General features: G+C 67.6%; 128 protein-coding genes, 1 tRNA gene and 4 pseudogenes (2 of these 133 cut by a window edge). 108 read left to right on the forward strand and 25 right to left on the reverse strand.

Annotated features, from left to right (window positions below):
• The 4 genes in view from ACFWO8_RS06120 to ACFWO8_RS06135 are tightly spaced (at most 40 nt apart) and all read left to right on the forward strand, a layout consistent with a single transcriptional unit that may run on beyond the window.
• A protein-coding gene (locus ACFWO8_RS06120) for a response regulator (protein ID WP_378946157.1) crosses the window boundary here: on the forward strand, window positions 1–208 show its 3' end. Its footprint begins 440 nt before the window's first position; only the last 208 of its 648 coding nucleotides appear in the window; its start codon lies beyond the left edge, outside the window; it ends in the stop codon at window positions 206–208.
• Window positions 205–1,419 carry a sensor histidine kinase gene (locus ACFWO8_RS06125; protein ID WP_378944350.1) on the forward strand — a complete coding sequence of 405 codons (1,215 nt, stop codon included), beginning with the start codon at window positions 205–207 and terminating at the stop codon, window positions 1,417–1,419. Before ACFWO8_RS06120 ends, ACFWO8_RS06125 begins: the two co-directional genes overlap by 4 nt.
• The gene (locus tag ACFWO8_RS06130; protein WP_378944353.1) at window positions 1,419–2,444 is read left to right on the forward strand and encodes a hypothetical protein; all 1,026 of its coding nucleotides are present in this window, start codon (window positions 1,419–1,421) and stop codon (window positions 2,442–2,444) included. Before ACFWO8_RS06125 ends, ACFWO8_RS06130 begins: the two co-directional genes overlap by 1 nt.
• 40 nt (window positions 2,445–2,484) lie before the next feature.
• A complete protein-coding gene (locus ACFWO8_RS06135; protein ID WP_378944356.1) occupies window positions 2,485–3,684 on the forward strand; it encodes a winged helix-turn-helix domain-containing protein in 1,200 nt (399 codons plus the stop codon).
• A 21-nt stretch (window positions 3,685–3,705) separates the two neighbouring features.
• On the opposite strand, the gene ACFWO8_RS06140 is transcribed toward ACFWO8_RS06135, so the two are convergent.
• Window positions 3,706–4,152, reverse strand: a complete 447-nt coding sequence (locus ACFWO8_RS06140; protein WP_378944360.1) for a hypothetical protein — start codon at window positions 4,150–4,152, stop codon at window positions 3,706–3,708.
• Between the two features lie 114 nt (window positions 4,153–4,266).
• Between ACFWO8_RS06140 and dapA the strand changes: the two genes are divergently transcribed.
• A complete protein-coding gene (dapA, locus tag ACFWO8_RS06145) occupies window positions 4,267–5,175 on the forward strand; it encodes a 4-hydroxy-tetrahydrodipicolinate synthase (protein ID WP_378944363.1) in 909 nt (302 codons plus the stop codon).
• Window positions 5,172–7,274 (forward strand): RNase J family beta-CASP ribonuclease, encoded by a 2,103-nt coding sequence (locus tag ACFWO8_RS06150; RefSeq protein ID WP_378944372.1) that lies wholly within the window; start codon window positions 5,172–5,174, stop codon window positions 7,272–7,274. The genes dapA and ACFWO8_RS06150 overlap by 4 nt, the downstream gene beginning before the upstream one ends.
• A gap of 68 nt (window positions 7,275–7,342) precedes the next feature.
• Here the strand turns inward: ACFWO8_RS06150 and ACFWO8_RS06155 are convergent, their stop codons facing one another.
• Complete coding sequence (locus ACFWO8_RS06155; protein ID WP_378944375.1) at window positions 7,343–7,897, reverse strand: hypothetical protein; 555 nt, start codon at window positions 7,895–7,897, stop codon at window positions 7,343–7,345.
• 35 nt (window positions 7,898–7,932) lie between these two features.
• Window positions 7,933–8,316, reverse strand: a complete 384-nt coding sequence (locus ACFWO8_RS06160) for a DUF4189 domain-containing protein (protein ID WP_378920280.1) — start codon at window positions 8,314–8,316, stop codon at window positions 7,933–7,935.
• 296 nt (window positions 8,317–8,612) lie between these two features.
• Between ACFWO8_RS06160 and ACFWO8_RS06165 the strand changes: the two genes are divergently transcribed.
• Both ACFWO8_RS06165 and ACFWO8_RS06170 read left to right on the forward strand, forming a co-directional pair.
• Window positions 8,613–11,165, forward strand: coding sequence for a DNA translocase FtsK (locus tag ACFWO8_RS06165; RefSeq protein ID WP_378944378.1), 2,553 nt, complete (start codon window positions 8,613–8,615; stop codon window positions 11,163–11,165).
• 439 nt (window positions 11,166–11,604) lie between these two features.
• A complete protein-coding gene (locus tag ACFWO8_RS06170) occupies window positions 11,605–12,585 on the forward strand; it encodes a TerC family protein (RefSeq protein ID WP_378944381.1) in 981 nt (326 codons plus the stop codon).
• 68 nt (window positions 12,586–12,653) lie between these two features.
• On the opposite strand, the gene ACFWO8_RS06175 is transcribed toward ACFWO8_RS06170, so the two are convergent.
• Both ACFWO8_RS06175 and ACFWO8_RS06180 read right to left on the reverse strand, forming a co-directional pair.
• Window positions 12,654–12,938, reverse strand: coding sequence for a YciI family protein (locus ACFWO8_RS06175; RefSeq protein ID WP_378944384.1), 285 nt, complete (start codon window positions 12,936–12,938; stop codon window positions 12,654–12,656).
• Between the two features lie 28 nt (window positions 12,939–12,966).
• Window positions 12,967–13,521 (reverse strand): amino-acid N-acetyltransferase, encoded by a 555-nt coding sequence (locus tag ACFWO8_RS06180; protein WP_378944388.1) that lies wholly within the window; start codon window positions 13,519–13,521, stop codon window positions 12,967–12,969.
• Between the two features lie 255 nt (window positions 13,522–13,776).
• Between ACFWO8_RS06180 and pgsA the strand changes: the two genes are divergently transcribed.
• The 5 genes from pgsA to ACFWO8_RS06205 all read left to right on the forward strand — a co-directional run bounded on the left by pgsA (window position 13,777) and on the right by ACFWO8_RS06205 (window position 17,445).
• The gene (gene pgsA / locus ACFWO8_RS06185) at window positions 13,777–14,412 is read left to right on the forward strand and encodes a CDP-diacylglycerol--glycerol-3-phosphate 3-phosphatidyltransferase (RefSeq protein ID WP_378944393.1); all 636 of its coding nucleotides are present in this window, start codon (window positions 13,777–13,779) and stop codon (window positions 14,410–14,412) included.
• Complete coding sequence (locus tag ACFWO8_RS06190; protein ID WP_378944397.1) at window positions 14,409–14,900, forward strand: CinA family protein; 492 nt, start codon at window positions 14,409–14,411, stop codon at window positions 14,898–14,900. Before pgsA ends, ACFWO8_RS06190 begins: the two co-directional genes overlap by 4 nt.
• Window positions 14,901–14,991: 91 nt before the next feature.
• Entirely contained in the window at window positions 14,992–15,444 is a 453-nt protein-coding gene (locus ACFWO8_RS06195; protein WP_378944402.1) for a helix-turn-helix domain-containing protein, read from the forward strand.
• A 195-nt stretch (window positions 15,445–15,639) separates the two neighbouring features.
• Window positions 15,640–16,464: a phage shock protein PspA gene (pspA, locus tag ACFWO8_RS06200; protein WP_062988009.1), complete on the forward strand. Its 825-nt coding sequence runs from the start codon at window positions 15,640–15,642 to the stop codon at window positions 16,462–16,464.
• A 105-nt stretch (window positions 16,465–16,569) separates the two neighbouring features.
• Window positions 16,570–17,445: a hypothetical protein gene (locus ACFWO8_RS06205; RefSeq protein WP_378944408.1), complete on the forward strand. Its 876-nt coding sequence runs from the start codon at window positions 16,570–16,572 to the stop codon at window positions 17,443–17,445.
• A gap of 59 nt (window positions 17,446–17,504) precedes the next feature.
• Here ACFWO8_RS06205 and ACFWO8_RS06210 read toward each other — a convergent pair whose 3' ends face one another.
• Window positions 17,505–18,998 (reverse strand): carboxylesterase/lipase family protein, encoded by a 1,494-nt coding sequence (locus tag ACFWO8_RS06210; RefSeq protein ID WP_378944411.1) that lies wholly within the window; start codon window positions 18,996–18,998, stop codon window positions 17,505–17,507.
• 67 nt (window positions 18,999–19,065) lie between these two features.
• On the reverse strand, window positions 19,066–19,761 hold the full coding sequence (locus tag ACFWO8_RS06215; protein WP_378944414.1) for a maleylpyruvate isomerase family mycothiol-dependent enzyme: 696 nt from the start codon (window positions 19,759–19,761) through the stop codon (window positions 19,066–19,068).
• A gap of 161 nt (window positions 19,762–19,922) precedes the next feature.
• Between ACFWO8_RS06215 and ACFWO8_RS06220 the strand changes: the two genes are divergently transcribed.
• Together ACFWO8_RS06220 and ACFWO8_RS06225 are read left to right on the forward strand one after the other, a co-directional pair.
• Window positions 19,923–20,090, forward strand: a complete 168-nt coding sequence (locus ACFWO8_RS06220; protein ID WP_378944417.1) for a hypothetical protein — start codon at window positions 19,923–19,925, stop codon at window positions 20,088–20,090.
• 23 nt (window positions 20,091–20,113) lie between these two features.
• Window positions 20,114–20,824 (forward strand): PIG-L deacetylase family protein, encoded by a 711-nt coding sequence (locus tag ACFWO8_RS06225; RefSeq protein WP_378944423.1) that lies wholly within the window; start codon window positions 20,114–20,116, stop codon window positions 20,822–20,824.
• A gap of 23 nt (window positions 20,825–20,847) precedes the next feature.
• Here ACFWO8_RS06225 and ACFWO8_RS06230 read toward each other — a convergent pair whose 3' ends face one another.
• Complete coding sequence (locus tag ACFWO8_RS06230) at window positions 20,848–21,468, reverse strand: HD domain-containing protein (protein WP_378944429.1); 621 nt, start codon at window positions 21,466–21,468, stop codon at window positions 20,848–20,850.
• 114 nt (window positions 21,469–21,582) lie between these two features.
• Here ACFWO8_RS06230 and ACFWO8_RS06235 point away from each other — a divergent pair, with 114 nt between their 5' ends.
• The 3 genes from ACFWO8_RS06235 (at window position 21,583) to ACFWO8_RS06245 (ending at window position 24,315) form a co-directional block, all read left to right on the forward strand.
• Window positions 21,583–22,734, forward strand: coding sequence for a glycosyltransferase (locus ACFWO8_RS06235; RefSeq protein WP_378944434.1), 1,152 nt, complete (start codon window positions 21,583–21,585; stop codon window positions 22,732–22,734).
• A gap of 146 nt (window positions 22,735–22,880) precedes the next feature.
• Window positions 22,881–23,072: a DUF3046 domain-containing protein gene (locus ACFWO8_RS06240; protein WP_378920194.1), complete on the forward strand. Its 192-nt coding sequence runs from the start codon at window positions 22,881–22,883 to the stop codon at window positions 23,070–23,072.
• Window positions 23,073–23,079: 7 nt separating this feature from the next.
• Window positions 23,080–24,315, forward strand: a complete 1,236-nt coding sequence (locus tag ACFWO8_RS06245) for a phosphotransferase (RefSeq protein WP_378944439.1) — start codon at window positions 23,080–23,082, stop codon at window positions 24,313–24,315.
• A 10-nt stretch (window positions 24,316–24,325) separates the two neighbouring features.
• On the opposite strand, the gene ACFWO8_RS06250 is transcribed toward ACFWO8_RS06245, so the two are convergent.
• A complete protein-coding gene (locus ACFWO8_RS06250; protein WP_378946159.1) occupies window positions 24,326–24,841 on the reverse strand; it encodes a CGNR zinc finger domain-containing protein in 516 nt (171 codons plus the stop codon).
• Between the two features lie 126 nt (window positions 24,842–24,967).
• On the opposite strand from ACFWO8_RS06250, the gene ACFWO8_RS06255 reads away from it, so the two are divergent.
• The 14 genes and pseudogenes from ACFWO8_RS06255 (at window position 24,968) to ACFWO8_RS06320 (ending at window position 35,282) form a co-directional block, all read left to right on the forward strand.
• On the forward strand, window positions 24,968–25,429 hold the full coding sequence (locus ACFWO8_RS06255; protein WP_378944442.1) for a VOC family protein: 462 nt from the start codon (window positions 24,968–24,970) through the stop codon (window positions 25,427–25,429).
• A 39-nt stretch (window positions 25,430–25,468) separates the two neighbouring features.
• Window positions 25,469–26,350 carry a pyridoxamine 5'-phosphate oxidase family protein gene (locus tag ACFWO8_RS06260; RefSeq protein WP_378944447.1) on the forward strand — a complete coding sequence of 294 codons (882 nt, stop codon included), beginning with the start codon at window positions 25,469–25,471 and terminating at the stop codon, window positions 26,348–26,350.
• A gap of 22 nt (window positions 26,351–26,372) precedes the next feature.
• Window positions 26,373–26,822 carry a nuclear transport factor 2 family protein gene (locus tag ACFWO8_RS06265; protein ID WP_378944451.1) on the forward strand — a complete coding sequence of 150 codons (450 nt, stop codon included), beginning with the start codon at window positions 26,373–26,375 and terminating at the stop codon, window positions 26,820–26,822.
• A 172-nt stretch (window positions 26,823–26,994) separates the two neighbouring features.
• Window positions 26,995–28,032: a recombinase RecA gene (gene recA / locus ACFWO8_RS06270; protein WP_067460620.1), complete on the forward strand. Its 1,038-nt coding sequence runs from the start codon at window positions 26,995–26,997 to the stop codon at window positions 28,030–28,032.
• Window positions 28,033–28,540: 508 nt separating this feature from the next.
• Window positions 28,541–28,987: pseudogene (locus ACFWO8_RS06275) on the forward strand (regulatory protein RecX); the annotation flags it as partial.
• Window positions 28,988–29,221: 234 nt separating this feature from the next.
• A pseudogene (locus tag ACFWO8_RS06280) lies at window positions 29,222–29,368 on the forward strand (recombination regulator RecX); the annotation flags it as partial.
• A gap of 364 nt (window positions 29,369–29,732) precedes the next feature.
• On the forward strand, window positions 29,733–30,383 hold the full coding sequence (locus ACFWO8_RS06285; protein ID WP_378946163.1) for an ABC transporter permease: 651 nt from the start codon (window positions 29,733–29,735) through the stop codon (window positions 30,381–30,383).
• The gene (locus tag ACFWO8_RS06290) at window positions 30,376–31,545 is read left to right on the forward strand and encodes an ABC transporter ATP-binding protein (protein WP_378944456.1); all 1,170 of its coding nucleotides are present in this window, start codon (window positions 30,376–30,378) and stop codon (window positions 31,543–31,545) included. Before ACFWO8_RS06285 ends, ACFWO8_RS06290 begins: the two co-directional genes overlap by 8 nt.
• A 244-nt stretch (window positions 31,546–31,789) precedes the next feature.
• Window positions 31,790–32,596: an ABC transporter permease gene (locus tag ACFWO8_RS06295; RefSeq protein ID WP_378944459.1), complete on the forward strand. Its 807-nt coding sequence runs from the start codon at window positions 31,790–31,792 to the stop codon at window positions 32,594–32,596.
• On the forward strand, window positions 32,593–33,573 hold the full coding sequence (locus ACFWO8_RS06300; RefSeq protein WP_378944462.1) for a glycine betaine ABC transporter substrate-binding protein: 981 nt from the start codon (window positions 32,593–32,595) through the stop codon (window positions 33,571–33,573). The genes ACFWO8_RS06295 and ACFWO8_RS06300 overlap by 4 nt, the downstream gene beginning before the upstream one ends.
• 172 nt (window positions 33,574–33,745) lie before the next feature.
• Window positions 33,746–34,606 carry a 3-hydroxyacyl-CoA dehydrogenase gene (locus ACFWO8_RS06305; RefSeq protein WP_378944465.1) on the forward strand — a complete coding sequence of 287 codons (861 nt, stop codon included), beginning with the start codon at window positions 33,746–33,748 and terminating at the stop codon, window positions 34,604–34,606.
• A 54-nt stretch (window positions 34,607–34,660) separates the two neighbouring features.
• A pseudogene (locus ACFWO8_RS06310) lies at window positions 34,661–34,933 on the forward strand (oleate hydratase); the annotation flags it as partial.
• 28 nt (window positions 34,934–34,961) lie between these two features.
• Window positions 34,962–35,012, forward strand: a pseudogene (locus tag ACFWO8_RS06315) (hypothetical protein); the annotation flags it as partial.
• A gap of 84 nt (window positions 35,013–35,096) precedes the next feature.
• Window positions 35,097–35,282, forward strand: coding sequence for a hypothetical protein (locus ACFWO8_RS06320; RefSeq protein ID WP_378944468.1), 186 nt, complete (start codon window positions 35,097–35,099; stop codon window positions 35,280–35,282).
• Window positions 35,283–35,338: 56 nt separating this feature from the next.
• On the opposite strand, the gene ACFWO8_RS06325 is transcribed toward ACFWO8_RS06320, so the two are convergent.
• The 4 genes from ACFWO8_RS06325 to ACFWO8_RS06340 form a co-directional block, all read right to left on the reverse strand.
• The gene (locus ACFWO8_RS06325) at window positions 35,339–36,229 is read right to left on the reverse strand and encodes an amino acid ABC transporter permease (RefSeq protein ID WP_378944471.1); all 891 of its coding nucleotides are present in this window, start codon (window positions 36,227–36,229) and stop codon (window positions 35,339–35,341) included.
• Complete coding sequence (locus tag ACFWO8_RS06330; protein WP_378944475.1) at window positions 36,226–36,897, reverse strand: amino acid ABC transporter permease; 672 nt, start codon at window positions 36,895–36,897, stop codon at window positions 36,226–36,228. The genes ACFWO8_RS06325 and ACFWO8_RS06330 overlap by 4 nt, the downstream gene beginning before the upstream one ends.
• A 90-nt stretch (window positions 36,898–36,987) precedes the next feature.
• Window positions 36,988–37,824, reverse strand: a complete 837-nt coding sequence (locus tag ACFWO8_RS06335) for a glutamate ABC transporter substrate-binding protein (protein WP_378944479.1) — start codon at window positions 37,822–37,824, stop codon at window positions 36,988–36,990.
• A 35-nt stretch (window positions 37,825–37,859) separates the two neighbouring features.
• Window positions 37,860–38,588 (reverse strand): amino acid ABC transporter ATP-binding protein, encoded by a 729-nt coding sequence (locus ACFWO8_RS06340; protein ID WP_378946168.1) that lies wholly within the window; start codon window positions 38,586–38,588, stop codon window positions 37,860–37,862.
• Between the two features lie 217 nt (window positions 38,589–38,805).
• Here ACFWO8_RS06340 and miaB point away from each other — a divergent pair, with 217 nt between their 5' ends.
• Complete coding sequence (gene miaB, locus ACFWO8_RS06345) at window positions 38,806–40,368, forward strand: tRNA (N6-isopentenyl adenosine(37)-C2)-methylthiotransferase MiaB (RefSeq protein ID WP_378944483.1); 1,563 nt, start codon at window positions 38,806–38,808, stop codon at window positions 40,366–40,368.
• A gap of 110 nt (window positions 40,369–40,478) precedes the next feature.
• Window positions 40,479–41,057 carry a hypothetical protein gene (locus tag ACFWO8_RS06350; protein ID WP_378946171.1) on the forward strand — a complete coding sequence of 193 codons (579 nt, stop codon included), beginning with the start codon at window positions 40,479–40,481 and terminating at the stop codon, window positions 41,055–41,057.
• A gap of 57 nt (window positions 41,058–41,114) precedes the next feature.
• Here the strand turns inward: ACFWO8_RS06350 and ACFWO8_RS06355 are convergent, their stop codons facing one another.
• The gene (locus ACFWO8_RS06355; protein WP_378944488.1) at window positions 41,115–42,494 is read right to left on the reverse strand and encodes a DUF349 domain-containing protein; all 1,380 of its coding nucleotides are present in this window, start codon (window positions 42,492–42,494) and stop codon (window positions 41,115–41,117) included.
• Window positions 42,495–42,757: 263 nt separating this feature from the next.
• Between ACFWO8_RS06355 and ACFWO8_RS06360 the strand changes: the two genes are divergently transcribed.
• From ACFWO8_RS06360 to ACFWO8_RS06385, 6 genes are all read left to right on the forward strand, one after another.
• Window positions 42,758–43,531, forward strand: a complete 774-nt coding sequence (locus ACFWO8_RS06360) for a hypothetical protein (RefSeq protein WP_378944493.1) — start codon at window positions 42,758–42,760, stop codon at window positions 43,529–43,531.
• Window positions 43,528–44,466, forward strand: coding sequence for a tRNA (adenosine(37)-N6)-dimethylallyltransferase MiaA (gene miaA / locus ACFWO8_RS06365; protein WP_378944496.1), 939 nt, complete (start codon window positions 43,528–43,530; stop codon window positions 44,464–44,466). The genes ACFWO8_RS06360 and miaA overlap by 4 nt, the downstream gene beginning before the upstream one ends.
• The gene (locus ACFWO8_RS06370; RefSeq protein ID WP_378944500.1) at window positions 44,463–45,299 is read left to right on the forward strand and encodes a TrmH family RNA methyltransferase; all 837 of its coding nucleotides are present in this window, start codon (window positions 44,463–44,465) and stop codon (window positions 45,297–45,299) included. The genes miaA and ACFWO8_RS06370 overlap by 4 nt, the downstream gene beginning before the upstream one ends.
• Window positions 45,300–45,343: 44 nt before the next feature.
• The gene (gene dapF, locus ACFWO8_RS06375) at window positions 45,344–46,225 is read left to right on the forward strand and encodes a diaminopimelate epimerase (RefSeq protein WP_378946174.1); all 882 of its coding nucleotides are present in this window, start codon (window positions 45,344–45,346) and stop codon (window positions 46,223–46,225) included.
• A gap of 172 nt (window positions 46,226–46,397) precedes the next feature.
• Window positions 46,398–47,831, forward strand: coding sequence for a GTPase HflX (hflX, locus tag ACFWO8_RS06380; RefSeq protein ID WP_378946178.1), 1,434 nt, complete (start codon window positions 46,398–46,400; stop codon window positions 47,829–47,831).
• Window positions 47,832–47,928: 97 nt separating this feature from the next.
• Window positions 47,929–48,837 carry a lysophospholipid acyltransferase family protein gene (locus ACFWO8_RS06385; protein WP_378944503.1) on the forward strand — a complete coding sequence of 303 codons (909 nt, stop codon included), beginning with the start codon at window positions 47,929–47,931 and terminating at the stop codon, window positions 48,835–48,837.
• A 135-nt stretch (window positions 48,838–48,972) separates the two neighbouring features.
• Here ACFWO8_RS06385 and lexA read toward each other — a convergent pair whose 3' ends face one another.
• A complete protein-coding gene (gene lexA, locus ACFWO8_RS06390) occupies window positions 48,973–49,611 on the reverse strand; it encodes a transcriptional repressor LexA (protein ID WP_235569435.1) in 639 nt (212 codons plus the stop codon).
• Window positions 49,612–49,918: 307 nt separating this feature from the next.
• Between lexA and ACFWO8_RS06395 the strand changes: the two genes are divergently transcribed.
• The 3 genes from ACFWO8_RS06395 (at window position 49,919) to nrdR (ending at window position 52,523) form a co-directional block, all read left to right on the forward strand.
• Window positions 49,919–50,605 (forward strand): hypothetical protein, encoded by a 687-nt coding sequence (locus tag ACFWO8_RS06395; RefSeq protein ID WP_378944507.1) that lies wholly within the window; start codon window positions 49,919–49,921, stop codon window positions 50,603–50,605.
• A gap of 187 nt (window positions 50,606–50,792) precedes the next feature.
• Window positions 50,793–51,992, forward strand: coding sequence for a hypothetical protein (locus ACFWO8_RS06400; RefSeq protein ID WP_378944510.1), 1,200 nt, complete (start codon window positions 50,793–50,795; stop codon window positions 51,990–51,992).
• A gap of 57 nt (window positions 51,993–52,049) precedes the next feature.
• Complete coding sequence (gene nrdR / locus ACFWO8_RS06405; RefSeq protein ID WP_378944515.1) at window positions 52,050–52,523, forward strand: transcriptional regulator NrdR; 474 nt, start codon at window positions 52,050–52,052, stop codon at window positions 52,521–52,523.
• A 131-nt stretch (window positions 52,524–52,654) separates the two neighbouring features.
• Here nrdR and hrpA read toward each other — a convergent pair whose 3' ends face one another.
• Window positions 52,655–56,902 carry an ATP-dependent RNA helicase HrpA gene (gene hrpA / locus ACFWO8_RS06410; protein WP_378944518.1) on the reverse strand — a complete coding sequence of 1,416 codons (4,248 nt, stop codon included), beginning with the start codon at window positions 56,900–56,902 and terminating at the stop codon, window positions 52,655–52,657.
• A 259-nt stretch (window positions 56,903–57,161) separates the two neighbouring features.
• On the opposite strand from hrpA, the gene ACFWO8_RS06415 reads away from it, so the two are divergent.
• Both ACFWO8_RS06415 and ACFWO8_RS06420 read left to right on the forward strand, forming a co-directional pair.
• Complete coding sequence (locus ACFWO8_RS06415) at window positions 57,162–57,803, forward strand: Pr6Pr family membrane protein (RefSeq protein ID WP_378944521.1); 642 nt, start codon at window positions 57,162–57,164, stop codon at window positions 57,801–57,803.
• A gap of 54 nt (window positions 57,804–57,857) precedes the next feature.
• Window positions 57,858–59,081: an aspartate aminotransferase family protein gene (locus tag ACFWO8_RS06420; protein ID WP_378944524.1), complete on the forward strand. Its 1,224-nt coding sequence runs from the start codon at window positions 57,858–57,860 to the stop codon at window positions 59,079–59,081.
• 74 nt (window positions 59,082–59,155) lie between these two features.
• On the opposite strand, the gene ACFWO8_RS06425 is transcribed toward ACFWO8_RS06420, so the two are convergent.
• A complete protein-coding gene (locus ACFWO8_RS06425) occupies window positions 59,156–59,653 on the reverse strand; it encodes a GNAT family N-acetyltransferase (RefSeq protein WP_378944528.1) in 498 nt (165 codons plus the stop codon).
• 207 nt (window positions 59,654–59,860) lie between these two features.
• On the opposite strand from ACFWO8_RS06425, the gene ACFWO8_RS06430 reads away from it, so the two are divergent.
• On the forward strand, window positions 59,861–60,469 hold the full coding sequence (locus ACFWO8_RS06430) for a DUF5134 domain-containing protein (protein WP_378944532.1): 609 nt from the start codon (window positions 59,861–59,863) through the stop codon (window positions 60,467–60,469).
• 58 nt (window positions 60,470–60,527) lie between these two features.
• Window positions 60,528–61,892: a hypothetical protein gene (locus tag ACFWO8_RS06435; protein WP_378944535.1), complete on the forward strand. Its 1,365-nt coding sequence runs from the start codon at window positions 60,528–60,530 to the stop codon at window positions 61,890–61,892.
• Here ACFWO8_RS06435 and ACFWO8_RS06440 read toward each other — a convergent pair.
• The 3 genes from ACFWO8_RS06440 to ACFWO8_RS06450 all read right to left on the reverse strand — a co-directional run bounded on the left by ACFWO8_RS06440 (window position 61,889) and on the right by ACFWO8_RS06450 (window position 63,897).
• A complete protein-coding gene (locus tag ACFWO8_RS06440) occupies window positions 61,889–62,590 on the reverse strand; it encodes a PhzF family phenazine biosynthesis protein (RefSeq protein ID WP_378944539.1) in 702 nt (233 codons plus the stop codon). The genes ACFWO8_RS06435 and ACFWO8_RS06440 overlap by 4 nt on opposite strands.
• Before the next feature lie 135 nt (window positions 62,591–62,725).
• Complete coding sequence (locus ACFWO8_RS06445; protein WP_378905620.1) at window positions 62,726–63,265, reverse strand: carboxymuconolactone decarboxylase family protein; 540 nt, start codon at window positions 63,263–63,265, stop codon at window positions 62,726–62,728.
• 44 nt (window positions 63,266–63,309) lie between these two features.
• Window positions 63,310–63,897 (reverse strand): peroxiredoxin, encoded by a 588-nt coding sequence (locus tag ACFWO8_RS06450; RefSeq protein ID WP_266291067.1) that lies wholly within the window; start codon window positions 63,895–63,897, stop codon window positions 63,310–63,312.
• An 80-nt stretch (window positions 63,898–63,977) separates the two neighbouring features.
• Here ACFWO8_RS06450 and ACFWO8_RS06455 point away from each other — a divergent pair, with 80 nt between their 5' ends.
• From ACFWO8_RS06455 to ACFWO8_RS06465, 3 genes are all read left to right on the forward strand, one after another.
• Window positions 63,978–64,886, forward strand: coding sequence for a LysR substrate-binding domain-containing protein (locus ACFWO8_RS06455; RefSeq protein WP_378944544.1), 909 nt, complete (start codon window positions 63,978–63,980; stop codon window positions 64,884–64,886).
• Between the two features lie 113 nt (window positions 64,887–64,999).
• Window positions 65,000–65,230: a hypothetical protein gene (locus tag ACFWO8_RS06460; RefSeq protein WP_378944546.1), complete on the forward strand. Its 231-nt coding sequence runs from the start codon at window positions 65,000–65,002 to the stop codon at window positions 65,228–65,230.
• Window positions 65,231–65,342: 112 nt separating this feature from the next.
• Window positions 65,343–65,951 carry a serine protease gene (locus tag ACFWO8_RS06465; RefSeq protein ID WP_378946182.1) on the forward strand — a complete coding sequence of 203 codons (609 nt, stop codon included), beginning with the start codon at window positions 65,343–65,345 and terminating at the stop codon, window positions 65,949–65,951.
• A 10-nt stretch (window positions 65,952–65,961) separates the two neighbouring features.
• Here ACFWO8_RS06465 and ACFWO8_RS06470 read toward each other — a convergent pair whose 3' ends face one another.
• Window positions 65,962–67,050 carry a helix-turn-helix transcriptional regulator gene (locus ACFWO8_RS06470; protein WP_378944548.1) on the reverse strand — a complete coding sequence of 363 codons (1,089 nt, stop codon included), beginning with the start codon at window positions 67,048–67,050 and terminating at the stop codon, window positions 65,962–65,964.
• A 250-nt stretch (window positions 67,051–67,300) separates the two neighbouring features.
• On the opposite strand from ACFWO8_RS06470, the gene ACFWO8_RS06475 reads away from it, so the two are divergent.
• The 6 genes from ACFWO8_RS06475 (at window position 67,301) to ACFWO8_RS06500 (ending at window position 72,241) form a co-directional block, all read left to right on the forward strand.
• Window positions 67,301–67,831 (forward strand): biotin transporter BioY, encoded by a 531-nt coding sequence (locus tag ACFWO8_RS06475; RefSeq protein WP_378946185.1) that lies wholly within the window; start codon window positions 67,301–67,303, stop codon window positions 67,829–67,831.
• A gap of 12 nt (window positions 67,832–67,843) precedes the next feature.
• Window positions 67,844–68,524: an energy-coupling factor ABC transporter ATP-binding protein gene (locus ACFWO8_RS06480; protein ID WP_378944550.1), complete on the forward strand. Its 681-nt coding sequence runs from the start codon at window positions 67,844–67,846 to the stop codon at window positions 68,522–68,524.
• A complete protein-coding gene (locus ACFWO8_RS06485; protein ID WP_378944553.1) occupies window positions 68,521–69,123 on the forward strand; it encodes an energy-coupling factor transporter transmembrane component T family protein in 603 nt (200 codons plus the stop codon). The genes ACFWO8_RS06480 and ACFWO8_RS06485 overlap by 4 nt, the downstream gene beginning before the upstream one ends.
• A gap of 67 nt (window positions 69,124–69,190) precedes the next feature.
• Window positions 69,191–69,781 (forward strand): TetR family transcriptional regulator C-terminal domain-containing protein, encoded by a 591-nt coding sequence (locus ACFWO8_RS06490; RefSeq protein ID WP_378944556.1) that lies wholly within the window; start codon window positions 69,191–69,193, stop codon window positions 69,779–69,781.
• A 120-nt stretch (window positions 69,782–69,901) separates the two neighbouring features.
• The gene (locus tag ACFWO8_RS06495) at window positions 69,902–70,642 is read left to right on the forward strand and encodes an SDR family NAD(P)-dependent oxidoreductase (protein WP_378944559.1); all 741 of its coding nucleotides are present in this window, start codon (window positions 69,902–69,904) and stop codon (window positions 70,640–70,642) included.
• A 150-nt stretch (window positions 70,643–70,792) separates the two neighbouring features.
• A complete protein-coding gene (locus ACFWO8_RS06500) occupies window positions 70,793–72,241 on the forward strand; it encodes a recombinase family protein (RefSeq protein WP_378944566.1) in 1,449 nt (482 codons plus the stop codon).
• On the opposite strand, the gene ACFWO8_RS06505 is transcribed toward ACFWO8_RS06500, so the two are convergent.
• From ACFWO8_RS06505 to ACFWO8_RS06515, 3 genes are all read right to left on the reverse strand, one after another.
• Window positions 72,234–72,965, reverse strand: coding sequence for a hypothetical protein (locus tag ACFWO8_RS06505; RefSeq protein WP_378944569.1), 732 nt, complete (start codon window positions 72,963–72,965; stop codon window positions 72,234–72,236). The two genes, ACFWO8_RS06500 and ACFWO8_RS06505, sit on opposite strands and share 8 nt — an antisense overlap.
• 56 nt (window positions 72,966–73,021) lie before the next feature.
• Entirely contained in the window at window positions 73,022–73,342 is a 321-nt protein-coding gene (locus ACFWO8_RS06510; protein ID WP_378944572.1) for a helix-turn-helix domain-containing protein, read from the reverse strand.
• Between the two features lie 424 nt (window positions 73,343–73,766).
• Complete coding sequence (locus tag ACFWO8_RS06515) at window positions 73,767–74,036, reverse strand: helix-turn-helix domain-containing protein (protein WP_378944575.1); 270 nt, start codon at window positions 74,034–74,036, stop codon at window positions 73,767–73,769.
• 132 nt (window positions 74,037–74,168) lie between these two features.
• On the opposite strand from ACFWO8_RS06515, the gene ACFWO8_RS06520 reads away from it, so the two are divergent.
• The 34 genes from ACFWO8_RS06520 to ACFWO8_RS06685 all read left to right on the forward strand — a co-directional run bounded on the left by ACFWO8_RS06520 (window position 74,169) and on the right by ACFWO8_RS06685 (window position 90,291).
• Complete coding sequence (locus ACFWO8_RS06520; RefSeq protein ID WP_378944578.1) at window positions 74,169–74,408, forward strand: helix-turn-helix domain-containing protein; 240 nt, start codon at window positions 74,169–74,171, stop codon at window positions 74,406–74,408.
• Entirely contained in the window at window positions 74,405–74,563 is a 159-nt protein-coding gene (locus ACFWO8_RS06525; RefSeq protein WP_378944581.1) for a hypothetical protein, read from the forward strand. The genes ACFWO8_RS06520 and ACFWO8_RS06525 overlap by 4 nt, the downstream gene beginning before the upstream one ends.
• Before the next feature lie 364 nt (window positions 74,564–74,927).
• The gene (locus ACFWO8_RS06530) at window positions 74,928–75,464 is read left to right on the forward strand and encodes a hypothetical protein (RefSeq protein ID WP_378944584.1); all 537 of its coding nucleotides are present in this window, start codon (window positions 74,928–74,930) and stop codon (window positions 75,462–75,464) included.
• A complete protein-coding gene (locus ACFWO8_RS06535; RefSeq protein ID WP_378944587.1) occupies window positions 75,461–75,736 on the forward strand; it encodes a hypothetical protein in 276 nt (91 codons plus the stop codon). Before ACFWO8_RS06530 ends, ACFWO8_RS06535 begins: the two co-directional genes overlap by 4 nt.
• A complete protein-coding gene (locus tag ACFWO8_RS06540; RefSeq protein ID WP_378944590.1) occupies window positions 75,733–75,984 on the forward strand; it encodes a hypothetical protein in 252 nt (83 codons plus the stop codon). Before ACFWO8_RS06535 ends, ACFWO8_RS06540 begins: the two co-directional genes overlap by 4 nt.
• Window positions 75,981–76,253, forward strand: a complete 273-nt coding sequence (locus ACFWO8_RS06545) for a hypothetical protein (RefSeq protein ID WP_378944593.1) — start codon at window positions 75,981–75,983, stop codon at window positions 76,251–76,253. Before ACFWO8_RS06540 ends, ACFWO8_RS06545 begins: the two co-directional genes overlap by 4 nt.
• Entirely contained in the window at window positions 76,250–76,534 is a 285-nt protein-coding gene (locus tag ACFWO8_RS06550; RefSeq protein ID WP_378944596.1) for a hypothetical protein, read from the forward strand. The genes ACFWO8_RS06545 and ACFWO8_RS06550 overlap by 4 nt, the downstream gene beginning before the upstream one ends.
• A complete protein-coding gene (locus ACFWO8_RS06555) occupies window positions 76,534–76,815 on the forward strand; it encodes a hypothetical protein (RefSeq protein WP_378944599.1) in 282 nt (93 codons plus the stop codon). The genes ACFWO8_RS06550 and ACFWO8_RS06555 overlap by 1 nt, the downstream gene beginning before the upstream one ends.
• A complete protein-coding gene (locus ACFWO8_RS06560) occupies window positions 76,815–77,183 on the forward strand; it encodes a hypothetical protein (RefSeq protein ID WP_378944602.1) in 369 nt (122 codons plus the stop codon). Before ACFWO8_RS06555 ends, ACFWO8_RS06560 begins: the two co-directional genes overlap by 1 nt.
• Window positions 77,180–78,601: a DNA cytosine methyltransferase gene (locus tag ACFWO8_RS06565; protein ID WP_378944605.1), complete on the forward strand. Its 1,422-nt coding sequence runs from the start codon at window positions 77,180–77,182 to the stop codon at window positions 78,599–78,601. Before ACFWO8_RS06560 ends, ACFWO8_RS06565 begins: the two co-directional genes overlap by 4 nt.
• Entirely contained in the window at window positions 78,598–78,774 is a 177-nt protein-coding gene (locus tag ACFWO8_RS06570) for a hypothetical protein (RefSeq protein ID WP_378944608.1), read from the forward strand. Before ACFWO8_RS06565 ends, ACFWO8_RS06570 begins: the two co-directional genes overlap by 4 nt.
• Complete coding sequence (locus ACFWO8_RS06575) at window positions 78,771–78,953, forward strand: hypothetical protein (protein WP_378944611.1); 183 nt, start codon at window positions 78,771–78,773, stop codon at window positions 78,951–78,953. Before ACFWO8_RS06570 ends, ACFWO8_RS06575 begins: the two co-directional genes overlap by 4 nt.
• On the forward strand, window positions 78,943–79,482 hold the full coding sequence (locus tag ACFWO8_RS06580) for a hypothetical protein (RefSeq protein ID WP_378944614.1): 540 nt from the start codon (window positions 78,943–78,945) through the stop codon (window positions 79,480–79,482). The genes ACFWO8_RS06575 and ACFWO8_RS06580 overlap by 11 nt, the downstream gene beginning before the upstream one ends.
• Entirely contained in the window at window positions 79,479–80,375 is an 897-nt protein-coding gene (locus ACFWO8_RS06585; protein WP_378944618.1) for an ATP-binding protein, read from the forward strand. The genes ACFWO8_RS06580 and ACFWO8_RS06585 overlap by 4 nt, the downstream gene beginning before the upstream one ends.
• Complete coding sequence (locus ACFWO8_RS06590) at window positions 80,372–80,779, forward strand: HNH endonuclease (RefSeq protein ID WP_378944621.1); 408 nt, start codon at window positions 80,372–80,374, stop codon at window positions 80,777–80,779. The genes ACFWO8_RS06585 and ACFWO8_RS06590 overlap by 4 nt, the downstream gene beginning before the upstream one ends.
• The gene (locus tag ACFWO8_RS06595) at window positions 80,776–81,585 is read left to right on the forward strand and encodes a BRO family protein (RefSeq protein WP_378944625.1); all 810 of its coding nucleotides are present in this window, start codon (window positions 80,776–80,778) and stop codon (window positions 81,583–81,585) included. The genes ACFWO8_RS06590 and ACFWO8_RS06595 overlap by 4 nt, the downstream gene beginning before the upstream one ends.
• Entirely contained in the window at window positions 81,585–82,808 is a 1,224-nt protein-coding gene (locus ACFWO8_RS06600; protein ID WP_378944628.1) for a hypothetical protein, read from the forward strand. Before ACFWO8_RS06595 ends, ACFWO8_RS06600 begins: the two co-directional genes overlap by 1 nt.
• Window positions 82,805–83,023, forward strand: coding sequence for a hypothetical protein (locus ACFWO8_RS06605; protein ID WP_378944632.1), 219 nt, complete (start codon window positions 82,805–82,807; stop codon window positions 83,021–83,023). Before ACFWO8_RS06600 ends, ACFWO8_RS06605 begins: the two co-directional genes overlap by 4 nt.
• Window positions 83,020–83,307, forward strand: coding sequence for a hypothetical protein (locus ACFWO8_RS06610; protein WP_378944635.1), 288 nt, complete (start codon window positions 83,020–83,022; stop codon window positions 83,305–83,307). Before ACFWO8_RS06605 ends, ACFWO8_RS06610 begins: the two co-directional genes overlap by 4 nt.
• 109 nt (window positions 83,308–83,416) lie before the next feature.
• Window positions 83,417–83,920, forward strand: coding sequence for a hypothetical protein (locus tag ACFWO8_RS06615; RefSeq protein ID WP_378944638.1), 504 nt, complete (start codon window positions 83,417–83,419; stop codon window positions 83,918–83,920).
• Entirely contained in the window at window positions 83,917–84,501 is a 585-nt protein-coding gene (locus tag ACFWO8_RS06620; protein ID WP_378944641.1) for a hypothetical protein, read from the forward strand. The genes ACFWO8_RS06615 and ACFWO8_RS06620 overlap by 4 nt, the downstream gene beginning before the upstream one ends.
• Complete coding sequence (locus tag ACFWO8_RS06625) at window positions 84,491–84,940, forward strand: hypothetical protein (protein WP_378944644.1); 450 nt, start codon at window positions 84,491–84,493, stop codon at window positions 84,938–84,940. The genes ACFWO8_RS06620 and ACFWO8_RS06625 overlap by 11 nt, the downstream gene beginning before the upstream one ends.
• Window positions 84,937–85,149, forward strand: coding sequence for a hypothetical protein (locus tag ACFWO8_RS06630; RefSeq protein WP_378944647.1), 213 nt, complete (start codon window positions 84,937–84,939; stop codon window positions 85,147–85,149). The genes ACFWO8_RS06625 and ACFWO8_RS06630 overlap by 4 nt, the downstream gene beginning before the upstream one ends.
• Window positions 85,142–85,507: a hypothetical protein gene (locus ACFWO8_RS06635; protein ID WP_378944650.1), complete on the forward strand. Its 366-nt coding sequence runs from the start codon at window positions 85,142–85,144 to the stop codon at window positions 85,505–85,507. The genes ACFWO8_RS06630 and ACFWO8_RS06635 overlap by 8 nt, the downstream gene beginning before the upstream one ends.
• On the forward strand, window positions 85,500–85,925 hold the full coding sequence (locus ACFWO8_RS06640) for an HIT family protein (protein ID WP_378944657.1): 426 nt from the start codon (window positions 85,500–85,502) through the stop codon (window positions 85,923–85,925). The genes ACFWO8_RS06635 and ACFWO8_RS06640 overlap by 8 nt, the downstream gene beginning before the upstream one ends.
• Window positions 85,922–86,626, forward strand: coding sequence for a hypothetical protein (locus ACFWO8_RS06645; RefSeq protein ID WP_378944662.1), 705 nt, complete (start codon window positions 85,922–85,924; stop codon window positions 86,624–86,626). Before ACFWO8_RS06640 ends, ACFWO8_RS06645 begins: the two co-directional genes overlap by 4 nt.
• The gene (locus ACFWO8_RS06650; RefSeq protein ID WP_378944665.1) at window positions 86,623–87,024 is read left to right on the forward strand and encodes a hypothetical protein; all 402 of its coding nucleotides are present in this window, start codon (window positions 86,623–86,625) and stop codon (window positions 87,022–87,024) included. The genes ACFWO8_RS06645 and ACFWO8_RS06650 overlap by 4 nt, the downstream gene beginning before the upstream one ends.
• Entirely contained in the window at window positions 87,021–87,275 is a 255-nt protein-coding gene (locus ACFWO8_RS06655) for a hypothetical protein (protein ID WP_378944668.1), read from the forward strand. Before ACFWO8_RS06650 ends, ACFWO8_RS06655 begins: the two co-directional genes overlap by 4 nt.
• On the forward strand, window positions 87,275–87,460 hold the full coding sequence (locus ACFWO8_RS06660; RefSeq protein ID WP_378944671.1) for a hypothetical protein: 186 nt from the start codon (window positions 87,275–87,277) through the stop codon (window positions 87,458–87,460). Before ACFWO8_RS06655 ends, ACFWO8_RS06660 begins: the two co-directional genes overlap by 1 nt.
• Before the next feature lie 9 nt (window positions 87,461–87,469).
• The gene (locus ACFWO8_RS06665) at window positions 87,470–88,147 is read left to right on the forward strand and encodes a hypothetical protein (protein ID WP_378944674.1); all 678 of its coding nucleotides are present in this window, start codon (window positions 87,470–87,472) and stop codon (window positions 88,145–88,147) included.
• A gap of 188 nt (window positions 88,148–88,335) precedes the next feature.
• Complete coding sequence (locus ACFWO8_RS06670) at window positions 88,336–88,629, forward strand: GIY-YIG nuclease family protein (protein ID WP_378944680.1); 294 nt, start codon at window positions 88,336–88,338, stop codon at window positions 88,627–88,629.
• A gap of 129 nt (window positions 88,630–88,758) precedes the next feature.
• A tRNA-Met gene (locus ACFWO8_RS06675) sits at window positions 88,759–88,835 on the forward strand.
• A 508-nt stretch (window positions 88,836–89,343) separates the two neighbouring features.
• On the forward strand, window positions 89,344–89,916 hold the full coding sequence (locus ACFWO8_RS06680) for a hypothetical protein (RefSeq protein ID WP_378944683.1): 573 nt from the start codon (window positions 89,344–89,346) through the stop codon (window positions 89,914–89,916).
• A gap of 69 nt (window positions 89,917–89,985) precedes the next feature.
• Complete coding sequence (locus tag ACFWO8_RS06685) at window positions 89,986–90,291, forward strand: HNH endonuclease (RefSeq protein WP_378944686.1); 306 nt, start codon at window positions 89,986–89,988, stop codon at window positions 90,289–90,291.
• Here ACFWO8_RS06685 and ACFWO8_RS06690 read toward each other — a convergent pair.
• On the reverse strand, window positions 90,273–90,788 hold the full coding sequence (locus tag ACFWO8_RS06690; protein ID WP_378944689.1) for a hypothetical protein: 516 nt from the start codon (window positions 90,786–90,788) through the stop codon (window positions 90,273–90,275). The genes ACFWO8_RS06685 and ACFWO8_RS06690 overlap by 19 nt on opposite strands.
• Window positions 90,789–91,087: 299 nt before the next feature.
• On the opposite strand from ACFWO8_RS06690, the gene ACFWO8_RS06695 reads away from it, so the two are divergent.
• The 18 genes from ACFWO8_RS06695 to ACFWO8_RS06780 all read left to right on the forward strand — a co-directional run.
• Window positions 91,088–91,453, forward strand: coding sequence for a hypothetical protein (locus ACFWO8_RS06695; protein ID WP_378944692.1), 366 nt, complete (start codon window positions 91,088–91,090; stop codon window positions 91,451–91,453).
• Entirely contained in the window at window positions 91,437–93,218 is a 1,782-nt protein-coding gene (locus ACFWO8_RS06700) for a hypothetical protein (protein ID WP_378944695.1), read from the forward strand. The genes ACFWO8_RS06695 and ACFWO8_RS06700 overlap by 17 nt, the downstream gene beginning before the upstream one ends.
• 9 nt (window positions 93,219–93,227) lie before the next feature.
• On the forward strand, window positions 93,228–94,628 hold the full coding sequence (locus tag ACFWO8_RS06705) for a phage portal protein (protein WP_378944705.1): 1,401 nt from the start codon (window positions 93,228–93,230) through the stop codon (window positions 94,626–94,628).
• Window positions 94,629–94,631: 3 nt separating this feature from the next.
• Window positions 94,632–95,777 (forward strand): hypothetical protein, encoded by a 1,146-nt coding sequence (locus ACFWO8_RS06710; RefSeq protein WP_378944708.1) that lies wholly within the window; start codon window positions 94,632–94,634, stop codon window positions 95,775–95,777.
• The gene (locus ACFWO8_RS06715) at window positions 95,755–96,312 is read left to right on the forward strand and encodes a hypothetical protein (RefSeq protein ID WP_378944711.1); all 558 of its coding nucleotides are present in this window, start codon (window positions 95,755–95,757) and stop codon (window positions 96,310–96,312) included. The genes ACFWO8_RS06710 and ACFWO8_RS06715 overlap by 23 nt, the downstream gene beginning before the upstream one ends.
• 15 nt (window positions 96,313–96,327) lie before the next feature.
• Window positions 96,328–96,708, forward strand: coding sequence for a capsid cement protein (locus tag ACFWO8_RS06720; RefSeq protein WP_378944714.1), 381 nt, complete (start codon window positions 96,328–96,330; stop codon window positions 96,706–96,708).
• A 14-nt stretch (window positions 96,709–96,722) separates the two neighbouring features.
• Entirely contained in the window at window positions 96,723–97,628 is a 906-nt protein-coding gene (locus tag ACFWO8_RS06725; RefSeq protein ID WP_378944718.1) for a major capsid protein, read from the forward strand.
• Between the two features lie 66 nt (window positions 97,629–97,694).
• Window positions 97,695–97,871 carry a hypothetical protein gene (locus ACFWO8_RS06730; RefSeq protein WP_378944721.1) on the forward strand — a complete coding sequence of 59 codons (177 nt, stop codon included), beginning with the start codon at window positions 97,695–97,697 and terminating at the stop codon, window positions 97,869–97,871.
• A gap of 3 nt (window positions 97,872–97,874) precedes the next feature.
• Window positions 97,875–98,270, forward strand: a complete 396-nt coding sequence (locus ACFWO8_RS06735) for a Gp19/Gp15/Gp42 family protein (protein WP_378944726.1) — start codon at window positions 97,875–97,877, stop codon at window positions 98,268–98,270.
• A complete protein-coding gene (locus ACFWO8_RS06740; RefSeq protein ID WP_378944729.1) occupies window positions 98,267–98,602 on the forward strand; it encodes a hypothetical protein in 336 nt (111 codons plus the stop codon). Before ACFWO8_RS06735 ends, ACFWO8_RS06740 begins: the two co-directional genes overlap by 4 nt.
• Window positions 98,602–98,934, forward strand: coding sequence for a hypothetical protein (locus ACFWO8_RS06745; RefSeq protein ID WP_378944732.1), 333 nt, complete (start codon window positions 98,602–98,604; stop codon window positions 98,932–98,934). Before ACFWO8_RS06740 ends, ACFWO8_RS06745 begins: the two co-directional genes overlap by 1 nt.
• Window positions 98,931–99,425 carry a hypothetical protein gene (locus ACFWO8_RS06750; protein WP_378944736.1) on the forward strand — a complete coding sequence of 165 codons (495 nt, stop codon included), beginning with the start codon at window positions 98,931–98,933 and terminating at the stop codon, window positions 99,423–99,425. The genes ACFWO8_RS06745 and ACFWO8_RS06750 overlap by 4 nt, the downstream gene beginning before the upstream one ends.
• Before the next feature lie 66 nt (window positions 99,426–99,491).
• Complete coding sequence (locus ACFWO8_RS06755) at window positions 99,492–100,397, forward strand: Ig-like domain-containing protein (RefSeq protein WP_378944739.1); 906 nt, start codon at window positions 99,492–99,494, stop codon at window positions 100,395–100,397.
• 82 nt (window positions 100,398–100,479) lie between these two features.
• On the forward strand, window positions 100,480–100,896 hold the full coding sequence (locus ACFWO8_RS06760) for a hypothetical protein (RefSeq protein ID WP_378944742.1): 417 nt from the start codon (window positions 100,480–100,482) through the stop codon (window positions 100,894–100,896).
• Window positions 100,897–101,051: 155 nt separating this feature from the next.
• Window positions 101,052–101,312, forward strand: a complete 261-nt coding sequence (locus ACFWO8_RS06765) for a hypothetical protein (protein WP_378944745.1) — start codon at window positions 101,052–101,054, stop codon at window positions 101,310–101,312.
• Entirely contained in the window at window positions 101,312–105,712 is a 4,401-nt protein-coding gene (locus tag ACFWO8_RS06770; RefSeq protein ID WP_378944748.1) for a transglycosylase SLT domain-containing protein, read from the forward strand. Before ACFWO8_RS06765 ends, ACFWO8_RS06770 begins: the two co-directional genes overlap by 1 nt.
• Complete coding sequence (locus ACFWO8_RS06775) at window positions 105,709–106,623, forward strand: hypothetical protein (protein WP_378944751.1); 915 nt, start codon at window positions 105,709–105,711, stop codon at window positions 106,621–106,623. Before ACFWO8_RS06770 ends, ACFWO8_RS06775 begins: the two co-directional genes overlap by 4 nt.
• Window positions 106,620–108,274, forward strand: partial view of a hypothetical protein gene (locus ACFWO8_RS06780; protein ID WP_378944754.1) — the 5' portion only. 58 nt of this gene lie beyond the right edge of the window; the window shows 1,655 of its 1,713 coding nt (coding positions 1–1,655); the start codon lies at window positions 106,620–106,622; the stop codon falls past the right edge of the window. The genes ACFWO8_RS06775 and ACFWO8_RS06780 overlap by 4 nt, the downstream gene beginning before the upstream one ends.

The raw sequence follows: 108,274 nt of genomic DNA on the forward strand, positions 1-108,274 counted from the left end.
AGTGCTGATGCTGTACGCCTCGGGGGAGAAGGCCTCGCGGGTGGCCCGGCTGACCGGGTTGTCGGAGCAGACCGTCAACGACTACCTGGGCCGCATCCGGCAGAAATACTCCGACGCGGGCCGACCCGCCCCGACCAAGACCGATCTGTACAAACGGGCCGTCGAGGACGGGTGGCTGCCCGTGCCGGAGAGGCAGCAGCGCACGTGAGTGATCTCGCGGTCGCGACGGCGCCCGCACCGGTCGGCGACGCCGAACTCTCGCGGGCGGCGACCGAACAGATCCTGCGCAGGCTCGGGCTGGTGATCGGGACCGGCGCCATGATCGTGATGGTGCTGGAACTGCCCGCGGTGGTGGTTCAGCCCGTCAACCAGTCGATCTGGCCGGAACTGCATCTGGTGTCGGCGTATCTGATGTTCGGGGCGCTGGCGATCGTGTCGGCCCGCGGCCCTGCCTACGGGATCCGGCGCACCGCCGCCGCGGCCGCTGTGTGTTATCTCGCGGCCACCGTGGCGACGCCGCTGGTGTATTCGGTGGTGCACATCGGTTCGTTCGCGTCCTGGCCCTATCGCGGGCTGGCCGTGGGTGTGATGGCCGCGGGGCTCGCGTGGCCGCGGCACGGTGCGGCCGGATTCGGGGCGGTGCTCGCGGTGGCGACCAGTGTGTCGAATGCCCTTGTCGTGCCGGGCATTTCGCTGTGGGCGATGTTCGGCGACATCACCAGGGCGCTCGGCGTGGCAGCACTGTTCCTGTGGTGTGTGGTGTACGCGCGCGCCGCCGCCGAACGTGTCGACCGGGAAGCTGTTCGGCAGCGCAGCCGGGCGGCGGCGGTCGCGGCGACGGCGGCCAGGGAACGCGAGGGGGCGCGTTTCGCGGCACTCATCCACGACGCGGTGCTCTCGACGTTGCTGGAAGCCTCGCGTGCGCAGCAGTCCTCGTCGGTGCTGCGCAACCAGGCCGCGCGCACCCTCGAACAGCTCGAGCAGTCGCGGACCGCGCCCGAGATCGAGCACCTCGACGCCGCCGCGGCGATCGAATTCCTGCGCGAGGCGGTGCGCGAGGTGGAGTCCGAGATTCCGGTGCAAGTGTCCTCGCGGCGCGCGGCTGATCTGTGCCTGCCGATCGAGGCCGCGCAGGTGCTCGGAGCCGCGCTCTCGGAGGCGGTGCGCAACAGCTTGCGCCATGCCGACGTCGCGGGCCGGACGGTGCGGCGCGGTGTGGCGGTCACGATCGCGACCGGGGGGATCCGGGTGGTGCTCTCCGACGACGGCGCCGGGTTCGACCCGGCGCGGGTGTCGGCCGATCGGATGGGGATCGCAGGCAGCATCCTGGGCCGGATGCGCGCGCTCGCCGGTGGCGCGGCCTTCGTGGAATCGGCTCCGGGCGCGGGGACCGTGGTGACTCTGGTGTGGGGTAGTTGATGGTCGAGCGTGATCTGCCGTTCGCGATGCGCGACCTGTTCGGCCTCAGCGACGGCACGGCGTGGCTGTTCGTGGTGATCTTCGAAGCCACCATCGTGATGTATCTGCGGGTGAATTTCGACATCGCGCCGCCGGCGGCCGCGTTCGGCGCGCTGGTGCTGATGACCGTGGCGGCGCTGGTGGTGCTGGTGTTCCCGGTGGATCCGCTGCCGTGGCCCGCCACGATCTTCGTGGCGTGCGCGGGGCCTGCGGCGATGGCGCTGACCGTGCCGTGGCTCGAGAGTGCGTCGGGGTTCTCGCACCAGCTGTGGACCGCCTATCCCACGTCGTATCTGCTGGCGATATTGGTGCTGCGCGGGCGGATAATGGCGGCCTGGCTCGGCGTGGCCGCCGCCGCGACGGTGCTGATCACGCTGGGCGTGTTCACCGCCTGGCATGCCGAAACCGTGGTGCGCGCGCTGACCCCGATCGCCACAGTGGGCGCGGTGACGGTGTTCATGTCGATCATTCGACCCACCCAGCGGTCGCTGCGGGAACTACGCAGCGAGGCCAACCGGCGGGCGGCGACCGAGGCCGCGCTGGCCGCGGCCAACGCCGAACGTGATCGTCAGCTGGGGGCCCTGGACCGGGTGGCGGGGCCACTGCTCGCCCGGATCGCCGCGGGGATCGAGCTCACCGACACCGAACGTGAGCAATGCAGACTGCTCGAAGCCGAACTGCGCGACGGTCTCCGGGCCCCACAGCTGGTCACCGACCGGCTCAGCGCCGCGGCGCGTGGGGCCCGATCGCGCGGGGTCGAGGTCACCCTGCTCGACGACGGCGGCTTCCGCGGTGTGCCGGAATGGGTGCGCCACAATGTGATCGAGGCCGCGGTCGGCGAACTCGAGATGGCGGGAGCGGGCTCGGTGACCGTACGGGTCCTGCCGGTCGGCAGGCGCTGGGTGGCGACCGTGCTGGCCGCCGCGCCGGGCGGGGACCGACGGACCGAGATCGATACCGCGGGCGAGGTCCGGGTCTCCACCTGAGCGCCGATAACTTGTCGGACCCCTGTGTCAGGCTCAGGCAATGCAGCGGATGAATGCGGCGCAGGCCCGTCGAACGGCACTGGCCGCGCAGGGCTTCGGCAAGCGCAGGCCGACCAACCCCAAGCGTCGGGCCGTGCTCGATGTGGTCGCCAGAACTCGTCTGCTGCAACTGGATTCGGTGTCGGCGGTGGTGCGCGCGCACTACGCGCCGGTGTTCAGCCGGATCGGCCCCTACGATCGCGGCCTGCTCGACGGCGCCGCCTGGAGCGACAGCGCGAAGGCCCGGCGCGGGCTGGTGGAGTACTGGGCGCACGAGGCCGCGCTGATCCCGGTCGCCGACTGGCCGTTGATGCGCTGGCGGATGGCGGAGTACCGACACGGGCGCTGGTCGGGAATGCGCAAGGTCGTCGAACGCAATCCGACCCTGGGCAAGGACATTCTCGATGTCGTGACCGAGGTGGGTGCGGCGAGCGCGGGGGAGATCGAACGTCATCTGGAGCTGGACAAGCCGCGTCCGAAGGGGACCTGGTGGAACCTGAGCGACACCAAGATGATCTGTGAGCAGCTCTTCGCCGCGGGCGAGCTGTCCACCGCGCGCCGGGTCGGGTTCGCCCGGCACTACGACCTCACCGAACGGGTCGTTCCGGCCGATGTGCTCGACCGGGAGATCTGCGAGGACGACGCCGTGCGCGAGCTGATCCGGCGGGCAGGCCGGGCCCTCGGCATCGGCACCGAGGCCGACCTGCGCGACTACTACCGGCTGGCCCGGCGCCAGAGCGCCCCGGCGATCGCCGAACTGGTCGACGCGGGCGAACTACTGCCGGTCGACGTCGACGGCTGGGACGCGCCCGCCTACCTGCACCCGGAAGCCGCCACCCCGCGCCGGATCACCGGGACCGCATTGCTGTGCCCGTTCGATCCGCTGATCTTCTTCCGCCCGCGCACCCAGCGGGTCTTCGACTTCCACTACCGGATCGAGATCTACACCCCCGAACCCAAACGGGTGCACGGCTATTACGTCTTCCCGCTGCTCGTCGACGGCAAGCTCGTCGGCCGGGTGGATCTGCGCGCCGAACGAGCCACCGGCCGGCTACTCGCCCCCGCCGCGTTCGCCGAACCCGGCTACGCCACCGCGGAGACCGCCCAGGCATTGCGCGGGGCGCTGCGCGAAATGGCCGACTGGCTCGAACTCGACGAAGTCGTTATCGGCGAACGCGGCGACCTGGCCCCGCTGCTCTGATTCTGACGTCGTCGACTGTGCCTACCAGCCCTTGCCGCCGTATCCGCGCATCTGATCCTTCAACGCGCCGCTGACGGCACCGGAGAGCCAGGAGTTCAGCGACTGGCCGTTCTGCTGGGCCGCCTCCTCCGCGCGCGACTTGAGCTGCTCGACCAGACGCAGGGTCACCCGGCTGATGTCGCCGGTCATCTCCTCGAAAGTCTGCGGTTCCTCCGCCCCCGACGGCGTGTTCTTGCGCACGTCGGCCTTCGCCTCGGTGCCCTCCAGCCGGACGTGCACGGTGCGGTCACCGAGTTCGGAACTGATCTCGGCGGCCAGTTCCGACAGCGCCGAGAGCAGCACCAGCCGGCTCGAGCTCTCCACCGCCGTGGCGAGGGCGGCGGCGGTGGCCTGCGTTTTCTCGTCGCCGAGCGCGGCGGCGGCGATCAGTTCCTCGCGCAACCGCGCGGTATGAGCATTCAGATCCATGACATCAGTGTGACGTCACAAATGACATCACGCAAGGTGAAAAACAGCCACCGGCAGCCGCTTCGGGCGCTAGGGTGTCGAGGCACATCCGGCGACCGGGTAGCCTTTCTGACCATGACGAACGGTGAATCGACGACAACGGAGCTGCGCGCGTCCGGCACGGTGGGTGTCGCGATGGTGACCCCCTTCAGCGCTGCGGGCAAGCTCGACGTCGATGCCGGTGTCGCCCTGGCGGCACGCCTGGTCGACCGTGGGGTCGACCTGCTGATCATCTCGGGTACCACCGGCGAGTCGCCGACCACCAGCGAAACCGAGAAAGCAGACCTGCTGCGGGCGGTTGTCGACGGCGTCGGCGACCGGGCCACCGTGGTCGCCGGTGCGGGTACCTACGACACCGCGCATTCGATCGAACTGGCGCGTGCCGCGGAGAACGCGGGCGCGCACGGTTTGCTCGTCGTGACGCCGTATTACTCGCGGCCGACGCAGGAAGGCCTGATCGCGCACTTCACCGCGGTCGCCGACGCCACCGCCCTGCCGGTCACGCTCTACGACATTCCACCGAGGTCGGTGGTGCCTATCGCCATCGACACGATCCGGCGCCTTGCCGAGCATCCCAACATCGTCGCGGTGAAGGATGCCAAGGGCGATCTCGTCTCCGGAGCCGATCTCATCGCGACCACCGATCTGGATTTCTACTCCGGTGACGACGGACTGAATCTGCCCTGGCTCTCGGTCGGTGCGGTCGGATTCATCAGCGTCATCGGCCACCTCGTGCCGGAACGACTGCGCGAGATCCACCAGGCCTACACCACCGGTGACGTGGCCAGGGCGCGAGAGATCAACGCGACACTACTGCCGCTGTACGCGGCCATGACCCGCCTGGGAGGTGTGGCGATGTGTAAGGGAGGACTCCGATTGCTCGGCATCGACGTAGGTGAGCCCCGGTTGCCCCAGCTGATGCCGACGCAGGCTCAGCTGGCGGAACTGGCGTTGGATCTGCAGGCCGCGGGGGTGTCGGCATGACCGAACCCGCAGCCCGTAAGCCCCGTCGCCGTTCGGCATCGCGCGCCGCTGGTGCGCCCGAGCCGACACCTGTGGAGAGTGTGCAGGCCGCGGCGAAAAAGGTCGTTCCGACCGAGGCCGCCCCGGCGGTGAAGGAACCGGCAATCGCCGAGCCGATCGCGCAGGTCGCCGCCGAGGCGAACCTGGCCGGTAACGCCGAAGCGGGTACCGACCTGCGCGGCGCCGCCGAGGAACGCGTCACCGCGAAGAAGACCGCGCCGCGCCGCGCCAGGACCAAGCCGGCCACCGAAGCCAAGGGCAAGCAGGCCGAGGCCAAGACCAAGCCCGCCGCCGAGCAGTCGCGCGGCGGCGGTCGTGGCAGGCAGGGTGGCGGTCGCGGTCGAGGTGCGGCACCGGTCGCCGAGCCGCGCGAGAAGGCCGCCCACGACAAGCTGGGCCCGCCGCCGAAGCTGGCGAAGAACGGTCTTCGCCTGTTCGCACTGGGCGGCATCGGCGAAATCGGCCGCAACATGACCGTGTTCGAATACGGCGGCAAGCTGCTGATCGTCGACTGCGGTGTGCTGTTCCCCGAGGACCAGCAGCCCGGCGTCGACCTGATCCTGCCGGACTTCGGGCCCATCGAGCACCGGATGGCCGACGTCGAGGCGATCGTGCTCACCCACGGCCACGAGGACCACATCGGTGCCGTGCCGTTCCTGCTGCGCCTGCGCCAGGACATCCCGGTGATCGGCGCCAAGTTCACCCTCGCCCTGGTGGCGGCGAAGGCTCGCGAGCACCGCTTGCAGCCCAAGTTGCGCGAGGTCGCCGAGGGTGAGACCACCGTGCACGGCCCGTTCGAGCTCGAGTACTTCGCGGTCAACCACTCGATTCCCGACGCGCTGGCCGTGGCCATCCGTACCGGTGCGGGCGTGGTCCTGCACACCGGTGACATCAAGCTCGACCAGCTACCCCTGGACGGCCGCCTCACCGACCTGGCCGGTTTCTCCCGCCTCGGCGACGAGGGCGTCGACCTGTTCCTGGTCGACTCCACCAACGCCGAGGTCCCCGGCTTCGTCACCCCCGAGCGCGAGATCGGTGGCGTGCTCGACAATGTCATCGGCAAGGCGACCAACCGCGTCATCGTCGCCTCGTTCGCGAGCCACGTGCACCGCATCCAGCAGGTGGTCGACGTCGCGCAGAAGTACAACCGCAAGGTCTGCTTCGTCGGTCGTTCGATGGTCCGCAACATGGAGATCGCGCAGGACCTCGGTTACCTGACGGTGCCCGACAATGTCGTGGTCACCCTCGATCAGGCCGCGAACCTGCCCGGCAACCGCCTGGTGCTGATCTCCACCGGTTCCCAGGGCGAGCCGCTGTCGGCGCTGTCGCGGATGGCGCGTGGCGAGCACCGGCAGATCAATATCCGCGCCGACGACCTGGTGGTGCTGGCGTCCTCGCTGATCCCGGGCAACGAGAACTCGGTATTCGCCGTGGTCAACGGCCTGGCCCGGCTCGGCGCGACCGTGATCACCCAGCAGAACGCGAAGGTGCACGTCTCCGGCCACGCCTCCGCGGGTGAGCTGCTGTACCTGTACAACGCGGTGCGCCCGACCAACGCCATGCCCGTGCACGGCGAATGGCGCCACCTGCGCGCCAACGCCGCACTGGCCGTGGCGACCGGTGTGCCCGAGGAGCGGGTCATGCTCGCCGAGGACGGCGTGGTGGTCGACCTGGTCGACGGCATCGCCTCCATCGTCGGTCGCGTGCCGGTCGGACACGTCTACGTCGACGGCCTCTCGGTCGGTGACGTCGGCGAGTCGACCCTGTCGGACCGCCTGGTCCTCGGCGAGGGTGGTTTCATCTCGATCACCATCGTCATCGACTCGACCACCGGCAAGGCGGTCAGCACGCCCGAGCTCAACGGGCGCGGCTTCTCCGACGACCGGACCGCGCTCGACGGCGCGAACGAACTGGTCGAGGCGGAGCTGCTGCGCCTGGCCGGTGAGGGCATCACCGACACTCATCGCATCGCCCAGGGCGTGCGCCGGGTGGTGGGTCGCTGGGTCGCCGACGTCTACCGTCGTCGTCCGATGATCGTGCCGACGGTCGTCGCCGTCTGATCGACTGATAACGGAGAACCGCTGGGCGACTCAGTCGCCCAGCGGTTTTCTTGTATGTCCGCCGGTTCTCAGGCCTGGCAGGCCGCGGAGTCGAGCTGGGCCGACTTCACGATATTGCAGGCGAACACGTGCGAGACCTTCCAGGAGTCGTCCTCGGCGACGAAGTCGACGAAGGCGTCCTTGACGGGAGTGCCGTCGATGGTGACATCGGCGTTCGCCTTGAGCTTGCCGTCGGCGGGTTCACCGACGGTGGTGATGGCGACCTTCACGTTGTTCTGCTTGGCCGCCTCGACGAACTTGTCGACCAGCATCGGATCCTGGTCGGCGTCCTCGATGTAGGTCTTCTTCTCGTCGCTGGTGAGCTGACCGGCCAGGGCCTTGTTCAACCGGGCATTCAGGTCGGCGGCGGTGGGCTTGGGCAGGTTGGGCACGGTGGTGGCCGCGGGCTCGCCACCCTCTTCCTTGCCCGACTTGGCGTCGCCCGATTCGAAGGCGCCGCCCTGGCTGGTCGTCGTGCCCGCGCTCTTGCTGGTCGAGTCCGCGTCGGAACTGCACGCGCTGAGGCCGAGCGCCGCGACGATCGCGACGAGGACGGCAGCGGTTTTCACTGGACGGTTGTTCACTACAACTCCCATGATCATGGTCGAAACGGGTCGGGCTAGAGCTGGTAGCCGCTGGTGCAGTTCCAGTGCTTGATGTAGGCGTTGCCCGGATTGTTGTTCAGCGCTTCGCGTTTGGCGCCGCCGATCGTCGACGCGGAGCCGTAGCTCCACCACCCGCGCGAGATCGCGATGGCGCCACAGCCGTTGCGGTAGGACACCTTCACATCGCAGCCACCACCGCCACCGCCGCGTCGGCAGGCCGCCATGGCACCGGCCTCGGCATCGGCGTAGCTGCCGTAATCGGTTGCGTATCCGTAAACCCCCGGTTTGACCGACACCGCGATGGCGCCGTAATTGCCCGACTGCGCCTGGGCCGGTGCGATGTGCCCCGCGAAAATCGCGACTGCGGTGGCACCCAGCACGGCCGCGCTGGTGAGCATTCTCTTCACTTGTAGCGTCCCCTTCATATGCACGGGTCGACGACCCGATAGAGCGCTGTCAAAGTACCGAGCAGGCCGCTGCTCGCGCCAGCGTTGCGAGCCCAGAACGGCCGAAATAGAGGATTTCGGCAAGGATTCGATAAGTTCGGGCCCGCGAAACGCGGTTCCGGGCGAGATTTCCCCGCGCTGACCGGGGCGCCGCGACCTGCGCATCCGGGTCCGATCGCCCCCGTCAGCGGGGTGGGACCAGTGTTGCGGATGGTCTCGGAGGTGTTGGAGCGGCTAGCCTGATGGTCATGGCAGGTAAGTCCCGCAGCACCACGACCTCTCGTGCGCGGGCGGGATCGACCAGGGGGCAGACGCCGGCGGCGCGGGCTCGTACGGCGACCCCGCGAGCGACGGCGGCTCCACGTGGGCGCACCACGCCCGTGCGCAGGCCGGTCAAACGCGCTTCCAACACCGCACCCCTGTCCGTGATCGGCCGCGGCATCGGGAGCAGTTGGACCATGCTCGCGCGTGGCCTCGGCGCCACCACTCGCACGCTGAGCCGGGCAGGCGACCTCGACCACGGGCACCGGCGCGACGGAATCGGGTTGGCGCTCATCGCGTTGAGCGCGATTATCGCCGCCGCGATGTGGCTCTCGGCGGGCGGACCGGTCGGCCGTTTCCTCGAAGACGTCGTGCGCGCGATTGCCGGTTCCGCGGCCGCGCCGGCGCCGATTCTGCTGGTCGCGCTCGCGGTGGTACTGATGCGCACCGAACCGCATCCGGAGATCCGGCCGCGGCTGGTCCTCGGTGGGCTGCTCGTGGTGCTCCCCGCGCTCGGGGTGTGGCATCTGGCGGCCGGGTCCCCGACCGACGCGGACGGCCGCGCCACGGCGGCGGGCGCGTTGGGATACGCGATCGGCGGACCGCTCGGCCAGGGCCTCACACCCTGGCTCGCACTGCCGATCCTGTTGCTGGCCATGATGTTCGGCGTGCTGCTGCTCACCGGGACCACGGTGCGCGAGGTGCCGGCCAAGCTGCGTGAGTACTTCGGTCTCGGCGAATACGCCGACGACAGTGACCCTTATGATCCGGCGAATTACGACGCCGACGGATTCCCGGTGCACCGCAACCGAACCCGTCGCCGTGGCCGCAACCCCGACGACAACTACCCGCCCGACGAATTCGGCGGTTCCGACGCGGTCACCGAGTCGCTCGGCGAACCGCCGCTGCGCGATGCCAAGCCGATCGAGGAACCACCCGCACCGGCCCCCGCACCGAAACCGGCGCGTAAGCGGCCTGCGGTCAAGCCGGTCGACCAGACCCCGCTGCCGCTACCGGAGCCGGAGTTCGTCACCGACCGTGTCGTCGACGGCGACTACACGCTGCCCCCGCTGACCCTGCTGCTCGACGGCGATCCGCCCAAGAAGCGCTCCGCGGCCAACGAATCGATGATCGAGGCGATCACCGAGGTGCTGGTGCAGTTCAAGATCGACGCCGCGGTCACCGGCTTCGTGCGCGGCCCGACGGTGACCCGCTACGAGGTGGAACTCGGTCCCGGCGTCAAGGTCGAGAAGATCACCGCGCTGGCCCGCAACCTCGCCTACGCGGTCGCCACCGAGAACGTGCGCCTGCTCGCGCCCATCCCCGGCAAGTCGGCCGTTGGCATCGAAGTGCCCAATGCCGACCGTGAATTGGTGCGCCTGGCCGACGTCCTGAAATCGCCGCACACCCGCAACGACCACCATCCGCTGGTGATCGGCCTCGGCAAGAACATCGAGGGTGAATTCGTCTCGGCGAACCTGGCCAAGATGCCGCACCTGCTGGTGGCCGGTTCCACCGGTTCGGGTAAGTCGAGTTTCGTGAACTCGATGCTGATCTCGCTGCTGCACCGGGCCACCCCGGAGGAGGTCAGGATGATCCTGATCGACCCGAAGATGGTGGAGCTCACGCCGTACGAGGGCATTCCGCACCTGATCACGCCCATCATCACCCAGCCGAAGAAGGCCGCGGCCGCGCTGGCCTGGCTGGTCGAGGAGATGGAACAGCGCTACCAGGACATGCAGGCCAACAAGGTTCGCCACATCGACGACTTCAACAAGAACGTGCGATCGGGCAAGATCACCGCCCCGCTCGGCAGCGAACGCGTCTACCGGCCCTACCCGTACATCCTGGCCATCGTCGACGAGCTCGCCGACCTGATGATGACGGCCCCGCGCGATGTCGAGGACGCGATCGTGCGGATCACCCAGAAGGCGCGCGCCGCCGGTATCCACTTGGTGCTGGCCACCCAGCGCCCTTCGGTGGATGTGGTGACCGGTCTGATCAAGACCAATGTGCCCTCGCGGCTGGCGTTCGCCACCTCCTCGCTCACCGACTCGCGCGTCATCCTGGATCAGCCGGGCGCGGAGAAACTGATCGGTATGGGCGATGGACTGTTCCTGCCGATGGGCCAGGGCAAGCCGACCCGTCTCCAAGGCGCCTTCATCTCCGACGAGGAGATCCAGGCCGTCGTCGAGTTCAGCAAGACCCAGGCCGAACCCGAATACCAGGAGGGCGTCACCGCGGCCAAGGCCGGCGAGGTCAAGGACGTCGACCCCGATATCGGTGACGACATGGACGTGCTGCTGCAGGCCGTGGAGCTGGTGGTCACCTCGCAGTTCGGTTCGACCTCGATGTTGCAGCGCAAGCTGCGGGTCGGCTTCGCCAAGGCGGGCCGGTTGATGGACTTGATGGAGACACGCGGTGTGGTGGGTCCCAGTGAGGGCTCCAAGGCGCGCGACGTGCTGATCAAGCCCGATGAGCTCGACGGTCTGCTGTGGTCGATTCGTGGCGGCGATCCGGGCGCGTCCGAGGACGAGTAACGCCGTTCCCGGTTTGCTCTGACCGTGCCGGAAGCAGGCGGCGACGAACGAGGAGGGACCTGGCACGGCTCATGGTCGCCGAGAGATGCCCGGACACGGAGTCGGGCGGCAATCGCCTGATCAGGCGGTGAAGCGGGCGCGCGCGAGGCGGGTACCCGACATCAGAACACCGGGGCAGAGCCGGTGCTTCGCGGTTCGGCGCTGTCGCTGCGCGGTGGTTTCGTACACGGCTCGCTCCTCTCGGGTCTGTATCGTCGGTCGTTGATGCGGTGACGGTAGCAGCGGTCGTGAATCGGGCGAAAGGGCTTTTCCGCCTGCGCGGCGGTGGGCCGGGCCGCCGATGTGTGTGAAATCATGGCGGGCAATCGTTCCGCAAGCCAACTGAAACGGACAATTCGGGCATGATGGGCGACATGAACTTCATCGATCGGACCACCACATGCAGGTGACCACGCTCGAGTGGGTGATCACCGGACTGGTGATCCTCGGCCTGTTCGTCTTCGACTTCTACGCCCACGTGCGCACCCCGCACGAGCCGACCTTCAAGGAATCGGGCATCTGGTCGGCCGTCTACATCAGCTTGGCGCTGCTGTTCGGCCTGTTCGTCGCCTGGAAATGGGGCGGCACGTTCTCGGGGGAGTACTACGCGGGCTTCGTCACCGAGAAAGCGCTCTCGGTCGACAACCTGTTCATCTTCCTCATCATCATGAGTACCTTCGCCGTGCCGCGGATCTACCAGCAGAAGGTGCTGCTGATCGGCATCGTGCTGGCGCTGGCGATGCGCGGTGTGTTCATCGCGGTCGGCGCGGCCGCGATCAGCGCCTACAGCTGGGTGTTCTACCTGTTCGGCGCGTTCTTGATCTACACCGCGATCAACCTGCTGCGCGAGAGCGGGCACGAGGTCGAACACGAGAAGAAACGCGACAGCTACATCGTCTCGCTGGCCAAGCGGGTCCTGCCGACCACCGACGAGTACGACGGTGACAAGCTCGTCACCCGGATCAACGGCAAACGCGTGGTGACCCCGCTGCTGCTCGCGCTGCTGGCCATCGGTTTCGCTGACCTGCTGTTCGCGCTGGACTCGATTCCGGCCATCTACGGTCTCACCGAGGAGCCGTACCTGGTGTTCACCGCCAACGCCTTCGCGCTGATGGGTCTGCGCCAGCTGTACTTCCTCATCGGTGGGCTGCTCGACCGCCTGGTGTACCTGTCCTACGGTCTGGCCGCGATCCTGGCGTTCATCGGCGTCAAGCTGGTGCTGCACGCGCTGCACGAGAACACGCTGGGGTTCATCAACGGTGGTGAGCACGTGAGCGTCCCGGAGATCTCCACGGCGTTCTCGCTGAGCGTGATCATCGGCATTCTGGTCATCGCGACGGTGGCGAGCCTGCTGCGCACCCGTAACACCAACAAAGCCTGACACCACCGCGGACGACGCTGCCCGGAACCCCAAGGGGGTTCCGGGCAGCTCTGTCTCCGGGCCGCGCGCTACTCGGCGAAGGCGCCCATCACCGGCAACCACTCGACGACGCGGACGGCGTCGATCAGGTCCAGCTTGTCGAACGGGTCGTTGCCCAGCAGTTCGGTCAGCGAGGGCGCGTCGTCGGCGCGGAACAGCAGCAGTGCGCCCGAACCGTCGGGGTAGGGCCCGCTACTGAGCACCGTGCCCGCGTCGACGAGAGCGTTCAGCCAGCCGCGGTGCTCGGGCCGGTTGGTCGCGCGGTCGGCCGCGGTGGACTCGGAGTAGGTGTAATGGACAGCGAAGATCGGCACAGTCGATCACTTTCTGGCGATGGAGTTTCTACAGGGTCAGCAGCATGCGGGTGTTGCCGAGGGTGTTCGGCTTGACGAAGCTGAGGTCGAGGAATTCGGCGACGCCGGTGTCGTAGGAGCGGCACATCTCCGCGTACACCTCGGCGGTGACGGGCGTGCCGTCGATCTCGACGAACCCGTGCCTGCCGAAGAAGTCCACCTCGAAGGTCAGCACGAACAGGCGCTGCAACTGCAGTTCGCGGGCGACGGCGACCAGATGCTCGACCACGGCGCCGCCGACTCCGCGGCCCTTGACGACGGGATCCACCGCGACAGTGCGTACTTCGCCCAGATCGGCCCACAACACGTGCAACGCGCCGCAGCCGACGACCTGTCCGTCCAGCTCGGCGACCCAGAACTCCTGCACCGATTCGTACAGGGTGACCAGGTTCTTCTCCAGCAGGATGCGGCCGGCGTACTCGTCGACCAGGCGCTTGATCTCGGGGACATCGGAGGTTCGCGCTCGTCGCACGACCACGCCGGAAACAGGCGCCACAGTGGGCGCGTCGCTGGTCGGACTACTCGAGGGTCCCCGTGAGGTCATGGGTGCACAGTAGTCGGCCGGGTTACCGATAGTCTGAACATGTGCCGCACATCCTGTCGTTCCGCTCCTCGCATCGCGCCGGGCTCGACGACCGGATCGCGTGGCACCGATCGTGCGGGCAAACAGCTCGCGAAACCGTTGGATTTCGGCGCAGTGCCGGTGAGTGCCGAGAGGGCAGCGCATGAACGGTCAGCGCCTGGAGGCGGTAGCTTGCGTGGCCACGGAAGGCGCCCGGTCATGCCAAGAGGACAGGGCATGAGCGTGCGACCCGAAGAGATCGATCGTGGGTTGAGTGCGGCGGCACCGACGCACCCAGGGCCGGAGGCCCACGTTCCCCTGCTCAATATCGCCAATGTGCTGACAATCGCGCGCATCGTGCTGGTGCCGCTGTTCGTGCTGGCACTGTTCGCCGAGGGCGGGCACGACACTCGCTGGCGGGTCATCGCCGCGGCGGTGTTCGGCGTGGCCGCGATCACCGATCGCTTCGATGGGCAACTGGCCCGCAAATACGGGTTGGTCACCGATTTCGGGAAGCTCGCCGACCCCATCGCGGACAAGGCGCTGATCGGAGCGGCGCTGATCGGGCTGTCGGTACTCGGCGATCTGCCGTGGTGGATCACCGTGGTCATCTGCGGCCGCGAAATCGGCATCACGCTGCTGCGGCTGGTGGTCGTGCGACGCGGGGTGATCCCGGCGGGGCGTGGCGGCAAGCTGAAGACGCTGGTGCAATCCGTGGCGATCGCGCTGCTGGTGCTGCCGCTCTCGGGTGTCTTCGCCACCGCGGGCATGTGGCTGATGTACCTGGCGGTGGCGCTGACGGTGGTCACCGGCCTGGATTACGTGGGGCAGGCGGCCAGAGTGTGGCTGGCGGGTGGACGGTCGCGCTCGTGAGCGATCCGCTCGTCGACGGTGCGCCGGTCGCCGAACTGGTCAGTGCCCTGAACGCGGCGGGTCAGACCGTGGCCACGGCCGAATCGCTCACCGCCGGTCTGCTGGCTGCCACGGTGGCGGGGGTTCCCGGTGCGAGCGCGGTCCTGCGGGGCGGTGTGATCGTCTACGCCACCGACCTCAAGAGCCGTCTGGCCTGCGTCGACGACGCCCTCCTTCGCGCCGACGGGCCGGTGGCCGCCTCGACCGCCGAACAGCTCGCCGTGGGGGCACGGGAGCAGTGCCGCGCGGACTGGGGTGTCGGATTGACCGGGGTCGCCGGACCCGATTCCCAGGACGGGCATCCCGTCGGCACGGTATACCTCGGGTTGGCCGGTCCACGTCACAGCGAAGTGGTCCGGTTGAAACTGCACGGTGACCGGTGGACGATCAGACTCGGTGCGGTGCACAGTGCGGTGCGGGAGTTGCTGCGCTGTGTCAGTGTGAAGTAGCCAGGTTCGGGAACCACCGGTCCATGCTCGACGTTGTGCCAGAAAGAGGTGAGCACCGCTACGGCGGTGACACGAGGTGGAGGAGAACGAGATGACGCTGCTGCGGGAGGCAATCGGGGACAGTCTGCGGCGTGCGCGTCTCGCCCAGCATCGAACGCTGCGCGAGGTGTCGACCTCGGCGCGCGTGAGCCTCGGCTATCTGTCGGAAGTGGAGCGCGGCCGCAAGGAAGCCTCCAGTGAACTGCTCGCCAGCATCTGCGAGGCACTGGACCTGCCGCTCTCGCGCGTGCTGTGGGATGTGAGCACCCTGATGGCGGGCGCCGACGGCTCCGCGCCGCGCGAACCCGCGCTGACCGGCCCCGCCGCCGAGCGCGAGCCGACCGAAGCCGAGCATGCCACTGTGCCCGAACCCGCCGCGGGCGAGGCATCCGCCTCCGCGAGCGCGGCGGCCGAGCAGGGCGCGCGCATCGGCATCGCCGAAGACACCCGCATCGTCATCCCGGCCCCGAGGGCCGAGATGCTGGTACTGGTGAAGGGAATGTGACGCGGCGAACCCTGCGCCCGGCGCGCGAGACGCTGCACACCGCTGGTGAGAACGGATAGATTCTCATCAGGCGTCGATCGGTCCGGTCATTCCGGTTCGGGTGCCGCATGGTGAAGGATAAGCACGTATCTGGTGCGTGACGGTCGCGTACCACCAGTCGCACGAGCGACGCACAGATGGAGGCGGGATCAATCGATGGCTAATCCGTTCGTGAAGGCCTGGAAGTACATGATGGCCCTCTTCGACTCCAAGATCGAAGAGCATGCGGATCCGAAGGTCCAGATTCAGCAGGCTATCGAGGAGGCGCAGCGTCAGCATCAGGCGCTGTCGCAGCAGGCGGCGTCGGTGATCGGTAACCAGCGTCAGCTGGAGATGAAGCTGAACCGCCAGCTCGACGAGGTCGAGAAGCTCAACGCCAACGCCCGTCAGGCCGTCACCCTGGCCGATCAGGCGCAGGCGGCGGGCGACACCGAGAAGGCGATCCAGTACACCAACGCCGCCGAGGCGTTCGCCGCCCAGCTGGTCACCGCCGAGCAGTCGGTGGAAGACCTCAAGGTGTTGCACGATCAGTCCCTGCAGGCCGCCGCACAGGCCAAGAAGGCGGTCGAGCAGAACGCGATGATGTTGCAGCAGAAGGTCGCCGAGCGCACCAAGCTGCTCAGCCAGCTCGAGCAGGCCAAAATGCAGGAGCAGGTCTCGGCTTCGCTGCAGCAGATGGACTCCACCCTGTCCGCGCCGGGCTCCACGCCCAGCCTGGACGCCGTGCGCGACAAGATCGAGCGCCGCTACGCCAACGCGCTCGGTTCGGCCGAGCTGGCGCAGAACACGGTGCAGGGTCGCATGATGGAGGTGCAGCAGGCCAGCGTCCAGATGGCCGGGCACAGCAAGCTCGAGCAGATCCGCGCCTCCATGCGTGGTGACGCGTTGCCCACGGGCAACACCAACGCGGCGATCGACCCGGCGCAGCCCCAGGCCGCACCGGCGCCGAATATCAACAAGGGCCAAGCGGCTCAGCAGTAAGCAGTACGTGGAGTCCGGCGAGGGCGCGGAAACCCGGCGGTAACGCCCGGTGGCCGCGCCATCAACGGTTTCCGCGACGACCGGCACCCGGGGGAAGGACAGGCGATGAGCGGGAAAACGCGGCGCGAACGTGCCGAGATCGTGGATCCGGCGGCGCTCGCGCAGGCCGCGATGGCAGGCTCGGTGCCCGCGACCCTGCGTGGGGTCGGTGAGCAGGCCATGGTCGCGGTGCGGCGCTGGGCCGACCCGCGCGAACGTGAGTTGCGCCGTCGGCGCCGGGTGCGCAGGCGCAGTTTCCAGCTGGGCACCGTTTCCGGCATCACCACGGTCGGCGCGGTCGGGCTTGCGGTGATCTCGGCGCCGGCCTGGGCGGTCGTGGTGATCGGTGGTGGCGCCGTCGCCTTCGTCACCGGAACCGCGCTCACCGCCCGCCGCTATCTGGAATTGCGCGGCAAACCCCTGCCCCAGGCGGCGTTCGTCGCCCGCAAATCGCCCGGCCTGCGATCGGCCGCGCGCGCTCCCATCCAGCGCCTGATCCGCGCCGAACGGGCGCTCTACGACCTCGGTGCCCAGATCGCGCGCACCCGCCGTCTCCCCGAGGACGACCTACGCGACCTGCTCGAGACGGCCCGCTCCGGTGCGGCCGCCCTGCACGCGCTCGCCGCCGACGTGGTCGCGATGGAACAGGCCGCCGATACCGTCGGCCGCGCCAATCCCGACACCGTGGCAGCGCTGAAGACCACCGTCGCCGGCGTACTCACCCGTCTGGACACCGGCGTGGTCGAATACGAACAACTGGTCGCCGCCGCGGCCCGCATCCTCGCGGTCCCCGAGGACTCGGTCCTGGCCTACCAGTTCAACGGCATCGTCGCCGACCTGCGCGAAGCCGCCGACCGCCTCGACGGCTGGGCCCAGGCCCTCACCGAAATGGCCGACCACGGCACCGACTTGTTCGCCGGTGGAACGGATTCCGCCCGCTAGCACCCTCGGGTCCAGCTCGGTCGGCACGCCGGTCCTGGACGCGGCGTGCCGACCGGAGGTCAGGCAGGGGTCACGGCCTCGCGCAGGGCCGCGAGTTCCCCGGCGCGGGGGTCGGTGACGGTGGCGGACTCGGGGGTGTCGAAGATGCGGACGTTCTTCTCGTCAACGGTGAACGGTGCCCAGCCGGTGGTGCCGTCGGTGGCGAAAGACACCCAGGCGGCGTGGATTTCGTCGGCCAGGGACTGCGGTGGGGTGGGGCCGGTGAGGGAGTGGGCGTCGTCGATGGTGTCGAAGACGAAGGGGACTTCCAGGACGTGGCAGGCGCCGAGGCCGGGAAGGGCTGTGGGCCAAGCGAATTCGTAGACGTTGGTGGGGGCGGTTGCCGCGTTGGCTTCGGCGAAATCGTAGGTGCCCGCGCGGAAGCTCATATCGGTGAGGATGGCGTTGAAGATCTCGGCGGGCGTGGCGTCGGGGCGCTCGGTCGAATAGGTCTGGGCGACCGCGGGATCGATGCCGTAGCGGGTGAGGACGAAGGGGAGAGTGTCGGTGGTGATGGCGGCGGCGAGGCCGGCGGGGACGGTGAAGAAGCGGAACTCGTCGGCGGTAGTGCCCGCGATGAGGGGGACCGCGCGGTTCGGATGCGCGCGCAGGACTTCGGTCGGTGGGCCTTCGACGATGTCGTTGTCGGTCACCGGGAACAGGCTCATGATGCCGCCGCCCAACTGGATCACCGATCGGCCCCACCGCTCGGGGTCGGGATCGGTCATCACGGCCAGCGCGACGGCGTTCTGTGCGGCGCGCAGTTCGTCCGGGCCGAGTTTTCCGAAATCTTCTGCGGTAGGCGAGATTCCGAGCTCCGCGGCCAGCGCGGCGGAAACCTTGCGCGCGTCCTCGGGATCGGCGGCGACCGCACCGTTGCCGCTCTGCATGATCGCCCGGCGGAACAGCCCGGCGGTCTGCGGGGCGGCGATCAAGGCCGCCACGCTCATCGCGCCCGCGGACTCACCGAAGATCGTCACATTGTCCGGGTCGCCACCGAAGGCGGCGATGTTCTCGCGCACCCAGCGCAACGCGAAGATCTGGTCGTGCAGACCGCGATTCGACGGTGCACCGGAGATCTCGGCGAATCCCGACACTCCGAGGCGGTAGTTGATCCCCACCATGACCACACCGTCGCGCGCGAACGCGGTCCCGTCGTAGATCGCCCGCGCGTTGGAACCGCGGACGAACGCGCCACCGTGAATCCAGACCAGCACCGGCAGCCCCGAAGCGGCGGTGTCGGGCGTCCACACATTCGCGTTGAGGTACTCGTCGCCGGGAATACCGTCGCTGCCGAGCAGGGCGTGGATCGGTGCGGGATACGGCGACTGCGCGCAGGTGGCGCCCATCTGGGTCGCCTCACGTACCCCGTCCCAGGCGGGCGCGGCCTCGGGCAGCTGGAATCGTTTCGGCCCGACCGGTGCCGCCGCGAACGGCACGCCGAGAAAGCGGGTCACGCCGGCCTCGGTGTGGCCGCGGACCGCGCCGCTCGTGATCGTGACGATGGGTTCCATGGAAGTCCTCCTACGCGCAGTGAGCCCCGATTATGGGCGTTTGTCCGGCTCGTCGTCAGTCGTTTGCCTACGGAACGAGTGGTCCGCTGAGTACTCGTTCACCCGCGGCGCGGTCGCCGTCCCAGGCGAACTCCTGGTCGTCGCCGGACTTGCGTGCCCACAGGGCCAGGAGCAGGTCCGACGCGGTGCCCGCGAGCTCGGCGACCGGCTCGCCGGGGCCGTAGGTCCAACCGTCTTCGATGTCGGTGGCACGCAACCGCAGCGCCACCTCAGGTTCGACCGCGAGGCCGCGGTGGATCATCCGGGGCGCGAACAGTTCGAATACCTCGTCGATGCCGTCGACAGCGAGATCGGGGTCGAACGGGTCGGCCTTGCCGAGGGCATTCTGACCGTCCCACAGATGCATGAGCGTCTCGTGGGCGCGACGGCGCCGCCAGAAGCCGACGGTGCGCGGCATGGTGCGGGTGAAGGTCCAGGCCTGCTGGTCTTCGTCGGCCGACAGCGAGGTCACCAGGGCGTCGGCGGTCGACTCGTACCACTCCCGCAGGGCCGCGCGATCTTTCGGCGCGGGCTCGCCGTCGAAATCGCCGCGCAACTCGGCCACCGCCGTGACCACCCACAGATTGCCGCGCCCGACATGGTCGGCGAGGTCGTAGAACGTCCAGTCGCCGCAGGACGGCACCGGCGCGGCGAGATCTGTGTCAGGAGTGATGAGCTCGCCGAAGGCGGTGAGCTTCGCACAGAGCAACGCCAAGTAATCCATGCCGATCACGGTAGCCCGGTACCTCGGTGCCGGTCTCGGGGTGAACCCTGATCTACACCCGGATATTGGTGCTGACCTGGTGATCTATTGCTCGCGGGATGGGAGCATCGAAGATATCGGATCGCTGGACAGCGGTCCTGGAGCTGGCGAGGAGTCACATCATGGTTCTGAAAGTCATCGGCATCGTCGTGGTTGCGGTGATCGCGTTCTGGATTCTCGGCGCGCTGCTCGAGGCGCTGATGCCGATCCTGGTGATCGGGGCGATCGGTACTGGCCTGTACCTGCTGTACAAGGCGATCTCGGGGAGCGACAAGACCCCGATCAGTTAGCCGTCTGTGGTTAGCATGGCGGGGTGGAACAGGTACCCGAGGACTGGCAGCGCGGACTGGTGATCGTCGCGCACCCCGACGACATCGAATACGGCGCCGCTGCGGCCGTCGCGCGCTGGACGGGACAGGGAAAAGATATTCGCTATCTGCTCGTCACGCGTGGTGAGGCGGGGATCGCCGGGATGCCGCCCGCGCAGGCCGCGCCGTTGCGGGAGATCGAGGAGATCTCGGGCGCCCGCGAGGTCGGCGTGCACACCGTCGAATTCCTCGACCATCCCGACGGCCGCATCGAGGAAGGCCTCGCCCTGCGCCGCGAACTGGCCGCCGCACTGCGCAGGCACCGCCCGGAGATGGTGGTGCTGTTCAACTTCGGCGACACCTGGGCGCCGGGAATGGTCAACAGTGCCGATCACCGGGCTGTCGGCCGATCGGCGATGGACGCGATCTCCGACGCGGGCAACGAATGGATTTTCCCCGAACTCGCCGACCTGCCGCCGTGGTCGGCGCGCTGGGCGGCCGTCGTCGGCCCTGGCGCGACCCACGCCGTCGATGTGAGCGCGCATCTGGAGCAGGCGCGCGCGTCGCTGTCGGCGCATCGGCGGTATCTGCAGGTGCTGAGCCCGGTGCCGGTGGCGGAGCAGGTGCGCGAAATCGTCACGTTCGCAACGGGTCCGAAGGAAGGATTCCCCGCCGAGCACGCGGTCGGCTTCGAACTGTTCACCTTCGCCGGCTGATCGGCGGGCGGCCACCCGTTCGATCACTGATGCCGATGATGAAGTGGTGCAACGGAAGAGGTTGCCCGTGCTGGGCTCGGCCGGTGTCGGAGCCTCCGCGCCGCGACGCGTTCGACAAGAGGTCGCCAGTCCTGCAGTGGCGCGACTCGCAGGCCGACCACCTTGCCCGCGTCATCAGCCCTGCGCAGCGCCAAGGCGGCGGTGAAGTCGGGGTCCGCGCGGAAGGAATCGGCCTCGGCGGGTGTCATCGGCCCGCCCTGCGCGACGAGTGTGCGCTGACTCGACGCCGACAGCGCGGTCGCGTGTGCTGAATCCGTTGCCACCAGAAAACGTTTCGCGGTGACATGCAGCTCGATCAGGCGGGCCACCCGATTGCCGAGCAGCCCGCGCACGGCCTCGGCGCCGTGCCTGCCGTGGCCGGCGTCGTCGCCGGGGACCAGGACGTGGCCGATGTCGTGCAGCAGACCTGCGACCTGGAGTTCTTCGTCATGGGGGAAGTCGTGGCGCAGCAACTGCGCGCACTGGCGATCGTGATCGAGGATGTCGACGGGGTCGCCGGTGCGGTCCGCGGTGTCCCAGGCACCGGCGCACTGGTCGAGGAGCGCGAACAGATCCTCGACGGTGTCGATCCTCGGGGGACGCATGTGCTCGCTCCGGTTTTCGCTCGACGCGGTGTTGCGACGGTCAACGTAGCGCAGAAACCATGAGTTCGCCTCGTCCGAGGTGGGCACGGCCTGGGGATATGGCAGGGTGGGCGGATGCGAATAGCTGTGGTGGCCGGGCCCGATCCAGGGCATGCGTTTCCCGCGATCGCGTTGTGTCTGCGATTGCTGGCCGCGGGGGACGAGCCCGTGTTGTTCACCGGGCCGAGATGGCTCGACCCGGCACGCTCGGCGGGGATCAGCGTGCGCAAGCTCAAGGGTCTCGCACCGCGCCCCACCGACGACGACACCGACGCGGGTGCCCGGATCCACGATCGCGCCGCCCATATCGCCACCGAGAACCTGCCCGAACTCAGCGCGATGCTGCCGGACCTGATCGTCTCCGATGTCCTCACCGCGGGCGGCGGGATGGCGGCCGAGCGGCTGGGGTTGCCGTGGGTCGAATTGTCACCGCACCCGCTCTACCTGCCGTCGAAAGCCCTGCCGCCGATCGGAAGTGGCCTGGCGCCGGGGGAGGGTGTGCGTGGCCGCATGCGCGACGGTGTCCTGCGCACGATGACCGCGCGCGCGGTTCGCAACGGGCACCGCCAGCGCTCCGCCGCCCGCGAGACCATCGGGCTGCCCGCCGAGGACCCCGGTCCCGCCGCGCGCCTGGTCGCGACCCTGCCCGCGTTGGAGATGGACCGCCCCGACTGGCCCGCCGACACCCACGTCGTCGGACCGCTGCTGTGGGAACCCACCGACGCCGTGCTCCCCTTGCCCCCCGGCGACGCCCCGCTGGTGATGGTGGCGCCCTCGACCGCGCACACCGGCGTCGCCGACATGGTCGACGTCGTCGTGTCCGGCCTGGCCGAACTCGGTGTGCGCGCGGCCATCTCGACCCTGGACACCCCACCCGCGGACCTGCCCGGCTGGGCCACCGCGGGCCTCGGCCGCCAGGACGAACTGCTCACCCACGCCGCGGTGGTCGTCGGTGGCGGCGGACACGGCCTGCTCGCGAAATCCCTGTCCGCCGGTGTGCCGGTGGTGACCGTCCCCGGCGGCGGTGACCAGTGGGAACTCGCCAATCGCGCTGTGCGGCAGGGTAGTTCGGTGCTGGTGCGACCGCTCACGCCCGAGGCGGTCGGCGCCGCGGTGCGGAAAGTTCTCGACGACCCCGCCTACGCCCAAGCGGCTCGCCATGCCGCCGCCGGTCTGGCAGCGGTCGAGGACCCGGTCCAGGTCTGTCACGACGCCGCGAAGCGGTAGTACGTCGCTCGCGCCCACTGGGGAACTGCGCAGGAGCCCGCTCGGACAATCCTGGGTGTCGCCGTCGCCGGTCGCCGCGGATACTGCCGGGTGCTGGGCGAGCGGTGCCCTGTCGGCAGTCGCCCGGCGCGAGTATCTTGGGCAACGTGCGATTGACCGAATTCCAGGAGCTGATGCACACCGAGTTCGGCGTGGCGCGCGCCGATGCCATGCTGACCGATCACGTGATACCCCAACTGGGGCGCACGGGGGCGGTAGCGATCGACAGTGGTGTCGACCCACGCGACGTGTGGCGGGCGCTGTGTGCCGACTTCGATGTACCTCCGAACCGGTGGTGACCAGGAAATGGCCGTGACAGCGCAGAACTCGGACATCCGACCGTATCGGTTCGACGAGCGGCTGCGGATGATCCCGGTCGACGCCGAGACCCTCGCGGCCCGGGTCGCCCTCGCCGACCCCGACGATTTCCCCGGCCTGCGCAGGCTCGGCATCGCCTTGATGCTGCTCGGGCGTTACGGCCAGGCCCTCGACCGGCTCGATCAGGCCCTCGAACTGGCCGATACCGAGCGGCGCCGGATCACCGTCTGGATCAACCTGGCCGATGTCTACCGGTACCAGGGCGAACCGTCGCACGCCGAGATCCTGTACCGCCGGGCCCTGCACGCCAGCCGCGCGCTCGACGACCCCGACCTCGTCTCCTTCGCTGCCCACCACCTGGGCAAATCGCTGGCCGAACAGCACCGGCCGCAGGAGGCGCGTGCGCTGCTCATGGAGGCCATGCGGCTGCGGGTGGCCGACGGCGATTCCGAGCTCATCGAATCCACCCGCGCGGCCCTCGACCACCTCGACGAGCTGGCCCTGCCGCTCCCGTCGGCGATCGAGACCCTGCTCGGGCCGGTGCCCGCATGGTCGGACGAGCACGAGGGCCGGGACGGGAATCTTGTGCGGTCGGGCGGGTACTGGATCAAGCGTGGCCCGCGGGCGGTGGCCGAGTACGAGCGGCTGACCTGGTTGCGCGAGAACGGGATCGCGGTGCCGGAGGTGGTCGCGTTCGCCGAGGACGTCCTCGTGCTCGCCGATGCCGGGGTCGGATCACTTGCCGGAGAAGCTGATGCGACCGAAGTCGCCGCGATCGGCACGCAGCTGGGTCAGGCCCTGCGTTCGTTGCACGACCTTCCGGTGGCGGAGTGCCCCTTCGACGGTGGTCTCGATGTCACCCTGGCGCGGGCGCACCGCAACGTGGTCGAAGGTTTCGTCGACGCAGCGGATTTCGACGACGATCACCGTGATCTCACACCTGCGATGATCCTCGCGCGACTCCGGGAACGGCGCCCGGCCACCGAAGACCTGGTCGTCGCGCACGGCGACTTCACACCGGGCAATGTGCTCGCCGGCGGCCTGCTGATCGATGTCGCGGCGCTGGGTCGCGGCGATCGTTATCGCGACCTGGCGCTGGCCGAGCGCGACCTGGCCGGGGACTTCGGCGCCGAGGCCGTCGCGGCGTTCTACACCGCCTATGGCCTGACCGAACCCGATCGCACCGCGCTCGACTACTACCGGCTGCTCGACGAGCTGTTCTGAGGTCCGCTTCTCAACTGGTCTTGGCGTAGTGGCGCGCGGCCTTGGTGCGGTTGCCGCAGGTCGCCATGGAATGCCAGCGCCGGGTGCCGTTCTTGGACGTGTCGTAGAAGAACAGCACGCAATCGGGGTGCGCGCACTGGCGGATCCGATGCGGTGCCTCGGCGATCAGGTGGAGCAGATTGTCGGCGGCGAGCCAGCCGGGTAACCACGCCGGGTCGTCGACCTCTGGGATGTCGCGGGGGCCCTCGTCGGTGAGTTCGCGGCGGATGCGCCCGTGCTCGAGAACCCGGTTCAGCGCGGTGTGATCGGCCCGGGTGACGGCGTCGTGCACGGCATCGCGCGCGGTGTGCAGCGCGGTGAGAGCGTGGTCGTCGACGGGTACCCGATCGGCGAGCCCGATGAGCTCCAGCCACGTGCGCAACCCGTCGAGATCGGCGAGCAGATCGCCGGGTTCGGCGCCCGCCCACCGGGTGTTGAGCAGGTCGAGAGCGGGGGGTTCGCCGGTGTGCGGACGGGGATCGCGCATGCCCGAGGCTATCAACACGACCCTCCTAACTGTTTAAAAGTGTTTCAAGGGTTGACGAAGTGGGTGACCCCATTCTATGTTCTAACTATTCAATTATCGATAGACAGTTACATCCGGGAGGAAACCATGACCACCGTCACCGCGCCTGTGCTCGCCACCGGCCATATCGGACTCAACGTCGCCGACCTCGACCGTTCCGTCGACTTCTACCGCCGTGGCCTCGGCTTCGAACAGCTCGGCAGCGGCGCCGACGGTGATCGGCGCTGGGCCTTCCTCGGTCGGGGCGGTGCGCTGGTGCTCACGCTGTGGCAGCAGAGCAGCGGCGAATTCTCCACCAGCACACCCGGTCTGCATCACCTGTCGTTCCAGGTCGACGACCTCGACACGGTGCGCGTCGTCGAGTCGGCGCTGCGTGCGGTCGATGCCGAGTTCTTCCACGACGGTGTGGTCGCCCACGGCGAGGGGGCGTCCTCCGGTGGCATCTTCTTCGCCGATCCCGATGGCATTCGGCTCGAGGTCTTCGCCCCGCTGGGCACCGGCACCGCACCCGCACCGGCCGGGCCCGCCCCGACGTGCGGATTCTTCTGACCCGTAGCCAATTTCACGTCATCGACCGGGAGGGCGAGGATGTTTCACTCCGGCGAGCTCGCGGTGCAGCACCGTATGGGGCAGGCAGCGGCGGCTGCCAGGGTCGGTCGCTCGATCCGTACCGGGATTCCGGCGGTCGCCGCGTCCTTCCTGGCCGAGCAGTCGATGGTGGTGCTCGGCGCCGCCGATCCGGCCGGGCGCCTGTGGGCGAGTCCGCTCGCCGGTCCGGCCGGGTTCGTGCACGCGGTCGGTGACACGACCATCGACATCGACACGCTCCCCTACGGCGCCGATCCGCTGTCGGTGGCGCTGTCGAGTGAGGTCGAGGTCGGGTTGATCGCGCTGCAGCCGCAGCGCCGTCGGCGGATGCGCGTCAACGGCACGGCGGCGGCACGGGCGGGTGGGCTGCGGATCCGCACCGAGCAGGTCTACGCGAACTGCCCGAAATACATCTCGCGCAGGCAGATTCGGGAGGTGGCGCCGGTCGGTGCGCCCGGCCCGGTCTCACGCGGTACGGCGCTGACCACCGCCGCGGTCGAGACGATCGGTGCCGCCGATATGTTCTTCGTCGCCACCGCCGATGGCGACGGGCATGCCGACGCCTCGCACCGCGGCGGCAATCCCGGTTTCCTGCAGGTTCTTTCGCCGACCCGACTGCGCTGGCCGGACTATCGCGGCAACTCGATGTTCATGACCCTGGGCAACCTCGCCGTGCAACCCCGCTGCGGGTTGCTCGTCGCCGACTGGTCGACCGGTGCGCTGCTCCAGCTCACCGGCCGTGCCGAATTAGTCTGGGATACGGCGGCATTCACCGCAGGCGCGCAGTGTGCCGTCGATTTCACCGTCGAGCAGGTGCTCGAACGCCCCGGCGCGCTCGCTGTGCGCTGGGGGCCGCCCGAGCTCTCCCCGAACAACCCCTGATCACACCGAAAGGCTTCCCGCCATGCGACCACCGCTGCCACCCTTCGACCTCGAGTCCGCCCGCGCGAAGGTGCTCGCCGCCGAAAATGCCTGGAACACCAGGGACCCCGAACGGGTCGCCGCGGCGTACACCGAGGATTCGGTGTGGCGCAACCGCGACGAATTCTTCACCGGCCACGCCGCCATCGTCGACTTCCTGACCCGTAAATGGTCGGCCGAGAACGGCTATGTGCTGCGCAAGGATCTGTGGGCTTTCCACGACAACCGCATCGCCGTGCGCTTCCAGTACGAATGGCACGACGAGTCGGGGCAGTGGTGGCGCAGCTACGGCAACGAGCAGTGGGAGTTCGCGCCGGACGGGCGGATGGCGCGGCGTGAGGCCAGCATCAACGATGTGCGGATCGAGCAAGCGCAGCGGCGGATCTTCGGGCCACGCGCCGAGGGCGACGACTCGGTGCTGCCGCAGCACTGACGGCTGGTTTCGCTCCCGGATTGCTGGTCTGAGCGGCTGCTTCGCGTGTTGGTGGGCGCGTCGCTTGACTCGAATGGGTGTTCGACTAACCTGGGCGCCAGAACTTGTCGGTGCCGGCCTCTACTGTGGGCGCCAACCAGAGAGACACTCACCTCGAGAAGGGGCACACATCATGGCACCGCAGGCCTACGATCGCGACAAAGCGCTGGAACTGGCACTGGCGCAGGTGGAGAAGAGCTTCGGCAAGGGCGCGGTCATGCGTCTTGGTGAAGAGACCCGTCAGCCGATCGCCGTCATCCCCACCGGCTCCATTGCGCTCGACGTCGCGCTCGGTATCGGCGGGTTGCCGCGCGGTCGCGTCGTGGAGATCTACGGCCCGGAATCCTCGGGTAAGACCACCGTCGCGCTGCATGCCGTCGCCAACGCCCAGGCCGCGGGCGGTGTCGCCGCCTTCATCGACGCCGAGCACGCCCTAGACCCCGATTACGCCCGCAAGCTGGGTGTCGACACCGACGCACTGCTGGTCTCCCAGCCCGATACCGGTGAGCAGGCCCTGGAGATCGCCGACATGCTGGTGCGCTCCGGCGCCATCGACATCCTCGTCATCGACTCCGTCGCCGCCCTGGTGCCGCGCGCGGAAATCGAAGGCGAGATGGGCGACAGCCACGTCGGCCTGCAGGCCCGCCTCATGAGCCAGGCCCTGCGCAAGATGACCGGTGCCCTCAGCAACTCCGGCACCACCGCCATCTTCATCAACCAGCTGCGCGAGAAGATCGGCGTCATGTTCGGCTCGCCGGAGACCACCACCGGTGGTAAGGCGCTGAAGTTCTACGCCTCGGTCCGCCTGGACGTGCGCCGCATCGAGACCCTCAAGGACGGCAGCGACGCGGTCGGTAACCGCACCCGCGTGAAGGTCGTCAAGAACAAGGTCGCCCCGCCGTTCAAGCAGGCCGAGTTCGACATCCTGTACGGCCAGGGCATCTCCAAGGAGGGCTCGCTCATCGACATGGGTGTCGAGCACGGCTTCATCCGCAAGTCCGGCTCCTGGTACACCTACGAGGGCGACCAGCTGGGCCAGGGCAAGGAGAACGCCCGCAAGTTCCTGTTGGAGAACACCGACGTGCGTGACGAGGTCGAGAAGAAGATCAAGGAGAAGCTGGGCATCGGCGCCGTACTGACCGCCGAGGCCGACGCGCCCGCCGACTTCTGAGCCGATGACCACGCCGAACCCCGGCGGCCACCGCGATTCGGCCGACCCGGTCGAACAGATGCGCAGACAGCTGGCTCGCCTCGGAATCGAGGTCTCCCCGGAGCCGGTGCTGCCGCCCGCGGTGGGTCGCGGCAGGGGGGCGGGCGATGAACTCGTCCGATCGGCTCGCGACAAACGAGCCGATCCGGACGCGAAGAGGATTCGGTCGGGTGCGGGCGATCCGCAGCGCGCGCACCCGACCGGATTCACCGATGGTGACAAACCACCGCATTCCGCTGCGCGGGTTGGTGTTGATCATGAAGAGTGGGGGAGCGAGGGTCGGCGACGGCCCCGCGGCGCCCGACGCGAACGCAAGTCCGCGCGGCGCGACGAAGTCTCCCTGTCGACCGTCGTCGGTGGTGACGACGGACGGCAGGCGGATCCGGTGGCGGCCGGATCCCAGCCGGGAGAGCCCGACAGGCGGGCCGGCACACGCCGGCTCGCCCCGGGCGACCGTCCCGATGCGACCCTGGAACAAGCCAAGGACGTGTGCCTGCGATTGCTCTCGGTGCGTGCTCGCAGCCGCGCCGAACTGGAGAAACGCCTCGGCGAGAAGGGGTTCCGCCTAGAGGTGACAGCGGCCGCCCTCGAACGGTTCGTGGAAGTGGGTCTGATCAACGACGCCTCCTTCGCCGAGCAGTGGGTGCACGAACGTCACACCTACTCCGGCCGAGGCAAAAGGGCCCTCCAGCGCGAGCTGCGCGAGAAGGGCGTCGCCCCCGGCGATGCCGAACAGGCGCTGTCGATGGTCACCGACGATGCCGAACACGCTCGCGCCGCCGACCTGGTCCGCCGCAAACTCCGCACCCTGCCCGCAGACCTGGACCGCGACAAGGCAGTCCGCCGACTCGTCGGCATGCTCGCCCGCCGCGGCTACGACCAGTCCACCGCTTTCGCCGTCGCCACCGCGGAACTGGACGAAGCGGGGTTCGAACGCACCCCGCCTCGCCCCGCTCACGCTGCCTCGGTGAGCGAGCAGGCAGCCCGAACCGACGAGGCAGGCGGCCCGTGGCGGACACGCCGCTCGATGTCGCGCGGTGCTGGTTCGGCGGACACCGGTGAAACCTTCAGCGATACAGCCGAATCGGATACTGCCCGTCGTTCGGCCGGCCGCCCGACTCCTGGCGACGAACACGATGCGATCGACCTGGTCCGTCGCAAGCTCCGTGCCATGCCCGCGGATCTGGACCGCGCGAAGGCCACTCGCCGCCTGGTCGACATGCTCGCCCGCCGCGGATACAGCTCGTCTACGGCTTTCTCCGTGGTGAAAGCCGCACTGTCGCAGACCGATCGATGAGCACCGTGCGGACCGGGGAGGTACACCCGAGCGATGTCGAGGCCGTGCGCAGGCGATGACCGCGAGCGCACGGCACCGGGTCGGTGACGTGACGAGCGCGGGGGCCGAGGGTGGCTGTGGGCGCGACAACCGGGTGCCGGTGATGCGGCGAGAGGTCGTCGGTAGTGCGGTGAGTCCCGAATCGCCGCACGAGCTCGTTTGCGGGCGTAAGATGATCCCGCCGGTGAAACATGGTTTCGCACAGGCAGATTCGCCGTATCGGTGATGCGGTGGGTGTGGGGATGGGATGTTTCATCCGGTTCGGGGTGGGCACTCCGCGGAGCAGGGCCGTAGGTGGCCGCCGAACGACGGGGGAGGTGGAACCCTGGACGCGTTGTGGTCGTTCGTGGTGAACCGGCGCGAGCAGTTGCTGGTCGATTCTTACCTGCATGTGTCGGCGGTGGTGCAGTCGCTGGTGCTGGCGACCGTGATCGCGGTGGCGCTCGGGGTGCTGGTGTACCGGAGTCCGCTCGGGTCCGCGACCGCTACCGCGACGGCGGGGGCGATTCTGACCGTGCCCTCGTTCGCGTTGCTCGGGTTGCTGATTCCGTTCCTCGGGCTCGGTGTCGGGCCGACGATCGTGGCATTGGTGCTGTACGCGCTGCTACCGATCCTGCGTAATACGGTGCTCGGCTTGTCGTCGGTGGATCCGGCGGTGACCGATGCCGCGCGTGGTGTCGGCATGAACCGGTTGCGCCTGCTGACCAAGATCGAACTGCCCCTCGCCTGGCCGTCCATTCTCACCGGAATGCGGGTCAGTACCCAGATGATCATGGGCATCCTGGCACTGGCGGCCTATGCGAAGGGCCCCGGTCTCGGCAACCTGATCATCTCCGGCCTCGGGCGGCTCGGTAGCCCGAACGCGGTGCCGCAGACGCTCACCGGCACCGTCCTCATCGTCGTGCTCGCACTCGCACTCGACGGCGTCCTGGTTCTGCTCGGACGGCTCACTATTCCGAGGGGAATTCGTGACTGACATCGAAACCACCAAGACGGCGACGGCCGCCGCGGTCTCCGGGGTCGAGATCGTCCTCGACCGGGTCACCAAACGCTATCCCGAACAGCCAGAACCCGCGGTCGACGAGGTCTCCATGACCATCCCGGCCGGGGAGATCGTGGTGCTGGTCGGTCCGTCCGGCTGCGGCAAGACCACCACCATGCGGATGATCAACCGGCTGATCGAACCCAGCTCGGGCACCGTCACCATCGGCGGTCGCGACGCGGGCGCGATCGACGCCGACGAATTGCGCCGCGGCATCGGCTATTCGATCCAGCAGGCCGGACTGTTCCCGCACATGACCGTCGCCAAGAACATCGCCACGGTGCCCGGCCTGCTCGGCTGGGACCGCCGCCGGATCGCCGAACGCACCGACGACATGCTCACCCTCGTCGGCCTCGATCCCGACACCTACCGCAACCGCTACCCCCGCCAGCTCTCCGGCGGACAGCAGCAGCGCGTCGGTGTGGCCAGAGCGCTGGCGGCCGACCCGCCGGTCCTGCTCATGGACGAACCGTTCGGCGCGGTCGATCCGATCACCCGCGGGCTGCTGCAAGACGAATTGCTCCGCCTGCAAAGCGAACTCGGCAAGACCATCGTCTTCGTCACCCACGACTTCGGTGAAGCGGTGAAGCTGGGCGACCGCATCGCCGTCCTCGGCGACCGCTCCCGCATCCTGCAGTACGACACCCCCGCCGCGATCCTGGCCGCCCCCGCCGACGAAACGGTCGCCGGTTTCGTGGGCGCCACCGCCACCATCGACCGACTCGGCCTCACCGTCCTCGCCGACATGGACCTGGACGAGGGCATCGCCGTCGAGGAGAGCGCCACTCCCACAGCCCTCACCACGGCCCTGCGCGAGGCCGGCCGAACCTGGGGCATCCTCCTCGACGCACAGCGCCGCCCACTCCGGCGGGTCACGACAGGCGAACTCGCCCACGCGGATTCGCTGCACGAGCTCGGCACCCCGATCGGCACCACCCTGCCCGCCGACGCCACTCTCCAGGACGCACTGGCCGCGCTTCTCACCGAACGCACCGCCTCCGCCGTCGTCGTCGACAACACCGGCACCTACACCGGAACCGTCACCGTCGACACGCTGATCAGCCATCTGGCCGCGACAGAAACCGCACCGGCATGACGGCCGAGCCGCGACACCGATCGCACCGAGGCCGACGACACCAGACGGCCGGATATCGGCGTCGACCTGCGCCGACTCGAATTCGATCAGCATTCGTGGCGACGATCGTGCAGTGCTACGCCTCGTGTGGGCACACAGTGACGAATACTGTTTCTGTTCGACCACATTCGCTCGCCTTGTCGTTTCCCGCGAGGACCACCGCCCGAAGTTTCAGCGGTGCCACGACCCGGGCTGGGCGGACATCATGGTGACGAAAACTGTTCCCGGCCGGTCGCGGTCGATCGCCGATGTGCCCGTCGCCGCAGCGCCCGCGATCCAGCGCCGCGCCGAGTTCTGGCGCCTGTTGGTGCAACCTGCGATCGTGCTGATCCTCACCGTCGGGGTGCTCGTCTGGGCGTTCCGGCGCGATCTCACCGTCATCCAGCAGGCCAGCATCAGCGTGCGCAATGTCGCGCAGGTGACCTGGCAGCATGTGCTGATCACGGCGGCGGTGGTGCTCATCGTGGTGGTGGTGGCCGTGCCGCTCGGGACCTTGCTCACCCGACACCGATTCCGCCGTCTCGCCCCGTTCTTCGTCGGCATCGCCAATATCGGGGCGTCCGCGCCGGCGATCGGGCTGATCGTGCTGTGCTACCTGGTCACCCGCACCACCGGGTTCTGGGTGGGTGTCGCGCCGATCGCGTTCTGTTCGCTGCTACCGGTCCTGCGCAATACGATTTTGGGCTACCAGCAGGTCGACCCGGCACTGATCGACGCGGGCAGGGGACAGGGCATGTCGGCCGGACTCGTGTTGCGCCGCATCGAATTTCCGCTCGCGGTGCCCTACATCCTGGCGGGCCTGAGAACCTCGCTGGTGCTGGCCGTCGGCACCGCGACGCTGTCGTTCATGGTGAGTGCGGGCGGGCTCGGCATTCTCATCGACACCGGCTACAAACTGCGCGACACCGTGACATTGACGCTCGGCGCCGTACTCGCGGTAGCGCTGGCACTGTTCGTCGACTGGCTCGGCGCGCTGGCCGAACAGTTCCTCGGGCCGAGGGGGTTGCGGTGAGGCTCACCGGATTGTTGCGCGGGCTCGTCCCGGTCCTGAGCGTGCTGGTGCTCGCGAGTTGCGGTCTGCAGTCGGGTGGTTCGGTGCCGTTGCCGGTCGGCCCCGGCAGCATCGGCCCCGTGCCCGAACTCGACGGTGTCGCGGTCACGGTGGGTTCCAAGGATTTCACCGAGGCCAACATTCTGGGCTACATGATCGAATTCGCGCTGACGGCCGCGGGTGCGAATGTGCGTGACCTGACCAATATCCAAGGCTCCAACAGCCTGCGCGACGCGCAACTGAACGGCCAGATCGACATCGCCTACGACTACACCGGCACCGGCTGGATCAACTACCTCGGCAAGGAGAAGCCGATTCCGACCGAGGCGGCCCAGTTCGAGGCGGTGCGCGAGGCCGACCTCGCCGAGCATGACATGGTCTGGGCGGCGATGGCGCCGATGAACAACACCTACGCCCTCGTTACGAGCAAGAGCACCGCCGAGCAGACCGGGGTACGCACGCTGTCGGACTACGCGAACCTCATCGCGAAAGATCCCGGTGCCGCGGCCACCTGTGTCGGCACCGAGTTCAATGTCCGTCCGGACGGCTATCCAGGCCTGGCCGGCGCCTACGGGATCGACCTCGGCAAGGCCCAACGTCAGATCGTCCAGGACGCGCTCGTCTACCAGGCCACCGCCGACGCGAAACAGTGCCGGTTCGGCTCGGTCGCCGCCACCGACGGCCGCATTCCCGCCCTCGAGTTGGTGCTCCTCGAAGACGACAGGGCCTTCTTCCCGAAGTACAACGCGTCGCTGGTCATGCACCGCGACTTCGCCGATGCCCACCCCCAGGTCGTCGGGGTCATGGCCCCGATCTCGGCCCGGCTCACCAACGCGGTGATCACCGAACTCAACCGTCAGGTCGACATCGACGGCCGCGAACCCGCCGACGTCGCCCGTGACTGGATGGTTGCCGAGGGACTCGTCACCGCGGGCTGATCCACCGCGGTGGTTTGCCGAACTGTTACCAGTTTCTCGCCCGAGATGTCGGGAACGCGTGGGTCGCTCACACCACTGACTCAGCTTCTCGGGCGATGATGGACGGCGGTAGAGACAACCGGAAACCGCGACGCGCAGCGGTGGGCTCGCGTCCAGACTGGGAGGCTGACGCATGACCATCGAAATCCGCAAGGTGACCGTCCTCGGGACAGGGGTGCTCGGATCCCAGATCGCCTTCCAGACCGCGTTCCACGGGTTCGACGTCACCGCCTACGACATCGACGACGCGGCACTCACCGCCGCGCGCACCCGATTCGATGACCTCGCCACGGTGTACCAGCAGGACGTGGCAGGCGCCGATGCCAGCAACACCACAGCGACCGCGGCGGGCATCACCCTGACCGCCGACCTGGCCACCGCGGCGGCCGAGGCAGACCTCGTCATCGAGGCGGTCCCGGAGGTACTCGAGATCAAACGTGACCTGTACGGCAAGCTCGGCGCGCTCGCGCCCGAACGCACCGTGTTCGCGACGAACTCCTCGACGCTGCTGCCCAGCGACATCGTCGCCTACACCGGCCGGCCCGACCGATTCCTGGCGCTGCACTTCGCCAACCACGTCTGGAAGTTCAACACCGCCGAGGTGATGGGCACCGAGCAGACCGATCCGGCGGTGTTCGGCGCGGTGGTCGAGTTCGCGAAGGCCATCGGCATGGTGCCGATCGAATTGCACAAGGAGAAGGCGGGTTACGTTCTCAACTCGTTGCTCGTGCCGTTTCTGAATTCCGGAATCGAGCTCGCCGCAGGCGGATACGCCGAGCCCGCCGCGGTGGACGAGACCTGGCGCATCGCCACCGGGGCGCCCATGGGCCCGTTCCAGATCCTCGACATCGTCGGCCTGACCACCCCGTACAACATCCTGATGAATGGTGGTGACGCCCACAAGAAGCTCGCGGCCTGGCTCAAGGAGAACTACATCGACAAGGGCAAGCTCGGCGCCTCCACCGGAGAGGGGTTCTACCGCTACACCTCGTAGTTCCGTACATCGCACCGTCCCGCTCGACCTTTCCGGATCGGACAGAGGAGTCGGATGTACTACAGCAATGGCAACTACGAAGCGTTCGCCCGGCCGCGCAAACCCGAAGGCGTGGACGGCAAATCGGCCTGGTTCGTCGGGGCCGGGCTGGCCTCGCTCGCCGGCGCGGCGTTCCTCATCAGGGATGGGCAGCTGGCGGCCGACAAGATCACCGTCCTGGAGCGGCTGAAACTACCCGGCGGCGCGCTCGACGGGATCAAGGAGCCGAAGCGCATCGCCGCCAAGGACCCCGCGTTCGGCCACCCCGACGTCTTCGGCGGCCACATCCCGCAGACAAAATGGGAATCGGCCACGGTCACCACCCTCGACGAGCGGATTCCGCTTCATCGGCCAGTTCGCGGAGACCACCCGCGACTGCATCTTCACCACCGAGTACTCGGTGCGCACCGGAATGGAGGCGGCCTACACGCTGCTCGATGTCGAACGGGGAGTGCCCGAGGTATTCGCCTCCACCTATGACATCCGGTCGCTGCTGGCGGCGACCAGCCGGTTGCGTGACGGCGAGGAGATGAGTCTGCCGGGACCGGAGTTCGTTCGCACTCGGTTGCTGAAGAAGCTCGACGACACCGAGATCGGGCCGCTGCTGCGCGAATTCGGCCTCATCGGCGAGGACTAGGAAAACAACAACGGGGCCCGATCCAACTCGGATCAGGCCCCGTTGTTGCCGTGCGACTACTTCTTGGTGATGTCGACGCCCGGCGCGGCGTCGGTGAGGATCGAATCGGCGGTCAGCACCGCACCACCGCTCTTCTTCCGCGACCGCAACCGCTTTTCGAGGGTGGTCGCCAGGAAGCTCAGCGCCATGTTGAGCGAGATCATGATCAGCGCGATGACGATCAGCGCGGGGATCGTGTTCTGCATCGACGCGCCTTCTTGCTGACCGGACCGCACCAGCTCCACATAGGTGATCTGGTAGCCCAGCGCGGTGTCCTTGAGCACGACCACCATCTGCGAGACCAGGGCGGGCAGCATCGCGGTGACGGCCTGCGGGAGCAGGATCAGCCGCATGAGCTGGTTCTTGCGCAACCCCAGCGCGACGGCGGCTTCGGTTTGTCCCTTGGGCAGGGACTTGATGCCGGCGCGCACGATCTCGGCGATGACCGCGGAGTTGTAGATGATCAGCGCGATGACCACCGCGGCCAGTGCGAGCTGATCGGAGGGGAACAGGTTGTAGTCGCCGAACACCGCGAACAGGAAGATCATCAAGATCAGCACCGGGATCGCCCTGGCGAGCTCGACGATCGTGCCCGCGACCCAGCGCACCCACGCGTGGTCGGACAGGCGCAGGATCCCGAAGATCATGCCGAAGAACACCGAGCCGATGATCGAGATGACCGCGGCGGTGAGGGTGCCTTCCAAGCCGGGCAGGAGGTAGGTCTCCCAGATCTCGGCTTCGAGGAACGGCTTCCACTTGGCCGCGGTGAACTGGTCCTTGTCGGCGAAGGCGTCATAGAGCCACCAGCCCGCGCCGACGACCAGGATGACGACCAGCACCGAGTACAGGTTGTGCCGTAGCCGGGCACGACGCCCGGGAGCGTCGAACAGAACCGAAGCGCCGCTCATCGTGCCACCTCGTATCGCTTGGCCAGCCAGCCGAAGAACAGCCCGGTCGGCAGGGTGAGGACGACGAAGCCGAGCGCGAAGATCGCGCCGATGGCCAGGACCGCGGCCTCGTTCTCGTTCATCGCGCCCATCAGGTACGCGGCCTCGGCGACACCGATGACCGAGGCGACCGTGGAGTTCTTGGTCAGTGCGATCAGCACGCTGCCCAGCGGTGCGATGACGGCCCGAAACGCTTGGGGCAGCACGATCAACCGCAAGTTCTGGGCGAATCCGAAGCCGAGCGATCGGCCCGCTTCGGATTGGCCCAGCGCGACGGTGTTGATGCCAGAGCGCAGCGATTCGCAGACGAAGGCCGCGGTGTAGACGCTCAGGCCGATGATCGCCCAGCGGTAGTTGTTCTCGCGTAGATCGTCACCGGCGATCTTCCACCCGAGGGTGGTGTAGAGGCCGAGCGAGGTGAACACGATGATCAGGGTGAGCGGGGTGTTGCGGAAAACGGCCACATACGCCGCGCCGACCCAGCGCGCGACCGGAATCGGGGACACGCGCATGCCGGCGACGACGGTACCGATGACGAGCGCACCGATCGCCGAGAAGAAGGTGAGTTTGATTGTTACCCAGAACGCATCGAGGATTTGGTTGTCATACCTCGAGATCAGGTCGAACACGGACGCGCGTCCTCCGATCGGTGTGAAGGCCAGCAGGACAACATCGCATCGGTGACCCGGGAATCCCCGGGCCACCGATGCGATGGTCGATCAGTAGCGGTCGACGGTCGGCGGCGCCGGAACCGCGATACCGGTACCCGCGAAGTTCTTCTCCTGCGCGGCCTTCCACGAACCGTCATCGATCATCGCCTGGATGGCGTCGTTGACCTTGCCGCGCAGCTCCGAATCGCCCTTCTTCAGGCCGATGCCGTACTTCTCGGTGGTGAAGGTCTTGTTCACCAGCTTGAAGGTGCCCGGCGACTGGGCCGCGTAACCGGCGAGGATCACGTTGTCGGTGGTGACCGCGTCGATCGCACCGCTACGCATCGCCTCGATGCACAGCGAGTAGGTGTCGTAGGTCTGCAGCTGCGCCTGCGGGTAGTTCTTCTCGATGTTCTGGGCCGGGGTGGAACCCTTCACCGAGCAGACCTTCTTGCCCGCGAGGGAATCGGGGCCGGTGATGTCGGTGTTGGCGGCGGGCACCAGCAGGTCCTGGCCCGCGATATAGTACGGGCCGCCGAAATCGACCTTCTCCTTGCGCTTGTCGTTGATCGAGTAGGTGGCCACGACGAGGTCGACCTGGCCGTTCTCGATCAGCGTCTCGCGCTGCGCCGATGGCGCTTCCTTGAAGGTGACGTTCTCCGGCTTCACACCGAGCTTCTCGGCGACGTACTTGGCGACGTCGACATCGAAACCGCTGTAGGTGCCGTCGGTATTGCGCAGGCCGAGACCCGGCTGGTCGAACTTGATGCCGATGGTCAGCTTGCCGTCCTTGGCGTTTTCCAGGGCGGACTTGTCGTCACCGCCACCACACGCAGCGGTGACAGTGGCTGCCAATACCAGTGCTGCGGCGCCGATTCCGACGCGCATCGCACGATTGATCCTCATGAGTTTCCTTCTCCTTGTGACAATGGTGCTGCGAGTCAGTGACTGAGAATCTTGCCGAGGAAGTCCCTGGCGCGTTCGGATTTCGGTGCGGTGAAGAATGTTTCGGGCGCGGTGTCCTCGACGATCTCGCCGTCGGCCATGAACAACACACGGTCGCCTGCCCGGCGTGCGAAGCCCATCTCATGGGTGACCACGAGCATGGTCATCCCTTCCTTGGCGAGGGAGACCATCACGTCGAGCACCTCGTTGACCATTTCGGGGTCGAGTGCCGAGGTCGGTTCGTCGAACAGCATGACCTTGGGGTCCATCGCCAACGAGCGGGCGATCGCGACGCGCTGCTGCTGACCGCCGGAGAGCTGGGCGGGGTACTTGTCGGCCTGGTTGGCGATGCCGACCCGCTCGAGCAGGGCCATGGCGTGCTTGCGGGCTTCGTCTTTCTTCTTCCCGCGTACCTTCGTCGGCGCCAGCATGACGTTCTCGACGATCGTCTTGTGCGCGAACAGGTTGAACGACTGGAACACCATGCCCACGTCGGCGCGCAAGGCGGCGAGGGCTTTACCCTCGTCGGGCAGTGCGACGCCGTCGATGGCGATGTCGCCGGAGTCGATCGGTTCGAGGCGGTTGATAGTGCGGCACAGGGTCGATTTCCCCGACCCTGACGGGCCGAGGACGATCACGACCTGCCCACGGGGCACTTCGAGGTGGATATCGCGCAGGACATGGAGTTCACCGAAGTGTTTGTCCACGCTGCGCATCGAGATCATCGGCGGCGCAGCGGTTGCGGCTGCGGCGTCGGCGTTCCCGGTCGCGGGTGCGGCGTCGTCGGTCATGGTGAGAAACCTTATGTCGTATCTGGAGAAATGCCCGGCTTTCGCCGACATGCCGTCACGCCACGCCGAGACGACACCTGCTGGTAACCCGGTGGCTGCCCGTTACCTTTGCGTATTATCTGGCGATTGTTGGCGTGATGTGCGTCACAGTATGGTCTGCCCGTACCCTGGGCAGGTGGATTCGACGGTTCAGAACGCGACTGAGAGCGCGCCTACACGCAGCTATGAGGTTCGCACGTTCGGCTGCCAGATGAACGTGCACGACTCCGAACGCTTGTCCGGGCTACTCGAGGACGCGGGCTATACCAAGGCCGCCACCGGGGAGACGCCCGATCTGATGGTGTTCAACACCTGCGCGGTACGCGAGAACGCCGACAACAAGCTCTACGGCACCCTCGGTCAGCTGGTGCCGGTCAAACAGGGTCGCCCCGGCATGCAGATCGCCGTCGGTGGCTGCCTGGCGCAGAAGGACCGCGAGACCGTGGTGCGCAAGGCGCCGTGGGTCGACGTGGTGTTCGGCACCCACAACATCGGCTCGCTGCCGGTGCTGCTCGAGCGGGCCCGCCACAATGACGAAGCCCAGGTGGAGATCCTCGAATCGCTCGAGGCGTTCCCGTCGACGCTGCCCGCCAAGCGGGAGTCGGCCTACGCGGGCTGGGTGTCGATCTCGGTGGGCTGCAACAACACCTGCACGTTCTGCATCGTGCCCTCGCTGCGCGGCAAGGAAGTGGACCGCCGTCCCGGTGACGTGCTCGCCGAGGTACAGGCACTGGTCGACCAGGGCGTGCTGGAAGTGACCTTGCTCGGGCAGAACGTCAATTCCTACGGGGTGAACTTCGTCGATCCCGAACAGCCGCGCGACCGGGGCGCTTTCGCGCAGCTGCTGCGCGCGACCGGGCAGATCGATGGCCTCGAACGCGTGCGGTTCACCTCCCCGCATCCCGCGGAGTTCACCGACGACGTCATCGAGGCGATGGCGGCCACCCCGAATGTCTGCCCGCAGTTGCACATGCCGTTGCAATCGGGTTCGGACCGGGTGCTCAAGGCGATGCGCCGCTCCTACCGCAAGGAACGTTTCCTCGGCATCATCGACAAGGTGCGCGCCGCGATGCCGCACGCGTCGATCACCACCGACATCATCGTCGGCTTCCCCGGTGAGACCGAGGAGGACTTCCTCGAGACCCTCGACGTGGTCCGTCGGGCCCGCTTCACCAGCGCCTATACCTTCCAGTACTCCAAGCGGCCCGGTACCCCGGCCGCCGAACTGCCCGATCAGCTGCCCAAGCAGGTCGTACAGGAACGCTTCGAACGGCTGATCGCGCTGCAGGACCAGGTCTCCTGGGAGAACAACCAGGCGCTCATCGGTACCGAGGTGGAACTGCTCGTCGCCGACGGAGCCGGCAAGAAGAACGCGGTGACCGCGCGGATGAGCGGCCGCGCGCGCGACGGCAGGCTGGTGCACTTCCGTCCCGGTGACGTGACCGGTATCCGTCCGGGCGACATCGTCACCGTCGACATCACCGAGGCGGCACCGCACCACCTCATCGCCGACAGTGCGGTGAAGTCGCATCGGCGCACCACCGCCGGCGACGCGCATGAACGTGGCATCACGCCCAAAACGGCGCCGATCGGCGTCGGGCTCGGGCTGCCCCGCATCGGCGCACCGGTCGTCGAGACGGTCGAGAGCGGCTGTTCGACGGGGTGCGCGTCGTGAGCGACGACGAATCTACTACTGGTCGTAGTGGGTCGGATGCGAACGGTGCGTCCGGTGATGGCACAGTGGGACCCGCCAACGATCAGCCTGCGGACAGGAGCGGACACGCGGTGAACCCGGCGCGCAACGACCAGGATTTCGAACAATTCCGCGGTGAGCTCGACGCGGTCGAGCGCCGCATCGCCGGTGAGATCGACCCCGGCGCGCGGGCGCTGGTGGTGGCGGGTGCGGTCTTCGCGCTGCTGATCTCCCTCGTCTTGCCGACCGCGGGCACCGCGCGCGGCTTCGACGTGCTGCTCGCCACCGACGCCGCGGGCGTCGAGCACATCGGCCTGCCGTCGCGGATCTTCGTGTGGCTGGTCATCGTCTTCGGTGTCGGCTTCTCGCTGCTGGCGCTGACCACCCGCCGCTGGGTGCTGGCCTGGATCGCCTGCGCGGGTTCGGCCGTGGGCAGCGTGTTCGGCGTGCTCTCGATCTGGCACCGCCAGACCCCCGGCCTCGGGAACTACGAGGGCGCGGGCCCCGGCATCGGCCTGATCCTGGGCACCATCGCGATCATGGTGCTCACCTTCCACTGGGTTCGCGTGGTCTGGAGTCGCACCGCCGTGCAGCTCGCCGCGGAAGAGCAGCGTCGCAACGCGGCGCGCGAAGCCGAGGATCGCGACCGCAAGCGCCTCACCGGCGAATAATCGTGCGAGACAAGAAAACCCCCGACCGAATCGGTCGGGGGTTTCTTTCTCTGCCACTCACAAATTGCTGACGGCGCCCTCGGCGGCTTCGGCCCATTCGCGCCACTGCTTGGCCTGCTCGAGTGCCTTCTCCGCATCGCGCTTCTTGCCCGCCGCGGTGGCCTTGGCGGCCTGCTCCTCGAACTGCGCGACCCGCTCACGGAACTGCGCGGCCCGCGCGACCGCCTCGGGGTCGGAGCGACGCCACTGCTGATCGGCGGCGTCGCGGACCCGCTTCTCGATGGCGCGCAGCTTGGCTTCCAGCTCCTGCATGCGTTCGCGGGGGACCTTGCCGATGGCGTCCCACTTGTCCTGCAGCTCGCGCAGCGCGTTGCGGGCGGCGTCCACGCCGTTGGCCGGGTCGATGTGCTCGTAGGCGGCCAGGAGTTCCAGCTTGGCGGTGGCGTTGTGGTCGAATTCGGCATCGCGCTCGGAGACCGCCGCGTTGCGGGCGGCGAAGAACACGTCCTGGGCGCTCTTGAACCGCCGCCACAGCGACTCGTCGGCCTCGCGCGGTGCCCGGCCCGCGGCCTTCCACTCCGAGAGCAGGTCGCGGAACACCGCGGCGGTGCCGGTCCAGTCGGTGGAGTCGGCCAGTTCCTCGGCACGCACGCACAGCTCTTCCTTGCGCGTCTTGGCGGTGGCGCGTTCGCGGTCGAGGTCGGCGAAGTGGGCGCCGCGACGGCGGTTGAACGCCTCACGGGCCTTGGAGTAGCGCTTCCACAGCGCGTCGTCGACCTTGCGGTCGACACCGCGGATCGACTTCCACTCGTCGAGGATCTCGCGCAGCCGGTCGCCCGCGGCCTTCCACTGGGTGGAATCGGCGGCGATCTGCTCGGCCTCGGCGGCGAGGGCTTCCTTGCGCTCGGTGTGCTCGTGGCGGGCGCGGTCCTTCTCCTCCTTGGCGTGCGCGGCGGCTTCCTCTGAGTGCTCGGTGATGGCCTGCAGACGGGCCGCGAGGCCGTCGATGTCGCCGATGACGGCCGCGGTCGGCAGCGTCTCGGCCAGTGCCAGTGCGGCGGCCTTGGTCTTGCGGGCATCCGCGCCCGCGGCCAGCCTGGCCTCGAGCAGCGCGACCTCGGTCGCGAGATCGTCGAAGCGGCGGCCGAAGTGGGTCAGGCCCTCGGCGACGTCGCCCGCCTGCCAGGAGCCGACGATCCGTTCGCCCTCGGCGGTCTGCACCCAGGCGGTGCCGTCTTCGTCGACCCGACCCCACTTGCTCGGGTCGGTGGCGCTCGGCACGATCACGGCGTGCGGATGCGGTTGATCGGGGCCCGGCGCCGGTTTCACGGCATGCGGTTTCGGCGGACGCGGAGCATTCCCGCCGGGCTTGGGGGTACCGGACGGTCGCGGGGCCGGACCTGGGGTGGGCTTCGCGGTTCCGTTGCTGTCGGTCATTGCTCTCCGTCCCTGCCGCGCGTCACGGCTGCCTGGTTACGCCCTAGCACATCCCATTGAACCCGGTTCGAGCCACGGAAACCATCGATCCAGCGGATCGGATAGCGGATTTCCTGGGATTTCGTCCCGGACGACGTGGGTAGTCGCACCTGAAAACACTAGCAATCTCGGCGAGCATCCCTACGCCGGACACTCGCAGACGGCCGCACGCCCGCGCGGCGCCGGATGCGTGCCCACGCGCGCGCTGCGGCTACGGTTACCGCGTGTTCTCGATAGCGGCCCTGGTCCCGTCGCCGCCGATGCTGGTGCCCGAACTGTGTGGGCGAGTCCCGGTGTCCGGCAGCGATCCCGACGATCCGACCATGGTGCTGCGCGCGGCCGCCCTGGACGCCGCGGCCACCCTCGCCGCGACCGCCGACCGGTGGATCGTCATCGGGGTCGGCAGCCATGACCGGATCTACGGTTCGGCGACCCGGGGAACGTTCACGGGGTTCGGTGCCGATGTCTCAGTCGGGCTCGGTCCGGTGGGCGAGGAGCCCGGTCCAGCAGACGCCCAGCTTCCCCTCCCGATACTGATCGCCGGATGGTTGCGGGAGCAGGTCGCACCGCGGATTTCGGTACGGGCTCGGCTGTTCGCCGCCGACGCCTCAGCCGCGGCTTGTGCCGAGGCAGGTGCCGCGCTCCGCGCCGAGCTGGACAGCGAGCGGGACCCGTATGCGGTGCTCGTCGTCGGGGATGGTGCCGCGACCTTGACGGTCAAGGCGCCGGGCTATCTCGACGAGCGGGCCCACGCGGTTCAGGACGACCTCGACACCGCCTTGCGCACGGGTTCGCGGGCGGGATTGGCCGCGCTGGAGCCGGAACTGTGCGCGGCGTTGCTCGTCGACGGCCGGGCCGCCTACCAGGTACTCGGCGGTCTGTTCGCCCCGGATTCGGCAGACCCGAAGGTCCGTACGCTGTACCAAGGCGCACCCTATGGCGTCGGCTACGACGTGAGCGTGTGGGAACCGGGTGGACAGGAAGGTATCGACGAGTGACGAGCAGACCGATCGCGGTCGTCGGCCCCACCGCCACCGGCAAGTCCGACCTCGCACTCGACCTCGCCACCGAGCTCGGCGGCGAGATCGTCAACATCGACGCGATGCAGCTCTACCGCGGGATGGATGTCGGCACCGCGAAACTGCCCCCCGACCAGCGACGCGGTATCGCGCACCATCTGCTCGACGTTCTCGATGTCACCGAGACAGCGACCGTCGCCGCCTACCAGAGCTCGGCCTGCGCGATCGTCGAAGACATCATGGCGCGCGGGAAAACCCCGGTCATCGTCGGCGGCTCGATGATGTATGTGCAGGCGCTGCTCGACGAGTGGGATTTCCCGGCCACCGACCCCGAGGTCCGTGCTCGCTGGGAGGCGCTCCTGGACAACAGCGGTGTGCAGGCGCTGCACGCGGCGCTGCGACAGGCCGACCCGGTCGCCGCGGCCACCATCCTGCCCACCGACGGCCGGCGCATGGTGCGCGCGCTCGAGGTCGTGGAACTGACCGGCCGCCCGTTCGCCGCATCGGCCCCGACCATCGGCACCCCGCGCTGGAACACCGCGATTCTCGGCGTCGACCGGGAGACCGCCGCTCTCGACGCCCGCATCGAGACCCGCACCGCCCTGATGTTCGATGCGGGTCTGGTCGACGAGGTCCGCGGACTGCTCGACGCGGGTCTGCGCGAGGGCCAGACCGCCCGCCGCGCCATCGGCTACGCCCAGGTGCTGGCCTACCTCGACGACGAATACGATCTCGACCACGCGCGCGAGCGCACCCTGATCGGCACCCGCCGATACGTGCGCAGGCAGCGGTCGTGGTTCCGCCGCGACCCCAGGGTCTCCTGGGTCGACGGCGCCGATCCCGAGCTCGCCGCGACCGCGCTGGCCCTGCTCTCCGCATCGAACACCGACCCGATAGGACGGACAGCGCAGTGACGCGACGAGTGAGTACCCGCAACGCCTCGGTGCAGGTGTGGCAGGCCTACCTCAACAACCGGACCAAACGTCATCGTGACGGCCGGTTCCTCGTGCAAGGCGTGCGCCCGATCACCCAGGCACTGGCCAACGACTGGCCGCTGGAAACGCTGCTCTACCGGCTCGGTGGCCCTGAGCTGTCGAGTTGGGCGCGCGAGATTCTCGCCACCGCCGACGTGCCGCAGGTCGGCCTGGTCCCCGAACTCATGGCCGAGCTGGGGGAGAAGGCGGCGAGCACGCCGGAGATCGTGGCGGTCGCGGTGTCGCAGCACCCCGACCTGGCCGACTACACACCCGGTGAACCGGGGGAGGACGCCCCGGTCGTGGTCGTGTTCGATCGCCCGAACTCGCCCGGCAACCTCGGCACGCTGATCCGCTCCGCGGACGCTTTCGGTGCCTCCGGGGTGATCGTCACCGGCCACGGCGCCGACCAGTTCGACCCGCAGGCCGTGCGCGCCTCGACCGGTTCGCTGTTCGCGATGCCGGTGCTGCGCGCGGCGGGCCCCGGTCAGGTGCTCGAATTCCGTGACCGCCAACAGGCTCGTGGCATCCCCACCCGCATCGTCGGCACCGACGAGGACGCGCCGGGCACCATCTACGACCACGACTTCACCGAGGCCACCATCCTGGTCGTCGGCAACGAGACCACCGGCATGAGCTCGGCCTGGGCCGACGCCTGCGACGACCTGGTCACCATCCCGATGGGCGGCACCGCCAGCTCGCTCGGCGCGCCGTCGGCGGGGGCGATCAGCCTCTACGAGATCGCCAGGCAGCGGCGCACGTTCGCCCGGTAGTACACCCCACTGCGGCGCAGAGGAGAATGACGGACGTGTCCGACATCGAATTCAGCAAGGGCCATGGCACCCAGAACGATTTCGTGGTGCTGCCCGACCTCGAGGTGCGCCTCGACCTGACCGTCGACCGCGTCGCCGCACTGTGCGACCGGCAGCGCGGCCTCGGCGCCGACGGTGTGCTGCGCGTGGCGAAGGCCGGTGCGCTGCGCGCGGCCGGTGTTCTGGAAGCACTGCCCGAGGGTGTCGGCGCCGACGACTGGTTCATGGACTACCGCAACGGCGACGGTTCGATCGCCGAGATGTGCGGCAACGGGGTGCGGGTCTTCGCGCACTACCTCAACGCCACCGGGCTGGAAGAGCGCACCGAGTACGTCGTCGGCAGCCGCGCGGGCGCCCGGCCGGTCGTCGTGCACGCCGCGGGGTCGACCGACGGCGAGGTCACCGTGGACATGGGTGTCGTTCGCGAACTCGGCCCCTCCACCGCCACCTTGGCCGGTTGGGCGCTGGGCGGAATCGGCATCGATGTGGGCAATCCGCACCTGGCCTGCGTCGACGACGGCCTGACCGTCGACGCGCTCGCCAAACTCGATCTGAGCGTGTCGCCGGGCTTCGATCCTGACCTTTTCCCACACGGCGTGAACGTGGAAATACTCACCGCGCTCGATGCCGACAACGCCGTCGACATGCGTGTCTACGAACGCGGAGTCGGCGAAACCCGTTCCTGTGGAACCGGAACCGTGGCCGCGGCCGCCGCCGCGCTGACGGCCGCCGGGGTGCCGATCGGCACCGGATCCGGCGAGGTCACCGTGCGTGTACCCGGCGGGCAGGTCCGCGTCGGCATCGCCGACGGACGCGCCTGGTTGCGCGGGCCCTCGGTGCTGCTGGCCTCGGGCGCGCTGTCGCAGGACTGGTGGGACGCGCAGTAGCGGCGATAACCGCGTGCACGCTGTCACCTGGACGTGGCAGCATAGAGAACGTATGACGAAACCAGTAGAACCCACAGAATCCACCTCGGCCGAGCACACCACCGCGGCCGATCCCGACGTGGCCGCCGATCGCGGTGACGTCGATGACGCGCTGGCCCGCCACGCGGCCCGCATGAAACAGCCCGGCTGGGCGGCCGACCCGACGGTCGGCGAGATGCAGCTCGACGAGCGCTCCTCGCTGCGCCGCGTCGCCGGGCTGTCCACCGAACTCACCGACATCACCGAGGTCGAATACCGTCAGCTGCGCCTCGAGCGCGTCGTGCTGGTCGGTGTCTGGACCACCGGCAGTGTCGCCCAGGCCGACGCGAGCATGGTCGAGCTGGCCGCGCTCGCCGAGACGGCGGGCTCGGAGGTCCTCGAGGCGCTGATCCAGCGCCGCGACAAGCCCGACCCGGCCACCTACATCGGCTCCGGCAAGGCCGAGGAGCTGCGCACCGTCGTTCTCGACACCGGCGCCGACACGGTGATCTGCGATGGTGAACTCACGCCCGCGCAGCTCACCGCGCTGGAGAAGGTCGTGAAGGTGAAGGTCATCGACCGCACCGCGCTGATCCTCGACATCTTCGCCCAGCACGCCACCTCCCGCGAGGGCAAGGCCCAGGTCGCGCTGGCGCAGATGGAGTACATGCTGCCCCGTCTGCGCGGCTGGGGTGAGTCGATGTCGCGTCAGGCCGGTGGCCGGGCGGGCGGCAACGGCGGTGGCGTCGGTCTGCGTGGTCCGGGTGAGACCAAGATCGAAACCGATCGTCGCCGGATCCGGGAGCGGATGGCCAAACTGCGCCGCGAGATCCGTGAGATGAAGACCGCGCGCGACACCATGCGCGCGCGCCGCAGCGAGAGCGGCGTGCCCTCGATCGCGATCGTCGGTTACACCAACGCGGGCAAGTCCAGCCTGATGAACTCGCTCACCGGTGCGGGCCTGCTCGTGCAGGACGCGCTGTTCGCCACCCTCGACCCGACCACCCGTCGGGCGGCGCTCGACGACGGCCGCGAGATGGTGTTCACCGACACCGTCGGCTTCGTCCGCCACCTGCCGACCCAGCTGGTCGAGGCCTTCCGCTCGACGCTCGAGGAGGTCACCGGCGCCGACCTGCTGCTGCATGTCGTCGACGGCGCCGACCCGCTGCCGCTCGAGCAGATCAGGGCGGTGCGCGAGGTGATCACCGACGTGATCAGGGAGCAGGGCACGCCCGCTCCGCCGGAACTGCTGGTGGTCAACAAGATCGATGCCGCCGATCCGAACGAGCTCACCCGGTTGCGCGGCATCTTGCCGCAGGCGGCCTTCGTCTCCGCGCAGACCGGCGCGGGTGTGGAGGAGTTGCGCGAGCGGCTCTCCGAGGTGCTCGGCGGACTCGATGTCGACATCAGTGTGCTGCTGCCCTACAGCCGCGGCGATCTGCTCGCCCGCATCCACGCCGACGGCCGGATCGTCACCGCCGACCACGAGGAAGGTGGCACCCGGGTTCGCGCGCGTGTGCCGCACGCCTTGGCCGCGGCACTGTCCGAGTACGCCCACTCCGGGCCTTCCGAGCCGGCGCTCAGCTGATCTTTTTCGCTGATTTGCCCGCCGGTTGCGGACAAATGTCGATGCGACACAGGCATTTTCGGACGCTATGGTCGAATATCGACTGCAGGAGGGTGTTATGTCGAACGACCATGATGGTACGAAAAATCTGAAGGAGAACAGGGTCGCGGAGGGCGATCCTGTTCGGTCCGGCGCGGTCTTGTCGGATGGCGCGCCGTTGCATCCGGCGCCGAGTGAATGGGACATGCGCGCCTTCGAAGCGCTGTTCGCGCCGGTGCGGTTGTGGACCAGCCCGAAGTTCTACGGTCTGGAGAACATCCCGGCCGAAGGGCCGGTGCTGATCGTTGCCAACCACAATCTGCTCGGCGGGATCGACGCACCGCTGATCATGCCGGAGATCCTGCGGGTGCGCGGCAGACTGGTGCGCGGCCTGGCCGAGCATGTGCTGATGGTGCCCGGTGTGCGGGACTTCCTGCATCATTTCGGCGCTGTCCGTGGCACCCGCTCGAACTGCCTGGCGCTGCTCGAGCGCGGGGAAGCGGTGGTGGTGTTCCCCGGTGGTGGCCGCGAGGCGATCCGCCGCAAGGGCGAGAAGTACGTGCTCAAGTGGGAGGGCCGCACGGGTTTCGCGCGGATGGCGATTCAGGCGGGGGTGCCCATCGTGCCGCTGGCGATGATCGGCATCGACGACGCCTACGACATCGTCTTCGACGGTCAGCATCCGGTGATGGCTCCGCTGCGCTGGACCTGCCGTCTGCTCGGCATCAATCCCGAGCTGAACCCGCCGCTGGTCAAGGGTGTCGGCCCGACGGTACTGCCCCGCCCGGAGCGGTTCTACTTCTCCGCGGGTGCCCCCATCGACCCCACGCCGTGGATGGAAGCCGACGACCTCGACGGTGCGGCCGCCGATCTGCGCGATGTGGTGCGCAAGGGTCTCGAAGAAGAACTGCAGTTCCTGTTCAACGAGCGCGCACGCGATACCGGCCGCACCATGGTCGGCCGCCTGCGCAACGTACTGCCCTGGTGACCGGAACCGCCTGATCGGCTGGATCGGCGCCGCGGTGCAGACGCGCACATGTGTGCGGAATGCCCGCGGCGCCGATCTCGCTACCCCCACCGCGTGACCGCCGCCGAGTTGCTGATCTGGGAGATGACCGCGCCGCTAGACCTTGCGGATGACGGTGACGACCTTGCCCAGAATTTGCGCGTCGTTGCCGGGGATCGGCTCGAAATGCGGGTTGTGCGGCATCAGCCACACGTCCTTGCCACTGCGCTTGAAGGTCTTCACGGTGGCCTCGCCGTCGATCATCGCGGCGACGATGTCGCCACCTTCGGCGACATTCTGCTGACGCACCACAACGAAGTCGCCGTCGCAGATCGCCGCGTCGATCATCGACTGGCCGACCACCTTGAGCAGGAACAGCGAACCCTCGCCGACGAGTTCGCGCGGCAGCGGGAAAACGTCTTCCACGGCCTGCTCGGCCAGGATCGGGCCACCGGCGGCGATCCGTCCCAGGACCGGGACGAACGTCGGTGTCGGGCGGCTCGGGTCGACCTCGTCGGTCTGCTGGGGCAGCGTGGTGACCGAGCGGACCGCCTCATCGAGCCCGCGGACATTCACCGCGCGCGGTCGATTCGGGTCGCGGCGTAGATAGCCCTTGCGTTCGAGGGCGCGCAGTTGATGGGCCACCGAGGAGGTGGAGGTGAGGCCGACCGCGTCGCCGATCTCGCGGATGCTGGGGGGATAGCCCCGTTCGGTCACCGAGGAACGGATGACATCGAGGACTGTGCGCTGACGCACGGTGAGATCCGTCCCGGATCCCGATGTGACGGTGCCGGTGCCGCTTTCGTCACCCGTGTCGTCTGTGTGGGTCACCGTGTCCCGCCCTTCTGAGTTGTCGAATTCGCCATCTCGAGGCTAGTCGGGCCACGCCGAACAATCAAACATCTGTTCGAGCATGTCGGGCGTTTCGTGCTGACAGGGGCACGGCAATCTGGTAGAAATCGAACATCAGTTCGTCGCACAGGTGTTCGAACAGCGGGAGGCATCGCCGCCTCACCAGTACTTTCTCGCAGCAGCGGAGCACACCACCCCGGAGGTTCTTCCGATGAGCACAGCAACCAGCGCCCTGCGTTCCTCAGACCCCATCCCGGTCTCGGAGTCGATTCTCCGCCGACGCCGGACCGCCCGCGCTCCACGGCCTTTCGCCTTGGTCCGACCGGCGATGCCGGAGTCGGCAGGCGTCGAAGAACAGGCGGTCGAAGCGCCGACCGCGAGCGCTGCCTCGACCCGCGCGCCCGCGACGACGTCCGCGGATGTCGCGCGCAGTATCGTCCGGTCCGGCGTGTTGAGTACGCCGGCGGACGGACTGCCCGCCGCCGATATCGTTCGCGGCGCTCGGCGTATCGAACTCACCGACGCCGAGCTCGATCTCGCCTTCGCCACCGTGCCCCGCAGCGAACCCGCGCGCCGAACCCGCGAGGTCGCTCGCCCGTCGGCGGATCGCGGCCCACATCATCGCGCACCGCGCAGCGAACTCTCGCTGTATGCCCGCGGTCCCGTGCGCGCCGGCCGTGCGCAGGGCTTGCATCCGCTGCACCGAGTCGAACAGGCCAAGGTCGGGTTCGCCGCGCTGGCCGTGACGGCGCTGGTGACCGCGCTGATCGTCGTGGCCTTTCTCGGACTGGCGCACGTACGCGCCGGCAGTTTCGTCGACCACGTCGACTCGACGATCCCCGGAATCTCGGAGCAGGCGGAGTTCGGGTCCGGCGCGCGGTTCGAGCCGGGGCGATGAGTCGAAAACAGCTGCGCGGAAACGTTTTCGGAAACGTTTCCGGCGGTGAGCGAGATCGTCGGTATCGGCGAATCGCACCCTGAAACTAGAACACGTTGCTACGGTGACGGGCATCCTGAATCGGGGCGGGGCCCCGGTCGAACCCGGATGCGAGGTTTCGGTGCGCCGCTGCACGATCGCTCTTCTCATGAGCCTGGTCCTCGGTGCGGTACTCGCACCCGCCGCGCACGCGGCCCCCGCCTACGCCGAGTACCTCGACCTGCCCGCCCTCAACGGCGACGGCGAGCAGGCAGGCGCCCTGCACCCGGCACTCCCGACCGCCGAGCCCCTCCTCTGGGATGCGCTGGAGCACGCACGGTCCGACGGTATCGATCCCGCACGCTATTCGACCCTGCTGCACCAGTATTGGCTCGTCGTAGCCACCGACAACGCCGCCATCGACCTCGATGCCTGGGCGCCCTACCGCGGCGTAGCGGAGAATACGGCCACCTTCACCCAGGTGTATGTGAACTACTTTCGCATCGCCGCCGCCCGCCCCGACTTCTACTGGGCAGGCCTCGCCGGCATCGCGGGCGGCTCCTTCGCCTCGGGGTTCTTCGATATCGGTGATGTCTCCACCGTGCTCTCGGTCGGCGGCATCCACGAACTCGGCAACGTCGTCTCCGACCTGCTGCGTGCCACCCCGCCGCAGCTCCTGTCGGGGGTGCCCCGCGACATCACCGCGCTGGCCACTCTCGCCCCGCGGTTGACCCCCGCCGATCTGGCCTGGTACCAAACGCGGCTGATGATCATGCAGAAACACATCTTCACCGACCTGGTGCCGATGCACGAGGCCTACCTCGCCGAGGGGATGGCAGGCATCGACGAGATGTTCGCGGCCGGTCTGCTCGACGACCGCATGCTCACGGCCTGGCGTGGGATCGACGGTGGCACCGAGGCAGGCCGCGCCGACGCGCTGGTCGCCATGACCGATCGGGAGCAGAACCACATCGTCGCCGACCAATGGGACGCGACCGCGACTGGTCGCGACGGCATGGGCCGGGTGCTCACCTATGTCACCACGGTCGCGGGCAAGCCGGGTCTGGCCGGTACCCGCGCACCCGGCGTCTACGCACCGGCGACGGTGTGGTCGCCGATCGCCGCGGGGAGCCCGCTGGGGCTGCGGATGCCGCTGCCCGCGTTCAACTGGGCCGACCGCGACGCCCGCTGGGCTTACCTCATCGCCGACCTGGTGCCCCGCCAACTCGACCTCGTCGCCGACCCCGCGCACGCGGTGACGGTGTATCGGGAACCGTTCGCCGTCAAGCTCGACCGGGGTCGGCTGCTCGCCCGGCTGCCCGACATCATCGCGGACCTGACCACGCAGTGGCAGGTTGTGCCATCCTGACCGGTATCCTGTCAAGAGCCATGGAATAGAAATGCGCATCGACGAAGGAACCCTCGGATGCATTGCCCGTATTGCCGACACCCCGACTCGCGCGTCGTCGACTCGCGGGAAGTCGAGGAGGGCACCGCGATCCGCCGCCGTCGTTCCTGCCCGAGCTGTGCGCGCCGATTCACCACTGTCGAAACGGCGATTCTGTCGGTGGTCAAGCGCAGTGGCGTGACCGAGCCGTTCAGCCGCGAGAAGGTGATCGTCGGTGTCCGCCGGGCCTGCCAGGGCCGGGAAGTCGATGACGACGCACTGAACCTGCTCGCCCAGCAGGTCGAAGACGCGGTGCGGGCCAAGGGTTCTCCCGAGGTACCCAGCCACGAGGTCGGTCTTGCCATCCTCGGCCCGCTGCGCGACCTCGACGAAGTGGCGTATCTACGCTTCGCCTCGGTGTACCGATCCTTCACCAGCGCAGCTGATTTCGAACGCGAGATCACCGAGATGCGGGCGGCCCGCGCGGCGGCCGCGGTCGCCGCGACCGACTGATCTACGACCCAGGTTCAGCGCCGGGCCCGTCCACCGGCATCGCCTCGCGACATCCCCGCTGTCTCGGCCTACCTCTCGCAGCGCTTGGTCCATCAGTCGTCGGTGGCTGATCCTCCACGCCCGCACCGGTTTCAGCGACGGATCGTGCTGATCGTCTTCTCGATGCGCTTGGCCGACACCGGGTACGGCGTGCCCAACTTCTGCGCGAACAGGCTGACCCGCAGCTCCTCGATCATCCACCAGATCTCGGTGACCTCGCGGGCGTTCTTGCGGCCGGGAGGCAGCGCGCGGACGAGCTTGTCGTAGGCGGCGAGCATCCGGTCCACCTCGACCATGGCCTGACGGTCGCGCACCGCCGATCCGGGTAGCGATTGCAGGCGCTGTGCCGCGGCGAGGAGGTAGCGCGGGAGTTCACCCAGCCGCACCCGTCCCCATTCGGCGACGAAACCGGGGAACAGCAGGTCGTCGAGTTGCTGGCGGACATCGTCGGCGATATCGGTTTCGAGGGTGTCGGCCAGCGCCGCGCGCGCCTGCTGGGCGGCGGACAGTACCGGCACGACGGTGCGGATCAGGGCGACGACCGCCGTGGACAGTTGCGGTCGGACGGTCGCGACCAGCTTGTCGAACTCCTCGGGCGTGCGAACCGGGCCGCCCGCTGTGGCGATGAGTTCGTCGGCGGCGGCGATCCGGCAGTCTTCTACCAGGTTGTCGAGCGACCCGTCGGGGTTCTGGCTCAACGCCAGCCGATCGCGGGCGGGCAGTCCGGCGGTGACCGCGCGAGTCGAGGTCGGGATCGCGGCGAGCAGCAGGGTGCGCACACCGGCTCGCATCGCGGCCGCCTGCTCGCCGGGCGAGCTCAGTACGCGCACCGCGACGCCCTCGCCCTCGGGGACCAGTGCCGGGTACCCCGTCACGGTCTGGCCTGCGACTTCGCGGCTGACGGTCGGCGCGACCGAACCAAGGGATTCCGAGGTCCACACCGTCGCGGGCGCACGCTCGGCACCGGCGGTGGCACGCGCGACCGACGCTGAAACCTGTTTTGCCAGTTGTGCTTTCAGCTGCTGGAGGCTCTTGTTCTTGGCGAGCACCTTGCCATTGCGATCGACCGCGGCGAAGGTCATGCGCAGATGATCGGGCAGCGCGGCGGGGGAGAGGTCGTCGGCGGTGATGGTGACCGAACCCAGCCGGGACAGTTCCCGCGAGAGCCCCGTGCGCAGCGGCTCGGCGCGCGGAGTCAGCGCGCGCAACGCCGCCGCCGCGAAGTCGGGCGCGGGAACGATCGCGCGCCGCAACGCTTTCGGAAGAGTCTTGATGAACGTGGCAGCGAGTTCTTCGCGCATGCCCGGCACCAGCCAGTCGAAGCCGACCGCCCGCACGTGCGCGAGCTGCTCCACCGGGATCCGCGCGGTGACGCCGTCGTCGTCTTGGCCGGGCTCGAACTGGTAGGTCAGCGGGAAGCTGAGTTCACCCTGGCGCCAGGCGTCGGGGAAGTCGGTCGGGTCGAGCGTGGCGATGCCGGCATTGACCACGGTGTCGGTCGAGAAGTCCAGCAGCGCGGGATCGTTGCGCTCGGTCTTGCGCCACCAGCTGTCGAAATGGCGCACCGACACGATGTCGGCGGGGATGCGCTTGTCGTAGAACTCGAACAGCACTTCGTCGTCGACGAGGATGTCGCGCCGCCGCGCCCGATGTTCGAGGTCGGCGACATCGTCGATCAGGGCCCGGTTGCGGGCGAAGAACCCGTGCCGCGTCTGCCATTCGCCCTGTACCAGGGCGTGGCGGATGAACAGCTCGCGCGACAGCTCCGGGTCGATGCGCCCGAAGTCCACCGGCCGCCCGGTCACCAAGGGCACGCCGTACAGCGTCGCCCGCTCGTAGGCGCGTGCCGAGCCGCGCTTGGACGACCAATGTGGTTCGGAATAGGTACGTTTCACCAGGTCGCCGGCGAGCCGTTCGGCCCACTCCGGCTCCACCTTCGCCGCGATCCGCCCCCACAGTCGCGAGGTCTCCACCAGTTCGGCCGCCATCACCCAGCGCGGCGCCTTCTTGGCCAGCGACGATCCGGGGAAGATCATGAACTTCGCATTGCGCGCCCCGAGGAACTCCCGCGACTCCGCTTCGCGCACACCGATATGCGACAGCATGCCCGCCAGCAGCGACTGGTGGATCTGGGTACTCGGCCACGGCATCGCGTCATCGTCGGACGAATCCGCCGATCCGCCAACGGCTTTCGCGGACACTGCGTGCTGGCCGGCACCGCCGCCACGTCGAGATCGTCCAGCTGCCCGGCGCGAACCTTCGTCCTGTGTGTCCGCACGGCCGACGGTGGTGTTCGCCCCGGAGGTCGACTCCGTCACCGCGCGTTGGGCATTCCCGCGGCCGCGACCACGGCGTCCACGATTGCCGCCGGCGCCCTCGGCGGTGCTACCACCGGCAGCCGCGGTGCGCCCGCCGGGCGTTGTGGTGTCGGAGTTCGTCTGTCCCCGGCTCGCGCCCGCGTCGTTCCAGCCCATCCCGCGGGCGATCGTGCGCAACTGGCCGTGCAGGTCCTGCCACTCCCTGATGCGCAGGTAGTGCAGGAATTCCTCGCGACACATCCGGCGGAACTGGTTGGACGACAGCGACTTGCGCTGCTCGGTGAGGTAATCCCACAGCCGCAGGTAGGCCAGGAAGTCCGAGCCTTCGACGACGAAGCGCGCATGCTGGGCATCGGCTGCCTGCTGATGCTCGACGGGGCGTTCGCGCACATCCTGAATCGAGAGCGCCGCGACAATGATCAGCACCTCGTCCAGGCACCCGTTGCGCTGCGCCTCGACGAGCATGCGCGCCATCCGCGGATCCACCGGCAGCTGCGCCATCTCCCGCCCGATCGGCGTGAGCGTGAGATGTCCACCCGAATCAGCTTCGCCGTCAACAGATTTCGTGCTGCCGTGCGCCAGCGCGCCCAGTTCTTCGAGCAGGGCGATGCCGTCGCGGATGGCACGACGGTCGGGTGCCTCGACGAACGGGAAACTCTCGATATCGCCCAGCCCCAGCGCCGTCATCTGCAGGATGACCGCCGCGAGGTTGGTGCGCAGGATCTCCGGCTCGGTGAACGCGGGCCGCGCCTCGAAATCGTCCTCGGAGTACAGCCGGATACAGATACCGTCGGCGACGCGACCACAGCGACCCGATCGCTGCCGCGCCGAGGCCTGGGAGACCTCTTCGATCGGCAGCCGCTGCACCTTCGTGCGCATCGAATAGCGCGAGATGCGAGCCGTACCGGGGTCGATGACGTAGCGGATGCCCGGCACCGTCAGCGAGGTCTCGGCGACATTGGTGGCCAGCACCACCCGGCGCCCGGTATGCGGGGCGAAGACTTTGTGCTGTTCGGCGGCCGACAGGCGCGCGTACAGCGGCACGATCTCGGTGCGGGGGAGTTTCAGATCGCGGAGGGCGTCGGCGGTGTCGCGGATCTCGCGTTCGCCCGACAGGAACACCAGCACATCACCGTCGCCCTCGGCGAACAGCTCGACAACCCCGTCGGCGATGGCGTCGGTGGGATCGCGGTCGACGACGCGGGTGTCCTCGTCATCGTCCGATCCAGGTAGTTCCAGCGACAGCGGCCGGTACCGCAACTCCACCGGATACGACCGACCCGACACTTCGACGATCGGCGCGGGCGTGCCTTGCGCGTCCGCGAAGTGGCGGGCGAACAGTTCGGGATCGATCGTCGCCGAGGTGATGATCACCTTGAGATCGGGTCGCTGCGGCAGCAACTGCTTGAGATAGCCGAGCAGGAAGTCGATATTGAGGCTGCGTTCGTGGGCCTCGTCGATGATGATCGTGTCGTAGCGGCGCAGCATCCGGTCGCGCTGGATCTCGGCGAGCAGGATGCCGTCGGTCATGAGTTTGACCAGCGTGCGATCCGAAGCCTGATCGGTGAATCGGACCGTGTAGCCGACCACGTCACCCAGTTCGGTACCCAGTTCCTCGGCGATGCGTTCGGCCACCGTGCGCGCGGCGAGCCTGCGCGGCTGGGTGTGGCCGATGGTGCCGCGGATCCCGCGACCGAGTTCGAGGCATATCTTGGGGATCTGGGTGGTCTTGCCGGAACCGGTCTCACCGGCCACGATCACGACCTGGTTGGCGGCGATGGCGGCGGCGATGTCGTCGCGGCGCGCGGAAACGGGGAGTTGTTCCGGGTAGGTGATCCGCGGAAGCGCCGCGCGGCGATTGGCCACGCGGGTCTCGGCGGTGGCGATCTCGGCCTCGATGGCGGGCAAGTCGTCGGGGCGCGCACGGTCGAGCTTGCGCTGGAGCCGATGTTCATCGCGCAGCGAGACCTCCGCCAGGCGGGTGCGCAGCGCGCGGGTTCCGGTGCTAGCTGTTCTGGTCATTGCGCCTACCAGCGTAGCGAGGCCCGCCACCGGTTTTCCCCTCGCGTGGCCCGCTCGCATGCTCGCGGAGACCAACGACACACCACGACACCGCCCGTCGCGGTCCGCGCGTCTGGGTGACACCGCGCGACGCGATGGCTCATGCGACGACGAACTCCCGGTCAGCGGGGGTCCATCATGCGAGGATCCGGGCATGAGCGGTCAGCAGGCACCTCGCGTCGCCACTCAGAGCGCGGCGACCAGGCGAAAGGGACACAGCATGAGCGCATCGGTGCGAACGGCGTGGTGGATCAGGGCCTATCGGCTCGGTTTCGGCCTGCTGGGAGTTGTCGTCTTGCTGTGGATTCCCGTGCGCAATATCGACTCGGCGACCTTCTCGCTCACCAACTATCTGAGCTACTTCACCATCGAGTCCAACATTCTGGGCGTGATCGTGCTGCTCATCGGTGGTCTGGTCGCACCGCAGGGCCGCGGCTGGCAGCTGTTGCGTGGTGCCGTCACGCTCTACATGCTCATCACGATGGTCGTCTACGCGGTGCTGCTGTCGCGGATCGATGTGATGCTCAACGACAAGTGGATCAACGACCTCATGCACCGCTACCTGCCGTTGATCCTGGTGCTGGACTGGATGTTCGTCGCGATGGCGCGGCGATTGCGGCCGAGTCCGGCGCTGATCGGCCAGTGGTTGATCTTCCCGCTCGTCTACGGCGTCTACAGCCTGATCCGCGGTCCGATCGTCGACTGGTATCCCTACCCGTTCATCAACCCCACCGACCAGGGTTATCTGTCGATGGCGATCGGACTGGTCGTGCTCACGCTGGTGTTCGCGGTGCTGGCGGTAGCCATGGCTTCGCTGGGCGATCTGCCCGCGTGGTGGCGCGAACGCAAGGCCGAAGACTGACCACGCGACGGGCCCGGCGCGCGCGTCGCGGTGCGGTGGGGTAAATGTGGACCCATGAATGCGCTCTGGCACGGATTCGCTGATATGGGTGCCGTCAATCGTGACGGTGCGTTCGTTATCGCTCGCGGCGAGGGCGCTTACGTCTTCGATACCGCGGGCAAGCGCTACCTCGACGCCACCGCTGGGCTGTGGTTCGCCAACGTCGGGCACGGTCGCGGTGAGATCGCCGACGCGGTCGCCGACCAGTTGCGCACTATCGCGCACTACTCCAACTTCGGCGACCTCACCGAAGCCCCCACCCAGGAACTCGCCGAGAAACTCTCGTCGATCGCCCCCGTTCCCGGCAGCAAGATCTTCTTCACCTCCGGTGGCTCCGATTCGGTGGAGACCGCGGCCAAACTGGCCCGCCGCTACTGGTACGAACAGGGCCGCGCCGACAAGAAGATTCTGGTCGGCCGCCGGTTGGCCTACCACGGCATGCATTACGCGAGCACCTCGCTCGGCGGTCTGACGCCGAACAAGGAGGGCTACGGCGTGCTGGTCGACGACACCCGCACCGTCGAATGGGACGACGCCAAATCGCTGCTCGCCCTGATCGAAGAGGTCGGCGCCGAGCAGATCGCCGCGTTCTTCTGCGAACCGATCATCGGTGCCGGTGGGGTGTACCTGCCGCCCGATGGCTATCTGGCCGAGGTCCGCCAGATCTGCCGTGACCACGACATCCTCTTCGTCGCCGACGAGGTCGTCACCGGTTTCGGCCGCATCGGCGGCTCCTGGTTCGCCTCCACCCGCTTCGACCTGCAGCCCGATCTGATGACGACGGCCAAGGGCCTCACCTCCGGCTACGTCCCGATGGGCGCGGTCTTCATCGCCCCCCACCTGGCCGAGCCGTTCTTCGCCGGCGGCACCTGGTTCCGCCACGGCTACACCTACGGCGGCCACGCCGGTGCCGCCGCCGCAGCCCTGGCCAACCTCGCCATCGTCGAACGCGAAGGCCTCATCGAGGAAGCCGCCCGCCTCGAATCCACCCTGCACACCGCGTTGGCCCCGTTGGCCGATCACCCCCGCGTCGCCGAAGTCCGCAGCGGCCTCGGCGCCGTAGCCGCAGTCCAACTCGCCGACCCCGCCGAAGGTCCCGCCCTGGTGAGAACCTTGCGCGAACACGGCATCTCGGGCCGCGCCGCCGGTGCGGGCGCCATGCAGATCTCGCCGTCGTTCGTCATGACCGACGCGCAGGTCGCCGAGCTCGCGGACGGATTCGCCCGCGCCCTCGGCTGATTCGTCCACCGGTTCCGTCAGCGGACCTCGCAGGCGGAACCGGCCTCACGGTGTCGACATCACCTCGCGCGGAATCAGGAAGGTTCGAGCCCCAGGGTGAAGAATCGGCTCAGTGGGTCGGGGGAGTAGCTGCCGAACGGGCCGCACTCGATGAATCCGTGGCGCAGGTAGAGGCGGCGGGCCGGGGCGAAGAAGTCCTCGGCGCCGGTTTCCAGGCTCAGCCGCCGGTACCCGCGTTCTCGGGCTACCTCGACCAGGTGGGCGAGCACCGCGGCCGCGACTCCACGGCCGGTGAATCCCTCGGCGGTGCGCATGGACTTGATCTCGGCGTGCCGGTCGTCGAGTTCCTTCAGCGCAGCGCACCCGGCGAGGTCGTCGCCGGACCACGCGCTCCACACCGTGACCGCGGGATCGCGCAGGGCGGTGAGGTCGAGGGCGTGCATGCTGCAGGCGGGGGTGGTGTCCGCCATTTCCGCGTGGTGAGCGGCCAGCAGGGTCCGGATTTCCGCGCCGGTGAGATCATCGGCCACCACGCGAAGCTGGTCGACCGCGGCGGTTGGGTTATCGGTCATCAGTCCAGTTTGCAGATCGATGCCGATGCCCATCGATCCGGGTCGGTCACTATGGGAGTGACCTCGCCGTGCTGAGCGAGCGGTGCTGAGGGCGCAGCGCGAGGGTCTCGCTGGAGTGGCCGTCGGCGTGCGGCGTCGCGATGAGGTGCGCCCTGACCGCGGAAAACGCCCCAGGGCACCACCGTGGGTGCGAGCATGGTGGTGCGGGTGTCGACTCGAAAGTGGTGGGGTGTGGCCGATTTCGTGGAGCAGTATGCGTTCGTGCGGTGGCCGGTGGTCGCCGCGTTCGTGCTGGCGTCGCTGATCGTGGCGACCCGGTTGACCAGGCGAACGCCGCCGGCGCACCGAGTCGATACCGCGTCCGACAGCGCGCACCTGCTCATGTGCCTGGTGATGCTGGCGATGCTGGTGTTCCCCGCCGCCACCGACCCGCACGCGATGCGCGGGCTGCTCACCGCCCTCACCGTCGCGTTCGCGATCCTGCTCGCCGAACGCATCATGGGGTGGCGCACCGGATCGGCACCCGACCCCATGTTGGCACTGGGCTATCACACCGTCGCCGCGGCGGCGATGCTCTACGCGATGACCGGGCACGGGGCGGTGCACGGCGCCGGTGGGGCGAGCTGGCCCGCCGTCGTGCTGGCGGTGCTGTTCGGCTTCGATGCGCTGCTCACGCTCGGTACGGTCGGTCACCGGTCACGCTGGCACCGCTTCGTCCATCCCGCCGGTTCCCACCCGCTGACCTCGGCGCTGGTGCCCCATGTGGCGATGGATATCGGGACCGCGTTCATGCTGATCGCCGCGATCGGCCGGTGAATACCGATCCACAACGGCTTGCGCTGCGAATTGCCTTAGTGCGGGCAGGAATTCGACGATGAGCGGGCAGCGCGGTCCCCAACCGCCGCCGGGGGGCCGCGGCGGCGGTACGCGGGTACCCCCGATCGTCTCCGGCGCCGACGATCGCGAGGAGATGCGCGCGCTCTACCGCTCCACCGGCGCCGCCGCGTTCGGGTTGGCCCTGCGGGTGCTGCATCGTCGTGGCGCCGCCGAAGATGTTGTCCGTGAGGGATATCGGCGGGCGAGAGCGGCGCAGTGGATCCTCGACGAGGACGACACCAACCGGGATTGCGACTTCCACCCGGCCGAATCCGCCGACGACACTGCGGCGGGCACGCCGCCACGTCCCGGTCCGGACCTCGGCACACCATGGGGCCGTTCGGCATTCGTCGCGACCGAACAGCGTTCCGATCTAGCTCCGCCCACCTACGGTTCGATGGACGTAGCGTTCGGTCGAGGCGTCGTCTACACCAACGACGGTTCCCGCCGGTCCGATCATGCGGGTGCCGACCACGCCGATTCCCGGTCCGGGGAACCAGACCACCTCGGCGCCGACTACCCGGACGCTCGCGATGACGGCACCGACGGTGCGGGTCATGGCAACTCCGACCCCCGCCATCCCGAACCGGACCACGCGGAATTTGCCCATCCCGGACTTGTTCACCCCGGCCACGGCAATGCCGGTACAGAAGACCGATGGGGCTTCGGTACGGCGGGACCGGGCGACCCCGGCAGCGATACAGAACTGGACCACCCCGGCGCAGCTCATATCGCCCATCCCGGCCTGGCGTTCACCCCCGATCAGTCCTGGCTACTTGCCCAGATCCATCGTCTCGCGGTCCAGCGCCTTCGCCTGGACCGCCGCGGCGGCGACGACATGCCATGGCTCGCGGCCGCGGCCAGGCTCGGCTTCGACGATCCACTCGACAGCCACTGCGAAGTCTTCGTCCTCGCCTACTACGGCGGCCGCACCTACCGTGCCATCGGCCGCGAACTGGGCCTGCGCGTGCCGATGGTCACGAGACTGCTGGCCGAAAGCATCGAACGGCTCGCCGAGCAGCGGATCGACCGATGGACGGCCACACAGTCGTGGTGCCCGCCCGGCTCGGTGCTGTCGCTGGCCGACGCCTACGCCCTCGACGCGGTCGCCGAACTCGAACATCACCACATCGAGAACAGACTCACCGCCACCACCGCGAACAGCCTGTCGCAGTTCGCCACCCGTGTCCGCGGTGTGCACGAAGTGCTCGCACTGCTCGCCGCCGACGACCAGCACACCCCGCCCCGCATGCTCGAAACCCGCATCCTCGCCGACCTGGGCACCGACGCACCGCAGCGGCGCGGCCACTGGACGGCCAGACCCCCCTGGCTGCGCCGCTTCGGCAGTCAACCGGAAAGTTAGAGCACCACCACGTGATCTTCGGCGACCCGCCCGCCGAGTCGAACCCACCCGTCGGAGTCCCATTCGGTGTAGAGCTGCGAGCCCAGCCCCTGCGTGATGATCAGCCCGCGACGCAACTGCCCGGTGAGCGCGACCGCGGCGGCCCCGGTCGCCTCGTCCTCGGCGATGCCCATCGCGGGAGCGAACATCCTGGCCCGCAGCGCACCGCGCGTCTCGTCGGTCCAGGCCCAGAAGAAATGCTGACCATCGGTGAAGTCGCCGGGCGACAAGGCCGCCAGCGCCTCGGCCGACTCCAGTTGCTGGAAGGCGAATTTCGGTGCCCACTCGGCGCGCGCGGTGATCCAGGTCAGACCGTCGGTCTGGGTGACGGCCACCGGGCCCGCGGGCACCTGCAAGGTGTGCACCGGAGTGCGCTGGACATCCAGCCACCACGCGGTGCCGACGGTGGGATGCCCGGCGAAGGGCAACTCGACGGCGGGCGTGTAGATGCGGACGTCGGCGACGCCGTCGACAGGCTCGGAGACCACCGTGGTCTCGCTGAATCCCAGCCGCGCCGCCAGCTCCTGCTTGTCGAGGGCGACAACATCGCCCGCGCGGGCGATGCCGAGCGCATTGCCGAGATTTCCGGCCGGATCGGTGAACACGCGGACGACCTCGACCTGGATATCCGGGGCATCTGGCACATCATGTGCGTTCATGAGCGCGAGCCTACCGGCCCGCACAGCGGCGCCGACCGCACCGTGAGCGCGGCGGACGTGTCCGCACCCCACAGCAGCGGCCCCGACCCGGAATCCGGATCGGGGCCGCGCAAACGCCTAGAGCAGTGTCTCGAATCAGACGGCAGCCGAGGCCAACGCCTCGGTCGACGCCACCGCCTGGCCGACGCCTGCGACGATCGCCGCCGCCCGCAGCGACTCGAAGATCACCTCGCGCGACACACCGGCCTCGCGCAGCGTCTTCTCGTGCGCCTCGAGGCAGTGCGCGCAGCCGTTGATCGAGGAGACCGCGAACGACCACAGCTCGAAATCCGCCTTGTCGACGCCGGGGTTGCCGATGATGTTCATCCGCAGACCCGCCCGCAGGTCGTCGTAACGACCGTCCAGGAACGCCTTACCGCGGTAGAACACGTTGTTCATGCCCATGATCGACGCGGCACCGAGCGCGGCGTCGTACGCCTCGGCCGAGAGCACGTCGGCGGCCTCTTCGGCGATCTCGCGCAGGGTGGTCGCCGACCGGGTGGCCGCGGCCGAAGCGAGCAAGGTGCCCCACAGCTGCTGCTCGTTGAGCACCGTGGTGCGGGCCAGCGAGGACAGATTGAGCTTGAGGTCCTTGGCGTACTCGGGAAGAGAGTTCTTCAGGTTCTCGATGCTCATGACAGTGGGGCTCCTCTGGGGGTATTTCGGTGGGGAAGGGTGAATCAGACGCTGGCCGAAAGGAGTTCGCCCGCGTCGATGGTCGGGTCGCCCTTCTTCCAGTTGCAGGCGCACAGCTCGTCGGACTGCAGGGCGTCGAGCACGCGCAGCACCTCGTCGACATTGCGGCCGACCGAACCGGCGGTCACCGAGACGAACTGCACCTCGTTGTTCGGGTCGACGATGAAGGTGGCGCGATCGGCGACGCCGTCGGCGTTGAGAACACCGGTGGCGGTGGCCAGTTCACGCTTGAGGTCCGACAGCATCGGGAAGGGGAGGGTCTTGAGGTCCTCGTGCTGGGCGCGCCACTGGAAGTGCACGAACTCGTTGTCCACCGAGGCGCCGAGCACCTGGGTGTCGCGGTCGGCGAACTCGTCGTTCAGCTTGCCGAACGCGGCGATCTCGGTCGGGCACACAAAGGTGAAGTCCTTGGGCCAGAAGAACACGATGCGCCACTTGCCCGCGTGGTCGTCGCTGGTGATCTGGGTGAAGTAATCGTCGGGCTGCTGTGCGTCGACTTTGGAGAGATCGCCTCCGATGACGGCCTTGAGGTTGTATGCCGGGAACTGGTCGCCGATGGTCAGCAGAGCCATGCTTCGTCTCCTCATTCGTGGTGTGGTTGATGTGAGCCTACTGAAAGGTAAAGCCGATTGCTGGCCGTACACTGATAGGTGTGAGTGATCAGACTTATCAGCCAACCCTGTCGCAGCTGCGTGCGTTCGTGGCCGTCGCCGAATACCGGCATTTCGGCACCGCCGCAGCGCGTTTGACTGTGAGTCAACCCACGTTATCGCAGGCACTGGCATCACTGGAAAACGGACTCGGGCTCCAATTGATCGAGCGCAGCACCCGCCGCGTGCTGGTCACCGCCGCCGGGATGCGTCTGCTGCCGCAGGCAAGGGCGACGCTGGAAGCCGCCGATCGGTTCGTCGCCTCGGCGACCGGTGACACCCTCGGCGGCACGCTGCGCCTGGGCTTCATTCCGACCGTGGCGCCGTATGTGCTGCCCGAGCTGCTGCCCGAATTACGCCGCAAACTGCCCGGGGTGGTGCCCCAGGTGATCGAGGACCAGACTGCGCGGCTGCTCGACGGCCTGCGCACCGGTGTGCTCGATGTGGCGGTGCTGGCGCTGCCGAGCGAAGCGAGCGGCTTGGTCGAGATCCCGCTCTACAGTGAGGAATTCGTCCTGGTCACCCCGCGCGGCCACGACCTGGCCGGGCGCACCGACCTGGCCGCACCCGCGCTCGCCGATCTGCCACTGCTGCTGCTCGACGAGGGGCATTGTCTGCGCGATCAGACCCTTGACCTGTGCCGCTCGGCCGACGTGCAACCAGGGATGGTCGGTGACACCCGCGCGGCCTCGCTGACCACGGTCGTGCAGTGCGTGGCGGGCGGGCTGGGCGTGACACTCATCCCGGAGATGGCCGTGGCGGCCGAGACAGCGCGCGCGAGTCTGGACACCGCGCGCTTCGCCGACCCCGCCCCGGGCCGCACGATCGGGCTCGCCTATCGGGGGTCATCCGCGCGGGCCGCGGATTACGAATACCTGGCGGCGGTCATCCGTTCCAAGCGACCTTTCTGATTTCATCTGTTCGAACGACGAAATTCCTGACCGCCGGTGCTGTTCTTGAAAGCGGTGACGTTCCCGACTCGGGACCGACACGACTCGTAGTCAGACAGTCGAAGGAAATGGTCATGTACAAAGTCCGTTCAACCATCGCGGTGCTCGCTTGTGCGCCGCTGATCGCATTAGGTGCCGGTGTAGCCGGCGCAGCGCCCGCGGCGGATCCCGTCCCCGTCGCACCGGTTCCTGTTCAGGTCGAGCCCGTCGTGTTGTCGCCGTTCATCACCATCCCCGGCGCTTTCCTGGCGTGTCTTCCGGTCCTGGTGACAGTGCCGTTCCTCTACCCGGTATGCGTGGTCTGACCCGCCGATGCCAGCAACCATGAGGAGTAATCGAGTCACTCCCGCACCACAGTGCGGGAGTGTCCCTGTGACATGGCGTCGATGGTGGCAGGTCGCTGCCGCATTGCTGCTGATGTGGGCGACCGTCGGGACGGCGCAGGCAGCTGCCCCGGTGACCCTCGGTGGCGGATCGGGCATCATCTTCGACGACGGGTCGACCTGCACACTCACCACCATCGGCTTCGACGGCTCAGGTCAGCTGGTCGGCTTCACCGCGGGACACTGCGCGGTGGCCGGAGCCGGAGTATCGGCGGAAGCTGATCAAGAGGCCGGGTCCGTCGGCACCGTCGCGTTCACCAGTACCGACCTCGACTACGCGGTCATCCGCTTCGACGCGGGTCTGGTCAACCCGGTGAACTACGTCGGCTCGACTTCGATCACCGGTATCGGACTGCCCGCGCAGTTCCCGGCCGTCGCCTGCAAGGAAGGACGAACCACCGGGCAGACCTGCGGTTTGGTCTACGGCGATGTTTTCGGCGGCGCCAATTGGACGCTGACACAGATCTGCGTGATCGTCGGCGATTCCGGCGCGCCCGTGGTGGTCGGATCTACTCTCGTCGCCATTGTCAACGGCTACGTCGCGGTGCCGTGTCTCGGACCGCAGGTGGGCGCCAATTTCACCAGAATTCTCGACGATGTGAATGCCCGTGGCGGCCCAGGGGTGGGATTCCACCCGATCTAGCGCACGAGTATCAATGCGCCGAAATCGCGGTAGTCGATAACAACCGGACCAATTCGGCCTGCCGGTGTGTTTTCGTCTTGGCGAAAATATGCTGCAAATGTGTCCGGGCCGTGAATACCGAGACGGAAAGTTCATCGGCGACGGCGGGGAGTCCGTCGCCGCGCAGGACACACAGCGCGACCGCTACCTCCGCCTCGGTCAACCCGAAGAGTTCGTGCAGTACAGACGGATCCGGTGTCGGTTCATGATCCGGATCGGTGATCACCACGAGCGCGGCCCTCGGCCACCGCCCGTGACCGGACTGCGTGTCCAGCGGGGAGATCCGCAGAATCAGCGACCGCTTACCCGACGGTCGGAGTACGGCCACGTTCCCGCCGCCGTACTCCGAGTCGGTGGCGTCGTCGATCAACTCGCGCAGCCGGTCCTGCAGGTGCGCGGAGTCGGCCCGTAGGTGTCCGCACGAGTCCACCGTCAACCCGTCGGACTCGTGCGCGATGCGCTCGGCCGCGGCATTGGCGAACACCAGCGCCATGTCGGCGGTGACGATCATGACGCCGTGATGGGCCTTCGCCAGGGCGGCGAACGCGAATGCCCGTTCCCGCGCCATCCCGACCAGCTTCGCGCGAGTGCGCAGTGCGCCGCGCAGGTGCGGTACGAGCACTCGCAGCAGCACCGGGCCGCCCGGCTGCTCGGCGATCGCCCGATGGTCCGACATCGTCAGACACAGCCACGACGACGGCAGATCGGCGGTGAGTCGTGCGACGAAACTGTTGGTCAGGCCGTTGGTGCTCACGGCCGCGGCGCGGTCACCGTTGACGGACCCGAACAGTTCCTCGACGGTCGCCGTGGCGCCCGCGGGCAGCCGGTTCAGGCGGACCGCCACCGAATCGAGCTGCGGCTCGACCTCGGCGAGCGTGATCGGGCCCGCGGTCTTGACCTCGACGCCGCCGCGGGCTGGGTCGGCGATCACGAGAAAACCGTGCATCGCGTCGAAGGTATCGATGATGTCGCGAACCACTCCGTCCCATCGGTCCGGGTCGGTGCTCGCGTTGTGTATTTCGGCGATCAAGTTCGAAAAGCGTTGTAGCGCAATCGACATGAGTGGCCTTCCTCGGGCACGGATCACTCGCACGATGGTGTCGTGCGGCGAGTGCCATCCGAGTTGTTCCAACCCTCCGATCGTAGTCGATCAACGGCCGGGGCGACATCCTCCACTGTGTCGTTCCGGTTGCGGCACCGCCCTGATCACCTGTTACTTTGAACGTTGTTCAATTCTGTCGTGAAGGATGTTTGCCGTGTCTGAAGTCGAGAACAACGCGAAGCCGGTGATCGGGTTCGCCGCACGGGACATGGCGCAGATCGCGGTGTTCGCGGCCCTGATCGCGGCCCTCGGCCTGCCCGGCGCGATCACCGTCGGGTTCAGTGGGGTACCGATCACGCTGCAGACGCTCGGGGTGATCCTCACCGGCGCGATCCTGGGCGCCCGCAAAGGCACGGCCGCGGTGGCGGTGTTCATCGCGCTCACCATGATCGGGTTGCCGCTGCTCTCCGGTGGTCGCACCGGACTCACCGCGCTGGCTTCGCCGACGGCCGGCTACCTGATCGGCTGGATTCCGGCGACGCTGGTCATCGGGCTGCTGACCGCGATGATCCTGCCGAAATATCCGATCGTGCTCGGCCTGCTGATCAACGCCCTCGGTGGCATCGTGATCATCTATCTGTTCGGCACCGCGGGACTGCTGGTCCGCACCGATCTCAGCCCGTGGGCGGCGGTGTCGACCAACTTCGCGTTCGTCCCCGGTGACCTGGCAAAGGTCGTGATCGCCACGATCGTCGCGAAGGGCGTGCATCGCGCCTATCCCGGGCTGATCCGTGCCTGATCGCTGGGCGTCGTGAGCGAGATCGTCGTCGACGCGGTGGGGCACCGATTCGGCGATCGGAGCGTGCTGCGCGATATCGATCTGCGGATCACCGAACGCCGAGTCGGGTTCATCGGCGCCAACGGGTCGGGCAAATCGACGCTGGCCCGCATGCTCAACGGACTGCTGAAGCCCTCCACCGGCACCGTCACCGTCGACGGGCTCGACGTCGCCCGCAAGGGTGCGCAGGTGCGGCGCAAGGTCGGCTTCGTGTTCACCGATCCCGACACCCAGATCGTGATGCCGACGGTCGCCGAGGACCTCGCGTTCTCGCTGCGCCGCAGCGGCCTGAGCAAGGTCGAGATCGCGGCACGGGTGCAGCGAATGCTCGACCGCTTCGGCCTCGCCGCCCACACCGACCATCCGGCACACCTGCTCTCCGGTGGGCAGAAACAGCTACTGGCCATCGGTTCCGCGCTGATCCGCGAGCCCGAGGTGATCGTCGCCGACGAACCGACCACGCTGCTCGATCTGCGCAACGCACGGCGGGTATCGCAGGTGCTGAACTCCCTCGATCAGCAGGTGATCGTGGTAACCCACCAGCTCGGCCTGCTCGACGGATTCGATCGAGTCGTGGTGCTCGACAACGGTTCCGTCGTCTTCGACGGCCACCCGGTAGCGGCGATCGACGCGTATCGGCAACTGATCGAATGATCGGCCTGTACTGCCCCGGCGACTCGCCGCTGCACCGGATGCCTGCGGGGGTGAAGCTGGCGCTGTTGCTGGTCTCGATCCTGGCGATGACGGTGTTCGTCCGCGGCCCGCTCGGTGTGCTGGTCGCGGTGGCGCTGGTGGCCTGCCTGTTCGCGCTCGCCCGCATCTCCTGGCGGGTGGCGTTCGCTCAGGTGCGCCCGGTGCTGTGGATGACGGCGATCATCGGGGCGTTCCAGCTGCTCACCACCTCACCCGGGCGGGCCGTCGTGGTCTGCGGGGTACTGCTGGTCTCGGTCGCTCTCGCGGCGCTGGTCACGGTGACCACGCGGGTGACCGACATGCTCGACGCCTTGACTCGCGCGCTCGGACCGCTGCGTCGCGTCGGGGTGAACCCGGAGCGGGTGAGCCTGCTTCTCGCGCTTGCGATTCGGTGTGTTCCACTGCTGGCGCAGATCGTCAACGATGTCGGCGAGGCGCGGCGAGCGCGCGGGGTGTCGTGGTCGGCGACCGCTCTGGTCACGCCGGTATTGGTGCGGGCGTTGCGGACCGCCGACGCGATGGGCGAGGCGCTCGCGGCGCGCGGTGTCGACGATGACTGAGGTCGGTGCGGGGCACGTCCACACTGCCACTTGCCATTCCTAGACGACCGGTCGTATAGTTTACCGCATGGCACGACCACGGCGCAGCGACGACACGCGAGCTCTCCTCATCGAGGAGGGTGCCGTCGGCCTGCTGTCGCAGGGTTACCACGGCACCGGTATCAAGCAGGTGCTCGACAAGGTCGGGGTGCCGAAAGGTTCGTTCTACAACTACTTCGACAGCAAAGAGAGCTTCGCGCAGGCGATCATCGAGCATCACTCGCTGTGCGTGCAGCGCAACCTCGCCGCCGCCTTCGACGCGGCGCCGGACCCGCTCAGTGGCATCCGCGTCTTCTTCGCGGCCATGACCGAGGATTTCGTCACCGCCGAATACACCGGCGGCTGCCTGATCGCCAACCTCGGCGCGGAACTGGAAGGCAGTGAGCTGCTGCGGAATTCGCTGTCGAGCGCCTGGGGTGCGTGGCGTGACGGCGTGGCCACCGCGCTGCGCGAGGCGCAGGCGCAGGGCACTGTCCGCGCCGATATCGACGCCGTGGATCTGGCGGATCTGCTGCTCGAATCCTGGGAGGGTGCGGTGATCCGGATGAAGATCGACCGCACCGTCGAGCCGCTCGACAAGTGTCTGCGCCGCCTGCTCGACGACTACTTCCGGCCGTAACTCCTGTCGGCACCTTCTCTGGTGTCGACCTGACCAGCACCGTCGGCCTACGGGTCGGTTTCCTTTCGGTCGCCATTCCAAGACGACCGGTCGTATATTGTTTCCCGAAAGGATCAGTTCATGTCCACATCGAAGACGGTCGTCGTGACCGGTGGTTCCAGCGGCATCGGGCGTGATGTCGCCCGTGCGCTCGTCGCCCGCGGTGACAATGTCGTCCTCGGCGGGCGCGACGCGGACAAGCTCGCCGAGGTCGCCGCCGAACTGGCCGCGCCCGAACGGGTGGCTACGGTGGTCGGTGACATCGCCTCGCCCGCGACGGGTTCGGCGTACGTGCGCATCGCGCTCGATCGGTTCGGCCGGGTCGACGCGCTGATCAACAGCGCGGGCGTCTTCGGTGCCACGCCGTTCGTCGACGTCACCGAGGCCGAACTCGATCGCTATCTCGGCGGCAACCTCAAGGGCACCTACTTCACCACGCAGGCCGTCGTTCGGCAGCTGCTCGCCCAGGGCACGGGCGGCAGCGTCGTCAACATCGGCACGGTTCTGATCGACCACGCGCTGGCCGGTCTGCCGGCCTCGGCCGCGCTCATCAGCAAGGGCGGCGTGCACGCGCTCACCACCAGCCTGGCCGCCGAACTCGCCGCCGCCGGAATCCGGGTGAACGCGGTGGCTCCCGGCATCATCCGCACCCCGCTCTTCGGAGACGGTGACGAGCGCGCGTCGGGAGCGCTGGCGCTACTGAACCGGATCGGCGAGGTCGCCGACACCACAGCGGCCGTGCTGTATCTCATCGACGCCCAGTTCGTCACCGGCCATATCCTGCCCGTCGACGGTGGGTTCGTTACCGGTCGAGCTGGCTGAATCGGCGAGAGCTGCTCGCGCACAACGGGTTCGGGCCCGCAGCAGCACGATCCCGGGTCATCCTGTAGTAGCTGCACCATCGCGAAAGGACACCGTCATGCCGTACGTGAACATCAAAGTTATCTGTCAATAGGGGGTATTATCGGATTCATGCATCTCGTCGACAACAGTGCAGGTCAGGCAAGGTTCGTGCTGTACGTGCGGAAGTCTGGCCCCGGTGACAAGAGCGTCGCCGATCAGGAGAAGGTCGGACGGCGAGACATCGCGGCCATCGGCGGGACTGTGGTCGCGGTGTTCAAGGACAACCTCTCGGCCAGTCGGTATCGGCGCGTGCAGGAGCGGCCCGGATTCGCCGACACCCAGAACCTGATCCGGTCCGGCGAGGTCGACGGGCTGTGGACGTTCGCCAACAACCGCGCCCACCGCGATCTCGACGACTATGTGCCGCTTCGCCGGTTGTGCATCGACACCGGGACGCACTGGCGGTACGGCGGCCGGACCTACGATCTCTCGAAGGCGGCGGACCGCCGTGCCGCGAACGCGGATGCGACGCGTGCCGAGGAGCAGTCAGACGACATCAGCGAGGCCGTGTCTCGCGGGATACAGTCCGCGCTCGAGGACGGCAAGGCGCACGGCAAGTTGGCTCACGGCTACACGATCATCCGGGATCCGCGCACCGGCAAGGCTGTCCGGCGCGAGCCGATCGAGGAGCAGGCCAAGGTCATCCAGTGGGCGGCAGGCGAGATCGTCGCCGGCATCACGATGCACGCGGTGTGGCAGGGGTTCGCAGTCCGATGGCCCGCTGCCGGAGGTGAGGGGATCAAGGACTACACCGCGCTCCGCCAGCTGCTTCTGAACCCCACGTATGCGGGCATCCGCACCTACTACGGGAAGGTGTACGGACCCGGAACCTGGGAACCGATCCTCGACATGGAGACACACGAGCGGGTCCGTGAGATCCTCACCGACCCGAAACGAAAGACGCACCGCGGTACCGAGACCCGGTATCTGCTGTCGTACAACGCAGAGTGTGGTGTCTGCTGGTCGAAACGGGTCGCCGTTCGGCTGCCGAGTGGGCGGGTGAAGTTTCCCAAGTATCGCTGCTCGCTCGGGCACGTCTCGCGCACGGTGCAGGACGTTGACGATCATGTCGAGGAACTGCTGTTCCAGCTACTGGAGCGCCCGGAAACGGCTGCCGCGCTCGCGGCCCGCGACGACGATGACGAGGTGACGATCGATGCTGACCTGGCCCAGATCGCAGAGCTACGAGCAGGACTGGCCGAGTTCTGCAAGGACGCAGGGCGCAGGCGTCTGAGCGCCGAGTCGGTCGGGGCGTACACGGTAGGGGTTGAGGAGGAGATCCGAAAGGTGCAGGAGCGGATCGACAAGGTGACATCGTCGGTGCCGTCGGAGATCTGGCGGTTGATCGCGGACGGGCCCCGGGCGACGTGGCCCAGGCTGACCATCGACGAGAAGCGGAACGTCATTCGGCACACGATGCGGGTCATCATCAAACCGGTTCCGCGGGCTGAACGGAATTGTCTGACCGCGCTGTATGTGGATGCGCGCCCGGTCGGCGTGCTGAGCGAGATCAGGTAGCCCCGTTGTCCGCTATGGCCGCGCGAACGATCCCCCACAGTCCTGCCGCGGCGAGGATCCCGATCAACGGCAGCGCCCATCCGGTGGTCACTGCAGTGTGATTCGCCGCGAGCCACTCTCGGTGCGTCAGCAGCAGGAGGAGCGTGACCGCCGCACTGCTGGCGCCCAGCACGCCGACCAGGCCGGTGGCGACAGGCACGACCCGCCACCCATCGAGGCGGACTGTCAACACCGAGGCAATGGCGATCAGCGCGCCGGTCACCCCGGCCACGGCGTAGAAGGTGGCGCTGTAGATTCCGCTCGCGACGTCGAGGAGCTCGAGCTCGTCGCTGACCGGGACCGTGAGCGCCAGCCCCGCTCGTGACGTGATGATGAGGATGAGGCCGGCGACTGCGCAGGCGATGAGCCACCGTCGGCGGTAGTCGGCCAGGGAGTCCGGCGCCCATTCGCTGTAGATTCCGTGCAGTGCGGGCAGGCCGATGCATGCGCATCCCGCCACCAGGTACACGCTCCGCAAGAGGTCGGAGATGTTCTCGCCGAACAGATCCGATGCTGCTTCATCGATTCCGTGATCCCCGACGTACTCGGTACCGAGTACGCAGCCTGCGACAAGTGCGGTCAGTCCTGCGGTGAATACCCACATCGTCTCTTGGCGGGTGTCGTGCCGAAGCGCTAGGCGCACAAGCACAGCCAGCACGGCGACCGGAAGAATAGCGAACATCATCTTCCGTAGGCTAACGGAAATGTCTGGTTATCGATCGGCAATTGTGTGGGAATCTTTCAGTCACCGAGCGCGGTTCGCCATACGTCAGCGGCACGCTGTGCGCGATCGGGGATCTCGCCTCGCGCGATCCGTTGCCGCCCCTCGATAGTGAGGACTTCTGGCTCTATTCCCAGGACGTGCGCAATGCTATCCATCTCCGGCGCGGTTACGGGTCGAACTCCCTGCTCGATGTTGCGCAAGACGCCGAGGTGGATGTCTGCCAGCTTGGCTAGCTGGCGTTGAGTCAGGTCGGCTGCCTCGCGATGCATCTGGATCGTAATCGCATGTGCGACACGGAGTTTCCGGCGACGGTCCTTCGGCTGTTCCAAACTTGTCACACGCCTCTCCTAGAATCGTGACCTTGCGTGTGTGCGCAGTCATATGACTGTTCCAGCATCTTGACATAGCGGAGTAGCTATCCCTTGGATATGGCGCAGTTATCGAAATGTGACGCGCCGAGTACCCGTATTTGTGTACTCGAAACATAAAGCGGACTAGGGTTCGGAATATTGGTGCACCGACCGGGGGTCGCGGATCGGGGCGATGAGTTACGAGGGGTTCTCAGTGAAAGATTCAGCGCCAGGTCGGGATTCGACGACGCATCCCGGGCCCGCGGTTACTACTCAAGCGGGCATCACGTCACACCTTCCGGGTGGAAGCGCGCAGTGCGCGACGGGGTGGGCTGGGGTGGAATGCCCAAGGTTCGACGGTGTTGCGGCACTTATCGCCACCGCGAACGCGCGGGGCGTAAAGGCGAGTCGGCTACTTCATTGAGGCTTGGGCCGCGTCTATGAAGGCGCCGGCACTTACGCCGAGCGCGGCTGAGATGGCGACCAACTGACTTAGTGTCATGTCCCGCGTTCCGGTCTCGATTCTGCTGATCGTGTTGGTGCTCAGCCCGGCTGCTGCGGCGAGTTCGGACTGTTTTAGGTCTGCCCGTGCGCGCTCTGCCCGAAGGTGAGCCGCAACGGCCTTCTGGGCTGCCTCGATCTGGGCGGCACCGGGCGCGACTCTGTCATCTCCTGCGCTCATTGGGTGATTGTGACCCCCAAATAGGTGATTAGGCAACCCTGGACACGCGGTTGACCTGGTATGCAATCTTGCATACGCCAACACACCTAATGTGTGTTGACGTACACCCAATTGGGTGATTGACTGTCAATCATGGAGATCAAGTCAACCGGATGGGTGTCCGCGAATCTGCGGGCGGCCCGTGCTAGGTCCGGGATCACCCAGAGCGAGCTTGCGCAGCGCTCGGGCATCAGCGCGAATTCCATCAACCGATTTGAGCGCGGGCTTGTCGACCCCCGCGTCGGGCAGTTGATCCGGATTGCGCGTGCGCTCCGGGTCCTCCCGTCCTCAATGCTCGATGAGGTCAAGCCGACCGCCGAGGATGCGGCATGACCGCCCTGCGCCGCGAGGACGTCCCGCCGGAGATGCAGGCGTGGATCGACGAGCAGATGAAGCACTTCACCCCTGCCGACCTTGAGCCAGCCGTCCGGCTGATGCGGCAGTACGCGCGCAAGTCCCGCGCCCAGAACCGGGAGGCCGCGGCATGAGCGCGACCCTCGGCTATGGCCTTCTCGCAGTAGGTCTCTGGTGCCTCGCGGCCGCCGCGATCTGCTGGGCCTTCGCCCGCATCGTGCGTGGCCTGTCCAAGTACCCCCGCCCGGCGCAGGCCCCTGCCGCCGACGCGGGTGGGTCGCTCCCCGCCGTGACTGCTGCTAGCCGTCGCACGCCGCGCATCCGGCGGGGAACGAACCCGACTTTCTCGCGTCTGGTGCTCGTGAAGCCCAGACGCGGGGATGGCCCTGCCGATCCCAACTCGGCAGGGCCCACCAACTTCACCACCCCGTAAACGAGTTCGGCCGCCGGGGGGCAACCCGACGGCCGTGCATCACTCGCTCGACAAGGAGTCTACCAATGACGCAACCCAATCCTGCCACGAAGACCCGCGCGGAGATCGCGCACAGCCTCTCCGGGTTCTTGTACGACGTCGGCAACCGCGACGTTCGAGTTCGCGCCAACCTCACGCGCACCGGCATCGCGATCGCTGACAGCACTCTGATCACGAACGGCTACGGCGAGGATCACCACTGGCTGTGCGAGCATTTCGCTCGCGTCCGCCTCGATGACGTAGCCGGCCTGACATCCCTCGCCCGTCGCCTGGTCGAGCGCCTGACCATCGAGGGTGAATCCGTCGCGGACGACAGCAGTCGCGCAATCGATTCGCTGATCGCCGACACCGCTCGACACCTGGCCAACTCCGGTGACCGCGAGGCGATCCTCGCCCACATGCGCACGCTCGACGTCGAGCGGCTGGCACACCTGGCGACCGACGCCCTGATCAAGATGTCGGATCGAGACCGGCTGATCGAGGAGAACTTCCGACTGCGCGGCCGGGTCGACATCAAGCTGGCCAAGGGCGAGCAGGCCTGGGTCGAGGCGGTGCTGGGATGATCCGCCGCATCTTCGGGCGCCATGCCCGCCACGCCTTCGCCGAGAACCGCGAGACCGTCAAAGACATGCTCGCCCGCATCGACGCGATGGACGTGCCGCCGCAGGTGAGCCCAGCAGAGTACCCGACCGCGCAGTACCCACGGTGGGTCCTCGCCCAGCTGGCTGACGGCGTCGACCCTGCCGAGGTGCAGGGTTGGGACCGGCCGGAGCCGCGTCCTGCCCGCCGGCGTCCGGAGCTGGACTTCGCGTTGCCGATCGGCGGTGCGCGATGAGCTGGCCCGATCCCGCGATGGTCGCCGAGTACGACCAGATCCGCGCCGACGTCTCCGCCCAGCTCGACCACATCGTCGGGTGCCTGCTCGAGGCGCACTTCTCATGTGACTGCGACGGCCAGGTCGACGGCATGAGCCACATGATCGCCCTCGCGCAGAACATCCGTGACGAGTTCGACCACGAGACTCTCGCCGCGCTGCTCACCGAAGCCGTTGCTCGCCTTGCCCTGGCGAAGGAGGCGCAGTGAGCACCGATACCGACCCCACTGAGATCGCTGCGCTGCAGGCTCGGATCGAGGAGCTGGAGGCGCAGATCCCGCCGCACCCGGCGTGCCTCGACGGTGACCTCACCGACGCGCAGCGGGTCACCCGCCTGCTCGGGAAGGTCAAGCGGCTCACCACCGAGCGCGACACCTTCCGCCGAGAACGCAATGAGCTGCGCAACAAGCTGTTCGACCAGACCGTGATCGAGGTTGCCGCGCGTCGCCAGGCCGCCAGCGAAGGGGTGACCCGATGAATAGCGTTGCCCATCTCATCCAGTGCGTCATTGTCGGCGCCACCCTGGTCGGTGTCGTCTGGGTCTTCGTGATGCTGGTGCGTGCTGACCTGCGGGCAAACCCTGCGCGAGCCAAGTTGCCCGCGCCTAGGGCTGGGCTGCAGGCGATCCGCGCCTATATCGCCGCCTTCGATATCGACGACCAGGCCGACGACGATGACGAGCCGGTCGAGACCGACCGCACCCCCGACCCCGACCACCTGCGCGACCTGCAGATTGCTCGTGATCTGGGGGTGGCGTGATGGCTGACGACTTCGACATGATCGCGGGCCTCGACGTAGCCGACGGCTTCGCGCCCGAGGTGGCCGAGGCCGCACGGCTGACCGTCGCCCGGCACGCCACCGATGCCGGCGACTGCGCCGACCTGCTGATCATGCTCGGCCTGGCCGAGGACACGGGCCGCCCGAGCGGGTGCGCCGAATGCAGTGGGCCGCTGTCGCTCGCCACGGTGTCCGGCAAGTTCGGCCTGGGCAAGTTCTGCTCGGCGAAGTGCCGGGACGCAGCACGACGGGCGGGCCGCTGATGCATGCCATCAAGATCCGCACCGACACCTTCACTGAGCTCGGCATTCTCCCTGCGGGAATGACGGTGCAGGCAGAGCCGAGCGAGGACTACTCGGCATGGGTGGTGGAGATGTCGCTGCCACGAGCGGCGGGGATCCCGCATCCGTTGACGCTGCCGAGGTCGGCAGTTTGGCCGGGGGTCCTTCGCAAGCTCGACACCCTCGATCAGATCCGGTGCGCGCACCACGACTACGCCTTCGCTCGCGAGTTGCTCGGCCTCGGCCACCTGGCTGCCCTGCGCTGGATCATGCGCGGCTATCAGTCCGGTTATCGCACCTTGCAGCGCTGGGGATTCGCAGTGCCCGACGACCTGGAGGCAATCGCGTGACGCTCACTGTGACCGACATGTTCTGTGGTGCTGGCGGTTCGACCACCGGGCTGACGATGGCCGAAGGCTTCGAGATCATCGTCGCCGCCAACCATTGGCAGCTCGCTCTGGATTCGCACGGCGCCAATCACCCGACCGTGGACCACAAGCGGGCCGACATCCACGCCGTCGACCCGCGCACGTTTCCCCGCACTGATGTCCTGTGGGCGTCGCCGGAGTGCACCAACCATTCCCAGGCCCGTGGTCGCAAGCGCAACGTCGACGCGACGCCGGATCTGTTCGGCGAGGTGTTGCCCGACGAGGCGGCCGAGCGCAGCAGGGCCACGATGTGGGATGTGCCGCGGTTCGCCGAACGGCACATGTACCGGGCGATCATCACCGAGAACGTCGTCGATGCGGCGAAGTGGGTGATGTTCCCGGCCTGGCTGCAGGCCATGACCTTGCTCGGCTACAAGCACCGCATCGTCTACAGCAACAGCATGCACGCCCAGGCCGGCGGCAGTCCCGCACCGCAGTCCCGTGACCGGATGTACGTGGTGTTCCACCGCGACGGTGACAAGGCGCCGGACCTCGATCGCTGGACTCGGCCGATGGCGTACTGCCCCACCTGCGACGAGACGGTGCAGGCGATCCAGTCCTGGAAGAAGCCGTCACCGTGGGGCCGGTACCGGGCGCAGTACAACTGGCGTTGCCCTCGGGTGGCGTGCCGCAACAGCATCATCGAACCTGGATGGTTGCCTGCGTCGGCGGCGATCGACTGGTCCATCGAGGGTGAGCGGATCGGCGACCGCGCGAAGCCGTTGGCAGCCAAGACGATCGCGCGGATCGAGGCGGGTCTGCGGAAGTTCCGCGAGCCGATGCTGGTGCCCGCTGGTGGGACGTGGCGCGATGGCGCAACCACACTGGGCGAGCCGATGCCCGCGCGCACCACGCGCGACACCGACGCGCTGCTGATTCCCGTCGAGGGACGCGACGGCAAGGAGCCTCGCTCGGCCGCAGATCCGATGCGCACCATGACGACCCGTAACGAGACCGCGCTGCTCGTGCCGTACTACGGCACCGGTGTCGGGCGGCCGACGAGCGAGCCGCATCGGACCATGACCGCGACTGACCGGTTCGCGTTCATCGTGCCGCTGCGCAACAACAACACCCCGAAGGCTGTGAGCGAACCGCTCGACACCTTTGCCGCCGCTGGCGTTCACCACTACCTCGCTGAGGCTGACACCCCGGCGGTGGACGACTGCCTGTTCCGGATGCTGGAGCCGCACGAGATCGCCGCAGGCATGGCATTCCCCGCCGAGTATGTGCTGCTCGGCAGCAAGCGCGCCCAGGTTCGCCAAGCGGGCAACGCCGTGTGCCCGCCGAACGCCCGCGATCTCGGCCACGCGGTAGCTGAAGCGCTGGGGGTGGCCGCATGATCGCCGACTTCCCGGATGGTCGGTCCTCCACCCGTATCGCCACCGAGCCGGACGGCCGCGTCGCCATCGAGGGCTACGACGGCGAGCTTCCAGCCCACCGCACCACCTACAGCCGGGCGACCGCCGTGCTCATCGGCCAGGCCCTCATCCGTGCCGCCGAGGAGGAGCAGTGAAGAAGACGTTCGCGCACGGTTTCGGCAGCACTGAGGTTGACACGCAGGACGGCGGCGTCACCCTCGCGATCCTGCACGCGTCGCAGCTGCTGAGCCTCAACACCTACACCCCCGAAATGGCCACGAGCATCGGCCTGGCCCTCATCGACGCAGCCCAGGAGGCGACGCATGTCCACTGAGATCCAGGCGTATACAGACGCTGACCTGGCGTACAAGATCGTGCTGCTCAAGACCGTCTGTGACTTGGCGCAGGAGGAGTTCGAGCGTGCCAAGGGGATCGCCGACGAGCAGATGGCGAAGGGCACGACCATCCCGGCCCGCAACGGTGACGACGTGAAGCTGGGCAAGGTCACCAAGTCCGACCCGAAGCCGGTGCCGAAGGTCGTGGATCAGGATGCCCTCGACGACTGGATCCGCACCCAGTACCCGGACAAGCTCGACACCCGCGTCGAGCTCGGCGACATGGGCGAGATCCTCGCCCTGCTCAAGGACTCCGGCCGCGACGACCTGTTCACCATGGTCACCGAGATCCCCGCCTACCTGTACAAGCAGGCCCAAGCCCAGGCGGTGAACGGCCGTCCGATTCCCGGCGTGGAGCTGCGTGTCCCGCGGGGAGTGGTGTCCGCGAACAAGGAGATCGCCGCCGAGTACGTGGTGCGCCAGCTGTTCGCAGGGTCCCCGGTCTCGCTGCTCGGAATCGAGGCGTGAGCGTGGACTTCGAGGACGCAACCAAGGACGCCGCCAAGGCGCGCATCGCACTGACCGGTCCGGCCGGTGCGGGTAAGACCTATACCGCGCTGATGCTGGCGTTCGGGCTGGGGGAGAAGGTCGCCGTCATCGACACCGAGCGCGGCAAGGCGTCGCTGTACGTCGGCCGCAACGGCTGGCAGTTCAAGACCATCAAGCCCACCTCCTACTCCCCGCTGTCACTGACCGACCACCTCGGCAAGGCCGCCGGCGGCGGCTTCGACGCTCTGATCATCGACTCGCTCTCCCACTACTGGGAGGGCAAGGACGGGATGCTCGAGCAGGTCGACAAGCGCGGCGGGGCAAACAAGTTCACCTCGGGCTGGAAGGTAGTCCGCCCCGAGGAACAGCGGATGATCGACGCGATCCTCGCCTACCCCGGCCACGTCATCATCACCCTGCGCACCAAGCAGGAGTACGTGCTGGAGAAGAACGAGCGAGGCAAGCAGGAGCCGACCAGGGTCGGCACGAAGCCGGTCCAGCGCGAGGGCATCGAATACGAATTCGACCTCATCGGCGACCTCGACCTGACTAACACCCTGACGGTGTCGAAGTCGCGCATCGAGGGCGTGGAGACCGGTCTCACCTTCGAGAAGCCGGGCATGGAGTTGGCTGCCTCGGTCGCTGCGTTCCTCGCCGAAGGCAAGCAGGTCCCCTCGGTGTCGGAGTACCGCGGTCGCGCACTGGAACTCGACACCGTCGAGGGATTGAAGGAGCTGTTCGAGGAGGTCGTCGAGCATCAGCTCGAGGGGGCGCCGATGGTCGATGACCTCGGATACCCCACGGTGCTGGGCGATTTCCTGCGCAAGCGCGCCACCGCGGTGAAGATGAGCGCCCCGGACGGTGGCGCATGACGACCCGCCGCGCCTGCCCGAAACCCGCGCCTCGGTCCAAGCAGCCTCGACGCACCCGCCCGGTCGAGGAAGTCCTCGACCTCGTCCGCGCCCGCTGCATGGGTCGCTGCGAACGCTGCGCCACTCCGTTCTTCGGGCGCAACGGCGGCGATCCACATCACCGCCGACCCCGCGGGATGGGCGGTAGCCGCGATCCTCGCCTCAACCAACCGTCCGGGATCGTCGCGCTGTGCCGCTCGTGCCACGACCACATCGAGAACCAGCGCACTGCCGCCGAGGTGGACGGGTGGCTGGTGTCGAAGGCTGCGGATCTGCCGCGCATACCTATTCGATCCCGCCTCCACGGCCTGGTCCTGCTCGCCGACGACGGCACCACCATCGAACCGAAGGAGGCGACAGCATGAGCGCCAACCTGATGCCCTTCACCTACGACGACGCCATCGTGCGCACCGTTGTGGTCGACGGCGAGCCCGAGTTCGTCGCCTCCGACGTCTGCCGAATCCTGGAGCACAGCAACCCGAGTGCCGCCGTCGCCGGACTCGACGACGACGAGCGGGGTCTAAGGAATGTTGAGACCCCCTCCGGCACGCAGCAGATGGTCACGGTCACCGAGGCAGGCCTCTACTCGCTGATCATCCGCAGCCGGAAGGCGGAGGCGAAGCGGTTCCGCCGATGGATCACCCACGAGGTGCTGCCCGCGATCCGGCAGACCGGCGGCTACGGACAGCCTGCGCAGTCGGTCGAGCGTCTCACCCCGCTGGAGTACGCGCGCCAGCTCGTCGCCGCGGAGGAGCGCGCCGAGTCTGAGCACGCTGCCCGCCTCGAAGCTGAGAACCACGCTCGCGCACTCGAAGCGCCGGCGTCTGCGTGGTCGCACCTCGCTGAGTCCACTGGTGATTACGCGGTGGCCGACGCGGCGAAGGTCCTGTCCCGCGATCCGAACATCACCATCGGCCGCGACCGCCTGTTCAAGTTCATGCAGGGCGAGGGCTGGATCTACCGCGACCGCGGCGCCGCAGCGTGGAAGGCGTACCAGACCCAGGTCGACAACGGTCGCCTGACCGAGAAGCTGGGCTCTCCGTTCCTGCACGAGTCGTCCGGTGAGATGCGCATGCCCGCGCCGACGATACGGATAACGACCAAGGGTCTGGCCGAGCTGCACAAGCGCCTCGGTGGCAACGGGCAGATGTCCCTGCTGGCGGTGTCCTGATGACCGGTGGACGATACGGACGCACGCCGTATGCCGTGTGGGATCAAGACGACTACCTGGCGCTGGGCCCGCACGCGAAGCTCCTGGACTACGTGCTGCGCCAGCACGGCGGCATCTCCTTCTGCGGCCGGGCCGACTGGCGCCCCGCGCGGCTGACAGTTCGATCGGGACTGTCAGTGGAGGAGATCCGGACTGCTGGCGCCGAGCTGGTCGAGCGTGGGTTCGCGGTGATCGACGAGGGCACCGAAGAGATCCTGATGCGCAAGCACATCCTGTGGGACGAGCTGCTGCGCAATCCGAAGATGGCTGTCGCGGTCGTGAGGGCGTACGGGGACGTCGCGTCCCCGGCGGCCAAGGCCGCGGTGGTGACGGCGGTGCGCGACGTTCACGCCGTCTCGCCGGAGTTCTCCTCGTGGACGAGTCCGGTGTCGAACTCGGGTGAGCAGCTGGCGTGGCTGATGTCGCGAACCGCGCTGGAGGACACCGCCGTTGCTGATCCGATCACCAACGGGATTACCAATCAGATCACCAATCCGGTTGGTGATCAGGAACGGTCCGATTCGGGGTCATCTGACCTGATCAATACCAACGGGATTAGTAATCGGATTGGTAACGACATCGCGGATCCGATTCGGTCCACATCCCCAGGCACCAAGCACCTAACACCAGGCACCACTAGTGGGGGCGTTACTGGGGTACCTCACTACGCGCGCGAATCCGACTCGATTCCCCCCACCCCCAATCCGGCTCCTCGCAAGAAGTTCCACGACGAGCACGCCGGGCAGTGGGTCGACAACTGCACCGACTGCGAAGCGCTGGCCGAGGAGTACATGGCGCTCGTCGCCGCGGCGGCCGAGCTCCAGCGCCCTCCCGGCACCTGCTCCCTGCACCCGGACGGCACGCCCGAGAACTGCCATCCGTGCGGAGAAGCCCGCCGGGCGCGGAAGCAGTGGGAAGCCGAGCGCGCACGGTGGCAGGCCGAGCAGAAGGCAGTGGCCCGTCAGGCGGCCGCCGATGTCCGTGCTGCCGAGATCGCCAACTGCACCATGTGCGACGCCGAGGGCTACCGCGGCACCACGGTCTGCGATCACGTCGCCCGCACCCAGCGTCGGTCTCTGCGTGAGATCTACAGCGAGCACAAGGCCGAGGGTGCCGAACCGGATTCTGATCCGGCACAGGGCGACTCAGCCCCCGATGCGCCCTCGCTGAGGTCGGTCTCATGAGCCACGACAGAACCGGCGAGCGCGTCGACAAGCAGCCGTGCCCCAACAACTGCCGCAACGGCTGGCTGTCCGCCCCGGACGCCGATGTCGCCGTCGCCTGCCCCTGCCGGTGGTCTCGCACCGCCGACTCCGCCGTGAACCACGACTTCGCCGTCCGCGAGCCCAGTGCTCGTGCGGCAGCAGCAATCCGAGCCGACCAGGAGAACAACCGATGACCCCGCAGAAGTTCCGCAAGAAGCCAGTCGTCATCGACGCCATGCACCTCAACAACAGGACCACGCCCGAGGAGGTTGCCCGCTGGTGCGGCGGTCGGGTCGCAGTCCCTGCGGGTGAGACCTACACAGGTGGTGGCCCGATCGTCGTGGAGATCGACACTCTCGAAGGCGTGATGACCGCCGGGGAAGGCGACTGGGTGATCCGCGGTGTCGCTGGCGAGTTCTACCCGTGCAAGCCCGACATCTTCGAGGCCACCTACGAGGTTGTCGAGGCCACCGCATGACCCGCCGCACCCTGACCCTGACCTGCGACCACTGCGGTGACCTCGTCCGCCGGCACCTGGCCGACACCGAGACCATGGCCGCCGTCCTCCCCGCCCAGGAGATCCGAGCATGAAGATCCACATCGAACCGGGGGCCGCTCTCGACGCCCTCGCCCACCACATCGACCAGCAGCGGGCCGCATTGCTCGACGCCAACGCTGGGCACGCCGAGGACCTCCAGCACGCGCGGGCCGAGGCGCACATCCTGCGGGAGAAACTCGGCGAAGAACAGGCGACCGTCGACCAGCTGACCACCGCCCTCGGCGAAGCCAACACCGCCCGCGTCGACCTGCTCGCTGCCCTCGCCGCAGTGCAGAACGGTGTCCCCGCCGATCCCGGCTACCTCGACACCATCCCGGACGGTTCGGCCGTGACCGACCAACACGGTGTGATGTGGCAACGCTGGACAACCCCCGGACTGTCGGTCCGTTGGTGGGCGCACGCCCCGACCCTGGCCAACCCGGGCGGCGGACCCTGGTCGGAAGGCTCCGGCCGGTGGACCAGCGCGGCCCTGACCGCCCAGCGTGGCCCGGTCCGCGTCATCCACATCGCGACCGAAGGCGGCAAGGCATGAGCGCGCTGTGCGAGTGCATGGCCCGACGGGTCAACTACGCCGGCTATATCGGCGACTGCCCGTGCCCGCCATCCTGCTCGTGCTGCCCGGTCGTAGCGCTCGACAAGCCCAACCCCACACCCACCGAGGACACCGCAGTGATCGACGCTGAGACCCCCGCTGACCCGATCCCCGCCGAGGGTGCCCCACACGCCTGGGTGGCGCTCAAGCGGTACCACAGCCCCAACGCTGACCGCCCCGAGTGGCTGTTCGGTGCGGCGGTCGTGCCCGCCCATGACGCCGAGGACCTCGCCTACTACCGCAAGCAGGGTTACGAGCTCCTGCCCATCGGCCCGGACGGGGACACCGGCACCCGCGCCATCGCCGAGCCCCGCAAGATCACCGACTTCGCCGAGTTCACGCACCTGCCCGTTGGGACCGTCGTCGCGGGAACGGACACCGGCACCGTCTCCGAGCGCGTCGCCGACGGCTGGATGCGGATCGGGCACACCATCGCCTGCTACCACCACGAGGTCTTCGTGAACGACAGGGCCGTGATCGTCCTGCGCATGGGCTCCCCGGTCGTTTCCGATGGCGAGTGACCGCGACACCCTGGCCGAGCACCTCGACGCGGTTTCGCAGCGCGGCCACGGACAGACGTTCCTGGCACCGTTCTTCCGGGGCGTGGTCGATCTCGTGCTCGCCGCTGGCTGGCGTCTACCCGCCCGCGAGATCAGTGACCCGGCCGAGCTCGACGCGCTCCCGCCGTTCTCTGTCGTCCTGGCCTACGGGGTGTCCCACCAGGCAGTCCCGGACGAAACCCAGCCCGTGGTGTGGATCAAGCCGTTCGGGTCCTACACCAGTGCCGAACTGCTCACCGCCTGCCGCGGCAAGGGCGTCACCGTCCTGTACGAACCCGCCGACGAGGAGGACGACTGCCCCCACGACAGCCGTAGCGGTGCTGACGGTCGGTGGCGGTGCGACCAGTGCGGCGCCGACTGCGGACCGGACAACTACCTCACCGAGGAGGCGGGCCGGTGAGCATGAAGTACGTCCGCGACTACTACGCCGTACCAGCGAAGCGCGGCGGCCGTGTCCGGTACACGGGCGACAAAGAACCGCAGCTCGGCACCATCACGAGCGCCCGCCAAGGCGGCCTCCTCATCCGCCTCGACGGCGACAAACGTTCCCTGCCCTTCCACCCGACCTGGGAACTCGAATACCTCACCGAGGAGGTCGATCGTGGTTGATATCGAGCCCGGCCTGTTCGACCCGCCACCCGGCTGGACTCCGCTCGAAGCTGTGGTGCCCGACGACCTTTCCCGCGGGGAGAAACGACAACGCCTGGTGCAACGTCGCATCCGTGACGGCATCCACCCGCTCGGCTACATCGGCCTACACAAGGAAGCCGCCCGCGAACGCGAGGGCGACGGACTGCGTTGCGGCACATGCCGACACCGGCAGGTCTCCCAGTACCACAACCGCAGCTACCCGAAGTGCTGGATCAACGACGGCGCCCGCGCTACGCACGGCGAATCGTCTGACATCAGGGCCTGGTGGCCCGCCTGCACCGACTACCAGCCCACCGAGGAGAAAACCAATGCCTGATAACTGCGTGTTCTGCCAGATCGCCGCCGGCACCGCGCCGGCCACGATCGTGCGTGAATGGGAGGACGCGATCGTGATCGTCCCCCTCGGCCCCGTAGTCGACGGGCACGTCCTGGTGATCCCTCGCCGACATGTCCAGGACTTCACGTCTTCGCCGACGGTTACGGCGACGGTGATGGGGCGTGCCGCCGAGTACGCCGCTCACCTCGCCCGCCCGGCCAACGTCATCACCAGCAAGGGCCACGAGGCGACACAGAGCGTGTTCCACCTGCACGTTCACGTCGTTCCGCGTTCGGCCGATGACGGGCTGATGGTGCCGTGGGGGACCGTCTACGGCGATGACCCGCAAGCACCGCACTGGTGCCGCGTCGCCGAGCAGCAGGCCAGGCGGATCGACGAGTTGGAGGCCACCCGATGACCGCCCCCTGCTCTTGCTCTCCCGGTGCCTGCCACGGCGGGCACACCATCGACGTCGGCATGCCGCTGCCTCCGGGCCGGCCTGATGGACCGACAGACGAAGTGCTCGGCGAGCTGCTACAGGCTGCGTTCGTCTCCCGGAGTCCCGCAGTCGCGTTCGTCGACGAAACCGCGTCTCCCGCGTGCACGCGCCTGAATGGGACGTTTGACCTGCGCCACATCGTGATGGCGATGGCTGGGCCGATGCGTGATCTCGTCGCACCGCATTTCGCGCAGGTCACCCGAGAGCGTGACGAGGCCCGTGACCGTGTCGCCAAGCTGGAGGCCAAGCGGGACACGTACCGCCGCGAGTACCGAGAGCTCCACATCAGCTGTGAGAAGCGCGTAGAGGAGCGCAACGACGCCCTTGCCGTGATCGACCGGGTGCGCGATGCCCTCTCTGGTCATCCCCGCTGCGAAGAACATCCCGAGGGCGACGTGATCAAGTGCGGGTGGAAGCGCGCTGTCGCGTCCGTCCAGACCGCCGTGGACAACGCGTCAGCCCGGCGGAAGCCGATCGGGTACGCCGTGACCGTCGTCGACGGCGGTGGCCGCTACATCCACACCGGAGCGATGCTCGCCCGCGAGACAGCGAAAGGGATCGCCGAGGACTACCGCCAGTGGGACGCCCGCGTGGTCGAGCTGCGGGAGGTGGGCGAGTGAGCGCGATGATCCAGCTGACCGGCACGGACGGAGATCGCTTCTACGCGAGCCCGTTCGAGATCGACCTGATCGAACCGATGCCATACACCTACGGGCTGACCGGCCGAACGGTGATCACCGTCGCTGGCCGCACCGTGAAGTGCCGCGAAGATCCTGACGAGGTCTACCGCCTGATGCAGGCCGCGGCCACGGTGCTGCAAGAGGTGACCGAGTGTGCCGAGCCCTCGCGCTGCCAGGCGACAACGGTCGATCCGACCAACGTGTTCCGGCCGAGTTGCGCGTGGTGCGTGCTCCCGAATGGGCACCAGGGAATGCACCGTGCCGAGCTAACGCAGGACGCGGAGCCCGCCATTCTCGAATGGCTCGACAGCGCATCAGGTGGCGAGGTGACCGGATGACCCCCGAAGAGATCCGCGCCGAGGCGATTGAGCGCATTGCCCGTGCTGACTACCTGCGTCGGTACCGCGCTGACGGATTCATGTGGGAGACGACCACCGAAGCGATCCGTGGTCAGCATCGAGCGACGGCCGCCCTCGCTGTCGACGCGCTCGGCGACATGCTGCCCATCGGCGAAGAGTCCCGGTACCTCGGCCGCGGTATGGATCGGCGCGCCCGGTACTTCACCGGATGGCGGGAGGTGACCACCTGATGCCCTGGTACGAGGTCTACGACAACGCGCGGGCCGCCCGTATGGCCCGCCTGCGCAACGATTCACCCCCGCCGGTACTCGCACCCACCCCATCACCACCCGCGCCCGTCCTGCCGCCGCCTGACCCTGAGCCCGTCGGCCGCGGATTGCTCGGCTGGATCGTCGCCCTGATCACCACACGCTGAGGAGAGATCGTGACCGAGACCGAAGCCGACCACCTGTTCTTGTCCCGCTCCGAACTCCGAACCCTCATCGAAGCCCTGCGCACCATCCCCGCAATCGTCAGGGACCTGGCGGTCACCATCGCCCGCGAATCACGCACCCGGCCCGGCCTCGACGAGACCGCCCGTGTCGCACCGAAGTCCATGCCGCCGATCGACCTTGAGGCATGGCAAGCGGGGGAGGACCTACGCAACGTCATCACCAGTTGGGTGCGGCTGGTCTGCGAGACCCGGGGCCTCGAGGTACCCGCGGTGAACGATCTCCTCGGCGCCGCGAAATGGCTGGACCATCAGGCCATCCCGTTCGCGATGACCGAGGGATCGGACAGCGCCTGGTGGGATATCACCGCCGCGATCGACGAGTGCCGGCGCCTGATCGACCTGCCGACGACCGCCGATGTCGTGATCGACCAGGATCGGCTACGGCGGGCAAACAACTCGGTCCTGACCGCCTACGAGGTCGAGAAGGTCGCGGGAAAGCTCGGAGACCTCGGCAAGGGCCTCAATCGCGATCGGGTTCGGTACCTGGCGAAGAAGGGGCTCAAGTCGTGCGGGGTCGACGGCGACACCTCGTTCTACCGGCTCGGCGATGTCCTGGCAGCTCACCAGAAGCACGGACGCCGCGGTGAGCGAAAGGCCGACGCCCAGTGAGCATCCCCAGACCTCAGGTCGAAACGCTCGGCTATCGCCCGCCAACAGGTGTCGAATCGATCGGCGCGAAGGAATGCAACCACCCCGATTGCGAAGCGCCGCCTCAGGCTCGGTTCGACTTCCCCCTCGCGCTGTGCCGCCAACACCTGGTCACGGTGCTGACACGCTCGGCCGAGCTGATCAAAGTCATGTCCAGCCCAACGAATCGGGCTGCTGAGATCAAGCCTTCGATCGTCTACTACCTCCAGTTCGGCGACCGGATCAAGATCGGTACCACGATCAACCTGCAACGTCGACTGGGCGAGATCCCCCATGACAGGGTGCTCGCAATCGAACCGGGTGGGCGCGCACTGGAGAGGCAGCGGCACAAGGAATTCGCAGAGGAGAGACTGACCGGCGAGTGGTTCGAACCGTCGCAGCGGCTGCTCGCGCACATCAAGAAACTCCGCATGGCGGCTCGCGCATCGAGAAATGCCGCATAGAGAGTCCCTGCTGGTATGTTTACAGTCGTCGAGGAGTGGGCCACTGGCCCGCTCCTCGTTCGCGTTTCGGCGCACCCCCTGCGCCAGATCCTCGACCCCGACAGTCTGCGGCTGCCGGGGTCGAGTTGTAGCTGAGTAGAGCAGCTCGGTAGCTCGCTGGGCTCATATCCCAGAGGTCGCCGGTTCGAATCCGGTCTCAGCAACCACAGCGCGTCAAACCGGCCAGGTCATGGCTGGCAAGCAGCCCAACGCACCCTTCCCGCGCTCACGCGCTTGGTGCCGCAACCCCGGACTCGGTAACGCACGGGGGGTTCATGTGTGGCCGTATCGGTCACACGCTGCGCGCTGCACAACGTCGCACCAGCCCGACACGATCAACCCCTGCACTCAGTGCGCGCGGGTCTGGTGCGGCTCAGCAAAAGCCCAGGAGTGGTCTCGGATACGCCCTGGTCGCATATGAACCAATCGGTACACCCAAGGAGATCGCCATGCTCACCGTCATCCTCGACACCCTGTCCGCCGCCGCCAGCGAAGTCGACCTCGAGCGCCTCGCCCTGGCCGCCGTCGACGTCGTCGGTGCCATCGTCAGCGTCCTGCTCTGATGCTGGAGCTGATCGCACTGCTCCTGGGGCTGCGGACACATCCAGATCCGCACCCTGGAGCTGCCCATGACCACCCCGCTCGGCTACTGGACCTGGTGACGTGACCGTCATTGTGGCCGCCGCGGTCGATACTGAGGTCATCATGGGTTGCGACACCGCCGCCGATCATGGCGGCACCGTGATGTTCCTCGAGGGCGGAAAGATCGGGCAGTTCACTACCAGTGACGACTGGTCGTATCCCGTCCTCATCGGCGCAGCCGGTAACGGCGCGATCCTCGCTGTACTTCGCCGAGGGCTGACGTTGCCTGCATTCCACCGCAAGGATCCGGATAGCTGGGCCAGTGAGGTAGCGCGCCGCATCACCGAACTGCTGGCGACGGCCAGTCCGCCGCTCACGATCGAAGAGCAGGACGGCGTCACCGCGATCGACGGCAACCTACTGCTGGCCTGTGACCGCGGCCTGTGGCTCATTCAGACCCACGCGGCAATGCGCGTTCGCCCTGGCATAGCGGCGGTCGGCTCCGGCCGCGATCTCGCGCTCGGCAGTGTGCATGCCGACCTGCGCCACGGCGTCACGGCGAAGGCGGCAGTCGAGAGCGCAGTTCGATTGGCGAGCACGTACGACTCTGGCTGTGGTGTCGATGACCGTGGTCCGATGGTCTACAGCACGAGGCGTGATGGCTGACCGGATCGACCGCCTGATCGTATGGGCGATCGGACTGGTCCTCGAACGACTCGGCTGGACTCGCAAGCGATGACCTGGTCACGAGACCCCGACCGATACCGCGGAGTCGGCCCGACAACAGCAGCCCGCATCCGCGAGCGCGACGCCCACGCCTGCCAGATATGCGGAGCACCAGGCAACGAGGTCGACCACATCACCAACCGCGCGGCCGGCGGCACCGACGACGACCGCAACCTGCGAGTCCTGTGCACCGAGCACCACCGAGCCAAGACCCAGGCCGAAGCAGCCGAAGGGCACGCACGCCGTCGAGCACGAGGACGCTTGCCCGTCGAGCCTCACCCAGGCCTGATCGCCCGTCAACGCAACGGGGCGTAACGCTCACCCGTCACCGCGATGAACCTGCCCCACGAGTAGTAGGACACCCGCTCACCCACACGAGCAGGTCCCTCCTCCCCGTGCACGAACACATGCAGGCCCCGCCCTGACATCGACCGCTCCACCCACAACGCCCGCGTCCCCACCTTGCGCAGCACCGCGGCCGCATCGGGATGCAGGGCGCCGTCCTCGCCGATCACCCCATCGAGGTCCCAGCACGCCAGCCCCCCGCCGAGCATCACCCCATGGTCACTGCCTGCCACCGCCTCGTACGGCGCCCAGGTCATGGCGTCCGTGCTCGACGCAGGCCGACCCGACACCGACATCGGCCGCTTGCCCGCACGCCTGGTCCATCGAGGCTGCTCGGTCATGGCAGACGGCACGGCCGCCGGCATCCGCTGCTTGCGCTTGCGACACCGCTGACCACACACCGACGGCCGAGGACCACGACCCGACCACTCGAAGGATCGGGCGCACACCTGGCAGGACAACGACATGACCCGATTCTACCATTGACCTGCGGTTTGTCCCGAGTAACTGAGTGGGTCACCTGGATGGATCGCAGAGCTACCCAGGGTCGCTAGGAGTCCACTCGGCCAGGCTCGCCCGCCCACGACGACACCAGGCCATCGGCACCCCGGACCCCGCCCGGGGTGGGGGTAGACCCAGCTAACACCTGGCAACGTTCGGCGGAGGGCATAGCACCTCGGACCATGCGTGCACTGCTCCAGCGATTTGGACCGCTTCACCGTTTGCCCCGGTCGCCCTGGCGGTGGCCTAGACCCAGGAGGTCGCCATGGCGAAACCCACTGCACCACAAGGACTTAACGACCCCGGCACCTCGCTGTGGAAGGACGTCGTCGGCAAGTATGGTCTGCGGGCCGATGAGCTGCGAGTTCTCGAAGCCGCATGCCGGGAGGTCGACCTCATCGACCGGATCGAATCGGCGATGCCGGCCGAGGATCTGATCGTCACCGGCTCGCAGGGGCAGCCGGTCATCAACCCCCTGGTGCCGGAGCTGCGCCAGCATCGCTCGACGCTGGCCAGCCTGCTGCGTCAGCTGAAGCTGCCCGACGAGGGCGCGTCCAGCGCTGAGGCTCGGTCGACCGCGGCGCGTGCTGCGGCGAATGCCCGCTGGGGCAACCGTGGCCGTAGCGCTTGATTCCGGTCCAGCGCTGATCCGGTCCCACGAGGACGAGTACCAGGAGATCATCCGCTGGTACGAGGACATGCTGGCGTCGACACCGCCACCGGTGGACCTGGAATGGGACCCGGTCAAGATCGGGCCGACGTGGCAGTGGGACAACGGCTGGCAGCTGCCGGAGATCTCCCTCGGCTGGGGCGTACTGGCCTGGTGCGGGAAGTGGCTGCGCGACAAGCACGGCCAACCGTGGCAGTTCACGCCGGAGCAGACGCGGTTCACGCTGTGGTACCACGCGCTAACGCCGGAAGCGGACCACGTCTACCACTCCGGCGTGCTCCAACGGATCAAGGGCTGGGGCAAGGACCCGACCGCGGCTTGCTACTCGTCGGCGGCCTGCTTCGCCCCGGTCGTCTTCGATCACTGGGACAACGACCGACCCGTCGGACGCGAGGACGACAACGCCTGGGTACAGATCATCGCCGTCTCGCAAGAGCAGACGAAGAACACGATGAAACTGTTCCCGTCGCTGCTCCCCGAGGAGACCCGGCGGCACTACGGGATCCAGGTCGGCAAGCTCAACGTCTACGGACTCGGCGACACCCGGCAGATCGAAGCGGTGACCAGCTCACCGCTCGCGATCGAGGGTGGCCGACCGACGCTGGTGATCCGCGCTGAGACCCAGAACTGGAACACATCCAACGGCGGCCACGACATGGCCGGCGCCCTAGAAGGCAACGCGGCCAAGTCCGAGATCGACCACCCAGCGCGGATACTCGACATCTGCAACGCCTACCGGCCTGGCGAGGACTCGGTGGGGGAGCGGGTGCGCGACGCGTACGAAGCCACCATCGGCGAAGACGCGCGGGCGATGGATTACGGCCTGCTGTACGACTCACTCGAGGCGCCGCCGGAAGCACCACTCACCGCGGAAGCCGCACCGGCGGTACTCGACTCGATCAAAGGTGACTCGCACTGGCTCGATACCAGGCCGAACGGCCGCATCGTGAAGTCGATCCTGAACACCGCGAACCCGCCGAGCGAGAGCCGACGTAAGTGGTACAACCAGGTCACCGCGGCAGCAGACGCCTGGACCACCCGCCAGGCGTGGGACGCGCTCGAGGACAAGGGGTTCTGTCCCGAACCCGGCGCACAGGTCTTCATCTTCGGTGACGGGTCCAAGAGCGACGACGCCACCGTGCTGATCGGCTGCGACCTGGACACGGGCAAAGTCTGGACGATCGGTGTCTGGCAGCGCCCGACCGGACTGGACTCCAAGGAGCGATGGATCGTCGACCGCGATGCCGTCGACCACGCCGTTCGCGACTCCAAGGAGAAGTGGAACGTCCTCGGGTGCTGGTTCGACCCCTCCGACGCCCGCGACGACGAGACTGGCGAACGGTTCTGGGAGTCCTACTGCGACGACTGGGCGAAGCTGCAGGACTGGGAGCTGCCCGCAGTCAAGACCGGCGACTTCAACCACGCGGTCATCTGGGACATGCGCTGGCAACGACACCAGAAACTGTTCGTCGAAGCCGCCGGCCGGTTCCTGGCCGACGTGCGCGACAAGGCATTCCGACATGACGGCGACAAACGGCTCGCCCAGCACGTCTACAACTCCCGCCGCCGACCGAACAAGTACGGCGTCTCCCTCGGCAAAGAGCATCGGGAGAGCGCCAAGAAGGTCGACGCCGCAGTCGCCGCCGTAGGCGCTCGTCTCATGCGGCAGACCTGGCTATCAATCGACCGACCTCCCCCACCATCGGGTGAGGCCTTCTTCCTGTGAGGCGGTGACGTGAACAAAACCCAGGCAGTCGATGCCGCCCGCAATCTGTTGCAAGGGCCGCGGGCATTCGAGGCGGAGCGCCTCGACGCGATCGACGTGGCGATGCGGCCGTGGAATCCTGAGCGTGCGTTCGCGTCGCTGACGATCAAGAGCGCCCGATCCGATGCGCAGAAGGCGCGATTGATCAATCTGGCGTGCAAGTCGCAAACGAACTTCCTGCCGCTGATCCTCGACATCTTCGGCCAGGGCCTCAAGGTGGACAACTACCTGGCCAGCGGTGGCCAGACGACCGCCGAGCCGTGGACATGGTGGCAGCGCAACCGAATGGATGCCCGCCAGACCGGCATCCACCGCACCGCGCTGCAGTACGGCGTCAGCTACGCCACGGTTCTGCCGTCGCTGACAACCGCCGACGACGTCCCCGCCGCGGTCATTCGCGGCGTGAGTCCCCGGCAGATGACCGCGGTATACGGCGAACCGCTGGAGTGGGACCCCCGCCAGGGTGGCCCGGTCGACGACGACTGGCCGATCATGGCGCTCGAAATGAAGGGGCCGATGATTCGGCTCTACGACGAGAAGAACGTCCACTTCATCGGCGTGAAGAACGTCCCACGCAGCGCACTGGGCTGGACCGACCCGAACTATCACCAGGCCAGCAACTTCGAGTACATCGAAGGTAGGGCCCACGATGTAGGCGTTTGCCCAGTGGTTCGCTACCGCGACCGGATGCTGCTCGACGGCGAAGAGGTCTACGGCATCATCGAGCCACTGATTCCCCTCCAGGGCCGCATCGACGAAACCGTCTTCCACATGCTCTCCAGTCAGTACGTGGCGGCGTTCAAGCAGCGCTACGTCACTGGCTGGATGCCCAAGGACGAGGAGCAGGCGCTCAGGCAGTCGGCATCGGACACCTGGTTCTTCGGCGACGCCAACGTGAAGGCCGGCCAGTTCGACGAGACCGACCTGAACAACTACATCAATTCCCAGTCCAGCGCCATCCGCGACCTGTCCGCCATCGCCCAGATCCCGCCGCAGTCCATGGGCGTCTCGGGCATCAGCAACCTGTCCGAAGCCGCGCTGGCCGGACTGGAGTCCGGGCGTGAGCGGAAGTCCGGCGAGCTGGAAACCAGCCTCGGCGAAAGCCACGAGCAGCTCATGCGCACGTGCGCCCACATCACCGGTGACGCTGTTTCGGCGGCCGACTTCGCCAGCGAGGTGAAGTGGGCGGACGCCACCGCGCGCAGCTTCGCGCAGACAGTCGACGGACTAGGCAAGCTCGGCACGATGCTCGGCATCCCGGACGAGGTTCTCTGGGAAGACATTCCGGGCTGGACCAAGACCAAGGTCGAACGCGCTATGGCGGCCCGACAGGCGCAGGGCGAGGTCCCCGACGTTCCGTTCCCGGAGTAGTCCGTGATCGAGCCGACCGAGATGGCCGCGTGGGCCGCCCAGGTCGCCCGCCTGATCTTGCAGTACATGAGCGTGAACGGCGTCCCGACAACCCGCGACCAACGGTGGGCAATGGCCCGCCGCTTGCACCCGACCGTCAACGAGCTCCGCACCGCGGCGCACGAACGCACGTCCGCGCAGCTACGCGTGGAAGGGCTGCAGCCCGCACCGCTCGCGCCGTACCGGCCACAAGCTCTGGTCGCAGCTATCGAGCGGGCCACTGGCGCAGAACCCTACGTGCGTCCGGAGCGGCAGGTCGAACGCAGGGAGGAAGCTCCGCTCGAGCGAGTGGAACCGCAGCCTGAGCCTAGTCCCGAGCCCCCGTCGGAGCCCGCGGAGCAGCCGAACCGTACCGCGGAGCCACGCTCCCGAGTCAGTGTGACCGCTCCGGCGCAGCAGCCGAGATCCCGTGTGCGAGTGCAGGTCGCCGCGAACGACCTCGACCCGCAAACCAGGCGGCAAGCGCGAACCCGGATCGAGGTAACCGACAACAACCGCACTGATCCCGCGGTAATTCGAGGGGTCACCGAACGGGTCGCTGCCACCGTCGAGCGGCACATCCGCCAGGTCGACCGCGAGACCGTCACCACCACGGCAGATACCTCCGGTGACGAGATTGGCTGGGCGCGTGTGCTGTCCGGCGCCGAGAACTGCGCGTGGTGCGCGATGCTCGCCAGCCGCGGCCCGGTCTACAAGTCGGACAAGTCCGCGCTGACCGTCGTCGGCCGACGAGGAGGCCGAACCCGTGGCACACGGCAGCTCGGCGAGAAGTACCACGACTTCTGCGACTGCGACTGCGTGCTTGTCCGCCAGGGCGAGGACTGGGCTGGCCGGACGGAGTTCGAGCGGCTGCAACGGATGTGGACGGCCGCCAACGCCGCTCACCCCGCAGACGCGCAACGAGCATTCAACCGGTCGTGGCGACGCATCCAGCGTCACCCCGAGTTGGAAGAGGTCTACGACCGTCTGTGGGCCGACTCGACCCAAGGCCTCACCGGCAGCGCGGCACTGCGCGCCTTCGCCGCCGCAGTGAAGGAAAACCCACCAGCCGCCCTGGAGGCGGCTCGACGCCCCAGGAGGGCACCAGATGACGAATCCGCTGCAGCCTGACGTAGCACCCGAACCGCCAGCCGCTCCCGTGGAGACGCCAGCCACACCCGATCCCGCGACCGTCGTGGCCGAACCTCCCACCGCGCCCGCTCCGGAACTGTCCGAGGCGGACAAGGACTCGATCATCGAGAAGCTCCGCAAGGAGAACGCGAACTGGCGCACCCGCCTACGTGACGCCGACCCGATCATCAAGGCACACGAAGAAGCGGAAGAAGCCGCCAAGACCGAACTGCAGCGCGCCACCGAACGCGCCGCCGCGGTCGAGAAGGCCAACAACGAACTCATCCGCGAAGTCGTCGCCAAGACGTACGGCGTTCCGGACGAGGACCTCGACTTCCTCGGGACCGGCTCCCGAGAAGAGATGGAAGCGAAAGGCGAGCGCTACGCCGCCCGCTTCGCAACCACCAGCATTCCGACCCCTCCGCCGCCGAGTAATCGGCCGGTCGAGTCGTTGAGGCCCGGCGCCTCGCCCACCCCACCAGCTCCGGTGGACAACTCATATCCCGCGGCCTGGGCGCCGCAGGCAAATAGCTAGGAAAGGAAGCAGCTCATGGCAAATGAGAGTGCACCCCTGTTCCGGCCGGGCCGAGACATCACTGTCCTCACCACGGCCGCGGTCACCGGCAAGACGTTCGTCAACGTCTCCGCCGACATGGACACCACCACCGGCCTGATCAAGGTCGCCACCGCAGCCGCCGGCGCGAAAGCTCTCGGCGTCGCGGTCCAGGACGCAGCCTCCGGCGCGACCGTCGCGATCATGCGTGGCGGCGTTCTGCAGGTGACCGCCGGTGCCGCGATCACCGCAGGTGCCGAAGTCGAGGTCGGCGCGTCCGGCCGAGCGATCACCCTGGCATCCGGCAAGGCAGTCGGCCAGGCGGTCAAGGCCGCCTCCGGCGCCGGTGTCGACACCTTCATCGCGGTCTACGAGTAGGGAAGGACAAGACCATGGCAACTGCATACAGCCAGCAGTACCCGCTCGGAACCCCGTCGGTTTCCGGCAACAGCCTCACCGTTGACCTGATGCTCAAGGAGCCCACCAGGATCAACGCCTACCTGTCGGATCTCGCGCTGAAGAACTACTTCGCCGAACGGATCTTCACCAACGGCGGCGGTGTCTCGGGCGGTGCACTGGTCTACAGCCAGCTCGTCGCGAACGACCTGTTCCCGACCCGCGCGGCGCAGAAGGTCGCGCCCGGTGCCGAGTTCCCGGAGATCACCTTCGACCGGCCCGAGCCCAAGACCGCACAGGTCGAGAAGCTCGGCGGCAAGTACCGGGTGACCGACGAGGCCCGCGACCGCAACGACCTGTCGTCGATCCAGAACGAATCGGTCAAGTTGGGCAACGACATTCAGCGCCAGCTCCATGCCCGCGCACTCAGCGAGCTGGAAGCCTCGATTGCTGCGGTCGGATCCGACCTGCAGATCACGGGCACCTCGTGGCTGGACGCGACGCTGCTGAACATCTCCACCTCAAACAAGGCCGCGCTGCCCGGCGCCGACATGGCTGAGATCCGTAAGCGCGCGGACCTCAAGGAGTTTGGCACCACGTACAACCTGCTGATCATGAACCCGCAGGAGTACGCGAACCTGACGATCCTGACTGACAACAACCCTGATGGATGGCTGTCGGCGAACGGATTCAGCGCGGTGCGCTCGAACCAGGTGACCGCCGGAACCATGTACGCGGTCCAGGAAGGCTTGGTCGGCCAGGTGCGGTACGAGCAGCCGCTCGCGACTGTTGCCTACCGCGACGAGGGCACCGAGTCGACGTGGGTGAAGTCGTCGATCCGCCCGGTGTTCGCGGTCACCAATCCGTACAACGCTCTCAAGATCACCGGGCTCGCGGCCTAACCGGCGTTCGAGAAGGGAATACAGAGAATGTCTTCTGAGAACGAGCGCGTCGTGCGACTCGGGTCGATGACCTACATCGACCCGGAAGGTCACAACCGTCGCGCGGATTGCGGCGCAACGGTCACCGTGCACTCCAGTCACATCGCACGCTTCGATCAACTCAACGTGCTGGCTGGCGAAGAGCTCGAACCGGAGCCGGTGGAGCCCAAGTCCCGCGCCCGGAACCCTCGCAAGGAGGACTGACCCATGGCCTTCGCCGCCCCAGCTGACCTCGCCGCGCGGTGGCGCGCACTCTCCCCGGAGGAGCAGGCGCGCGCCACCACCCTACTCGGCGACGCAGCGTGGTGGTTGAAGGTCTGGTTCAAGCCCTACACAGCAGACCTCGAGGCCCTGGCGGCCGAAGATCCGCTGATCGAAGAGGGCTTGAAGATCCTGTCCTGCAACATGGTCCGCCGCTCGATGCTGTCGGCGGGTGATGGCGTCGGCCAGGCGCAGCAGGTCATGGGTCCGTTCACAGCTCAGATCAGCTATCGCAACCCCGACGGCAGCCTGTTTATCTACGCCGCTGAGCGCGACACCATTCTGTCCCTGCTCGGCATCAACGTGTCGGGTGCTGTCTCGATGACGACGCCCGGACTATGAACCCGATCGGCATCACCTTCGGGCAGACGGTGACGGTTCGCCGCGGCGGCCGTGACCGGACCGGCGACCAGGCCTTGGTCGACCATCACACGATCGACCAGGCCGTGTTCTGGCAGGAGTCGGTCAGCGGGGACGACAACTTCCGTGACACCTCGACGGTGTACGGCCAACTCTCGGTACCTCGAGACGCTGATCTCCTCGCCACTGACCATGTTCGCCTGGCGGATGGGTCGACCTGGGTGGCTGTCGGTGCCCCGGCGTGGAACCACGTCCATCCGATGACCGGCTGGGACCCCGGCTACAAGGTAGCCAGGATGAAAGGGGTGAGCTGATGGAGAACGACATCCCTGCCTACCCGAACCATGCGGTGCTCGGCATCATGAAGTCGGCGCAGATGCGGTCGCTGATGTTCGAGCGGGCCGAGATCGCACAGGCCATCTACACCGATGTCGTCGCGAAACGTACCGGGCGCCTGGCGCGTTCGGCGCGGGTCGAGACGTTCATCGGCGGCAAGAACAACGACCGGTGGTGTGGTCGGCTCATCGTCGGCGAAGGCACGCAGTACGGCCTGGCGCACGAATTCGGTTACGACGATGGCGACGAGGGCATCGGCGCGGCGTATCAAGACCTGAACGAGGTCCTGAACATGCTGGGCACGCTGTGAGCGTCACCTTCCCCGCCTGGTACGAAGGCGGATTCCCGGACCGCGAGCTGGTTGTGCTCGACCTCGTCCAGTCGTTCCTGGACCTGTGCACCCCAGCAGGACTGGGGTGCACATGGTTGCCCGACAACTACGCCCAGCTCGTCGCCGATGGCATCCCGGTGGTGCGCATCTACCGCGGCGGCATGGGCGCGAACGGGCTGTGGGACGCGGCGGCCGTACAGGTCGGTGTCATCGCCTCCACCCGGGCGGACTCGTGGGCGGTCATGGAGTACCTGCGCCAGATCCTGCTGTCCTTCGACCACGGCGGCAAGGTCAAACGCGCCGACGACTCGATCACCCTGATCAGCTCGATCGAAGAGATCGTCGGCCCGCAGCAGATACCCGAGCTCAACCCCGATAACCGGCTGGTCCCGGCGACCTTCCGGGTGGAATGCCGGATCCCGCGCGATGTGCCCGACTACGCGCACATCCGCGAATCCCTCCCTCTCTGAACCCCATTCCCGACCGACCCTGCGTGACCGCGCGGGGTATCGGTCATGCCCGAAAGGAGGGGCCTCATGGCTCCGACCACCTTCCTCGCCTTGAAGGAAAAGAACGACGCGCTCGTCATGAGCGCCCTCGACTGGGCTGTCCTGCTCCGTCCGTGGGCGCCCGGTGCGCCGAACATGCCCGTCGACCTGTGCGATGCCGCAGGCGTCCTGCAGAGCCTGCCTGCCGGGTGGAAGACCTCCGGTGAGATCCAGAAGGCCGCCGGTGTGAACCTGGCGCCCGAGATCCAGACGTCCAACATCGACGGCTACGGCTCGTCCGGTCCGCGGCGCACCCTGGTCACCGGTGAGACGTTCACCATCGGTTACTTCGCGCAGGAGTGGCGCAAGATCAACCAGGAGCTGTGGCACAACGTCGACATGTCGACTGTCGCCGCGACTCCCGGCAAGGGCTACACCGCGCGCAAGACCTCCAGCCTGAACATGCGGTTCTACTCGGCCATCCTGATCGGCCAGGACAGCGGCAGCGGCGGCGACCTGTACCCGTTCTTCAAGTTCCCGAAGGTCAGCGTCAGCCAGAAGGCGGCGATGGCCGGACAGCAGGGCTCGGAGCTGGGCTTGCCGTGCACGCTCACCGTGTACGACGACGCTGACTTCGGCGGAATGTACGACTTCGGCGTCTCCGGTGCGGGCTTCGACTCGATCGCCACCGACGCCGGATTCGTTGGCGCGGCAATCTCGATCAACTCCTCGCCCGCCGCAGCATCCCTGGCTGTAGCCGAGGTTCTGCAGCTCACGGTCATCGACAACAACGGGTTCGATCGGACCGCGGAGTGCACCTGGACCTCCTCGAACTTGTCACGCGCAACCGTGTCCACCTCGGGCCTGGTCACCGCCGTCGCTACTGGCGCGGCGGCGACGATCACCGCCACCCTTGGCGCCCTCACCGATACCTCGCTCGTGACGGTCGCCTAACCCCCTGATCGCTGTCCCGCGCCGTTCCTGGTGCGGCGCGGGGCAGCCCTCACCAGGACCACCAGGAGCCAGGAGTATTCAGATGACCACCACAAGGAAGCCCGTCGCGAAGCGCACCGCCCCACGCAAAAACGTGGCGCAGAAGGTCGACGCCTTCGAAGCGCTGCGCGCACGCGCCGCGGGCGCACCCAAGCCGGGCGCCAATGTCAACGTCGCACCGTTGACCCTCGGCCCCGCCGAAGGTTTCGACCCGCCGATCGTCGTGCGATGGCCATCGGCGTTGTCGGACAAGATCGGACTCGACATCGCTTCTCGCCGCGGTGACGCGATCGGGTTCCTGCACACTCTGCTCGGCGACGACGGCTTTGTGCGTGTCGTCGCAGCATTCGAGAACGAACCCGACAACGAGCTGCTGCTCGTCGGCCTGCAGCTGCGGCTGACCGATCACTTCCTCGGCCGAGGCGCCGGTGAAGCACCGGGGGGTACGCCGGCCTCGTAGACGCCATCGGCGGTTACGGGGCCGAGATCCGCTGGGATCTGCAACGCGAACTCCGGCTCGACCTCGATGACTGGCTCCGCGGGGAACGGGATTGGCGAACCCTGTTCGAGCTCCTCACCAACCTCCCCGCGGGCAGCCGCTACACCGCCGCCCGGTTGCGCGATCCGGACGTCGCCGCCGCCCTGGCCGAGATGGAAGAGGACGACGACGTCCCACTCGAAGGCTTCGGCCTCCTCGCTGGACGCCTCGCCTCGATCGAGGATCGGATCACCCAACTGCTCTGGGCCACAGCGAAAGCCGACCCTTCTGCAGCACCTTCTGTTCCACGCCCCGAGTACCCGCACCTTGCGCTCCGCGAGGAGCAACGGCGCGCCCGCATGAACCTGATGACTTCGACACTGACCGGGGGTGACTAATGGCGAACTACTCGGCTGGCACCGCCTCCGTCGACATCAAGCCCAACTTCGACGGTTTCGTTCGCAAGCTCCGCGCCGACCTCGACACGGTCATCGCGAACCTTCCGATCGACGTCGTCCCGGATCTGTCGAAGTTCGCCGAGTCCCTGCGGACCAAGCTGGAGGCGATCTCCGCGAAGTTCGCCGTCGAGGTGAACCCTGACACCAGCACCTTCGCCGCGGACCTCGCGGCGGAACTGGAGAAGGTCACCGCGTCGATTGGGGTCGGGGTCGAGCCGGATACCACCGGGTTCGCCACTGAACTCGACACCGAGCTGGCGAAGATCAACGCATCGGTCAGCGTCGATGTCGATGTCGATGTCTCCGACGCGAGCCTGGCTGCTGCCGAGCAGAAGATCAGGGACAGGCTGTCCGGGATCTCGATCAGCGTGGACGTGGATGCCGATACGTCGGCAGCGGTGATCCAGCTCGAGGCGATGCTCGCTGCCTACCGCAATCTGACGATGGACGTCGATGCGAACACCGCTGTGGCAGCGGCAGAGATAGCGGCGCTGCGGGCGGCCAACGCCACCCACACGATGGATGTCGACGCCGACACCACCGCCGCCGCAGCACAGATCGCTGCGCTGCAATCCACTCTTGGCGGAGGAGGCGGTGGCGGCAGAGGTCTCGGCATGGGGTCGCTGCTCAATGCTGGGGTGCTCGGCATCAGCGCACTTCCCGCCGCGGCCAGCCTGATCGCCTCGATCGGCGCCGACGTCCAGACCCTCGGCGCGAACATCGCCCTTCTGCCTGGCATATTCGCTGGCGCCGCCGCTGGCGCGATGACGTTGAGCATCGGCCTCGACAACATGAAGGACGCCTTCTCGGACTCGCCGAAAAAGGCAGCAAAGGCCTACGCCGAGCTATCCGTCGAAGGCAAGCGTGTCGTCGACAGCCTCAAGGGTTTTGGTCCCCAGTGGGATCGAATCAAGGATTCGATCCAGGACACCACTCTGGCTGGGATGACCGAGCCGCTAGACGGGCTGCTCAAGGCCCAGCTGCCTGCGCTGGAAAAGGGCATGACTGGGGTGGCGGGAAAGTTCAACGCGATCGCAAAGACCGCCCTCGGCGAACTGTCGAACGACAAGTCGACCGCCGCGACGGCAACTATCTTCGGCAACACCAGCGAAGCCGCGGGCAAGCTCAACGATGCTGTCCTGCCGATCATTTCGTCGATTCGCACGCTATCCACCACCGGCTCAAGCTTTCTGCCGCGGCTGGCTGAATCCTTCGCGGGCGTGGCCACGAAGTTCGATGCCTTCATCACCAAGTCGGAGAAATCCGGCGACCTGTGGCGATGGATGGACCGGGGGCTGAACTCCGCAGGGAAACTCGGGTCGATCCTGGGCAACCTCGGCTCGTCGCTGAACTCGATCTTCGGCGCCCAGCGCGCAGAAGGCGAGACCTTCCTCTCGACCGTCGACCGGTTGACCGAGCGAATGGCGACCTGGCTCAAGTCGACCGAAGGGCAGTCGGAGCTGAAGGCCTTCTTCCGAGAAGGCGGCGAGCAGATGGAGAAGTGGAAGCCGATCCTCGCCTCGATCGGCGATTTCCTCAAGACCGCCTACGAAGCGGCACAGGCATGGTCCGGGATTTTGCTGCCGTTCCTCACGGCGGCATCGTCGTTGCTCACCTCGCACGACGGAATCCTCAAGACGCTGATCATCTCTTATCTGGCATTCAAGACGATCGGTCCGATCTTCGGTTTGTTGTCGGGCGCGATTGCGGGCGCGAGTGGTGCGCTGGGCAACTTCCAAACTGGTATGGCCAACAGCACCGCGACGACCAGCATGGGCAAGGCGCTCGGCGGCCTCGGCGCGATGTTGGGCGCAGGCGGCCTGTTCGGCATCGCGCTGATCGGCGCGACCATCGGCCTGGGTCTCCTCGCGCAGCAGCACCAGAAGGCGGCCAACGCGGCGGCGGAACAGAAGCGCAAGCTCGACGAACTGCGCGGAACCCTCGATGAGCAGTCCGGCGCGATCACTGAGGAAACCCGCAGGACCGTTGCTCAGAATCTGCAGGACGGTGGATCGGTCGAGAACGGGCGCAACGTATTCGACCGCGCCAACAGCTTCGGCATCGGCGAAAAGGAATTCCTCGATGCCGGTCTCACCGACGCCGCGGGTCGAGCCCGGATCAACCAGCGACTCACGCAGACGATCCTCGAGGACGACGAAGTAGCTAACGGTGGCCTGTGGAACCTCGCCAAAGAACAGACTGGACTGTCGGACAGTGTCATCGCGCAGGCACTGGCAGGCGTCCCTGAGGCGCTAGAGAAGTACACCCAGGCGGCGGGCGACTCCGGTGTCACTCTGACGGAGCTCAAGGGTCGACTCGGCGACGTCGGCGAGTCGGCAGCCACCCTCGGCGGCGAACTCAACAACGCGAACTCCACGCTCGGCAAGGCCCGCGAGGAATGGCAGCAGACAAACGACGCGCTCAACGGAACCTTCGCCCTCACCGAAGAAGGCACAGCGAAGTTCAGGGAGCTCGGCCTTTCTGTGCTCGACGTGCCCAACGCGAAGACGGTTACGGTTCAGACGAACTCGCCTGAGCAGATCCAGATGCTCAAGGACCTCGGCTACGAGGTGACGACGCTGCCCAATGGCGTCGTCAAGATCGTCCTGAGCGACGAGGCCGCGCGAGCTGGGATCACTCAGATCACCAAGCCGGAATCCAAGATCGTCAACGTCATCCTCCGTGGCGACACGGGACCGCAGACCGCTGGCGTGAATCAGGATCGCCCGACTCAGGCTCCCGAATCCGTCCCGCGAGACGCTGAAGGAAATCGCCTGCCCGGTCGTGCCCTCGGCGGCCCGATCCTCGGCGGTGTCCAGGGCCGAGACTCGGTGCCGATCATGGCGATGCCCGGCGAGCACATGCTCACCACTTCCGACGTCGACAAGATGGGCGGCCAATCTGGCGTCTACCGATTCCGTGCCGCGCTGCAGGCCGGCCTCGTCAAGCCGATGGCCAAGGGCGGCGCGGTCGAGTGGACCCAGAAGAACGAGATCGACCTGCAGCAGGCGCAGACCGCCGTCACCCAGGCCGAGGAGAACGCGGCCAGGGTCAACGCCAAGGCGGGCGCATCGGACGCTGACAAGCGGCAGGCACAGCTGAAGGTCGACGAGGCGCGATACAAGGCGCAGCAGCTGCAGAACAAGAAGGATGGCACCTCCTCGGCGACGACCGTGGCGCCGCAAGCTGCGCTGCCCGGCCGCGCGTCGTCGAGCGAACTGTCGCGCGCGGATGCCGAGGACGCCGTCGACCAGGCCAATGCCAAACGCAACCAGGTCTACAACGATCCGAAAGCCACCGACGCGGATAAGAAGGCGGCTGACCGGTCGTACCAGAAGGCGCAGAACTCGCTGGAGTCCCTCGACGAGGAGTCCGGATCCTCGGATGGCGGTCTGCCCGAGGAGTACACCGCTCAGGGCATCGGCTCTGCGCTGGGGTCGGCGCTGGCCACCGGGCTGCTGAGCTTCTTCGGTCTGGAGAACTCGATCTTCTCCTCGTCGAACACCTACAACAAGGCGCTCAACACCGCGATCGACTACTACAGCGACGGCTCCACCACGTCCTCGCCGACTGGTGAGTACGCCTACACGCCAAAGGAGGTCGAGCTCGAAGACTCCGCCTCGTCTTCGTCGACGGATGGTTCGGCCACCGCAGAGAAGGGCGAGGTCACCTACAACGCGGACGGCGGCGTCGAGCAGTGGCGCCCCACGTTCAGCGGGGTGCTCAACTCCCTGGCGCTGCCGTCTTCCTGGCTGTCGCTTGGCCTGGCGCAGATGCAGACCGAATCCGGCGGTAACCCCCAGGCGATCAACAACTCCGACAGCAACGCCGCCAAGGGCACCCCGTCCAAGGGGCTCATGCAGGTGATCGACCCGACGTTCGCGACGTACCAGTCGAGCCTGTACACGTCCGACATCTGGGATCCGGAAGCCAACATCGCCGCGGCCCTGCTCTACACACAAGCCCGCTACGGCTCGCCCGTCGGAGTGTGGGGTCAAGGGCGTGGCTACGCCGCCGGCGGATGGATCACCGGCGGCATCCCGGGCAAGGACTCGGTGCCGATCATCGGCATGCCCGAGGAGTTCATCGTCAACGCCGCCGCGGCGAAGGCGAATGCCCCGCTGCTCGAAGCGATCAACGCCGGTGTCGTCCCGTCGGCGTCGAGCCTGCCCGCCGGATTCGGTTCGGCCGCAACTTCGTCCACGTCCAACGCGACCACGAACGACCGGTCGGTGAACTACTGGGGAGACAACTACGTGATGAACCCCGAGGAGCTGTTCCGGCAGCAGGACCGCCACGTGGAGCAGCAGTCCATCGGTCCGCTGGCGGCGTTCTCATGAGCGACCAGATGATCATCTGGCTGAAGGGCGTGGACGGATCCCGCTGGGATCTGTCCGGCCCAGACGCCGGCCTGCAGGGTATTGAGCTGCGGCCTGGTCCGAAGCGGATCATCGAGGCCCCGGCGAAAACCTTCTGGCTCCAGGGCGCGGACCGACAGTTCTACCAGGGCAAGCAGTTCGAGCGCCGCGACCCGGTGTTCGCGGTGAACATCTTCCCGCCGGCGAACTCGTCCGACCCGCTGGTCTGGCGCGACGTCGACTCGCGGTTCCGGATGGCGTTGGGCATGTATGACGAAGAGTTCCGGCTCACCGTCGAGACCGGCGGCGACGTCCGCTACCTGGACATGCGCCTGTTGTCCGACCCGGTCCCGTATGAGAACGGGCAGTGGGAGGGCAAGGACCCGCACTTGTACGCGGCCTCTACGTTGACGATCAACGCCGCTGCGAGCCAACCGTTCTGGTACGCCAGCGATCTGGAGTTCTCCTGGTCGCTGCCGTCCGGCACGTCCGGATCGACGACCTTCCCATTCGAGAACCGCGGCGACGTCATCGTCTGGCCGGAGTACTTCGTGACGGCGCCGGGGAAATGGACGCTGCCCGACCGGTCGCGGGGGCTGGAGGCGGCGTACCAGCGGCCCGCCGGTTCCGACCTCAACCGGAACGAGACGCTGCCACTGCTGTTCTCCGGCGAGGACTGCCACGTCAACAGCGACCCCGACGAGGAGTTCCTCGTCGCCGCGAACAACGCACCGGTGTGGGCGCGCACCAACGGCCGCGGCCTGCTGTACCCGATCGCGCCGAAGACGCTTCCGGAGAACCTGCCCGTCTCGGTGACCGATGCGAATCCCGGTGCAGCAGTGACGCTTACGATCCCGCGTCGCTACTCCAGGCCGTTCGGGGTGAAGATATGACAACCACACTGGCTGACATCCCGCGCCTGCGTGCACAGTGCGAGGAGATCCGCGAGCAGCACCGCGCGATGAAGCGTGCCGCCCCGCTCGTGCGCCTGTGGGCGAACAAGCCCGACGGCTCCCCGGGATTGGTGCTGCGCGGCACTGCCCGCGACAACATCAGTGGCAAGTTCCCGTTCCGCAAGAACGGCTTCGGCACCGCGGGCACCCTGAAACTTCGGCTCGATCACTACCTCGCACGCTGGCTGGTCTCCATCCCGAACGATCCCGACGCCAAGAAGAACGTCGTGATCACGGTCGACATGATGGGCGGGGAGGTTCGCTGGTCCGGGCTGCTGAAGAACTGGAAGGTCATTCGGGACGGCCAGGGGATTCGCTACCTCGAGGCCACGTTCATCGACGATTTGCAATACCTCCAATTTATGTTGGGCCCGCCGAACCCGCTACTGCCGATCCCGATCTTCCAGTTCCCCAGGGTGCTGCCACTTTTCGGGCCTGCGAAATGGGCGATCTCGATGATGATCCTGATCAACCTGATCAGGCTCAACGGCAATCTGTGGACGCTGCCCGATGATCCGTTCGCGCCGGAGTCCTACGACGATCTGGTCGACTGGTCCGACTGGCAAGTCCTGATCAAAGCCAATCCTTTCGATCTCGATGATTCCTCGCTGTGGACGATCCTTGCCACCAGGATGACTCGCCTCGACGAGGTGATCTCCGACGCGCTCGACGACGCGCAGCTGGTGCTCACCTATCGCCGCTGCCTCACCGTCGACGGCGAAGTCTCCGACGTACCAGGTGTTCCCGAGGTCGCCAACGGGGCGCTCATTCTCGAGGTCCAGGACAAGTCGGGGTACTGGAACGCTGACGGCACCGGCACCGGCGGCGGCGTGGCCGGAGGCTTCACCCGCTCCGTGCAGTCCTTCCTCGCGGGCTTCGTCGAGGACACCTCCGTTGTCATCCTCGACGACCAGACCATCCACCCCGAGGAGTACTCGACACCCGGCTTCGTCGGCACAAAGCCGGGCTATCCGTGGGTGGTGGTGCGCGACTCGGAGTGGACTTCGATCCAATCCTCGCAACTCGTATGGTCGCCAGCCACTGCCGTCGGCATCATTGTCGGTGGAGACAATCCGCTCGCCGATCAGCTGGCGCGGCTGGCGATCGAAACCACAGCCGCGCTGATCGGCTACTTCCTACTCGGAGGATTCTCAGCTCTCGGCGCGATCGCCGCCGACATCGCGATGCCGTTCCTCGTGGGCACCATCTTCGCCTGGCTCCAGTGGGAGAACTACGGCCGCGGCCACAACCTCGGATGGGCCCACCTGTACGAGCTGTACCAGCAGGGCGCGGAGAACAACGCCTGGAGCCTCAGCGCCATCGCCGCACTGCGCGCGGGATTCCTCGCTTCGAAATCCGAGACTGCACACCAGTTCTCGATGGGATTGGGTGGCCCGTTCCTGCCCGGCCTGCACTTCGATATCGGCGACCGCGTCGGCAGCGTCGACGGATACGTCTCCGACGCCATCTTCGTCGAGCAGGTCGAAGAGATGGACTGGTCGTGGGACTGGAGCTCCGGCAAGCCGCTCGACGTGAAGGTCACCGTCGGCCAGGCCAAAGCCGCCATGTCCCAGGCCGAACGCTCGTCACG

This window comes from Nocardia sp. NPDC058480 (assembly GCF_042720495.1).
Lineage (GTDB): Bacteria > Actinomycetota > Actinomycetes > Mycobacteriales > Mycobacteriaceae > Nocardia.

Coding starts and splice junctions, on each gene's coding strand:
- ACFWO8_RS06130 (WP_378944353.1), top strand. CDS start 1,419: ATGGTCGAGCGTGATCTGCCGTTCGCGATGCGCGACCTGTTCGGCCTC.
- ACFWO8_RS06135 (WP_378944356.1), top strand. CDS start 2,485: ATGCAGCGGATGAATGCGGCGCAGGCCCGTCGAACGGCACTGGCCGCG.
- ACFWO8_RS06140 (WP_378944360.1), bottom strand. CDS start 4,152: ATGGATCTGAATGCTCATACCGCGCGGTTGCGCGAGGAACTGATCGCC.
- dapA (WP_378944363.1), top strand. CDS start 4,267: ATGACGAACGGTGAATCGACGACAACGGAGCTGCGCGCGTCCGGCACG.
- ACFWO8_RS06150 (WP_378944372.1), top strand. CDS start 5,172: ATGACCGAACCCGCAGCCCGTAAGCCCCGTCGCCGTTCGGCATCGCGC.
- ACFWO8_RS06160 (WP_378920280.1), bottom strand. CDS start 8,316: ATGCTCACCAGCGCGGCCGTGCTGGGTGCCACCGCAGTCGCGATTTTC.
- ACFWO8_RS06165 (WP_378944378.1), top strand. CDS start 8,613: ATGGCAGGTAAGTCCCGCAGCACCACGACCTCTCGTGCGCGGGCGGGA.
- ACFWO8_RS06170 (WP_378944381.1), top strand. CDS start 11,605: ATGCAGGTGACCACGCTCGAGTGGGTGATCACCGGACTGGTGATCCTC.
- ACFWO8_RS06180 (WP_378944388.1), bottom strand. CDS start 13,521: ATGACCTCACGGGGACCCTCGAGTAGTCCGACCAGCGACGCGCCCACT.
- pgsA (WP_378944393.1), top strand. CDS start 13,777: ATGAGCGTGCGACCCGAAGAGATCGATCGTGGGTTGAGTGCGGCGGCA.
- ACFWO8_RS06195 (WP_378944402.1), top strand. CDS start 14,992: ATGACGCTGCTGCGGGAGGCAATCGGGGACAGTCTGCGGCGTGCGCGT.
- pspA (WP_062988009.1), top strand. CDS start 15,640: ATGGCTAATCCGTTCGTGAAGGCCTGGAAGTACATGATGGCCCTCTTC.
- ACFWO8_RS06205 (WP_378944408.1), top strand. CDS start 16,570: ATGAGCGGGAAAACGCGGCGCGAACGTGCCGAGATCGTGGATCCGGCG.
- ACFWO8_RS06210 (WP_378944411.1), bottom strand. CDS start 18,998: ATGGAACCCATCGTCACGATCACGAGCGGCGCGGTCCGCGGCCACACC.
- ACFWO8_RS06215 (WP_378944414.1), bottom strand. CDS start 19,761: ATGGATTACTTGGCGTTGCTCTGTGCGAAGCTCACCGCCTTCGGCGAG.
- ACFWO8_RS06220 (WP_378944417.1), top strand. CDS start 19,923: ATGGTTCTGAAAGTCATCGGCATCGTCGTGGTTGCGGTGATCGCGTTC.
- ACFWO8_RS06230 (WP_378944429.1), bottom strand. CDS start 21,468: ATGCGTCCCCCGAGGATCGACACCGTCGAGGATCTGTTCGCGCTCCTC.
- ACFWO8_RS06235 (WP_378944434.1), top strand. CDS start 21,583: ATGCGAATAGCTGTGGTGGCCGGGCCCGATCCAGGGCATGCGTTTCCC.
- ACFWO8_RS06245 (WP_378944439.1), top strand. CDS start 23,080: ATGGCCGTGACAGCGCAGAACTCGGACATCCGACCGTATCGGTTCGAC.
- ACFWO8_RS06250 (WP_378946159.1), bottom strand. CDS start 24,841: ATGCGCGATCCCCGTCCGCACACCGGCGAACCCCCCGCTCTCGACCTG.
- ACFWO8_RS06255 (WP_378944442.1), top strand. CDS start 24,968: ATGACCACCGTCACCGCGCCTGTGCTCGCCACCGGCCATATCGGACTC.
- ACFWO8_RS06260 (WP_378944447.1), top strand. CDS start 25,469: ATGTTTCACTCCGGCGAGCTCGCGGTGCAGCACCGTATGGGGCAGGCA.
- ACFWO8_RS06265 (WP_378944451.1), top strand. CDS start 26,373: ATGCGACCACCGCTGCCACCCTTCGACCTCGAGTCCGCCCGCGCGAAG.
- recA (WP_067460620.1), top strand. CDS start 26,995: ATGGCACCGCAGGCCTACGATCGCGACAAAGCGCTGGAACTGGCACTG.
- ACFWO8_RS06295 (WP_378944459.1), top strand. CDS start 31,790: ATGGTGACGAAAACTGTTCCCGGCCGGTCGCGGTCGATCGCCGATGTG.
- ACFWO8_RS06305 (WP_378944465.1), top strand. CDS start 33,746: ATGACCATCGAAATCCGCAAGGTGACCGTCCTCGGGACAGGGGTGCTC.
- ACFWO8_RS06325 (WP_378944471.1), bottom strand. CDS start 36,229: ATGAGCGGCGCTTCGGTTCTGTTCGACGCTCCCGGGCGTCGTGCCCGG.
- ACFWO8_RS06335 (WP_378944479.1), bottom strand. CDS start 37,824: ATGAGGATCAATCGTGCGATGCGCGTCGGAATCGGCGCCGCAGCACTG.
- ACFWO8_RS06340 (WP_378946168.1), bottom strand. CDS start 38,588: ATGATCTCGATGCGCAGCGTGGACAAACACTTCGGTGAACTCCATGTC.
- miaB (WP_378944483.1), top strand. CDS start 38,806: ATGGTCTGCCCGTACCCTGGGCAGGTGGATTCGACGGTTCAGAACGCG.
- ACFWO8_RS06355 (WP_378944488.1), bottom strand. CDS start 42,494: ATGACCGACAGCAACGGAACCGCGAAGCCCACCCCAGGTCCGGCCCCG.
- hflX (WP_378946178.1), top strand. CDS start 46,398: ATGAAACAGCCCGGCTGGGCGGCCGACCCGACGGTCGGCGAGATGCAG.
- ACFWO8_RS06385 (WP_378944503.1), top strand. CDS start 47,929: ATGTCGAACGACCATGATGGTACGAAAAATCTGAAGGAGAACAGGGTC.
- ACFWO8_RS06395 (WP_378944507.1), top strand. CDS start 49,919: ATGAGCACAGCAACCAGCGCCCTGCGTTCCTCAGACCCCATCCCGGTC.
- ACFWO8_RS06400 (WP_378944510.1), top strand. CDS start 50,793: ATGAGCCTGGTCCTCGGTGCGGTACTCGCACCCGCCGCGCACGCGGCC.
- nrdR (WP_378944515.1), top strand. CDS start 52,050: ATGCATTGCCCGTATTGCCGACACCCCGACTCGCGCGTCGTCGACTCG.
- hrpA (WP_378944518.1), bottom strand. CDS start 56,902: ATGACCAGAACAGCTAGCACCGGAACCCGCGCGCTGCGCACCCGCCTG.
- ACFWO8_RS06415 (WP_378944521.1), top strand. CDS start 57,162: ATGAGCGCATCGGTGCGAACGGCGTGGTGGATCAGGGCCTATCGGCTC.
- ACFWO8_RS06420 (WP_378944524.1), top strand. CDS start 57,858: ATGAATGCGCTCTGGCACGGATTCGCTGATATGGGTGCCGTCAATCGT.
- ACFWO8_RS06425 (WP_378944528.1), bottom strand. CDS start 59,653: ATGACCGATAACCCAACCGCCGCGGTCGACCAGCTTCGCGTGGTGGCC.
- ACFWO8_RS06435 (WP_378944535.1), top strand. CDS start 60,528: ATGAGCGGGCAGCGCGGTCCCCAACCGCCGCCGGGGGGCCGCGGCGGC.
- ACFWO8_RS06440 (WP_378944539.1), bottom strand. CDS start 62,590: ATGAACGCACATGATGTGCCAGATGCCCCGGATATCCAGGTCGAGGTC.
- ACFWO8_RS06445 (WP_378905620.1), bottom strand. CDS start 63,265: ATGAGCATCGAGAACCTGAAGAACTCTCTTCCCGAGTACGCCAAGGAC.
- ACFWO8_RS06450 (WP_266291067.1), bottom strand. CDS start 63,897: ATGGCTCTGCTGACCATCGGCGACCAGTTCCCGGCATACAACCTCAAG.
- ACFWO8_RS06460 (WP_378944546.1), top strand. CDS start 65,000: ATGTACAAAGTCCGTTCAACCATCGCGGTGCTCGCTTGTGCGCCGCTG.
- ACFWO8_RS06465 (WP_378946182.1), top strand. CDS start 65,343: ATGTGGGCGACCGTCGGGACGGCGCAGGCAGCTGCCCCGGTGACCCTC.
- ACFWO8_RS06470 (WP_378944548.1), bottom strand. CDS start 67,050: ATGTCGATTGCGCTACAACGCTTTTCGAACTTGATCGCCGAAATACAC.
- ACFWO8_RS06475 (WP_378946185.1), top strand. CDS start 67,301: ATGGCGCAGATCGCGGTGTTCGCGGCCCTGATCGCGGCCCTCGGCCTG.
- ACFWO8_RS06485 (WP_378944553.1), top strand. CDS start 68,521: ATGATCGGCCTGTACTGCCCCGGCGACTCGCCGCTGCACCGGATGCCT.
- ACFWO8_RS06490 (WP_378944556.1), top strand. CDS start 69,191: ATGGCACGACCACGGCGCAGCGACGACACGCGAGCTCTCCTCATCGAG.
- ACFWO8_RS06495 (WP_378944559.1), top strand. CDS start 69,902: ATGTCCACATCGAAGACGGTCGTCGTGACCGGTGGTTCCAGCGGCATC.
- ACFWO8_RS06500 (WP_378944566.1), top strand. CDS start 70,793: ATGCATCTCGTCGACAACAGTGCAGGTCAGGCAAGGTTCGTGCTGTAC.
- ACFWO8_RS06505 (WP_378944569.1), bottom strand. CDS start 72,965: ATGATGTTCGCTATTCTTCCGGTCGCCGTGCTGGCTGTGCTTGTGCGC.
- ACFWO8_RS06515 (WP_378944575.1), bottom strand. CDS start 74,036: ATGAGCGCAGGAGATGACAGAGTCGCGCCCGGTGCCGCCCAGATCGAG.
- ACFWO8_RS06520 (WP_378944578.1), top strand. CDS start 74,169: ATGGAGATCAAGTCAACCGGATGGGTGTCCGCGAATCTGCGGGCGGCC.
- ACFWO8_RS06525 (WP_378944581.1), top strand. CDS start 74,405: ATGACCGCCCTGCGCCGCGAGGACGTCCCGCCGGAGATGCAGGCGTGG.
- ACFWO8_RS06530 (WP_378944584.1), top strand. CDS start 74,928: ATGACGCAACCCAATCCTGCCACGAAGACCCGCGCGGAGATCGCGCAC.
- ACFWO8_RS06535 (WP_378944587.1), top strand. CDS start 75,461: ATGATCCGCCGCATCTTCGGGCGCCATGCCCGCCACGCCTTCGCCGAG.
- ACFWO8_RS06540 (WP_378944590.1), top strand. CDS start 75,733: ATGAGCTGGCCCGATCCCGCGATGGTCGCCGAGTACGACCAGATCCGC.
- ACFWO8_RS06550 (WP_378944596.1), top strand. CDS start 76,250: ATGAATAGCGTTGCCCATCTCATCCAGTGCGTCATTGTCGGCGCCACC.
- ACFWO8_RS06555 (WP_378944599.1), top strand. CDS start 76,534: ATGGCTGACGACTTCGACATGATCGCGGGCCTCGACGTAGCCGACGGC.
- ACFWO8_RS06560 (WP_378944602.1), top strand. CDS start 76,815: ATGCATGCCATCAAGATCCGCACCGACACCTTCACTGAGCTCGGCATT.
- ACFWO8_RS06570 (WP_378944608.1), top strand. CDS start 78,598: ATGATCGCCGACTTCCCGGATGGTCGGTCCTCCACCCGTATCGCCACC.
- ACFWO8_RS06580 (WP_378944614.1), top strand. CDS start 78,943: ATGTCCACTGAGATCCAGGCGTATACAGACGCTGACCTGGCGTACAAG.
- ACFWO8_RS06590 (WP_378944621.1), top strand. CDS start 80,372: ATGACGACCCGCCGCGCCTGCCCGAAACCCGCGCCTCGGTCCAAGCAG.
- ACFWO8_RS06595 (WP_378944625.1), top strand. CDS start 80,776: ATGAGCGCCAACCTGATGCCCTTCACCTACGACGACGCCATCGTGCGC.
- ACFWO8_RS06600 (WP_378944628.1), top strand. CDS start 81,585: ATGACCGGTGGACGATACGGACGCACGCCGTATGCCGTGTGGGATCAA.
- ACFWO8_RS06605 (WP_378944632.1), top strand. CDS start 82,805: ATGAGCCACGACAGAACCGGCGAGCGCGTCGACAAGCAGCCGTGCCCC.
- ACFWO8_RS06610 (WP_378944635.1), top strand. CDS start 83,020: ATGACCCCGCAGAAGTTCCGCAAGAAGCCAGTCGTCATCGACGCCATG.
- ACFWO8_RS06615 (WP_378944638.1), top strand. CDS start 83,417: ATGAAGATCCACATCGAACCGGGGGCCGCTCTCGACGCCCTCGCCCAC.
- ACFWO8_RS06620 (WP_378944641.1), top strand. CDS start 83,917: ATGAGCGCGCTGTGCGAGTGCATGGCCCGACGGGTCAACTACGCCGGC.
- ACFWO8_RS06625 (WP_378944644.1), top strand. CDS start 84,491: ATGGCGAGTGACCGCGACACCCTGGCCGAGCACCTCGACGCGGTTTCG.
- ACFWO8_RS06640 (WP_378944657.1), top strand. CDS start 85,500: ATGCCTGATAACTGCGTGTTCTGCCAGATCGCCGCCGGCACCGCGCCG.
- ACFWO8_RS06645 (WP_378944662.1), top strand. CDS start 85,922: ATGACCGCCCCCTGCTCTTGCTCTCCCGGTGCCTGCCACGGCGGGCAC.
- ACFWO8_RS06655 (WP_378944668.1), top strand. CDS start 87,021: ATGACCCCCGAAGAGATCCGCGCCGAGGCGATTGAGCGCATTGCCCGT.
- ACFWO8_RS06660 (WP_378944671.1), top strand. CDS start 87,275: ATGCCCTGGTACGAGGTCTACGACAACGCGCGGGCCGCCCGTATGGCC.
- ACFWO8_RS06670 (WP_378944680.1), top strand. CDS start 88,336: ATGTCCAGCCCAACGAATCGGGCTGCTGAGATCAAGCCTTCGATCGTC.
- ACFWO8_RS06685 (WP_378944686.1), top strand. CDS start 89,986: ATGACCTGGTCACGAGACCCCGACCGATACCGCGGAGTCGGCCCGACA.
- ACFWO8_RS06690 (WP_378944689.1), bottom strand. CDS start 90,788: ATGTCGTTGTCCTGCCAGGTGTGCGCCCGATCCTTCGAGTGGTCGGGT.
- ACFWO8_RS06695 (WP_378944692.1), top strand. CDS start 91,088: ATGGCGAAACCCACTGCACCACAAGGACTTAACGACCCCGGCACCTCG.
- ACFWO8_RS06715 (WP_378944711.1), top strand. CDS start 95,755: ATGACGAATCCGCTGCAGCCTGACGTAGCACCCGAACCGCCAGCCGCT.
- ACFWO8_RS06720 (WP_378944714.1), top strand. CDS start 96,328: ATGGCAAATGAGAGTGCACCCCTGTTCCGGCCGGGCCGAGACATCACT.
- ACFWO8_RS06725 (WP_378944718.1), top strand. CDS start 96,723: ATGGCAACTGCATACAGCCAGCAGTACCCGCTCGGAACCCCGTCGGTT.
- ACFWO8_RS06730 (WP_378944721.1), top strand. CDS start 97,695: ATGACCTACATCGACCCGGAAGGTCACAACCGTCGCGCGGATTGCGGC.
- ACFWO8_RS06735 (WP_378944726.1), top strand. CDS start 97,875: ATGGCCTTCGCCGCCCCAGCTGACCTCGCCGCGCGGTGGCGCGCACTC.
- ACFWO8_RS06740 (WP_378944729.1), top strand. CDS start 98,267: ATGAACCCGATCGGCATCACCTTCGGGCAGACGGTGACGGTTCGCCGC.
- ACFWO8_RS06745 (WP_378944732.1), top strand. CDS start 98,602: ATGGAGAACGACATCCCTGCCTACCCGAACCATGCGGTGCTCGGCATC.
- ACFWO8_RS06755 (WP_378944739.1), top strand. CDS start 99,492: ATGGCTCCGACCACCTTCCTCGCCTTGAAGGAAAAGAACGACGCGCTC.
- ACFWO8_RS06760 (WP_378944742.1), top strand. CDS start 100,480: ATGACCACCACAAGGAAGCCCGTCGCGAAGCGCACCGCCCCACGCAAA.
- ACFWO8_RS06770 (WP_378944748.1), top strand. CDS start 101,312: ATGGCGAACTACTCGGCTGGCACCGCCTCCGTCGACATCAAGCCCAAC.
- ACFWO8_RS06775 (WP_378944751.1), top strand. CDS start 105,709: ATGAGCGACCAGATGATCATCTGGCTGAAGGGCGTGGACGGATCCCGC.